Below are 90,654 nucleotides of genomic sequence, written 5' to 3' on the forward strand. Positions count from 1 at the left end.
GATCTTTGCCATCAAAGTGTAATGCATTTGCATTGACCTTACCGGGAAAATCAATTAATCCCATTATGGCGAGTGAACTCACTGATTTTCCTGAACCTGATTCACCAACAATACCAACAACTTGCCCTTGTTCAACGTCATAACTAATGTGATCTACTGCTTTAAATCCACCAAATTGAACAGATAATTCTTTTACTTCTAATAGTGCCATGACTGTATCTCCATTACTGTTTCAATTTAGGATCAAGTGCGTCACGCAAACCGTCTCCCATTAAGTTGAAAGCTAACACTGTCATTAAAATTACTAAGCCAGGAAAGGTAACAACCCACCATGCAGATTGTGCAAATTGCAATACGTCAGCAAGCATTGTTCCCCATTCTGGTGTTGGTGGTTGTGCGCCCATGCCTAAAAAACCTAATGCAGCCATGTCTAAAATTGCGTTCGAAAATCCTAATGAAGCTTGTACAATTAATGGTGCTAAGCAGTTTGGTAGGATGTTGATAAACATTTGTCGTAAGGCTCCCGCCCCAGCAACTCGTGAGGCAATGACATAATCTTTATTAATTTCAGCAATCGTTGCTCCGCGTGTTAAGCGAACATAGTGTGGTAATGCAACAAAAGCTAATGCTATTGAAGCGTTAATAATTGATGGACCAAATATTGCAACTAATACAAGTGCAAGTAGTAAACTTGGTAATGCAAGCATGATATCCACTGCACGCATAATTATATTGTCTAAAAAACCACCTGCATAACCAGCAATTAATCCTAATGTAATCCCTAAAATCAATGAGATAATGACTACTAAGCAACCGACTAATAAGGATAAACGGGCACCATAAATGAGTCTGGATAGGATATCTCGTCCTACATCGTCAGTCCCTAAAATAAATTGCCAACTGCCATCTTTCATCCAAACGGGTGGTGCTAGTAATGCATCTCTAAATTGTTCAGAAGGGGAATGTGGTGCAACAAAATTAGCAAAGATAGCGAGTAATGCAACAATAATAATAAAGACCAGTCCAACGACTGCTCCTTTATTTTTTGAAAAATAGAACCAGAACTCACGCATAGGCGTTAATGGTTTAGGTACGACTAAACTGGTGTCTTGCGTATTGGTTGGTTCAGTAATAACCTGTTTATTCATCTGTAAAAACACTCTTATTTATGTCTAATACGTGGGTTAATAACCCCGTACAACATATCAACTAATAAATTCACTAAAATAATTATGACCGCAACAATTAAAACGCCACTTTGTACAACGGGGTAATCTCGACGCTGTAGCGCTTCAATTAACCAACGACCAATTCCTGGCCATGAAAAGACTGTTTCGGTCAATATGGCGCCGGCAAGCATTGTACCAACTTGTAAACCGATAACGGTAACAACAGGGATCATTGCATTACGCAATGCATGAACAAGGACGATTCGCATTCTACTAACGCCTTTAGCTCGTGCGGTTCGAATATAATCTTCACTCAATACTTCTAACATAGAAGAACGAGTCATGCGGACAATTACTGCTAATGGAATGGTTCCTAACACAATTGCAGGTAAAATTAAGTGAGTAACTGCATCGATAAAATCTTCCGTTTCACCCCATAATAAAGTATCTATTAACATAAATCCGGTTAAAGGATTACTTTCATCTAAGAAAAGCATATCACTAACACGACCAGATACAGGGGTTAAATTTAAGTGCACTGAGACTAACATGATTAGCATCATCCCCCACCAAAAAATTGGCATGGAGTAACCTGTTAAAGATAGTCCTATTGCTGTGTGATCAAATATTGAACCACGTTTCACTGCGGCAAGAACACCGATTGGGATTCCAAAACTAACAGCAAACAACATTGCACAAAATCCAAGTTCAAATGTTGCTTTAAATCGGGGTACAAATTCATCCCATACCGGAATTTGGCTTTTAAAAGAGGTTCCTAAATCGCCATGAAGCATGTTTATAATATATTGAAAATATTGTTGATACAGTGGTTTATCTAAACCCAGTTGAGTCATTAATTCAGCATGGCGTTCAGGGGTTAAACCTCGCTCTCCTGCAAGCACCATAATGGGATCACCCGGAATAAGGTGAACAAAAATAAAAGTAAGCAGTGTGATACAAATAAACGTTGGAATAAGTACACCTAACCGCTTTAGAATAAATTGAAACATGTAGTAGCTCTTAAATATTGCTTTTAAACTATCGTTTATAAAATAGATAAAATTTTTATTATTATTAAAAAATAGATTTATAGCTCTAAATTTAGCAAAACCCAACGTAGTGATTAACCACACATTGGTGGTTAATCGTTAGGAATACTATTTTTCAAGCGTAACTTGGTTAAAGTCATGTAATGACAGAGGCGCCATAATATAGCCTTTAACTTCTTTGCGTAATGGCATATAAACCATTGAATGCGCAATCATCAATGCAGGTGCTTGATTATGCATTTCAACTTGTGCTTGTTTATATAGCTCAACTCTTTTTTCGTGATTTGACTCAATACGCGCTTGTTGCAATAAATCATCAAATGGTTTGTAACACCAGCGTGAATAGTTTGAACCTGCTTTAACCGCATCACAGCTCATCAAGACAGAATAAAAGTTATCAGGGTCGCCATTATCTCCAGTCCAGCCCATTAATACAGCATCATGTTCACCATCACGAATACGAGATAGATATTCTCCCCATTCATAACTCACAATTTTAGCTGTTACGCCAATTTTAGCCCAATCCGCTTGAATCATTTCGGCCATACGGCGTGCATTTGGGTTATATGGGCGTTGTACTGGCATTGCCCATAAATTGATAGTAAACCCGTTCTCTAATCCCGCTGATTTTAATAATTCTTTTGCTTGCGCTGGATCATAAGGATAATCTTTCACTTCATCGTTATAACTCCACATTGATGGAGGAATAAAGTTTTTAGCTGGTTCAGCTGCACCTTGAAAAACAGCTTTTATAATCGCATCTTTGTTCACGGCCATATTTAATGCTTGACGAACTTGCAATTTATCAAGTGGCGGCTTATCCATATTGTAGGCTAAATAGCCAATGTTAACGCCAGCCATTTCTTTAACAACAATATTTTTGTCTGATTTCATTCGTTCAACATCGGCTACATTTGGGTATGGCATAGCATGACACTCGCCTTTTTGTAACTTAGCATAACGAATTGCGGCATCTGGTGTAATAGAAAACACTAAGCGATCAAGTTTGGCTTTTGGACCAAAATAATCGGGATTTGCTTTATAAAGAATTCTGGAGTCTTTTTGGTATTGTACAAAAGTAAATGGGCCCGTACCAACAGGAACTAAGTCTAATTTTTCTGGTGTGTTTTTCTTAAGCATAGCATCAGCATATTCAGCTGATAAAATTGATGCAAATGACATTGCTAAATCTGCTAAAAAAGGGGCTTCTGGATGGTTTAATTCAAATACAACAGTATGGTCATCAATCTTTTTAATTTCTTTGATTAAATCTGGGAATCCCATACTTTCAAAGTATTCATATTGTCCACCAGAAACTTTGTGATAAGGATGATTTTTATCTTTTTGTCGCATAAATGTAAAAATAACATCATCAGCATTTAGGTTTCGTGTTGGTTTGAATTCTTTATTGCTATGCCACTTAACATCATCGCGTAAATGAAAAGTATAGGTTAAACCATCTTGGCTGATATCCCAAGATTTGGCTAAAGAAGGTTCAATTTCGGTAGTACCTAATTTAAATTCTACCAAACGATTATAAACAGGAACTGCACTTGCATCCATTGATACACCACTTGTTGCTAATTGTGGATTAAATGTTTCAGGCGAAGCCTCTGAACAATAAACCAATGTTTCAGCAGCATGAAGTTGTGCACTCGCAAGCATTGTTATTAGTCCTGCACTCAATAAGAATTTACGTTTATATTTCCTTAGATTACTCATAAAACCACTCCAATTATTTAATTGTAAACCGATTTTGTAACATTTAAACACAGGTAAGAATGTCGTATTTTTAATATTTTTTAAATATAGATTTAGTAAAACGTTCTAATTTTTATATTAATTAACTTTTATTTGGTTTAAATTCATATTTTTTATTTTTTGCACATATACAGTGCAAAGCGTACTATAATTAAAATTGCGATATAGCATAAAAGTTACAATAAAATTCCATTTTAGATTAAAAATAACTTTTAACAACAATATAACGACAGTTAAGTACTATGTAACAGATAAAATAAGCAAAAATAGTGCCATTTTTAATTTACAAATTCATATTAAAAAAGAACAGGTATATTTTATTTTCGTAGTTCTTAATTTATATCTAGTTCTAGATTTATTATATAACTTATCACTTACTAATTGATTTTTATAGAATGTATTATAGTTAGTGTAAGTAAAATAATCATTAAATTAATGATGTAAAATTAACTTATTACTGGATTTAGCTTAATTTTAGTTGAACACTGTTGAGTAGTGAAACAAGGTGAAAGGCTTATTTGAAAAGGCTTTAGGCATAAAAAAACCTGTTAGAAGCAGGTCTTAGAATTTGGTGATTGGTGCCCGGACGCGGAATCGAAGATACTGCTTAAAGCATTGGGAGAACTAGGTTGAGCGATTTTAGGTGAGGGAATGTATCCAGGATTGTATCCTTAACCCTTAATTTATAATATACTTAATTTATATTATCTATAGAGTTATATTGAATATGGGGAATTTTAAATGACTGGATTTCAAATCGCGGCAAGAACTTTACTGCATTTAGGAGCAGAATTAATTACATCTGATGCAATTGCAATAAATGAATTAATCAAAAATGCCATAGACGCAAAATCTCCCAATGTTAATGTATATTTCATTATCCCCATAAATCAAAAAGCAATTGATAAAATTCATATTATACTACAAGAGATGCCTGAGTCAGATAAAGTAAATAAGGAAGATATCACCTCGATAATTGAAATTTTAAAAAATAATATCAATACTGAATGTTCAAAAGAAATATTACAAGCACTAGATAAAATTATTCAAAAAATTGGAAAATTAGAATCTCGTTCTGAAATTAAACAACTAATTGATTCTATAAACTATATCCTTATTGAGGATAGTGGAGATGGAATGTCAGAGAAACTTTTAAAAGATGTTTTTCTGACAATTGGCACTCCTAATAAATTAAATAGTGATAACTCCATATTAGGAAATAAAGGTATCGGACGATTAGCGATGATGAGGCTTGGGAAAAAAGCAACAGTAATAAGCTGGCAGTCTACCAACGCGATACATAAGATAATCTTTGATTGGGAAAAATTTGAAGATGTAAGAAAAACACTTTCTGAAATACCAATCGATTTAGCAAAAATTGAGAAACCAAGTAAAAATATATCTCAAACAGGAACAAGGATTAAAATTACTAAACTTACCAGAGAATGGACAAAAGATAATATAAAAAATGAAATCATTGATGGTTTTTTAAGAAGACTCCAAAACCCATTTGATACAACAGATAGATTTCCTATTAATATTTTATTTAATACAAAAAATATTTCTAATAGATTACCAGTCAAAAAGATGTCCCCAAAGCTTTGGCAGTTAGCACAAAAAACAGTTATTTGTGAATTTCAACCAGACATAAACTCATTATCTTTAGAAATAAAAAACAATAACAATCAAGATAGTATTACTCCTTATAAAACGAATTTAAATACATTAGCTCATCAATTTGATACTACACCTGAAGAGTTAGCAAAGATAGGCTCCTTTAATTTTAAATTAAAATGGTTTAACCGAAAAATACTGAAAAGTGAAGTTAAGGAACAAGGGTTAAGTAGTGAATCACGAGAAATAATTGATGAATTAAATTTATGGAGTGGTGGAGTTGCTATTTATAGAGATGGTTTTAGGATTGGTTATTCAGGTTCCCAATCAGATAAGGATTGGTTTGAGATAGATCGTAGTGCATTAAGAGGACAAGGCTTTACTGTAAATAGAATACAAATAGTTGCTTCATTAGAAATTTCTAAAAGTAAAAACTTATATCTTCAGGATCGTTCAAACAGAGAAGGTTTAGTCGAAAATACACAAGTTAATCTCATAAAAAGAATAATCTCAGAGATAGTTTTATTAGAATTTAAAAATATCATTAATAGTGATAAAGATCGTGAGGCACAAGAATATATACAGAATGTGATTGAATCAGGCAGCTCTAATACAATTGAAAAACTCGAAAAAATTCGTACTACAATTAATACATTAAAACAAGAAACTACAGATAAAAATAAAAAAGCAGTTTTTTCATCTATGCATGACGAGTTACATCAAGTTGCTAATAAAATTAAGGAGTTTGATCAAATTGCCAATTCAATTCTAGAACAACGAGAAAATATTATTGAACTAGCCGGTGCTGGAACAATGATGCATAGTGTTTTACATGAGCTAGTTAGAAGTACTACACAAACAAGAGAATTATTGAAAAAACTAGCTAAGAAAGAAGAAAAAGGAACCGCTGATCTTTTGGTAAAATTAGAAGACGAAATAAAAATTATCAATAATAGATTAAGACAATTTGATCCTTTATCTCAACTTGGAAGAAACAAAAAAGCTAATTTCAATACTATTGAAAAAATAAAAACCATCATTCAAGGAAATGAAAATAAACTAATCACAAATGATATTAAAACTTATATTACCGTGGATGGAGGAAAATGTGATGAATTTTATATAGAGATGGTGCCTGGTTTTTTTGCTATTGTAATGGAAAACCTTATATCTAACTCTATTTATTGGCTATCACAAACACAAATATTTCCAAGATTAGCTTCAGCCACAGAAAATGCGATCTATATAGATATTGATCGTAGTTCCTACTCAGTATCAATAACGGACACTGGGCCAGGGATTTCGCCCGGAGACAAAGAACGAATTTTTACCCCTGGTTTTACAACTAAAAAAAGTTGGAAAGAAGGGAAAGGATTTGGATTATTTATAGCTAGAGAACTTACTAAATATTATAAAGGTCATTTATATTTAGATTCGACTCCAGATGAAGACGGCCGTTTGAGAAATTTTATATTTGAACTACCTAAGAATAAATAGTCTCTTTATAAGAATAAAAGGAATATGAAATGATTGATACTAAAATTGATACTAAAGACGTAATGACTAAAAATGGAATCCGTTTTGTTTTAATTATTGATGATGATGCAAAAGAAAATTTTACAATAAAAAAATTAGAATTAGGGGGGTTTAAGGAAATCCTTGAACAATTAGAAGACGACACGAACCAAGATACTAAAAAAATTATTAATATTCTGAAATCTAAGGGGAAGGAAACAGAGTTACAAGATCTGGTTAATTTTATATTTACTTCTCATAATTCAGTTATTCCTGAGTTTTACCAAAAAAAGTTACTAAATCCTGCAAAAGAAAGGTTTACAGAAATGTTCCAAAAAATCAAAATTATTAAGGATTGTCTTATATCACTTGGTATTCAGGAATCAGAAATTCGTTTAGCGATCAATAAAGAAGAAGCAAAAAAAAATATAGATTCTGATACCCCACCAGATCTTATTTTAATTGATTATAGGTTAGAAGATGAAGGATCTAATTCTATAACGTTTGTTGAAGAATTAATTAACATAATAAAGGAAAAGAAAAAATTAACCCAATTTATTCTTATGTCATATGATTCTGACGGGTTAAAAAATCAATTTAGACGCTTACATAAGGAAAATAAAATCAGTAGCTCTCGTTTTAAAGTAATTAAAAAGCCTTCTTTAGATGGAGATTTAGCTGAGAAAATCAATTGGCAATTAGCGTTAATTCAAATTGCGTATGAAAAACGTTTTATGGAGGAACAAGAGCACATGCAAATTGAATTAGCTCGCTACATTAAGGAAGCTAGTGAGAAATTAACCGAAAAAATATGGGAGATAGACGCCTGTTGTCTCAATCAGTTAAGACTAACAGCACAAGAAGATCATATATCTCTACAAAAATATTTATTAGAATTAATGTCAAAAAATCTTCTAGCTGAATATGAGGAGCAAATTGCTGAAAATGATAGTATAGAAAAGCTTGAACAAGCTTTAAAAGCAGTTAAACACAATAACTTGATATTTAGTTCTTCGCCAGAAATTATTGATCCTTATGAAAAACTTAAAGTATTATTGGCCGATCTTATTGCAATTAGATATAAAAGTATCAAACAGCCACCAAAAAATTCAAATAAAATGGAAGTAGATAAATTAAATTATGTAAAATATCTAGAGTATATAAATTTTGGAACAATATTAAAAGATACAACAAATAATCAACATTATGTAAATCTAACAATGCCTTGTGATTATATTCATTCAAAATTTAGTGATATAGCTTCTGAAAAATTTATACTTATTCCAGGGAAAGAATATAATCCATTAACCTCTTTTAGTATTAATAATAAAGAGTTCAAATCACAACATTTAAACATACAAGATAGAATTGGAAGTTTAAAATGGGAGTTAAGAAAACCAGAAATGATGGTTATCAAATCGGTTTTAGATAAATTAATAAAAAATGAACTCACTATAGTTGGTCAATTACGTCAAGAACAAGCCCAAGCTATTATAACTAAATTTGCTACAAATATATCTAGAGTAGGATTACCTAGAACACCTATTTTTGAGGATTCTAAAATTACCTGCTATATAAGAGATAGTGAAAAAGGCTTGAATTGGGAAAAAGAACTAACAAAAGCAACCCAAAATCCAGAGTTTACAGGACGAAGGTATTATAATAAAAATAATATGAATATTGTTTTTTCTCGGGAAGAGAGTATTTCTATTATTCAAAAATTTGGTATATTCCCTACAGGTCAAGAACTTGAAATATTTCTTAAATTGATGAATGGAATTACTTTAAAGAAGGATGAACTATCTTCAACTATAGATGATGAAATTTTAGTATTTACTTTTAATGATTTAAAAAAACTTAAAGAAAATACACCGGACACATTAAATAAATATTCTTATTATTTAGTAATAGGCAAGTAATGGTTAGTTTAGTTGATTTGTGTGTACTAGCTTGCACTTAATCTGACATCTTTACTATTCTTGGTACATCAAATTTGACTGTCTGTTCTGCGTCAAAAACAGAAGTTTTTTATTGAATTTTATAAATTTTAAATATTTACCTCTATTTATAGGAATTATATAAAAGCATGATTTATGATTACTTAGAATTATAAGTAACAATGTGATAGATGACTTTAATCATGAGGCGTTAGGCATTGATATTGCAGTAAGCTTACCGGCAGGGAGAATTACCCGTTACTTAGATAAACTGGCTGAATATCATGGCTATCCATTAAAAATACGAGTCGATAATGGGCCAGAATTTACAGGAAAAACCTTTATAAACTGGGCTAAACCACATGATATAGCCATTGATTATATCCAGCCCGGTAGCCCTTATCAAAATGGCTATATTGAACGATTTAATCGTACCTATCGTACTGAAGTACTCGATTTATATCTTTTTAACAACTTAGCACAAGCAAGGAGAATAACCGAAGAATGGTTAACGATTTATAACACCGAAAGACCGCATGAGGCATTAAATAATATGACACCGATTGAGTATAAAACACTAAAACAAGCAGCATGATTTTCTACGTGAGTTGTGTACTAAGTTTGGGGTATTTACAGCAGCTTTTGTCCACTTTTTTGGCGAGGATCACTGAATTTTACGTTTAATATATTCATCCATTATACAACGAAACAATTTTTAGAGCACAAACAACTAATTTTAAGATTACTTATGACAAATATTACAAGATCCAGCACCTTCATCATCATAATAAAGATCATCAATTTCAATAATTTCAATTTCAGGTAAGAGAGGATTTACAGGTTTTTTCTTTTTTTCTTTTTGTAAACGTTTTTGAAATTCATCTTTAATTTGGGTTATCCTTTCAGGCTTTTCAAGCTCAGATAAAGGTTCTCCTTGAATCCAAGTAAACGGTGAACCATGATCAATAGCTAGTTTTTCATACTTTTTTGCTTTTTGAAATTCATCGGGATGTTTCTCTAATAAACCTATCCATTCTATCTTTTTCTGGAAAAAACAGAACGTACATCCACTTCTTGATCTCCATTTATAATATTCTGGCCAGCCTACTCCAGAATTTGCCAGAATATTTCGAACACCTTCTTTATTTATGCCTTTTTCCCGGAATGGAAGTTTAATTATTAAGTTATTATTAGTTGAGGAATAACCGGTCCTATATTCTTCATCTGCTCGAATGGCGACATAAGAATAAACAGTGTCACCATCAGCTAGCATTGGACGAACCCATTGTTCAAAAGGAAGGAGTTTTAATTGTCTTGTGCACCATCGTGTCTGTGGTGATGGTAGAAAATGATTATATTCTTTTAACCAAAAGTCAAACCCTCTGTGTGGATTGAGTTTAAGTATAGGTTTACCTAAAAATCCTTCTAGTTTATTAAGAAATGCATATACTTCGGGAAGTTCTTTACCTGTATCTGTAAAAAAATATTCAATATCTAGTTCTGGATATGTTTCTCTCATAAAAATAGCTAATGCTGCGCTATCTTTTCCCCCAGATAAACCTAACACATGACGTTCAGCCATTACTTTTTTCCACCATATCGATTCCAATCTCAGTAAAGGCTGCCAATAAAACCTCTTGAGATAGTCCAGTATCTAACAAAGAAGATACTGTTTGTTTTACTGCCTTTTTTGCTGATTCTATCTCTTTTACAGAAATATGTAGTTCTACCATGCGAGGATTAGCTTCTTTACCTGCACCTGATACTACAGCTATCGCTAATCTATTGGACTTTCTATTCTTGATGCTTGCAAAAGTTTCATATTGCTTAAATTTTGTAACAAATTGAATAATTTGCAATTCTAATTCATCTAAATCCGCATCATTCCACTCTTTTGAGGGTTTATTTAAAACTAGACTAATCATCGCTTCAATACTTTCTAATGAATCGTCCAACCGACTTAACCTATCTGTAAATGCATTAAATCGATAATCTGATGAAATTCCTCTGAGAATCTTTGCTCTATCATGCAATTCTTTACGATCCTTAATTCCGAGTTGTTTTAATACCATCTCATTAATAGAATTTAGTGTATTAGGATAAATAGATATTATTTCTTGGATCGCATTTTCAAGTTCTAATAAATAATTTTCACTTGAACTAATTTCAAATCGTAGATCATTAAATAAAATTTTATAAGGGTCACAAGCTTTTAGAAGTGAATTTCTAATATTCTTAGATCTCAAAGATATTTTATTGGTACGCTTAGCCCATTCAGGTAGTTTATATATTAAACCAACTAAACCACGCGCAGCATCAAGTGGAGTACTTTTTGTATTCAATACATTAAATTTTTGTAGAAGTTCAGATATACCTTTCAATAAATCTCTTTTATCTTTATCTAAAATAACTTTTCTTATAGAGAAAATACTCTCATCTTGTAATAACTCATCAACTTCTAGATCTGTTATATTTGGTAAGAAAATATTATTTTTATATAAAGATAAATGATCTTTATTAGATAAAAAATAACACCATAATAATATCGGCTTAATTCCATTTGCTAACCCAAAAGGAGGAAGACTCCAAAAATGATATATATCTTTCACAGATATTTTATCTTTTTGTGAAGAAAAAAGTTTATCTGTTGCATCCCAAAGCGCATATAAAGAATTATCTTTACTAGGTGATATTATCTCCCAATTATGAGTCTTATCTTTGCTATGCAATTTTGTTGACTTTAAAACAATGTCATAAAGCCCTCTTTCTGGTGGATATTTTTCAAACCCTAAATTTTCTTCATTCAAATTATTAAAAATTCTGTAAAGTAGCTCTTTTCTTGCTTTAGATATAGAAGGTGATAGTTTATTTCGGTTTATTAATTCAGATCTGATTATAGGTGTTTTATTAAAAAACTTATCAGCTAAATTTGAAGCAAATACATTTAAATTAAGGTTTGAATATTCTTCACCTAAAATACACCAAGTTGCATTATATAAAGCAGTACTCAACTCTTCCTGTAATTTTAGCTCAATTGCTTGTTCTCTTGAAAATAATTCTCTTCTAGCAATTGCATCACTTTCTAAAATACCATTATTATCAATTTTTACCCGAGATAATAAAGCTAACTCTTCACCAAAAGAAATTATCTTTTTATAGTTTGACGGATAACCAATAATAGTTTTTTGATCTAAATTCTTACTCAATTCAAGTAATTTGGATTGAAGCTCATCAAAATTATCTCGATTTGGTAAAACAAGATAAAAAGTAGCAAAATAATCTTCATATTTGATTTCAGCTAACTTTTTATATAAATGAGAAAAATGATCAAAGTAAATAAGCTTTACATTCATTCTTCTCATAGAACCTGTACGATAATAATGCTTTTTTGCAATTATTGTAGGTAATTCAATGTTCTTATTTAAATCATTAAGATTAAATTCTTCAACATTCGTACTTACCTTTCTTATAGCATGATCAATATCAAAATCACTACCTTCAAAAATTACCCAAGAATTTATGTGCTTACGATAAATAATAACTTTTAAATCAGCTAATTCAGATAAAGCCTTAATAATTGAACTTGACGAATATTCCGGATATAGAGCTTCTAAAATTTCCGTTTCTGAAGTTACACCCGAACTATTTTTAAATAAATTTATTAAAGCGATTGTTTTTACTAAAGCTAATTTTAAACCTTCATTACCTTTAGCATAACCCTCTACTTTTTCAACAATATCAACAGATTGAGCCCATCGATGGCTATCATTCGAATATGTTATAACCGATTCTAAATTTGCTCTAAGATAATCCCAATAATTATCAGTTCTATACCAACAATTACTATTAAATGTAGTACGTTGTAAATAATACTGAAATCCAAAAGGTTCAAAAGATGATAAAAAGGTAAAAATACTACGTTCATTTTGACCAATTTGCTTTCGAGAAATAGGTCCTAACAACATAGCCATTACTGGGTGTAACGGCCAGCATTCATTCAATTGATTCGCTAATTCTTTTTTATTAATAAATGGTTTATACTTTTTTATTACATTTGCAACTCTATTGCAAACATCAATCGTTTCATTTGGACGTTTTTTAGTGTTAATAGCTTTACCAATAAGAGATACTACTTCATCGGTATTAACAATTAAAGGGATATCAGCGTAACGACCTTGAATCTTAGACCATTCATTTTTTTGTTTTTCATTTAGCTGATAAGCATAATTTCTGAAAGATTGGTGCAATAAACCAATTACAATAAATTTACCTTTTGAACGAGAGGCTGCCTCAGCTAATTCCTGGAGAAAATAAATATCATCACCATTAGTTATAGCAAATTCTAAAAATTTACCTAATTCATCAATAATTAATAAAATTCCATCTCGTTTTTTATTATTAGATATCTTAAGCAATAATTCTATTAATGCTAATTGATTGATATTTTGTGGAATATTTTCATTGGGATATTTTCTGTTAATAATTTTGATTAAACTTTGAACTATACTCTCTCTATTGCCAACTAACGGTAATGTATCCCAACCACCATTTTTGGTAGAAAACACGTTATCAAAAGATTTCAAAAATTCTTTAGAGAATTTAGCTCTCGCTTTTTTACGAAGATCATCATCTTTACCAAGGATTGCTGCAAACATTAACGCAAGTGAAGACTTACCGCTTCCAAAAGGTCCCGTCCAAGTATAGGCTCCCTGATTTGTATATTGCAATTGATTTAATATATTTTCAATTATAGTTGTTGTGGTCTTGTGACATATAAACCCTTCTATTGAATTTATATTTTCAAGATCATGATCTATTCTTATAGAGCGTTGATATTGTGGAGATATTTCTATATATTCTGATAAAACATCCATCATATTATTCATAAAAATGCAGCCCTTAATCTTTCTATTTTTAGATCAAATAAACTATTTATATTTTTGGTCAAAACAATTTGCTGCACTCCAGAAGAACTACTCCATGTAAATATTCCATTTGTACGTTCAGCTATGTCATACAATCGTTCTGCTACAGAGTCCTCATTAAGTTTAAATACTCTTCCCGGAGAACCTATGCCAAAAGTGATATCATTGAGGGATAATGTTTTTTCACTCTTTGTTGTCATAGACCAATAATCTAATAAAGCGTAGTCAAAAATACCATTTAATAGGTTAGGTTTTTGACCTCGAACAAAAAAATATTTACCTGTTTGATTGAATTTAATTAGGTCTAATTCAGCTAGCAATGGTTCACTTATATCTTCTGTTGTATGTGATAAACTACGAGGAGAGTATCCTTTGATGCAGGTCTCTACATCGTTTTTGATTGACTTTTCTGCAATAGTTTTACCAAATGATTGAACATGTTGTTTTATATGTTCAACTATATCTTTAATACTAAATTCAGGTAAAATATAAGAATTAAAAAGTAAAAACCATGTTGAACTCCTATGTTTATTGTTCTTACTAATTGGTCTTAAACCTGATAACTGCCAATGCATTAACCATGCAGTAGAAATATTTTCAACATAAGGATCTAATCCATTTTCCAAAAAAATTAATTTTCCTAATTCAGATAATTTAAAATGCGATTTATTTTCATCTTCATCTATAACTCCACAAGCAAGAGCCCAATGTTTTATAGATGAAACCATGTTTTTTCCAACACCAAAACGTGATATAGAGAAATCATCAGAAAAAATATGTTTATCTAATATAAAATTTTTATTAGCTGCATCACATACTTTCTTTAGCCAAAGATGTCTTAAAGTGAATGTTTCATGTCCAGAGAAATGAAAATCTGATTGATTAGTTATTAATGGCATATTAAAAATTTATTTAAAATTCAAATTCAAATTTATTTTACCTTTTACTGGATAACTTATCCAGTAAACAATAAATTTAATCTAATTAAAATATAAATCGTAATAAGAATCATAAAAAAGAGGTTAATTACTTGAAAATAAATTATATTTATGAGTAAAATTAATTTTATTGTAGTAGATCAAACTTAATTTGACAAACACCTATTACTCATCGACCTTCATTTTAACAAAATATTTGTTAAAATGTGTCATAATCATCATATCAATCAAAAATTTATCAAACCTGCTAGCGCCCACAAACGAACGGTAAAGCAGAAAGAGTGATAAGCACTTTAATGGAGATGTGGCATAATCAGCAAATATTTAGCGACTCAAAAGAGAAAACAAAAGCTTAAACGCTTTATTAATTTTTATAATACCGTTAAACCGCATAAAGCGATTTCGGGGAAAACGCCTTATGATTTTTTAGAGGATTATTTTAATCATGAAGTGTAAACAATTCGGTGTTTTCCTACAATTAAACCATATAAATGGTACTCTACTATGAATATAAGAACAATAGATAGAACGCCAAAAACTAGAATATATCATAAAAATCAAACATATAATATTTAATGTGTTAGCTATTATCTATCAGTTCCATTTTATTCTAGATTGTTTATTCACATAAACTTTGTCGTATTTCCATTTGTAAGCTATTTTATATATTTACACATAAAATATACTTTACAGAAAATGGAATAATACTTAAATTAAAATACAAATTGAATAACTTAATCACATCGCATGGCTAAATCATTGTCACCATTAGTAACGATATGTACTAAAAAAAATGCCAAAAACTCATCTATTATTCTGCGCAAGTTAAATATAAAAAAGGGCTATGTAATGAACATCTTGCTGAATTTGAAAATCAATTATCCATAAAAAAACAGGTAATACCTAAAAAATGCGCTGTATGCAAAAACATCATCAAAATAAGAAGAAATCAACGATATTGCAGTGCAAACTGTCGTCGGATCGCAATGCGTTTTGTTGAACATCCTATTGTGTGTGAAGTAACCAAAACAGCAATATGGCAACGTGTAGAGCGCTTATTGCGAAGCAGTCCTTGGGGGTTGGCATCTGTTAATAATTTGGAGGACATTTACCACCTATACGCCTTGCTTTCGATGAAAAAATATTATGAAGTGCTTTTAAAAAAAGATACCCCTTTGCTTAAATTAAAGTTAGTCCATCTGCACCATCTTGATGATGATGGAACAAATACGATGCAAAATATTTTGGTAATACCCCAAATGAGAATCAATAATAAAAAAGGCATAAACAAAAAACGCACTGAGTTAATCTATAATGGTGAACAAATATATCATGATAAAGCATTACCGATCACTACTTCATTATATAATAGTCTAATTTTTCCTGATGGAACCCCAAAAAAATGCCAACAAAAAAATAAAAACGATTTAATTGAATTATGTTTGAAAATAAAACAAGAAATTATCCAGCCTATAACAAAAATTAATGACGATACTCTTTCTTACCTACCAACTGATGTGCTCTATGCCAACCATTTTGTGGTGTTCAATTCTTTATCACAGAGAAAAGAGATTAAAAGCGTTATTTATTTTCATTTGATGAATCAATTTGCTCGCATATCATTATCTAATGGGTTTATTTCTCATTCAAAAACTACAGGCAATAACTTTGATAAGTTTTTAAAAGATTCATTAAAACTTATTAATTTTTCTGATGAAAAGCTAACCTTTCAATTTTTTGAGTTACTGGCTTTAGCGATTTACCACAATTTAGTCAATGGCGATCAATCATTTACTAAAGATATCATTAAAATAACGTATGATGTACTAAGCATGATAGAAAAAAATCCAAATGATGTAAGCTCAAAGAAAGAATATTTATTTCAAAAAATCGTCGACTATATTAATCATTATTTTGAGTTATCTCTTTCAACAAAAATTGCGGGGTACAAGAAATTTATAACATTTTATAATCGATTTTTTCAACAAGTAGGCGAATAGAAACAGGAAATCATAATGAACAAATCACTAAAATCTAAATGTAAAAGATTAAAATGTGATGAACTCATTGCAAAAACACCACTTGCAAGACAATATCGTCTATGTAAAATGCATTTTAATGAAAAAGTCAACAAAATACAAAAGCACAAAAATTCTGTTAGAAACCAGTGTAAATTTTGTGGTAAAACAATAGCAAACAAAAGAAATAACGCATTCTGTAATTATAATTGTTGGCAACTAAGTTTTTGGTGTACGAAAAAAATCACTAAAGAAATCCTAGATAATTTCTTTGCGGAAATTAATCATCTTTTTCCAGAAAAAAACAAATTAAATATCAAAAGGCCGAACTATTATTAAATCTAGAAAGAATGTTATTAAATCAAGAATTCATTAATGTTACACCCAAATACAAACTACACTATGATATCAAAATTGATAAATTTTTAAGTCGACCTTATCTGTATCTAAAAGTAGAATCATGCTTACTTAATAATATTTTATTTAAATATTATAAAATACTATATTCATTTAGAGATAATTATCCTTATTGTTTTGTTGAGTCCATGAACCCTCAAAATCCAGATAAAGAAAATAGAGATAATAATGGTATATACGAGATAAAAATGTTTTGCACTTTCGAAATTATAGCAATATCAATGTGTTATTCATTACTTTCCAAACATATTAAAGCTTTTAAAAAAATTTTTGCATTAATCGCCAAACACCAAAAGCGTATTAATAAAGAAAATTCAACATATTTAGATAAAGTTGAGGAATATCTTGAATTACTAAAATATTGCATCAATTATTTAAATGATAATTTCAACACACAGCTACCAAATTACTTTAATTCTAAAGAAAATATACTAATATTTATTAATTTTTACAAAAAAATAAATAATATTAACTAATGTATAATGTAAAATAACTCTTTAAATTTCAATGAAATTTAAAGAGTTACTAACTGCTCATTCTAAAGATCTTGTATAGTTCAAAACGTTGTACTCTTCAGGAATATTTTTTCCATCATAATCAAAACTAAAACTTTCACCTGTATAATAGATGTAATTACTAGAATAAAATGTGCCACTTTGTTCAAGTGCAATATCATGGCCATATCGTTCGTAATCAAAGTAATTAGTTAATTTACCAAGTTCTTTTAAACTATAACAACCACTTTCAGCAATCCAGTAGAAACCTAAATCATATTCATTGCTGATGTTATATAGACATTGAAAGCAATCTAAGTTATCCGTTAGATTAATTAAGTCTGTAATTGAATTAATATTTACGCCAATGTCAATGGCTGCTTCATAGATTTCCATTTCATCATGACTTAATTCGTCAAGTTTACAGGCTAAATAATTTAGTTCATCAAGATTGCTCTTTTCAGAGATATAATTTGTTATGCCGTATACAGACGATTTGTAACCACTTAAAAAGAACTCTTTGTAATTAACACTATCAATGCCAATTTGTTTAAAGCATTGTTTTACTTTTTCTGGTGTTGTTGGTAGCTCTAGCCATTCGCCGATCGATTTTCCTTCGTTATATTTTTCTAAATTGGTGATAAATACTGAGATCATACCAGAACCCACCGTAGTGGATTTTAGGCATGATGATACACTAGGTAATTTTTGCATAAACAATTCCTTAAATTTTTGATATTAATTGATATTGAGAAATGAATTAAATAGTAAGGTATTTTTTAATTTGTTTTGAACTCATAAGGCATAATAAACTCAGTGCGGATTGAATCTAAGTAATCAGCCCACCATTGAACCATTTTAGTTCGTTCGATAATGTGTTGTGCTTTATGGATATAAGCGGCTCTAACGCCATTACGTTCTTGATGACTCATCTGGCGTTCAACTGCATCTCGTGACCAGAGATTCGATTCAACTAATGCACTACAAGCCATAGTTCTAAAACCATGTCCACAAAGTTCTGTCTTGGTATCATAACCCATTGTTCGAAGTGCTTTGTTGATTGTGTTTTCGCTCATTGGTTTTCTTGCAGAATGATCACCAATAAATACCAGTTCATACATTCCACTAATTTCATGTATTTGTTTTAAAACATCAATTGCTTGATCGCTGAGCGGAACTAAATGAGGCGTTTTCATTTTTGAACCTCGGTGAGAATGAGGTACACCATCAATTTCCTCCCTTTCAACAGGAATAGTCCAAATCTTTTTATCGAAATCAATTTCTGACCAACGAGCAAATCGTAGTTCACTAGAACGAATAAATATAAGTAGAGAAAGTTTAATTGCTAATTTGGTTAACTCTCGTCCTTTAAAATTATCAATGCGTTCTAAAAGTTCAGGTATTTGTTCGAGTTCAAGTGCAGGGCGATGATTCACTTTTACTTTACTCACTACCCCTTTTAAATCTTGAGCAGGGTTATAAGAAATATAACCATTTTGTACTGCATAGCGCATTATTGCTGAAGTACGTTGTTGTAATCGGCTAGCGACTTCAAAACGCCCCTGCTCTTCAACAGCTTTAATTGGAACAATTAACTGACGAGTAGTTAATGCTGAAATAGAATAAGCGCCAATTTTTGGGAATAAATACAATTCTAATGTTCGTAGTACTTTTGCTCTATGTGGCTCAGACCAAGTTTTATTATTGGTACACAACTTGTTCAAAAGTAACTTGTATTTCATTTTCAAACTGTTTTGCTTTCTTTTCTACCTGCGGATCAATATTTCTAGCTAGTAATGATTTGGCTTCATCTCGTAGCCTTCTAGCTTCGCTTAATAAAACATTAGGATATTGGCCTATAGACATTAATTTTTCTTTAGCATTAAAATAATAGCGAAAACGCCAATATTTAGAACCGTTGGAGTGAACAAGCAAAAATAAACCATCACCATCAGAAAGTTTATATTGTTTATCGTGTGGTTTGGCGGATTTGATTTTTAAATCTGTTAAGGACATAACTAATTCCTCAATTATAGTAATTTAGACATAAAAAAAGCCGCATATTTGACTATGCGGCTTTGGTTAATAGGACATTTAACTGTTAATTAGCTTTGGTCTTTATCCATGCTTCAACCTCTTTCAGACGCCAACGCGAGGATCTTCCTAGTTTAATAGGAGGTGGAAATTTATTTTGTTTTATCAAGGCATAAAACCATTTATCTGTCATGCCTGTGAGTGTGGTGATATATTTCATATCAATTAGGTAATCTGGATGTGTTTGTGCATCCAAAGGGGATAAGAATGTTGACATTGTTGTACCTCTATTGAGTGATGTGGGTTAATTACATTCAATAGATAGGTAACAACAATATTTTTTTACTATTTAACAATAAGAATATCTATTAATGGTTTTAATTGATCTCCAAAATAGGAACACATTATCTATCAATAAATAATAGAATTGTAGTTATAATAAGTTTTTTCATGGTCACTTAGTCCTTATTTAAAAATTAGTTAAGATTATTGATTAATAGTCACTTATGAGTTTTTCATCTGGATATAAGTTAGGATCGGTAATAGTGAATTTTTCGTAAGATACTAAAATAGGTTGAAAACTAATTACATAGGCGGGTATGTTATTACTCTTAAAGTATTTTTTAGCGTCTTTAGTATAGTTGTAAACCATTTCACGTGTTTTACTGTAGTCAACTGATATATCAGTATCGCCTTCCACGTCAAATCTTCCTGTAATATTATTTGTTAAACCATCGATGACTTCAGACTCCCAAGCTTTAAGTGAGCCATCTTTTGATTTTTCTTCCCAAAACTTATCTTTTTGTTCTTTATTTAAAAAGCCATAACGTAATTCAAATATAACTGTAACAATATCAGCATTATTATAATAGTCACGTATCCCATTAAACTTAACAGGAACAAGTATAGTATCAACTCCATTTTTGATAACCGCTAAATGTCGATTTAATCTTTCTTGTTTAATATCATCGTTGTTTTGTGCATTTGCTATACTAATTGAAAATACAATAGATAAAAATAATACAATTAAATGCTTCATAGTTTTGTTTCCTACTGCTTTTTATTAAATTAATAGATATACTTTATTTAAAGTATTAAGGTTAAAAAGGACTTTTATTGTATTGGTTTGCATCATCTACTCTAGATAACCCTGGTTCAGTATATTTATAAGTGATATATTCAACTTTTGTTGGTTGTAGACCAACAACGTAAAATGGAGCATCTTTAAACCATTTCCTAGCTTCTAAAGTTAAGGCAAATACATGATCACGACTTGAACGAATTGGAAGCCCATGAGTGTTTAACCAGCTATCAAGATCGTCTTCAATAATATCAATAAATGCATCTCGTCTATCAGTATTATCCATATCCCATAGTCGAACATCTTTTTCAGTTTTACCATCAATAAGAACATAGCTAAGATCGAACTCCAATCTAACAACTACTTTTTGAGGTTCACATAATCCTCCTTCCTTAACATCAATACATTGAACTTGGTCTAAAGTAATTTTTTTATGTTGTATTTCCTTTTTAAGTAATTCATTAAAAGTTTTTAAACGTTCAGGATAGACTGGAACATAATTATATTGTGGTATTGGTTCCATTTGACTTAATTGAGATTCATTTGTATGTATTTGGCTATCTTGGTAAGGATTGTTATTTGCAAATGAGCCTCCCGCAAATAATAGAGATATAGCTATGAGTAAATTAGAGGTTATTTTAAACATTTTGTTATTCCTTTCATCTTATGTAGATTTTAATCAGCTAAGTAATACTTTTGAAAATTAGTATTGGCATTTTGATTCTAAATTTTTTTCTGTTATTTTTGAAAAAATTTCTTGAACGTGTATAAGATCTTGTTGTGTAAATTTATTTGTTGCTTTATTAAATATTTCAATTTCTTTTTCGTTTAATTGAGAAACTGAATGCTCAGCAATACATTCACAATATTTAATTGAACGATTTGAATAATCGGTTGCAAGAATACAACCATCTTTCATATTTTTGATAGCATCTGATTTTGGATCAGAGCATCCTTGCAATAGCAAACAGGATAAAATGATTATTAGAATTATTTTTTTCATGTTATACCTTTAGAACAATCTGAATAACCACGAAATTCCTTTTGCTGATGCAACTCCAAGCATATAAGGAGTATTACCATTTGAAGGAAGGGTAAAGTAGTTATAAGTGGCAACTAAGAAAGCAATAACAAGATAAGCGAAAATAATTTTTTTAAACATTTTTCATTCCTTATTTTAAAAATTAATGATAATTAAATGTGTTAAATATTTGACTAACAAAATTTGAAATTTGATTAGTCAATTGATTAAATAGACTGCTAAATTCTGGATCAAGATTTGAAGACAAAGTAATAATGCTCTTTTCGATTTCAGTATCTGTATAATGTTCTCTAATGCTTGATAAATCAGAAAGTGATTTTTCTAGCAAATTAGTAAGAGTTAAACGGATAATAAATTTTAAAATAATTTCTTCTTCTCCATTGATATCGTCATATGTTTGGATAATAGATAAAAGGTGTTGTGAGTATCGATTATTATTTATACTTGGCAATGATCTTATGCTTTCATTGGCTATTTGTTGACATAGCCTTTCATCAACGCCTCGATATCGAATATTAAATATAATTAAAAAACAAGCAAAAGCTTGCATTTCAACGGTAGCAATATCATTTTTTAATTCTCTAACTTGTTTTTTTTCTATAATTTTATTTCTGAATTGTTTTACAAATGAAACAACAATATTTATAAATTCATTACAAATGTAAGTATGAGGGCTTTCTCTTTTGTCTAAAAAAAAGATTGTAGAAATTGAGCTGACTAATTTTATCTTACATAATAAATTATAAATTTCATCGGATGGAATATACTTGAATGCTACACCTTTATCTATTTGATTTAATGAATCGTTAGTGGCTTGCTCAATCTCATTAGATTCAACGGTAGAGTTTGTATGGCTTTTGTTATTTATAAATTGGCAGTTTTTATCGGAAAAAATTGTTGTTTGTGAGGTGTCTAGTGATTCTTCTTGTTTTTCATTTTGTTGTTCAATAAATAATTGTAATAGTAAACATAAACGGTAAATATCGGGTGCATTAGGCATTGATAAAGCGATTAACTTAGAACCATTAATAAATATATTAGATTTTTCTGAGTGAATTTTTTTTATATCAGAAAAATTTATTCTAATAGGAGATTCAAAAGGTTCTTTAAAAATCATTTCATTATTTGTAATTAATACACCATCTTTAGCCCCACCAAATACAGTATTATCAATTAATATATAAATTTCTTCAGGCCTTAATCCTTGACCATAACAAGATAGTGCATTTGATAACTTTGTATTCGGTATTGTTGGTGCTAAATAAATTTTTTCACTACCATAAAAATTATTTTTAGTTAAAAACTCCAGCAAGGTATTTTTCATAATAAAAATACTCTCCATTATTAATTTTTATTCAAGGATATTTCAATTTTGTTTTTTAATTCTCACTGATCGTTACAGTAAAGTCATATCGTTTAAACAGATCAATAAGATCTTATTGATCGTTAAAAACGATCAATATATTTACTTTTAATACATTTGAAAATTAGAGCCAACTTCGCTCTGCAAAAGAAAAATACGATTGTTGACCAATCACAATATGATCTAATACGCGGATATTAACGATATCTAGTATTTCTGTTAATTTTTGATTGATATTGCGATCTGCACTACTAGGTTGTGCCTCACCTGATGGATGATTATGGGCAAAAATAATGGCTGCTGCGTTATGTTTAAGCGCTTGCTTAATTATTTCTCTGGGATGGATTTCCACAGAGTTAATTGTACCCATAAAAAGTGTTTCTACTTTAATTAACTGATGTTGATTATTTAGGTACATAGCAACAAAATGCTCTCTTTCTTTTTGTTCTAATTTTAGTCTAAGGTAGTCAATGACTTGATTAGGTTTTGTGAATTGGTTATTTTCTATTTTCATCTGCTTTTCGAGCAATTTTAACGCTATTGTCACAATGCGCTTTGTTGAATAGGAATTTTTCATTTTTTCTCCTGTTAAGACTGAGCAAAGCATAATGTCTTTCATGTAAAAACTGAAATTAATGAGATAAATTTATAAATAGGTGAATTTTTAGATAATTGAATTATTAGTATTATTCAGCTAATAGATTTGATTAAATTGTTTTTTAGCAAATTGGCCAATGCGATAAGTAATAATGCGATCAACAACAGCTCCCATCACACCTCCAAAAATCGGGATCACTTTAATTAACTTTAAGCTATGCTTTGCACTTATAATACTAATAAGCTGTTTAATGACCGATAGACTTATTTTACGAATTACTTCATTTGGCTGTTTCATCAATGTAGCTAAACAAAACTGCTGTAATTTTAACTTGCTTGTCATCACACATAATGATAAGAAAATTAAGATTTTAATTCTTTCATCATACACATCATGACCTTGCAAGATAGCAATGGTTGTAACGAGCCTCAATTGAATAAACAAGACACTTAAGGCGTTTGTTGGCAAAGTTATAGGTAAACTTGCAATCCCGCCTAACCCTGTGATAAAACCTGTAGCTGTTGCTTTGTCTGTTTCATGTTTGATTAGTTTATCAAGATTATCTGAATGTAAAGGGAAATTGGCTTTATGTTGCTCGGCTAATGTATAAGCAGAGGAAAAACCATAACCACCTGTCAAACAAAGCTGATAGAGTTTATCAAGTAGTAAAGGTAATTTATCTGACATATCATGCTTCCTTATTTGTCGACTTAAATAAAGAATGAAAATGATTGTAAGAAGGCTCTAATAAATAAATTAAGGTGTTTCGTAATATTTGATGATTTAACATGGTACACTCCTTATAAAAATGTTAATTGAACGGACATATTGGTATGTTCAACTAATGATATCTATTTAAAATTATTTATAATAAGAGTGTAGTTAATATATTGGAGAAATATGAAGCAAACAGGATAAATGAGTTTGCCTCACGAATAAGCTTAATGATTATTGCTAATACTATTTAATTCTACTGAAAATCGTTTTTTTACTGGATCATTCCAATAAATAGTGTAAGTTATGACATGATTTTTAGAGTCCCCTACCATCGTGTACAAAAAACGAGTACGGCATTGGTATTCTTCTGCTTCTTTGTTTGCGCTAATTGTTTGAGTACCTGTAAATCGGCGGTTCTTTCCTATCCAAAATGGATCAATATATTTACGTGCCAACGACAGTAAGACTTTTTCCGTTTCTTTACTATCACAGGCTGGAGGCATACTTGCTTCACAAATACCACTAAATGCGCTCGATATACTAATTAATATAAATAATATATATTTAATAAAAATTTTATTACATTCGCCACAATCAGATCTAACCATTTTATCTCCTTAAATTATTATTGAATTAAAATACATCATTATTATTAGAAATATATTGTGCACTGTCATATCGTTTATAACGATCAGTTAAGATCTAATTGATCGTTATAAACGATCAATTAATTTGGTTGAGAGTATGTATGCTGTTAATATACAAAGCATGAAGAGGATCATGTTTCTTCCACGAAAGTTGTGCTAACTCAGATAAAGCATTCTTAGTTAGTTTTTTTTCAACATTAATACCATATCCATCAGTTTCATTCTTCCAAAGATTGGTAACGGAATTCATAATAACGTTATAATTTGCATATTGTTCTGAGCTAAAGTACAACATGGTTGGAAAATAAAAGCCGTATTGTTTATTAAAAGCCATTACCCAAACAATGCTAAGAATATGATTGGAAAGTAATGTTAAATCAGACAAGTTCAATATATCCATATACGCATCTATTCCATATTGCCTTTGATAGGCATCGTCATGATAGGCAAAATCCATTCTGACTGGATATAACTTCCCATAATTTGTAAGTAACGATCTATGATGAGCTCTTAGCTTATTTAGTATTAGGTCATAGTAGTTGTCCATTTTTTATTCCTTTATATGAATTGGATCTATAGCAATTAGTCTGTTTTGTTGACTTCTTTGTATAAACATACTTTTAAAGATTCATAGTGATTTTCCAAAATGAAGGAAATAGTTTTTTGGGATTATTAAATACGGGAAGAAATTAAAAATTTATTCAGACCAAGTGTTCTAGGTTTTCCTCGATGACTTGGAGGCGGGACTTTACTTAAAAATAGACAATCACTATAACACTCTTTAAAAAATGATTTCTGTTCTGTTTTAGCTAAATAACTAAGCATATAACAAACAGAACGAAATGCTTCATCATCGTGATGATTTATCACCCTTAGCCCATTAATATGATAATTATTCCGCTGACAATCATATAAATAACCTTTAGTCAGTTCATACCATGCACGTTCCAGAGCAACGTAAATAGGATAGTATTTTTGCCTTTTTTGACCATTTACATAAAAAACAGAATGAAAATGGATATGTTCATTCTGATTAAATTCCATAACAACAGCATACCCTACAATATCAAGTTCAAGTTGCATAGCTTGATAGAGAAAGTACATTATTTCTTTTTTGGTTGTTTCAATATCAGTATTGAACTCATCATCCTTAGCATAATGAATGTCGATTCGAATCGGTAAAATTTTTGAGTATCTATCTTGTAGCTTATTTAGGTGTGTAATTAGTTTCTGATTGAGCTGTTTATTAATAGTAAAGTTTTTATTTTGCATGTAGTTGCCCTTATCAAATTAGAGTTATTTGATAAGGAGCAAGATTATTTTTTTACTGTTTTAGTAACTGATGTTTTACTCAGATAGAGGGTTATTGGTGTTATTTATCTAATAATTTTCTTTTATAGAATAATATTAATTAACCTTAATTCACTATCTCAAACAACAGTAAGGTAACAAATTTCACTTTAAAAGCTCAATTAAGATTAAACATATAATAAAAATTACTCTAAAAGCACGAGATGAGCGTTAATGATCACCATTATAACTATATTTTCCCCTACATTTATTGATAATAATATTATTATATTTCCATAAAAATTTTATGTTAATAACACAGATTCTCTTTTTGTTTTAGATTATTTATTTACATAAATATTACTTAGTGATAGTTTAATTATTAATCAAAATAAAATTTAAGAGTAATTTATGAACTATTCTGTCCCACCCCAAAATATAAAATACATATCAGAATCAAATTTAAATATATGTAAAAAATATAACCACTATATTGATAATTACATGCGAAAGTTAGGGAGACCAATCATACGTCCTGAATATAAAATTAGAACACCATCAGAATACTGCGATTTTTTAAATCAATATATTTTATCTTTGCGTTATGATGAAAAAGGATTAAACAATTTTATTAATGAAATGATTGCTTCATGTAAGCAAGATATTGATGACTTTAGTTGGTTAGAAAATGATAGATTATGCTATTATTCATGGCTATCTATTATGCTAAATCAAGTAAAAATAGATGATGATATTATAAGAATAAACCCTTGCCCTCCGGCAATGCCTCCACTCGCCACAGATTTAATCAATACACCATTAAAACTTATCCCATCTAGTTCTGACATGCGAGCGAAAATCGTTAAAGAATATATTGCATCATTAAACAATGATGACATACGTTTTATAGCGATTAATAATATAAAATCAGCATGGTCAATTATTGAAAAAATCAAAGTTCCTTTTAAGTTTTCAATTGATGATGAACAACAAATTAATTGGACATGGAACTATATTTTAACAAAACTGAAAAATAAATCGCCTTGGCAATATGATCTATATATAAATTACATAGTGCCAACAAGTATTGCGGAAAAATATCATGCTATTTTTATTATCCATGATTATTTCTATGCATGTAACGAAGATACACACAAAGTATTTTGTATTGATTATAAAAAAGCCTTAAGTCAAAAAAAATTTAGAGAGAAGGAAGGTGTTAAATCAATCAACGTTCAACTTGATATAAAAATAAAAGAACAATTAGACCAATTATTAGACCATTACCAATATAGTCAACAACGTTTATTGGAAGTATTAATTAGTGAGCATTATAAATCAGTTCAGCATAAATTAGATAAAAGCAATTTCTCTTAAGCATTACAAACAAAGGCTTTAAAGCCATTTTATGGATACACGCCATTATCGAACCAAATGTATCCGGGTTTGTATCCGATTTTCCGCTTGATTTGAGGTAATTTCAGTTGAATTCGGTTGAGTAGTGAAACAAGGTGAAAGGCTTATTTGAAAAGGCTTTAGGCATAAAAAAACCTGCTAGAAGCAGGTCTTAGAATTTGGTGATTGGTGCCCGGACGCGGAATCGAACCACGGACACGGGGATTTTCAATCCCCTGCTCTACCGACTGAGCTATCCGGGCAACAATGGATGCACATTAAACACGATTCGTGATTATCAGTCAATCCCTTTTGTAATATTTTTTTTAAAATATATATTGTTTGGTTGAAAAATAGCTAATCATCTTCATATTAAAAGATAATTTTTAATAATATGTTTTTATCCTTATAGGAATTATATATGCGATTTGTTGGCTTTATTATCTTTTTTATTTATGTTTATTTTGAACTTACCTTTTTCATAGCTGTTGCCAATTCAATTGGTATTTTTCTTGCTTTAATTTGTATTATTGCAACATCTATTCTTGGTTTCTCGTTAGTTAAAACTCAGGGTTTGAAAAACCTTAGTATTATGCAACAAAAAATAGCTAACAATCAAAGCTATAAAAATGAATTAATTAGAAGTGTAGCTTTGCTTTTTGCCGGTTTTTTCTTGCTTATTCCAGGTTTTTTAACTGATATTTTAGGTGCAATCTTATTAATACCCCATGCACAAGATCATATCGTGGAATTTATTGTTCGAAAAATGCCAATAAGATCAAAATTTTCTTCATCACAAATGCATTATCAAGAGAGTGATATTATTGAGGGTGAATTCAAACAGAAAGATGATGAATAAATAATCAGTTAGACTTTTTTTAAATTTGTTCTCTTGAAGAATTTAAAATAATCCCCATATATTATGCACTATATTAAAAAATCATAATTCTATGATTTCTGTTAATAATTATCTTAATTAAAAATTAGTGCTAGGAGATAACTAATGAAAATTCGTCCATTGCATGATCGTGTGATCATTAAACGTAAAGAAGTAGAATCAAAATCAGCTGGTGGTATTGTTTTAACTGGTTCGGCAGCAGGTAAATCAACTCGCGGAGAAGTTTTAGCTGTTGGTAATGGTCGCATTTTAGAAAATGGTCAAGTACAACCGCTAGATGTTAAAGTGGGAGATATCGTAATTTTCAATGAAGGATACGGCGTTAAAACAGAAAAAATCGATAATGAAGAAGTGCTTATCTTATCTGAAAGCGATATCTTAGCGATTGTACAAGCATAACTGACAACTAATTTAATTTATATACAGAATTTAGGAGAAATACGAAGATGGCAGCTAAAGATGTGAAATTTGGTAATGACGCTCGCGCCAAAATGCTTAAAGGCGTTAATGTATTAGCCGATGCAGTTAAAGTAACATTAGGTCCAAAAGGACGTAATGTAGTATTAGATAAATCTTTTGGCGCACCAACCATTACTAAAGATGGTGTTTCTGTTGCTCGTGAAATCGAATTAGAAGATAAATTCGAAAATATGGGTGCGCAAATGGTTAAAGAGGTCGCATCTAAAGCAAATGATGCAGCAGGTGATGGTACAACTACTGCAACTGTTCTTGCTCAAGCGATTGTTAATGAAGGTTTAAAAGCTGTTGCTGCTGGTATGAATCCAATGGATTTAAAACGTGGTATTGATAAAGCAGTTGTTGCAGCTGTTGAAGAGCTTAAAAAATTATCTGCACCATGCGCTGATTCTAAAGCCATTGCTCAAGTAGGTACAATTTCAGCTAACTCTGATGAAACTGTTGGTACTTTAATTGCTCAAGCAATGGAAAAAGTAGGTAAAGAAGGTGTTATTACAGTTGAAGATGGCACTGGTTTACAAGATGAGCTTGATGTTGTTGAGGGTATGCAGTTTGATCGTGGTTACCTATCACCATACTTTATCAATAAACCTGAAACTGCAACTGTTGAATTAGATAGCCCATATATTTTATTAGCCGATAAAAAAATCTCTAACATCCGCGAATTATTACCAGTGCTTGAAGCTGTAGCTAAAGCAGGTAAATCTTTATTGATTATCGCAGAAGATGTTGAAGGCGAAGCACTTGCAACATTAGTTGTGAATACTATGCGTGGCATTGTTAAAGTTGCAGCTGTTAAAGCTCCTGGCTTTGGTGATCGTCGTAAAGCAATGTTACAAGATATTGCAATCTTAACTGCGGGTACTGTAATTTCAGAAGAAATTGGTTTAGAACTTGAAAAAACAACTCTTGAAGATTTAGGTCAAGCAAAACGTGTTGTAATCAATAAAGACAACACAACTATCATTGATGGTGTTGGTGAGGAGTCATTAATTAATGCTCGCGTTGAACAAATTCGTAAACAAATCGAAGAATCAACTTCTGACTATGATAAAGAAAAACTTCAAGAACGCGTTGCGAAACTTGCTGGCGGTGTTGCTGTAATTAAAGTTGGTGCGGCAACTGAAGTTGAAATGAAAGAGAAAAAAGCTCGTGTTGAAGACGCATTACATGCAACTCGTGCAGCTGTTGAAGAAGGTGTTGTAGCCGGTGGTGGTGTTGCTCTTGTCCGTGCCGCAACTACTATTTCAGAACTTAAGGGGGCAAACGAAGATCAAAACGTTGGTATCAAAGTTGCACTTCGTGCGATGGAAGCTCCATTACGTCAAATCGTGACTAACTGTGGTGAAGAAGCATCTGTTGTTGTTAATGCCGTTAAAGGTGGTAAAGGTAACTATGGTTACAATGCCGCAACTGAAGAATATGGTGATATGATTGCAATGGGTATTTTAGATCCAACTAAAGTGACACGTAGTGCATTACAATATGCTGCTTCAGTTGCCGGCCTTATGATTACAACTGAATGTATGGTAACTGATTTACCTAAAGATGATAAGGCTGACTTAGGTGCCGCTGGTGGTATGGGTGGCATGGGTGGTATGGGCGGAATGATGTAATTCTTTTCGTCAGTACGAAATAAGCTTATCAATACAAACCACTCGTTTATGCGAGTGGTTTTTTTATGAATTTTTTCTTTAGTTATATATTCTCTTTATAAAATAACTGCAAAATAAAAATACCAATAATAATTTAAATTTTTAATTGATTAAATAAAGTATAGATAATAATCTGTTATACCAGCAAAAAGCTTGCTCTATACTTGATGATTATCATTTATTTTTTAATTTTCTGATTTTGTATGACTGTTTTACTTGTCAAAATCAGATGTTAAATAGATAATAACATTATGAAAAGATGAAATTTATCTTTTCTATAAGATCAAATTATTGTTCCAAACTTTATTTTTTTATTTAAAATAGAATTTAAAGTAATTAAATAATAAGTGAATATAGAAATAAGCAATTAAGGAAAGAAATAATGGGTGTAGCTCCAAGAAAAAAATTAGCCAATACAGAAGAAAAAGACTATTCGGTTAGACAACGTGAAAAAAAAGCAAAAGTAGAAACTCCACTTGCTAATATTCAAGAAAATACTTTTTTTAAAGTTATTTTTTCAGATAGTCTTTCACTGGAACAAAAAGTAGAAGAAGTTACTAATATTTTAGAATTTTCTGACAATAAGGAAATTGATCGGGCAAAAATTCAAGAATTTGATACATTTAAAGAATATCTTCAATCAATTTCTGAAGAGATGTCTAAACAACGTATTGAGATGACTGATACCGAAGTATTTGCTGAATTACAACGAGTGTATGCTGATTTTAATAATGATCTTAATGATTTTATCGAAAAAATAAAACCACTTACCGAACTCACCGATGCTTTATATAACTTACGCCAAAATGGTGAAACCCGAAATGCATTAGCTCAAATTAAAGCCGATCAAGAATGGGACGAAGAAAAAGTAACGCAAAAAGCAAATGTGCAAAGTGAAATTATTAATATTGAAAAACAAATATCTGAATTAAAAAAAGAAATAGAGTTATTACAACAGGATAAAAAGTTTTTTGGCCTAGGGAAAATTAAAGCCGCATCAAAAGCTAAAATTGTGACTAATGAAGAAAAAATAGCTAAATTAAATCAACAAATAAAAAACAAAAATAAAGAATTAGATGATATTCAGATAGAAATAACAAAGCGTCACGAGCAACGCTCTGAATCAATCGATGTTGAAAAATTAAAAGAGTTGCTAAATTTAACTTCAGAACAGCATACATTACGTCAAGCTGATATGGTTGAATCGGCATTAAAATTTGTGAATCAAGGTAAAGAGCGTTTTGGTGCAATTCGTAATCATCTTGAAAAAATGGTTAAACAGATTGAAGGACTTAGTGACAATAATGGCAATATGATACAAATTTATGCCATTATGAACGAAGCGACCAAAAAAGTAGAGAAAGTCCATCGTGAACGTAGACAAGAGCTTGAGAGTAAAGATGTTGGTGATAATTTGTTAGAGTCAATGAAGCTTGATGAAACACGCCGTAATTTGGATGAACACATTGATACTGTATCCACAGCAACTGTTGATACTATGCAAACCTATGGTGAATTAACAACTGAAGCTATTAAAATTCGTAATATGCAAGCAGCAACCAAAAAACAAGTTGAAAGTGCAAGAGCAATGCATTCAAGAGGCATCGCATCGGTTGCTTCACAACTCAGTGTTGTTGTAACAGCAGTTAACTCAGCTGCAATTAATGAAGCACAATCAATGGCCGGTAATACTTTAGCCGAAATGACTCGAGTAACAAATGACATTGCTAAAAATGAAGCTATTCGAATTGCAACTGGTCGTGATGAAATTAATAATGATTTAGAAGCCATGCTACAAAATTTAGCGGAATTTGGTGATACCCAAAAAGAAGCGACTGAAATCACCCGTGCGGCACTAGAAACAATGCGAGCAAATTTGGAAGAAATTGAAAAAATGTCCAAAGATGTTCAAAGTGATACACGAGAATTTATTGCGGTGACAGGTGATGTTTTATCAGAAAAATCTGAAACCAAAAAAGATAGCTCACATACTACTTCACCCTTTAAACTATAACAAAGGAATGCACAATGTATTTAGTTAGAGGGCGTGAATATTTAGCGCAATACCCTAATTTTACTTTAGTAGGAAGGGAACATGATTTAGAGAGAATATCGTCTATTCTCATACGAAAATCATCAAATTCTCTTTTGTTGACAGGGCCTGCAGGTGTAGGTGTTTCAATGCTTAGTCTTGGTTTACAGGCGGCTAAAAATAACCCAGATACACCATTTGATTTGATTGTAAAAAAATTATTTTGGTTAAATTGTGATGCTCTTTTTTCTAGCGGTGATAGTACTAAGATAAATAATGAGTTTCAAAGTATTTTAAAAAAGCTAATGCAAACTCCTGAGTCAGTGCTGATTATTACTGATACGGCTAATTTTTTAGAAGCAGCACATAATACAGGTAATGCTCATTTTATTAATGCTCTAAATAACGCCGATAAATCAAATAATTTTCAAGTTATCCTCGAAGTTCGTGATGATAAACTTAGTAGTGTGCTAAAGGCTAGCACGAATATGCCTGAACTTTACACACTTTACGATGTCAAAGAACCTACTGGGGATAATTTAAATTCCATTGTTACTACTGTTGCAAAGGAGTTATCTGGATACCACAAAATTGAAGTGGATCAAGATGCTATTGATGAAGCGATACATTTAACCTGTAAATATCGTGATAGTTTAGGTTTAGGTGGGGCACAGCCTCAACGTGCTATTTCATTACTTGATCGTGCGCTTGCTAGTTATCGTCAACTTACACATAAACAGCATCCAAAAATTGCTGAGTTACTGGGTAAGATCGAAAAAAGTACCAGTGAAACAGAACAATATGATTTGCGGCAGCAGCTTGAACAATGGCAGCAAGATTGGCAGAATTTAAAGTCTGAAATTAGTAAAACATATCAATATCAACGTGATGCTGAAACGTTACGCTTCAAACTGCAAGATGAAATCACTCAGTTACAAGAAGAAGAGGACAATAATAAAAATTCAGAATCAGTTGCTATAAAGACATTCGCGCAATTAACGGCTGGAGGATTTGACTCTCCAGCAGTCGCTAAATTAAAGGAAAAAATTCGACAAATTGATGCTGAAATTGCACAAAATAATGAACAACATCAAAAATTGGTGATGCTAGCCAATAAAGATTTGCGATTAAATCGCCAAGAAGTGATTGCTGAATTTAGCAAAGTTTCAGGTATATCAGCAAACAAATTAGATGAGAATGAAGTTGAAAACTTGATTAATTTGGAGGCAAATTTATTATCGCGAATTTTTGGTCAAGATAACATTGTTAAACATGTCGCCAATTCGGTAAAGGTGGCTAAAGTTGACACGCTTGAAGAATCAGGCCCTGCAATGTCTTACCTATTTTTAGGTCCATCTGGTGTAGGTAAAACTGAAATGGCCAAAGCTTTAGCGGAATATGTTTATGGTGACGAAAAATCGTTGGTTCGTTTTGATATGTCAGAATACATGGAAAAACATGCTGTTGCTAAATTAATTGGTGCACCTCCGGGATATGAAGGATTTGAAGCAGGTGGAATTTTAACAAACTCAGTTAGAACAAAACCGGTTGGAATCTATTTATTTGATGAGATTGAAAAAGCACATCCTGATGTCTTTAATATCTTTTTACAGATCTTATCGGACGGACGATTAACCGATAATGTAGGTCGAACTGTCGATTTTTCTGATATCATGATTATTATGACCTCAAATATTGGACAATCTTACTATTTGGATCCTAATCTTTCTGATGAGGCTGCATGTGAATTAGCGACAAATGAACTGAATAATACTTATCGTTCAGAACTGCTTAATCGTTTTAATGGACGAGAAAATATTCTTCATTTTAAACGTCTACCAATGGAAGTTATTGAACGGATTATTCGTCGAGAAATTGACAAATTAAATCAATCATATAGTCATCGTGGCTACACTATCGAAATAAAAGATTCTTGTATCAGTACATTCTGTCACGATCATTATGATATCATTCGTGGTGCCCGAGGATTGCCGGGTTATATAAAAACCAATGTTAGGCCATTTATTGTTAATCATATTTTGCAGAATCCTCATGATCAAGGAGTGTTTAAAGCAATTTATAACCAGCAGACACATAGTTTTGATATGGAATTTTACAAAAATTAAAGGAAGATAAGATAGAGTTAGTTTTCTGTAACCTTTATTAAGGAAAGTGATTGGTTTCGGACGTTATTTAAATTTGGATAAAATATATCAATCAATAAAACGTTCGAAACCTAACAGTATAAAAAGTATTTTTATTTGAAATATTAAACTGAAAGATGTTGATAAAGAGTTATTACTCCAATAGAAATAAGTACTAACCCGCCCAAAAGCTCAGCCCGTTTACCAATTAAACAACCAATTTTATTACCTAATAATAACCCAATAGTAACCATTGTACAGGTAGCGAGTCCAATCATTGATGCAGCAAAAAAGATATTAACACTTGCTAATGCTAAGCCAACACCAACGGCAAATGCATCTATACTGGTTGAAATTGCTGTGAAAATTAGCATTAGAAAAGATTTTTTTGATGATGTTAATTCATCTTCTTGGCAATTTCCATCTGATTGTTTCTGGCTGTTATATATCATATTAATGCCTAAAAATAGCATGACAGCAAATACAACCCAATGATCCCATTGTTCAATATATTGCAATGCAATATAACCAACTAACCAGCCAAGCAATGGGGTAATAGCCTCAACAACACCAAATAGAATACCAATTTTGAATGCGCCTAAAATTGGTGTTGATTTAAGTGAAATCCCACGACAAACGGCGACAGCAAAGGCGTCGGTTGACATTGCTAGTGCTAATAATAAAATAGCCCAAAAATTCATGACATATACTCTTGCTTATAATTATTAAAAATTTATTACTATTATAATAATGGGTGATGATTTATTTATTTGTTACTGAAAATAGATAATTTGCTATTTTTTTATCACCTTTATTTTTATAAAGTTCAGCTGTTTTTATAACGTTGTCTCGACGATTAGCATCATATTGAAAAAGTTGCTTAAACATTAAGTCAGCTATTTTTTTATCATTATTTTGGATTGCACAATAACCATATTGTTCATAAGCATCAGCTTTCCAACGATGACGATCGAACTCAATACTCTGTTCAAATTGTTTTTTTGCTTCTTGATAACGATCTCGACCACATAAAAAAGAACCATAATGGACATGATATAATCCATTACCTGGTTGCATTAGAGTAATACGTTTGTAAATCATCTCGGCTTCGTTGTATTCACCAACATGTTGATCAAACATTGCCATGGCTAACATAACTTGGGGATTATTTGGAGAGTATTGTGCAGCTAATTTTAGATTATAATGCGCTATTTTGATATTTTCTTCTGACTCATTTGCTTTAGCAAGATATCCTAATCCAAGTCGCATTCTAGCCAAAGCTGCTTTTTCTGGATCAAATTCATTGTTGTCTTTCATTTGGCAACCCGCTAGTACTATCATCAAAAAATAGCTAGTTATAACTAACAATTTCTTCATCTACCTCTCCTTTTTATAAAGATTTATCCTTATGCTGTTTGCTTAACAAGGTTCTGCTTTTTATAAAGAGTCCTTTTAGTGCGGTCAACAACTTCTCCAGCTAACTGGCCACATGCAGCATCGATATCATCCCCCCGTGTTTTACGAACTATTACGGTAAATCCATATCCCATTAATGTTTTCATGAAGCGATCAATTCGTGTATTTGAACATCTTGAATAAGGCGCACCAGGGAACGGATTCCAAGGAATTAAATTAATTTTGCTAGGTACATTTTTTAGGAATTGAGCAAGCTCATGAGCATGTTCAACGCCATCGTTAATTTGATTAAGTAATACATATTCAATAGTTACTTTTCCGTGATTTGCGTTTGAAGATGAAAGATAACGCAGAATTGAATCACGCAGCATAGACATATTGTATTTTAGGTTAATTGGCATAATTTCACTACGAATAGTATCATTAGGTGCATGAAGTGATATCGCTAGCGCCACATCAATCATACCGGCTAGCTTATCTAAAGCGGGAACAACTCCTGATGTCGATAGTGTTACACGCCTTTTGGATAAACCATAGCCAAAATCATCTAACATAATTTCCATAGCTGGTGCAACATTAGATAAATTAAGTAGCGGTTCACCCATACCCATCATAACTACATTAGTAATGGGCCTATCTGCTAATTTTCCGGTGACACCAATTGCATTTGATGCACGCCATACTTGGCCAATAATTTCAGAAACGGTTAAATTACGATTAAATCCTTGTTGGGCTGTAGAACAAAATTTACACTCTAATGCGCAACCAACTTGAGATGAAACACATAATGTTGCACGATCACGTTCAGGAATATAAACAGACTCAATCAGTTGGTTATTACCAACATCAAGTGCCCATTTTATTGTGCCATCAGAAGAACGCTGTTCTATGGCAATCTTCGGAGCTTTAATTTCTGCTAAAGTCTTTAGTTGTTCACGTAGTTTTTTATTGATATCGGTCATTTGATCAAAATTATCTACACCAAAATGATAGATCCATTTCATTACTTGATCAGCTCGAAACGGTTTTTCACCAAGTGATATAAAAAACTCTCTTAATTGTTGGCGTGTGAAGTTTAGTAAATTTATTCTTTCGTTTATGGAATTAGTTGTATTAAGATTCATTGTATTGGCAGCGTCTAAACAATTTTGAGACGTATTAGATGTAGATGTTGTTAACATAAGGCCTCGTTTTTACACATTATGGCTATTTCTTTTTTTAGGAAAAGGATTATACTGTTTTTAACTTAATCTGGCTATATAGAATATTGGCAATGCTTGAAAGATGAAGAAATCAACAATGTTAGAAAAAATAGGTGGTTTGACTTTAAAATTATCTTTACTTCTATTTCCTACTTTTACCATGGCACAACAGATCACATTAAATAAACTGATTGGACAGTTTGACGAAAAAAAAGATAATGATTTTATTGCGTTAGACTCAACTATACTACCTGTTAATAAAAAAGGAATGTATCTACAAAAAGAACCAACCGAACAACTTATAAAAGCCTACAATGACTTTAAAAAAGTTCATCCAGATATTCCTTTTATCATAGTAAGTGCAACGCGAAATTATACTTACCAAAACGGTATTTGGCAACGGAAATGGGATGCTTTATCAGCTAAAATAAATGACCCAGAAAAAATTGCTGAAGAAATTCTAAAATTTTCGTCTATGCCTGGCACATCAAGGCATCATTGGGGGACAGATATTGATATTACCAGCGTTTCATCAACATATTTTAAGGATGATAAAAAAGGTATTATTCTATATAAATGGCTTCAAAAAAATCTGCCTAAATATGGATTTTGCCAAGCTTTTAATGAAGGACGCAAAGGAGGATATCAACCTGAAGAATGGCACTGGTCATATAGACCTATTGCTAGTCAATATATTGACCAATACAAAACTGTATTGGAAAGAGATCCAGAAGTTATCATGAAAGCTTTAAGTTTCATAGGACACGATAAAATCAAGCTAGAAAGTCTAGTTAAAGAGTATGTATTAACTGTGAATGCTGATTGTTATTAATATATTTTTATTATTAATGTTTTCTCCAATAAGGCAAACATATTGTTACAATAAGGCCCCCACCATCACGGTTAGATGCTTGGATAGTACCGTTATGCATAATGACGGTCTTTCTAGCAATAGCCAGTCCTAGGCCATAACCTTTACCTAATTGTGGAGATTGAATACGGACAAAGGGTTCAAAAATACTTGATAACTTGTTTTCTTCAACTCCAGGACCTCGATCTTTAACTTCAATTTGTAAATACTTACCAGTTTCTTTTAATGAAACTTCTACGGCTTGCTTAGCTTTTGAAAAACGAATAGCATTGCGAATAATGTTTTCAATAGCACGACGTATTTGTTCTGAATTACCTTTAACAATTGGATGAGTAATAGATGATAAAGTAAAATGTACTTCAATTAACTGGTGATTAGCTTCATAATTAGCATCATTGATTACTACACTTATTAAGTCTTTTAAATCAAAATATTCATCAGTGCGATTATTCATTTCAGCACGAGAATAATTTAGAATTTCGCCAATTAACTGATCTAAACGTTCTGACTCTAACTCTATTCTAGCTAAAGATGTATCAATATTTTGTTTATTTTGTTGAGCAAGTCCAATTGCTAGTTGCAATCGAGCAAGTGGAGTTCTAAGCTCATGGGAAACATCATGAAGGAGAGACTGACGATCAGAAAGTAATATATTAAGTTGCTCAACCATCATATCAAAATCTTTACCTAATTCACTAAGTTCGTCACGCCTAGGTTTTAGTTTATTGAATAATCTAACAGAAAGATCTCCCTGAGATACCTTGAAAAAACCTTGCCTTAATAACCTCATCGGTCTAGTTAAATTCCATGCTAGAAAAAGGCTAAAAACAAGTCCAACACATATGCCCATTAATACAATGGGCAAGGGCATGTTGAACAATGCCTTTTTAACATGATCCTCTTTATCCTCTTTAAATGAAACAGAATAAAGAGTTCCGTCAGGAGCGACGGTCATGCGTTGATAAGCATATGTAGGTGTTTCTAATTCATCGGTTAAAATATTAACTTGATCATTCAGTGGAGAAACTAATTTTATTGACAGTAACGTTCTTTCTCGCTCAGGTAAATGTGCTATAAAATTAAGTGTTTCATCTTCACCAGCTACATGTAATAACTGGGCAATCATATCGACTTTCGTCGGCATATGATTGAGAAATCTTTGATTTTTATTTTCTACATAAATAGAAAATGCAATCCAAGTCAATTGGAAGGTAAGATAAAAGATTACCCCAAACGTGATAAGTATTTTCCAGAATAATCGATGATTCATGTCAAGCCTATTTGTTTGTTAACGAATACGGTAACCGACGGCTCTAATCGTCTCTATTGTCACATCATTTTGTGCAACTTGATGTAATTTTTGGCGAATATTGCTGATATGGACATCAACACTACGATCATAAAGTTCTCTTGCTCGACCAAGTCCAATTTCAGATAATTCTTCTTTAGTTACCACTCGTTCGCTATGCTTCACTAATAGAACTAATAAATTAAACTCGGTTGATGTCAAATCAATCACTTGTCCATTCCACGTACAAAGCCGTTGAGGTAGATCTAACATTAAACCATTAAAATGGTATTTTTTATCATCAACCATTTCGACCGAACGCTCATCAAAACGTCGTAAAACTGCACGTAATCTTGCTAATAATTCACGCGGATAACATGGTTTTGGAATGTAATCATCAGCACCTAATTCCAAACCCAAAACGCGATCAATATTATCACCCTTAGCAGTTAACATAATAACAGGCATATTACATTGTTGACGGATGCTTTTCAGGACATCAATACCATTAATATCTGGTAACATCACGTCTAAGATTGCTGCACGATATTTACCTGATAGCGCTTCATCAATACCATCTTTACCTAAATAAACACTTTTGATATTAAAACCTTCATTAGTCAAATATTCGCTAAGCATTTGTGATAATTCAATATCATCATCTATTAATAAAATATTTATCATAATCGCAATCGCCATTGTTATCTAATTATAGGTTTTTACATTATTGCAATAATAAAAAAAAAGTCAGGTTCTTTTACTAAAATATTACATATTTTAAACTATTCCTGATTATTTAATTCACTATTAAATAATGTAAAAAGGTTTAAGACATAACTATATGTATTAATATATTTTTTCACAATAACCACCATAACCATTATGCTACTTTCTAATGGTTATAAGTAGGTATTATTCAAATCTTAATTAAGATAGACTAAAATAGTCAGTTTACTTAACACTAAATGTTCCATCATTTAACATTACTAAAGTTAATATGGAGATAAAAAATAGAACAACAAGTAATCTGGCAACAATTAATTCAATTGGTAAAACATGATGTTTTACCTGCAGTTGGTTGTACAGAGCCCATATCTTTAGCTTTGGTTGCAGCTATTGCGATGCAACATAGTAGCAACAAACATTGAAAAAATTGATGCTTATGTTTCGCCTAATTTAATAAAAAATGGTAAGGTGGTAACTGTGCCAGGTACTGGTATGGTTGGATTACCTGTTGCTGCTGCCATTGGCGCAATCGGTGGTTGGGTATTATGAGCCTATTGATATGGCTATTTGTAGTATGATTCGTGATTTATCTGGTATTATTTGTGATGGTGCTTCAAGCAGTTGCGTAATGAAAGTATCAACTTCAGTGTCTTCTGGATTTAAAGCAGTATTAATGGCATTAAGCCAAATTAGAGTGATAGATAAAGAAGGAAGGAATTGTTTTTTGATAGCGTGGAAACATCAATCAATAATCTTGGTACCATTGTAGTCAAAGCATGAATATTTGCTTTATGATAAAATATTAGGCTTTTAGCGATTTTAATATAAGCAATCAGCATATTTTTAAAAAAATTACTGGACAATGTTATTTTTTATGCGTAATATTTCGTCCTGATTCTATGGTGGCTATAGCTCAGTTGGTAGAGCCCTGGATTGTGATTCCAGTTGTCGTGGGTTCGAATCCCATTAGCCACCCCATTTTATTAAATAGAAAAGCTAACGGCGAGTAGCGCAGCTTGGTAGCGCAACTGGTTTGGGACCAGTGGGTCGGAGGTTCGAATCCTCTCTCGCCGACCATTTTTAAATAAAAAGCTCGTTCATTTAGTTGAGATTTTTTGTTTCAAAATAGAATATTTTTTCATCTGTTTGTTCCAATATGCACAACGAAGTGATCCAACTAAGAAGAAAGTGTTGAGAACATATAACTTATTATAAATAAGTTGACTAATAATCCAATTATTTCAAAAAATAAAATACTGATTATTAATCATTGTGTTATGATAATTTGTTTTTCCGTTCGTTATTGTGGTTGTTTTGTCTTTTTAATATATAACGGCATGTTATTATATTCCTACCTACAAAAATTATTCTTATCTTACTTGTTTTATGGTGATATTTTGTTTTAATAGATAAAAATATCTCTTTATATAACCTCTATTTATTGGGAATAAATTATGAAAAATGTTGGTTTTGTAGGATGGCGTGGAATGGTGGGTTCTGTTCTTATGCAACGTATGGTTGAAGAGCATGATTTTGATTATATCAATCCTGTATTCTTTTCTACTTCTCAAGCAGGTCAAGCAGCTCCTATCTTCGGTGGTAAAACAGGTACATTACAAAGTGCAGATAATATTGATGCATTAAGGGCATTAGATATTGTTGTGACTTGCCAAGGTGGTGATTATACCTCAAAGATTTACGCAAAATTACGTGCAACAGGTTGGCAGGGTTATTGGATTGATGCAGCTTCAACGTTACGCATGGAAGATGATGCAATTATTGTTCTTGATCCTGTAAACAAAGCTAATATTCATGCTGCTTTAAATAGAGGTATTAAAACTTTTGTAGGCGGTAATTGTACGGTTAGTTTGATGTTAATGTCATTAGGTGGGTTATTTGCTGAAAATCTTATAGATTGGGTTTCTGTTTCGACTTATCAAGCGGCATCTGGTGGTGGTGCTCGCCATATGCGTGAGCTATTAACTCAAATGGGTATGCTAAATGCCGAAGTAGCAAAAGAGTTACAAGATCCGCATTCCTCTATTTTGGATATTGAGCGTAAAGTGACACAAAAAATGCGTGATGGTAGTTTACCTACTGATAATTTCGGTGTGCCATTAGCAGGAAGTTTAATTCCTTGGATCGATAAAGCGCTAGATAATGGACAAAGTAAAGAAGAGTGGAAAGGGCAAGCCGAAACCAATAAAATTTTGGGAACAAGTCAGATTATTCCTGTTGATGGACTTTGTGTTCGTATTGGAGCTTTGCGTTGTCATAGTCAATCGTTTACGATTAAATTGAAAAAAGATATTAGTGTGCCAGAAATTGAAAAGCTTCTTGCTGCACACAATGATTGGGTAAAAGTCGTGCCGAATGATCGTGATGTTTCGATGCGTGAACTTACCCCAGCAGCAGTAACAGGCACTTTAACAACACCTGTTGGGCGCTTACGTAAATTGAATATGGGCAAAGATTACCTTTCTGCTTTTACGGTTGGTGACCAATTATTATGGGGTGCGGCTGAACCATTACGTAGAATGTTACGCATTTTAGCCTAATTAGAAATAAAATAGAAAAACCCGATTTATCGGGTTTTTTCAGATTGATGACAAACCTCGATATAATTCGGGGTTTATTTTTTTATTTAAACCATAAACAGGATTTTTAATTTGGATTTTATTAAATAAATTAAAAAATGGCCTAAAAAAATGTAACAAAAATAGCTTTATCGCTATTTTCTTGATATTTTGAGCCGTTGCGGCCAATAAACACTGCATTTGAACCTGTGCTCTTCCCCTAAATCTTGCATAGCGATGTCCGTGGTGTTGTTTAGCATCAGCAAAACTGCGCTCTACGGTCTCTTTTCGCCGAGCATAGACTTTTTTACCCCACTGACTTAAACGAATCTCATTGGCTTTCTCTTTATATGCTTCCCAGATATGGCGTGTGATGACTTTCTGTGTATTTTTACTCTGTGTACACTGTGACAATAACGGATAGACTTTGCAGGTTGCTGCATCAGAATGATAATGACGATAACCTTCTCTGCTGGTAGTTTTATATATTAATGATTTCCCGTTTGGGCAAGTATAAGTATCGGTTTGACTATTATAGATAAACTGCTTTTTTCTGATAGGATTCGCACCATGACTGGCACGGCGATAACCCAACACCGGATATATCTGCTCTGCCAGTAGTAAATGGCAAATGGGCGCTGTAAAATAGCCTGCATCAAGACCCACACCAACCGGATTAAAGCCAAATCGCTCTAACTGGCGTTTTAATCGAGCCATATAAGGCTGAGAATCATGGACATTTCCCGCTGTAACATAGGTATCGGTAATTAAATTATGTTTGCCATCAACCGTTCGATGATCTAAGTAGAAGAACCCTTTAGGCTTACCTTCCCGATGCATAAAGCCACTATCCGGATCGGTAGTACTGACTTTGACATCCTTATATTTCTCTACCGTCGATGGCTTTAAGGCTTTTTTCCGTTTAATTCTCTTTCTTCGTTGATGGCTTGATTAAGCGCATCAACATATTGACTGGGCTCAACAATACGCTGCTCATTACGTGCCTTGCCTTTATTGGCATTTGCTTTTAGGTGAGTACTGTCCGTATATAAAACCCGACCACTTATCAACCCTTTGGCAATGGCTTGCTCAACAATATTATCAAAAATCTGTTGATAGATTTCACTGTCATTAAACCGACGGCGACAATTTTGGCTGAGTGTTGAGGCGTCAATCACTTTTTCGGTTAATCCCATTCCCAGAAACCAACGGTAAGCTAAATTGACCTGAATTTCCTGAACCAGACGACGCTCACTGGGAATACCAAAAAGATACCCCAATAGCATAATTTTAAACAGTCTGACCGGATCTTCTGCCGGACGACCGTTATTAGGGCAATAAAGTGGTGCTACCGCTTCTCGAATAAATTCAAAATCAATGACTTTAGCTATTTTACGAACAAGGTGATTTTGAGGGACAAGCGCATCTAACGAGATTTGCTCTATTTTTTCGGGTGTCGCTGGCGTTAGTTTTTTTAGCATAGAAGAATTCCTCTTATCATGGACTCTTCTCTATTAGATCAAAAAACTCGCCAAAAAGCGAGTTCTTTGTCATCAATCTGGAAAAACCCGATTTATCGGGTTTTTTATAACAATAGATTATGGTTCTTTTTCATTCAATAACGTCACTAATAGTGATCCATTAAATAAAGCTTGCTGCACTAATGCAAATGCGCCAATTGCTGAGCTGTCGTTAAGGGAAGAACAAGTGATAGTTAGGTTTTTCCGTAATCCCTCTAAGCTTTGAGCATTTAATGCACTATTAACAGCAGTTAATAGTATTTCGGGCGACTTGGTAAGTTCTCCTGCTAACACAATTCGCTGTGGGTTAAAGATGTTAACCATAATTGCAACTGCTCTACCAAGATTTTCACCTGCATCCTTAACTAACTTAGTAGCTAGTTCATCGCCTTGATTAGCATACTGACAGATATGATATATATCACAGTGTTCTAATGTTAACTTCGATATATAACCTTGCTCAATCATCTGTTTAGCTCGGTATTCAATTGCTTTATTTACAACTCGGTTTTCCAAGCAACCGAAGTTACCACAATGGCAACGTTCACCTAATGTATCTACTTGAATGTGCCCAACTTCACAAGCGCTTTGATTGTGGTTAGTAAGCAACTGTTGATTAACGATAACACCAGAGCCTACCCCGCGATGTACTCGGATTAAAATAGAATCATCAACATGTTGTGTTGAACCAAAATAACTTTCGGCTAATGCTAGACTTTGAATATCATTTCCTAGAAAAATAGATACATTGAATTCCTTTTGTAGTATCTCACCTAAAGCCCACTCTTTTACTTGAATATGTGGAGTGTATCGGACAATGCCATTAACTGAGTCAATCAAGCCTGGGAGTACAATAGATATTGCAACTAAATATTTTATTTTTTTGCTGTTTACCTGAATAAATTCTTTAATCAATGCAATTAGATATTCTTGAACTTGTTGTTGAGTAAAATTGATAAGTGAGCATCTTTTTGATGTAAGGCATTTAGCCCCTAAATCAAAAAGCTCTATTGTGACGTGGGATCGACTTAATTGTACGGCAATTGCTTGGTAATGTCCAAACTTAGCTTCGATTGAAACTGCAGGTCGTCCCCCCGTTGATTGTTGTGCATCAACTTCTTTAATTAATTTTTTTTTAAGAAGTTGACGGGTTATTTTGGTAATGCTTGCAGGAGCTAATTGGCTGATTTCGGCCAATTGAATACGAGAAACAGGTGCTTGCTGAACAATCAAACGGTAAATCATTGCATAATTTAGCTGTTTGATTAATTCAGCGTTGCCAACTAAGTTCAGATAATTAAATTTCATATATTACTCAATATTTTTCATTAACTATCTGATATTCTAGCGACTCACTTCTCCATTAACAACAGTTTTAATTATTGTAAAGTCACGATTAAATACAACAAGGTTTGCAATTTTACCCTCACTAATACTACCAAGATCTTTATCCACACCGATTGCTTTGGCAGGATATAGCGTTGCCATTCTTAACGCTTCATCTAGTGCAATACCGACATATTCAACTGTGTTTTTTACGGCTTCAATCATGGTTAATGATGAACCACCCAATGTGCCATTTTCATCAACACAGCGACCATCTTTATAATAAATGGTTTTACCTGCAAATACTCCCGACTCTAAATTAGAAGCGGCAAGTAGCATAGCGTCAGTAACTAAAATTAAATGATCTTGTTTTATTTTGTGACTATTGCGAATATTTGCCCAACTAACATGTTGACCATCAGCAATGATACCAACATAAACTTCTGGTTCATCATAAATTGCGCCAACTACACCAGGCTCTCGCCCTGAAATATAAGGCATAGCATTAAATAGATGCGTTCCTAAACGAATGCCATCATTAAAGCCACGACGGCAGTCATCATAATGACCATTTGAATGACCAACCGAAACATGAATGCCTGCATTAACCAATTGCTTGATGAAATGGCTTTCAACTCTTTCTGGCGCTAAAGTAATGATTTTAATTACATCAGCATTTTCGCAAAGGAAATTAATCATTTCTTTTGACGGCTGTCGAATAATATTTTCGTCATGAATTCCTTTTTTTTCAGGGCTGATATAAGGTCCTTCAAGATGCAATCCAAGTGCTTGATTAGGATGCGTAGCTAAGTATTCACGCATCACTTCAACTGCCTTTATCATAAATTCATCAGTTGATGTAATTAATGTAGGCAAATAGCTAGTACAGCCAGAAATAAGATTTGTGGCCTGCATGGCTTCTAATGTTTCAACGCTCAGTGCATCAAACGTTTCATTAAATTGCACACCACCACAACCATTAACTTGGATATCAATAAATCCAGGTGCAACAAGTGCACCTTGTAAATTTTCAATTTTGATATCTGTAGGTAATTCGTTTTGTTTACAGACTTTTGTAATTTTATCTCCATCAATAATAACAGCGTGGTTATCAAGGATCTCATAGCCTGTATAAAAACGGCAATTTGTTAATGCATACATTGAATTATCCTTTATAAAACGGTCACTTTAAGATTATCAGCTTCCATTTGTTTAAAATATTTTAGTGTTTTCACTTTAAGATCATCAGTACTTGGTTCATCACAAACAATAATTGATGCAGGATGCATTTGTAGTGCAGTGACAGTCCAAAGGTGATTAACAGATCCTTCAACACCAGCTTGTAATGCTAAACTTTTGTTATGACCACAAACTAATAAAATAACTTCCTGTGCATCCATTAAAGTTGCAACACCAATGGTTAACGCATGTTTTGGTACTTGATTCACATCATTATCAAAAAAGCGAGAATTAGCAATGCGTGTATCTTCAGTTAATGTTTTGATGCGTGTACGTGAACAAAGTGAAGATCCTGGTTCATTAAAAGCGATATGTCCATCTTGACCTACCCCCCCAACAAAGATATTAATTTTGCCGTAAGCTTTGATCTTGGCTTCATATTGACGGCACTCTTGATCAATATCTGGCGCATTACCATTTAATATATGGATATTGTTTTTATCAATATCAATATGATTGAAAAAATTTTCGTACATAAATGTGTGGTAGCTTTGTGGATGCTCTTCTGGAATACCAACATATTCATCCATATTAAAGGTTACAACATGTTTAAAGCTGACGTTACCTGCTTTATATTGTTTAATCAATTGTTGATACATAACTAATGGTGAACTACCTGTTGGCAGCCCCAATAAAAATGGACGATCTGCGGTAGGTTTAAACTCATTAATTTTATTAACAATGCGCTGTGCAACCCAGGCACCGACTTCTTGTGCATTTTCTAAGGGAATAAGTCTCATGTGCTGTTACCTCTTGTGATATAATTAAAAACTTTTTTCTTGAAATAAAATATGTTGTCTTTATTTTACTATATTAAACTAATTAATCAAAAAAAATGGTGATTTAAATCACAAAAAGAGAATAATTAATTTGCGAAGTAAAATAAATAATATAGAGTGGAATAATAATACTTAATTATCATCACTTAAAGATGTAAAATTTTATTACTTTTTATTATATACCCCTAATAACTATATGAGGTTAAACTTATGGGAATTTTAGCTTATATGCAACGTATCGGGCGTTCATTGATGGTACCTGTGGCAGTTCTACCAGCTGCTGCAATACTACTAGGAATTGGATATTGGATCGATCCTAATGGTTGGGGGCAAAATAGTATTGTAGCCGCTTTTTTAATTAAATCTGGCGGAGCAATTATTGATAATATGCCAATACTTTTTGCTATTGGTGTGGCTTATGGTATGTCTAAAGATAAAGATGGTGCAGCCGCACTTGCTGGGTTAGTTGGCTTTTTAGTGGTTACAACTTTACTGTCTCCTAGTTCGATTGCACTATTTAGTGGTATTGATACAAAAGCAGAAAATTGGTTAGAAAAAGTTCCTGCTGCATACCAAAAAATAAATAACCAATTTATTGGTATTCTCGTTGGTATTATTTCAGCTGAACTTTACAATCGTTTTAGTCAAGTGGAATTACATAAAGCATTAGCATTTTTTAGTGGTAAAAGGCTAGTGCCTATTATCGTATCGATAGTTATGTTATTGGTTTCTGCTGTTTTATATTTTATCTGGCCATCTATTTATGATGCATTAGTTGCTTTTGGTAAATATATTAAAGATTTAGGTTCAGTGGGTGCTGGTATTTATGGGTTCTTCAATCGTCTATTAATTCCTGTTGGTTTACATCATGCACTTAATTCTGTTTTTTGGTTTGACGTTGCAGGTATTAATGATATTCCAACTTTTTTAGGTGGACAAAAGTCAATTGATGATGGATTAGCTACAATTGGTATTACGGGTCGTTACCAAGCTGGATTCTTCCCAATTATGATGTTTGGCTTACCAGGAGCTGCGTTAGCTATGTATCATACAGCAAAAAAAGGTAATAAGGATAAAACAGCTTCAATTATGTTAGCCGCTTCATTTGCTGCATTCTTTACTGGCGTTACTGAACCATTAGAATTTGCGTTTATGTTTGTTGCGCCATTACTTTATGTTTTACATGCTATTTTAGCTGGTATTTCACTTTATATTGCCGCAGCGATGCAATGGATTGCAGGATTTGGTTTTAGTGCTGGCTTAGTTGATATGTTACTTTCTAGTCGTAATCCACTTGCTGTACATTGGTATATGCTTATACTTCAGGGTTTAGTGTTCTTTGTTGTTTATTATGTTGCATTCCGCTTTGTTATTGTGAAATTTAATCTTAAAACACCAGGTCGTGAAGATGAAGTGGAAACAACCCAAAGTGAAACGAAAAAATCAACGCAAGGTAATACAGATACAACAAAAATTGCAGAGCAATATTTAGCAGTTGTTGGCGGTAAAGAAAACCTAACCAATATTGATTCTTGTATTACACGTTTGCGTTTAGGCGTTAATGATTCGGAGCTTATTGATGAACAAGCTGCTAAAGCCCTTGGTGCAATGGCAGTAATAAAATTAGGTAAAACAGGGGTACAAATTGTGGTTGGTCAGCAAGCAGAAAAGATTGCAGATCAAATGAAAAAGTTAGTTTAGTTAATTAAAATAAGAGTTAAATCAAATTAAACCATAATCTACTCCTATTTAAGTATAATGAAAAAATAGAGTGGATTATTTATTTGATTTAATCATATACAAAATACTATTAGCTTATTTATAAATACTAGAATGTATTTATAAATAATCAGAAAAATCAGATAAAATAAATAAAACAAATAGTCTTATTGAACGATTTTTATTTAGGTATAATGCCTATTATTGCAGTGTAATATGTTGTATTTTAGTCTAGAATTAGAATCGAAAAATTACATCTTGAAGAGTTAATAATTGAGTTAATAACTGATTATTAATGACTTTACTAGGAATATTATGAGGTATTTGAATTAGATTTCTCGATTTGAGTGAAGATTCACATACGTACACATCATCAATATCATAAAGCTCAAGCATATTAAAAGTTGCAATATAATCACGCATTAAAATTTTATGGGGTTGTTGTTCTGGTAATAAATGGAATACACCATCATCAATAAAAAAAACAGAAATGTGGTTAATGACTGATATGGCCAATGCTATATCAAGAGCTTCTCGGCCTTTGGCATTTCCGTGAGGTGGTGAGCTAATAATAATTGCTAATTTTTTCATTTCAGTATCTTAAGTTAAAACTGAATAGTTCGATCTGTTGTTGCAATTGATTCACTTAGTTCTCCAAGGCCCGTTAAATGAAAATAATCTGCGAGATTATTTTTAATAACGCCACGCCTCTGAGCGGCAGCAACACAAACAGTTAAAGTTAAAGGGTATGTTTTTGCTAATTCCTGCCATGCAGAGATTAAATCAAATTCATCATTAGCGGGATCAGTATAACTGTTGCCATTATAAACACCATCAGCATAAAAAAAGATATTTTTAATGGTATGGGGAGTCTGTGACAGTAAAACTTGTGCAAATTGATATGCACAATAAGCAGATTGGGTCCCATAAGCAGGACCCATAACAACAAGAGTATAACTCAATGAATCAATCAAGTTAGTTAACTTGTTGTTCTTGATTTTGAGCTGGCTCTTGATTTTTATCATTTTTATCCCCATCAATGCCAAGCAATTCAACTTCAAAAATTAAAGTTGATGCAGGTTGGATTCCAGCTTTACCTTCTTGACCTGGAAGACTTTGGTCACCATAAGCTAAATCAGGTGGTACAACAAGTTTGATTTTTCCACCAATTCCGATCAACTGAATTCCTTCTGTCCAACCTTTGATAACAGCATTTAGTGGAAATGTTGCTGGTTCACCTCGATCATAAGAACTATCGAATTTACGTCCGTCAGTTAGTGTTCCTGTATAATGAACAATAACTGTATCTTGAGTTGTTGGATGACGATCTGAACCTTCTTGAGTGATTTGATAAAGTAACCCTGATTTTGTTTGTTTTACTCCATCTTGTTTAGCAAATTCTGCACGGAATTTCTCACCAGATGCTGTATTTTCAGTTTTTTCTTTTTCAAAGCGCTCTTTGTTTTCTTTTTGGATTCTTTTACCAAATTCATCTAAGATGGTTTTCACTTCATCTTTTGAAAGTTGAGAGGCATCGCGGAAAGTTTCATTAAAGCCACTGATTAAATATTCTTGGTCTGGTTTAATTTCATTTTGTTCTAAATTTGACTTCATGTATGTTGCAAATGATGAACCTAATGCATATGCTTCCTTTTGTGCATCAGTTGAAATTGTTACTTTATTTGATGAATTTTTTTCATCACAACCAGCTAATGTTAATACAATTGCGCTGCTTACTAACGTCATTTTAATCAATGATTTCATTCTACTTCTCCAGATTATAAACTTTTTGGGTAATTATCTTAGTTATTATATCTGATTTGATATAAGATAATAAGGGTTTACAAATCATTTATTTTATAAATCTATAGTAATCCATAGATAATATATTAAGGAAAGCATCTTTTGCAATTTAAATCATCCTTGAGTGAAAGTGGTATCCTCAGTTATAATGTTAAAAATTTATAGTAATAATGTATAAGGATAGCTATTTTGACTACCGAACTTAATACCCTTGATGTTGAAGAAATCATCAGCCTGTTACCTCATCGTTATCCGTTTTTAATGGTTGATAGAGTTCTTAGTTACGAGAAAGGTAAAACACTAAAAGCGATAAAAAATGTTACTGTGAATGAGCCATTTTTTCAGGGGCACTTTCCAAATAAACCCATTTTTCCTGGTGTTTTGATTTTAGAAGCAATGGCCCAAGCGACAGGAATATTGGCTTTCAAAAGCATTGAAGAGCTATCACCAGGTCAACTTTATTATTTTGCTTCCATTGATAAAGCTCGTTTTAAACGTCCTGTTGTACCAGGAGATCAACTTATTCTAGATGTTGAATATATTAAAGAACGTCGTGGTATTGCATTATTCCATGGTGTTGCAACTGTCGATGGTAAGTTAGTTTGTGAAGCTGAAATGATGTGTGCCCGTAAATAATCGTTTTTTAGCATTTCCCCCCAAAACAGTATTAAGGAATAACTATGGCAATGGAGATACATCCAAGCACAGTGATTGAAAAGGGAGCAAAAATTGGCGATAACGTCAGAATTGGTCCGTTTTGCTTTATTGGTGAGAATGTTGAAATTGGTGACGGTACTTTTTTAAAATCACACGTTGTTATCAATGGTCACACAAAAATTGGTAAAGATAACCAAATCTATCAATTTGTTTCGATTGGTGAGGTAAACCAAGATTTAAAATATCGTGGAGAGCCAACACGCACTGAAATTGGTGATCGTAATATGATTCGTGAAAGCGTAACTATTCACCGTGGCACTATTCAAGGTGGTGAATTAACGCGAATTGGTAGTGATAATTTATTGATGATTAATGCACATGTTGCTCACGATTGTCATATTGGTGATCATTGTATTTTAGCAAATAATGCCACTTTAGGTGGGCATGTTCAATTAGATGATTATGTAATTATTGGCGGAATGACAGCCGTTCATCAATTTTGTGTGATCGGATCACATGTTATGGTTGGTGGTTGTTCAGGTGTTGCTCAGGATGTTCCACCTTATGTTATTGCCCAAGGTAATCATGCAACACCTCATGGCGTAAATTATGAAGGCTTAAAACGTAGAGGGTTTAGCAAAGATGCTTTGCAGGCGATTCGCAATAGTTATAAAATCCTTTATCGAAATGGCTTATCGTTTGAAGAGGCAAAAGTTGAAATTGAAACCATTGCCAAGCAACACTCTGAAATCCAATTGTTTATTGACTTTTTTGCCCGTTCAACGCGTGGCATCATCCGTTAATGGCTAATGAAACAGTAGTCATTGCATTAGTCGCAGGAGAAGCCTCGGGCGATATTCTTGGAGCAGGATTGATTCGTGCGCTAAAAAATTACCATTCTAATATTGAATTTGTAGGTATAGCGGGTCCGAAAATGCAAGCCGAAGGCTGTAAAGCTTGGTACGAAATGGATGAATTATCGGTCATGGGAATTGTTGAAGTATTGGGTCGATTACGCCGTATTTTATCTATTCGCCGAGATATCACTAAACGCCTAGTTAAACTCAAACCCGATATATTTATTGGTGTTGATGCTCCCGATTTTAATCTTTCCCTAGAAGGAAAATTAAAGCAAGCTGGCATTAAAACGATTCATTATGTTAGTCCATCTGTTTGGGCTTGGAAGCAAAAACGCGTTTTCAAAATTAAGCGTAATACTAATCTTATTTTAGCCTTTTTACCTTTTGAAAAAGTCTTTTATGATAAGTTTGATGTTCCTTGTCGCTTTATTGGGCATAAGATGGCGGATGATATTCCTTTAAATCCAGATCAAACAACTATGCGTCAACAATTAGGTGTTCCCTTAAATAGCCTTTGTTTATCATTATTACCAGGTAGCCGTCATGCTGAAGTGACATTATTATCAGCACCTTTTTTAAAAGCAGCAAAGCTATTGCGAGAGCGTTATCCTAATATACATATTCTAGTGCCTTTAGTTAATGCTAAAAGACAAAAAGAATTTGAACAAATCAAAGCTCAAGTTGCACCAGAACTTAAAATACAGTTACTACATGGTCAAGCCCGTGAAGCGATGATTGCAAGTAATGCAGCAATCTTAGCATCGGGGACTGTGGCATTAGAATGTATGTTAACTAAGTGTCCAATGGTAGTTGGGTACAAAATGAAAGCATTCACTTTTTGGTTAGCTAAAAAATTAATTAAAACGCCTTATGTGTCTTTACCTAATATTTTAGCCGGTAAAGAGATTGTACCTGAATTGTTGCAACAAGATTGCACACCAGAAAATATCGCCAACTGTATTATCCCTTTTTTAGAAGGGGATAATTCAGTATTGAAAGACACCTTTCTATCTTTGCATAAACAAATCCGTTGTAATGCTGATGAACAAGCTGCACAAGCTGTATTGGATGTTTTAAATAAATGATATCCTAATGATAATGTTAGAGGATTTACCTTGTTGTTAGAATTTACTTACCCCGATGCTACATTAATTGCTGGTGTCGACGAAGTTGGACGAGGTCCACTTTGTGGCGATGTTGTTACGGCTGCAGTTATTTTAGATCCTAACAAGCCCATTAAAGGCTTAACTGATTCTAAAAAACTAACCAAAAAAAAACGAGAACATCTATTTGATATTATCAAACAAGATGCTTTAGCTTGGAGTGTTGCAAGAGCATCTGTGGACGAAATTGATAAATTAAATATATTACATGCTTCCATGCTTGCTATGCAGCGAGCTGTATCTAAATTACCTATTAACCCCGATTTTGTATTAGTTGACGGCAATCGTTGCCCCGATTTTGGTATACAAACACAAGCTGTAGTTAAAGGCGATTTATTAGTGCCAGAAATCAGTGCTGCGTCTATTTTAGCTAAAGTTACACGCGATCGTGAAATGGTTGAGCTTGATAAATTATATCCACAGTATGGACTTGCTAAACACAAAGGTTATCCAACTAAAGCGCATTTAGCTGCAATAAAGGAACATGGTATTAATCATTTATACCGTAAAAGTTTTGGACCAGTTAAGAGTTTAATATTATTTTAATTCACCATTGTTTATCAAGCGTTGTCAGCAATTGTGAGTTAAAAATAGAAACTGGTAAAATGACCATTTCTTGATAAGGAATTTTGTTTCCATTTCACGGCAGACGATGAAAGATTAAAATCTTTGATGGTTTGTAATTGGCCAATTTTCAATTTAAGTGCCTTATCATAAATTATTTTCCAAACTAATTGCTTTAATTTAGCAATTTCGCTATTAGGGTCTGTTGATCTTTTGTGTTCATATATTAATCAATAATACATTGGTAGCCACATAAGTATAAATGCCAGCAATAACATGCAGGCATAATTGCTTTCTAATTTATCATATCTTTTTGATATTGAACGATACTGCTTAATTATGTCAAACGTATTTTTAATTAAATGGCGATATTTATACATATATCAATCCATGCTATTAACAGAAAGGTGGATTTTAGTTGAGTTTCCTCCATAGTTTTTTCCTATCTGTTCTTAATGCTGAGTTGGTGAATTTTGAGCTATGTTGATGCGCTCACATAATAGAATCATCGAGGAAAGCCCATTCGAGATTAGCTATACTTAATAATTTTTTGATAATATATTAATATGCCTTTTCTAGACCATAAATTAAAACGTCTATAGACTGTATTCCATTAACCAAATATAGTTGATTAATTTCGCCAAGGAATACCCGTTCTCATTCGGAATCGTATTCCTTCAAATGTCATTATGCCATTTAAAAAATTACCATCAAAGATAACCTCCCCATTCATTATTACTCGTTAATGGCTATCTTACTTATAAAATTGATACTAGAATAGCAACTAGATTTATTAATAACGATCAGCGATAATCTTAACCCAATCTTACTAATAATTAGTGTTGTTATGTTTACCATTTATCATTCAAATCAAGTCGATTTACTCAAAACATTATTGAGTGAATTGATGCGCAGGCAACCATTAGAGGAGGTGTTTACACCTGATATAGTCATGGTGCAAAGCCAAGGTATGGCACAATGGTTGCAAATTGCGTTAGCGGATGAACTTGGTATCGTGGCTAATGTTGATTTTCTTTTTCCAACTCAGTTTATTTGGCAACTTTATCAAGTCTTGTTACCAGAGGCGCCAATTGAAAATAGCTTTAATGTTGAATCAATGAGTTGGCGTTTGTATTATTTGTTACCTCAAGTTATTAAACAACCTGAGTTTAGCGCGCTTAAACATTATCTTGATATTGATAAGCAAGATAAAAAACGGTATCAGCTTGCAACGCGTATTGCACGATTATTTGACCAATATTTAGTTTACCGTCCAGATTGGCTAGCAAAATGGGAGGCAAACCAGACTGTTGCCGAATTGAATCATCATTCTGATGAAACGTGGCAAGCGGAGTTGTGGCGAAAACTAATATCAATTAGCCAACCTTATCATCGCGCTAATATTTATCAACAAATGCTTGAAATGTTATTAAATAATAACTTTGAACGTTCACGTTTAGATGCATTACCTAACCGTATTTTTATTTTTGGTATTACTTCTCTTCCTCCTATTTATCTTTCGCTACTTTCAGCACTTGGCCAACATATTGATGTCCATTTAATGTTTAATAATCCGTGTAAATGGTATTGGGGCGATATTGCTGAAAAACAGTTGTCAGATATATTAAATACACCCGATAAAATACCCAATCCTCTGTTAACCTCATGGGGAAAACTTGGGCGTGATAATCTATTTTTGTTACAAGAATTTAATAATAAGCAAGATATTGAAGCGTTTGCCGATCAGGATCGTTCTTGTCTATTACATGCTATTCAGCAAGATATTTTAGAACTGTATCAAACCGATTTTGATAATAAAACTTTTGCCGTAACAGATAAGTCGATTTCGTTTCATGCCTGCCATAGTGAACAACGTGAAGTTGAGGTATTGTATGACTACCTGCTATCGGTTTTTGATGCAGATCCTACGCTGGAGTTGCGCGATTGCATAGTTATGGTATCAGATATTGATAAGTATGTTCCTTATATTCGAGCCGTCTTTGGTAATGCTGTTGAAAAGCGCTATTTACCTTTTACTATTTCAGATCAAAAAGCACGAAATATCGATCCTATCGTTCAAGGCTTTTTTGCCATTTTAAATTTTCCAAATAGTCGATTTAAAGCAGAAGAACTATTTAATTTACTTGAAATCCCTGCTATTGCCGAAAAATTCGCTATTAACGAATCTCAATTAACCTTGTTGCGAACTTGGATTGTTGAGTCAGGCATTCGTTTTGGACTTGATAGTGCACATAGTTGGTTATTTGGGCTTGAGCGGTTATTACTCGGTTACACGATGAACAGTGAACAAGGCGGTTGGCAACAAATATTACCTTATGAGGGTGCAACAGGTTTAGATGCCGAATTAATAGGCCAATTAGCCGAATTTATTAAAGTTGTAAGTAAGTGGTTTGCTATCTTAAATGAAGAAAAACCGCTAATTAATTGGCAACCTTGTTGCCTTGAATTAATCAATGACTTTTTTGTAAGTAATGTTCAACGTGAATCCATTTTATTGATGATCGAAGAAGAATGGCAAGAACTGATTAATAGTGGATTATCGGCTTGTTATACAGATAATATTTCTATCACTATTCTACATGATGCTATGCAATCACGCTTAGAGCAAAATCATTTAGCGCATCGTTTTTTAGTTGGTAAGATAAATTTTTGTACCATGATGCCAATGCGTTCTATTCCATTTAAAGTTGTTTGTTTACTTGGTATGAATGACGGCGATTATCCAAGAACGTCTCTTCCACTTGATTTTGATTTAATCGCACAACATCCAAGACGAGGGGATCGTAGCCGTCGCACAGATGATCGTTACCTTTTTTTAGAAGCAATTTTATCTGCGCAAAAACAGTTGTATATCAGTTATATTGGTCGCGATATGAAAGATAATAGTGAACGTTATCCTTCTATACTTGTTGATGAGTTTTGGGAATATATTGGCCAATATTATGGCAAGGCTAAAAATAATACAGATGGCACTACAAATAGCTTAGATTTTTTACGTGTAAACCATACACGCACACCGTTTAATCCCCAAAATTTTTTACAAGAACCCAAAAGCTATGCCGATGAGTGGTTACCTGCAGCATTGCAACAAGGTGAAAGTCAGTTATTTATTAGTGAAATACCAATTATTAGTATAGATAATATTAATCTTGATGAATTAAAACGATTTTACCAGCACTCTATTAGGCTATTTTTACAAAAACGGTTTAATTTTTATATAAATTATCTGGATGATACCTTACCAGATGCCGAAAACTTTAATCTTGATAGCTTAAAGCGCTATCAATTAAACTTACAGATTTTAAATGAATTAATTGCCAATAGATCGCAACAATCAGATGATTTCTATCAACGATTAGCGTTAACAGGTGACTTACCAGATGGTGCGTTTGGTGAAATTATTTATGATAATCAACTTGAATCACTGCAACCTTTGGCCAATAAAGTTGAGCAAGAACGTTTAGTTATGACAACGCAAGAAGTTAATTTAACCATTTCATCTAATGATCAACATTACCAATTACAAGGTTGGTTAACTCACATTCAAGACGATGGTATATTGACATGGCGACCGTCAAAGCTTTCGATTCGCGATGGTATTTCGTTGTGGATTGATCATTTGATTTATTGCATTTTAAATCCTGATAAAATTGATAGTCAAAGTCGTATGTATGGTCGGGACGATAATGAATGGCGATTTTCACATTTAAATGCAGATCAGGCTTTAGCCATATTAACTAATTTAGTTGAAGGCTATCTGCAAGGTATCAATGAACCATTATTAATGCCATTAAAAAGTTCGTGGAGTTGGTTAATTACAGCTTATGATAAAAAAACAGGTCAGATTATCGCTAGTGAAAGAGCTATCAATCAACTTTTAAATTCATGGCAAGGCGGATTTAACCAATCCGCCGAGTGTGACAGTTATTATACTCGTCTTTATCCTGAGTTAACCGATACACTGATTGAACAAATTATATTTACTGCTGAGCGATTTTTATTGCCAATTTTATTACATCAAACAACGGCAGAATAAGAGGCATTAGCATTATGTTTATTGATACACATTGTCATTTTGATTTTCCACCTTTTAGTGATTTTCTTGCTGATTCAATAAATAAGATTCGCCAAGCGAATATCGTTGGGTTAATTATACCCGCAGTTAGTGCTAACTATTTTGATGCTGTTTTACAACTTACGAATAAATACCATGAACTTTATGCCGCTTTGGGGTTGCATCCTATCTATCAACATACTATGGCTGATTTAGAACTATTAACCAATATTGTTAAAACAAAACCTAAAAAATTAGTTGCCATTGGTGAAATCGGGCTCGATCGCTACGATTTAAGTATCGATTGGCAACAACAATTATTATTTTTTAGGTCGCAATTAACAATTGCCAAACAGTTTGATTTGCCCGTTTTAATACATTCACGCAAAGCGCACGATATTATGTACCGTGAATTACACAAGGCCAATTTACCTTGTCGTGGCGTCATACATGGATTTTCAGGTAGCTATCAACAAGCCATGCAATTTGTTAAGCTGGGTTATTATATTGGTGTAGGTGGCGTAATTAGTTATGAACGTGCGAATAAAACTCGCAATACAATTGCTCAATTACCACTTAGCAGCCTAGTACTTGAAACAGATGCGCCCGACATGCCATTAAGTGGGCGTCAAGGTCAAGCAAATCGCCCTGAATATATCACTGAGGTTTTTAAAATATTGACACAATTACGCACTGAATCACCAGAACACATACTTAACACAATTTTAACAAATACCTTGACGCTATTTAGTGGAATCAATAGAATAAAAATTTAACAAGCAACTAAAATAAATTTACTATTATTATGAAGTTATTTTAGTAAACCAACGACAGTAGGTTTATATGGCTAGACAATTGAATCAACTATTTGCTCAATCTATTTCCTCCCTCACCCGATTATTTCCTTTGTGGGCAGTTTTGTGTGCGGTTATGGCCTATTTTTCTCCTGATACTTTTACACCTATACGTCCCTATACATCACAATTACTCATGTTTGTGATGTTCACCATGGGAGTTACATTAAGTATTGATGATTTTAGACGTGTAGTCACCAAACCTAAAGCGGTGGTTATTTGTACTTTGTTACATTACATTGTTATGCCGTTAACTGCTCTAATTTTATCAAAACTGTTTACAATGAGACCAGAACTATTGGTTGGCATGGTGTTAGTTGGAAGCGTAGCTAGCGGAACAGCATCAAATGTGATGATTTATCTTGCCAAAGGTGATGTTGCATTGTCTGTTACAATTTCATCTGTTTCGACACTTGTGGGGGTAGTTATAACACCACTGATAACACTACTATTAGTTGGAACAACAGTTGAAGTCCCTGTTTGGGGAATGCTTGTACATATTGTACAGATTGTACTAATACCGATTATATTAGGATTAATTGTTCACCATTTCTTAAATGCTATTGTTAAAAAATGTGAGCAATTTTTACCACTTTTATCAATGATTTGTATTTTATTAATTATTTGTATTGTAGTAGCAGGTAGCCATACTCAAATTGGCCAAGTGGGGGGCACTGTTATTTTTGCAGTTGTGATTCATAATGCGTTAGGATTGCTTGGTGGTTACTGGGGAGGACGTTTATTTGGTTTTGATGAATCAACCTGCAGAACCATGTCACTTGAAGTAGGAATGCAAAACTCTGCCCTTGCAGCTACTTTAGGCACCACCTACTTTTCAGCTTTATCAGCTCTACCTGCTGCAGTATTTTCTGTTTGGCACAATATTTCAGGTTCATTACTGGCTGGTTATTGGCAAGGTAAACCAGTAAAGAATAAGAAAAAATCCAATCATTAACAAATAATATTGTAAAATAGCATTCATCAGCTCTCTTTCTTAATCAACTCTAAGTAAGAGAGCTTAATTTTCTGAGCTTATATCCAACCGCTCCACTAGCATTTAAATTAATTTTAGGCCAAATTAAAATGAATAGCGAATTACAGTTACCACCGTTTGTCTATCGTATATTACCGTGGATTGCGGCGTTTGCATTCTTTATGCAATCACTTGATACCTCGATATTAAATACAGCTCTCCCCACTATGGCTAACGACCTCAATGAGTCCCCATTAAATATGCAATCAGCCGTGATAAGTTATGCTTTGACCCTTGCATTATTTATTCCTGTTAGTGGTTTTTTATCAGATAAATTTGGCACTAGAAATATTTTTGTCATGGCCGTTTCACTATTCACACTGGGCTCATTACTTTGCGCTTTATCTAATTCATTAATTTTTTTAGATATATCACGAGTGATCCAAGGTGTTGGTGGCTCGATGATGGTGCCTATATCACGTTTAGTATTGATAAAATCTTTTAAGCGTAGTGATTTTTTAGCTGCGTTAAATACAGCCACGATTCCTGGATTAATTGGTCCCGTTTTAGGGCCAGTATTGGGAGGATATCTAGTTGATATGGTAAGTTGGCACTGGGTGTTTTTTATTAATTTACCCATTGGTATTTTAGGTATAATAATTAGTTGGAAATACATGCCTAACTTAAAAGGCCAACACATGCCTTTTGATCTATTAGGCTTTATATTTATTGTTATTAGCTTTATTAGCGCCACTTTGAGTGTAGAGATTTTAAACCAAAATCAGACATATTATTGTCCATTACTACTTGCGACAATTAGTCTACTTTTTTTATTTATTTATCGTGAATATGCAAAAAAGAAACAAACTCCATTATTCCCACTATCGCTATTTAAAATCCGTACGTTCAAAATAGGAATTATCGGAAATTTAATTTGCCGATTAGGTATATCAGGAGTGCCTTTTCTTATTCCACTATTATTACAAGTGGGATTTGGTTATTCAGCTATTTTTGCCGGCATTATGTTGATGCCAATGGCCATTGCTTCAATTTGTACTCGAATCTTTATTCCACGTATTTTAGCACGTTTAGGTTACCGTTTCGTACTAGTTACTAATACAATTTTAGCTGGCATAATGATTATTTTAATGTCCGTATTAAATTTATCGACACCACTTATTCTTATCAGTTTATTGCTATTTTGTATCGGTGGAATCAACTCCATGCAATACACGTCCATGAATAGCATAACCTTAGCTAATCTAGAAAACGACAATACAAGTAGTGGCAATAGCTTAATGGCAGTAAATCAACAATTAGCAATTAGTTTTGGTACCGGATTGGGTGCTGTTTTATTACGCTTAATTAGCACCACAACAAGTACTATTCACTCATTTCAGTTAACATTTGTTATACTTGGTATGATTACCGTTTTATCAAGCATTATTTTTGCACAATTAAAAAAAGAAGACGGACAAAATCTAACCAATCATCAGCAAGAAATAAGGAGATAAATCTATGTTCCAGTACCAAATCATCCCAGTTACAGCTTTCCAAGAAAATTGTAGCATCATTTGGTGCGATCAAACCATGGAAGGTGCATTTATTGATCCCGGAGGTGAACCCGAACTGCTTATAAAAGCGGTTGAAAAGCTAGGCGTTAATATTAAGCAGATTTTATTAACCCATGGACATTTGGATCATGTCGGTGCTGCAACTATATTGGCTAAACATTATGATGTGAAGATTATTGGACCAAGCCAAGAAGATGAATTTCTATTAACAAGTTTACCACAACAAAGTACACAATTCGGTTTTCCTTATACTGATAGCTTTTTGCCTGATCGTTGGTTAAAAGAAGGTGAGCAGATTCAAGTTGGTAATATTAGCCTTGATGTACTTTTTTGCCCGGGTCACACTCCGGGACATATTGTTTTTATTAACCATTTGGATAAGCTGGCTTTTGTCGGCGATGTATTATTTAAAAGTAGTATAGGAAGAACTGATTTTCCACGAGGCAACCATGCCGATTTAATTTCATCAATCACTAATAAATTATTACCACTTGGGGATGACTTTATTTTTGTACCAGGCCACGGACCTATGTCTAGTTTTGGTCATGAACGAGTTAGTAATCCTTACTTAGTTTAAGTAACAAATTATTTTAATTATCACACTCTTTATTTTAGAGTGTGATAAAAATATCCTATATTCCACTCCAATGTAAACAAATTAAAAACAAAAAAGTTTACAACAATAATAATTGCGCTATTATAGTTCTACTATTTATATAAAAGGTAGAAAATAATGAAACTTCAACCGACTTCGTATTATCCAACATTTATCACTACACTTGTAAATTTATCTTCTTGGCAACGTAAATTATTAACCACAACAAGTGCAGCATTACTTTTAGGATTAGCCGCTAACATTAGTATTCCAACTTACCCTGTTCCATTTACATTACAATCATTGGCTGTATTGTTAACTGGTGCTTTTTTAGGTCGTAAACTAGGTGCATTAGCAATACTCCAATACCTTATTTTAGGTGCAATTGGGTTACCGCTATTTGCCAATGGTAGTGGTGGAATTATGGCGTTAGCATCACCATCTTCAGGTTACTTATATGGCTATGTATTTAGTGCCTATTTAGCAGGGTTTGCAGCAGAAAGAGGTTATGATCGTCACTTTATTTTAGGTTTAATTGCATTCGCTTGTGCGCATCAATTGTTATTTGTATTTGGCGTTGTCTATTTAATGGGCTATTTACACATCACGCTAATTGATGCTTTAAAAGTGGGTTATCTGCCATTTGTTGGTGTGGATGCGCTTAAATTTATTATTGCAACTTGTGTAATGTTTTCGCTATGGCGCTATCGTGCTAAAAAACAATAATATCCAATGTGGAGATATTATCTTCCAAAGCCTAAAAAAAAATAATGCTTTTAATGGCGCTGTAAGCCTTTCAGGTGCATTGTCAAAGATAGATGAAATAACCAAAAGTATTAATCATGTTGGTTTATATATTGGAAATAATACCGTTATTGAAGCAACGCAAAACTATGGCGTGATTGAACAATCGTTTACTAATTTTATTTGTGCAGCTAAGCACAATATCATTGGTAGAATCCATGATTTAGTTGTTATTCAAAATGCATTAAGACGGGTAAAGAAATGCTTGGGTTCACCTTACAATCACAGCTTTCATCCCAATGCAGATGGGTTTTATTGCAGTGAACTAATTACTTATGCCTTTAAAACTGAGCAAGGTAATAATTATTTCGCATTATATCCAATGAATTTTAAAGATTTAGCGACAAATGAGATTTTATCTTATTGGGTTGATTATTATCGCGATCTAAATCAGATTATTCCACAACATGAACTAGGATCGCACCCACAGCAATTACTTAGACAACGCCATTTATTCAAGACAATCCTAACACTTGAATGATAATAAAAGGAGGAAATTTTACACAAAAAAACATTTAAAATAATTTAACTATTGACATAGCGCCATTAAATCTATAATATGCGCGCTACATTTCGGTTCCTCCATAGTTCAGTCGGTAGAACGGCGGACTGTTAATCCGTATGTCACAGGTTCAAGTCCTGTTGGAGGAGCCAACTTTCAGATTTTCATATTTATCTTTCCCTGTTGTTTCATATTTTAAGTGATTTCTTTTTACCTATTTTTTATCGTGTTAGTTCAAAATTCTGTATTGCAATTGCAAATAAATTATTCATAATAACTCAAAAATAAATTTATATCCTTTGATATAAATTTTATCAAATCATAATGTTAATAATGATATTTATAGACAAGGAGGAGTTATTAATGCATATACATTTTATTATTCATGAGGATTTTGAAGCGCCCGGAGCTTATGAACAATGGGCGATAAATAATCATCACACTATAACTTATTCTCGCGTTTACCTTAATGAACCACTTCCTAATAGCATTGATGATATCGACTTTCTTATTGTTATGGGCGGTCCACAGTCACCATCAACGACCAAACAAGAATGTGCTCATTTTGATTCTAAAGCAGAACAAGCCATTATTTTATCAGCAATAAAAGCAGAGAGAGTAGTCATTGGTGTATGTCTTGGTTCACAATTAATCGGCGAAGCTATAGGGGCAAATTATAGCAACAGCCCAGAAAAAGAAATTGGCAAATTCCCTATTATGTTAACTCAAATCGGTAAAACAAATCCTTTGTTTACTGATTTTGGTAGTACATTAGAAGTCGGTCATTGGCACAATGATATGCCAGGTTTAACCAAAGATGCTCAAATTATTGCGTATAGTGAAGGGTGTCCTCGTCAAATCATTGCATACAGTAAATTTGTTTATGGTTTCCAATGCCATATGGAGTTAACACCTGAAGTAGTCGAATTATTAATTACCCATTCACAAAAGGAACTTAGCCAAGCAGAAAAATACCGCTTTGTCGATACACCTGATAAGCTTCGCTCTCATGATTACACTGAAATGAATCAAAAACTTTTCACTTTTCTCGACAAGTTAAGCCAACGCTATCTGTCACCTTTAGAAAAATAACTGATTATATCTTGTCGATAAGGGAATGGAAAATATGCAGGATATTATTATCGATAAACCGATAAAACGCAGTAAATTAAGGCTAAAATTAGGCAAAGAATATTTTATCTTAAAACGAAAATTTGATTGGTGGCGACATCGTAACGCATATTGCACTGTCGACATAAATAATAATACATGTTGTTATTCACACAAAAAACATCAGTCTGTTTTATTAAGACAACTAAAAGATGTTGATATGTATTTACAATATAACAAAATCACTAATCTTAGATTAGCAATTGAAAAACTTAATGGTTCAATCATTAAGCCTAATCAACGTTTTTCGATCTGGCAAAAAGTAGGACGCCCATCCAAAAAAAGGGGATTTTTAGAAGGACTATCATTACATAATGGACAGATAGGCAAAGATATTGGTGGAGGATTATGCCAATTAGGTAATTTGATTTATTGGATTGTATTACACTCCGATCTTACAATCATAGAACGTTGGCGTCATAGTTTTGATGTTTTTCCCGATATTAATCGAACGATTCCTTTTGCTTGTGGCGCCACCTTATCTTATAACTATGTAGATTTACAGTTAATCAATAAAACCAATAGCACTTACCGGCTTAATCTTTGGCTTGATGATCAATATTTACATGGCGAATTACTTGCTGATACCCCCTTAAGTAATCATTATGAAATCCTAGAAACCGATCATCGTATTGAACAACAATGGTGGGGAGGTTATACCAGACATAATAAAATATGGCAACGTAAAACACATTTAATTGATAACCATGTTGAAGAAAAGCTCATCAGCGAAAACCACGCAATTATGATGTATACCCCATTTATAGCAAATAATGAAGACGAATTGAAAAAGCAATAGTCATTCTGATAACAGATAGTCACTAGCTATCTAAGTGATAGTTTGAGAGCTATACTAATAGCCCGTATACTCATGAAATAAAGTAGTTAATAATACCTAATATATGAAAGGAGCAAATTTCATGGCTTATACTTTACCTCCATTACCTTATGCTTATGATGCATTAGAACCTTATATTGATTCTGAAACTATGCATCTGCATCACGATAAACATCATCAAACCTATGTGAACAATGCAAATGCCATTCTTGAAACTTTGCCAGCTGAATTAAAAGAACTTTGCCCTAGCACTTTGTTAAAAAATTTAGATAAAGTACCTGCTGACAAAATTACGGGTATTAAAAATAACGTAGGTGGTCATGTTAATCACACTCTTTTCTGGGAACTATTAAAAGTTGGTACTGAACTAAAAGGCGACCTAAAAGCGGCCATCGAAAAAGATTTTGGTTCAGTTGATGCATTTAAAGAAAAATTTGCAGCAGCGGCAGCAACTCGATTTGGTTCAGGTTGGGCTTGGTTAGTATTACAAAATGGTAAACTTGAAGTCGTTTCTACAGCCAATCAAGATTCACCGATAATGGGCGAAAAATTTGCTAGTGTTTCTGGTACGCCGATTTTAACACTAGATGTTTGGGAACATGCTTATTATTTGAAATATCAAAATCGCCGTGTTGATTACATTGGTGCATTTTGGAATGTAGTTAATTGGGATAAAGTTGCTGAGCTATACGCTGAAGCAAAAAAATAACTCGATTGTACTCATATCCTTTTCATCTTAAAAAGTGGCGCCTAGTGCGCCATCTTTTCTTTTTGAGCAATGCTTTATTTACTGAGTCAAAGTCAAAAATAGTAATTGGCAATTGCTAAATTATGCCCAAATCCGCTACAATGGACGCTTGTTTAATAAATCATAAAACAGAGCAACTCCATTTAAATCATGTTTGAAATTAATCCAGTTAAATTAAAGATAGCAGAACTTACCGAACGCACAGCCGTGATTCGGGGGTATCTTTGACTATGATCTAAAAAAAGAACGGCTCGAAGAAGTCAATGCCGAGCTAGAGCAATCCGAAGTATGGGCCGATCCAGAAAAAGCACAAGCGTTAGGTAAAGAACGCGTTGCACTTGATGAAATAATCAATACCATTCATTCATTAACTCAAGGTCTTGACGATGTTGAAGGCTTGCTTGAACTTGCTATTGAAGCTGAAGATCAAGATACTTTCGATGAAACTAATTTTGAACTTGAACAGTTAGAGAAAAAACTGGCTGGACTTGAATTCCGACGAATGTTTTCTGGTAAATATGATAGTGCAGATTGTTATTTAGATATCCAATCAGGCTCAGGGGGAACTGAAGCACAAGATTGGGCAGAAATGTTACTTAGGATGTATTTACGCTGGGCTGAATCAAAAGGTTTTGCAACTGAAGTGATGGAAGTATCGGATGGTGATGTTGCTGGTATCAAATCGGCAACGATTAAAGTATCGGGTGATTATGCTTACGGTTGGTTACGCACAGAAACTGGAGTACACCGCCTAGTTCGCAAAAGTCCATTTGACTCAGGCAATCGACGCCATACCTCGTTTGCTTCTGTATTTGTTTATCCTGAAATTGATGATGATATTGATATCGACATTAACCCTGCCGATCTCCGTATCGATGTATACCGTGCGTCAGGCGCTGGTGGTCAACATGTAAATAAAACTGAGTCTGCTGTACGAATCACTCATATTCCTACGGGTATTGTTACTCAATGTCAAAATAACCGTTCACAACACAGCAATAAAGATCAAGCAATGAAACAGTTAAAAGCAAAACTGTATGAGCTTGAGATGCAAAAAAAGAATGCTGAAAAACAACAAATGGAAGAGACTAAATCTGATATTGGTTGGGGAAGCCAAATTCGCTCTTACGTACTTGATGATTCGCGTATCAAGGATTTGCGTACTGGCGTTGAAACTCGTAATACACAGGCCGTATTAGATGGCGATTTAGATCAATTTATTGAAGAAAGCTTAAAAGCAGGTTTATAAACCGCTTGGTTATAAATAAAAGGTAAAACTATGTCAACAGAGCAGCAAGATCAACAAAACCAAATTGAAGAGTTAAATAATGAACTAAAAGTACGTCGCGAAAAGCTCGCTCATCTTCGCGAACAAGGTATTGCTTTCCCTAATGATTTTCGCCGTGATGCGATTTCTAGTGATCTCCATAAACAATATGGCGATAAAACTAACGAAGAACTGATTGAAAAGAAAATTATTGTAACTGTGGCTGGCCGTATGATGATGCGTCGTATAATGGGTAAAGCTTCGTTTGTTTCTCTACAAGATGTTGCTGGACAAATCCAACTTTATGTTACTCGTGATGATCTCCCTGAAGGTTTTTATAACGAGCAATTTAAAAAATGGGATTTGGGAGATATTGTCGGCGCTAAAGGTTACCTATTTAAGACTAAAACTGGTGAGCTTTCTATCCACTGTGAAGAAATTCGTTTATTAACTAAAGCTCTTCGCCCATTACCTGATAAGTTTCATGGACTTGCCGATCAAGAAATGCGTTACCGTCAACGTTACTTGGATCTTATCACAAATCAAGAATCAAGAGAGACTTTTAAAGCGCGTTCCAAAGTTGTCAGTGAAATCCGCAACTTTATGATTGAAAACCACTTTATGGAAGTCGAAACACCAATGATGCAGGTAATTCCGGGTGGTGCATCAGCTAAACCATTTATTACGCATCACAATGCGCTTGATTTAGATATGTATATGCGTATTGCGCCAGAACTTTATCTAAAACGATTAGTTGTAGGCGGCTTTGAGCGGGTATTTGAAATTAATCGCAACTTCCGAAATGAAGGCGTATCACCAAGACATAATCCAGAATTTACCATGATGGAAATGTACATGGCTTATGCTGATTACAAAGATCTGATCGTATTAACAGAAACATTATTCCGTCGTTTAGCTATTGCGGTAACAGGTGATGCTGTTGTGCAATATGGTGAACATACGTTTGATTTTGGTAAACCATTTATCAAAATGACCATGCGTGAAGCCATTTGCCATTACCGCCCTGAAACCAATAATGCAGACTTAGATGATTTTGATAAAGCTTGTGCTATTGCACAGTCAATTGGCATTAAAATTGAAAAAGGTTGGGGACTTGGTCGTGTTGTGACTGAAATTTTTGAAGAAGTGGCTGAATCGAACTTAATTCAACCAACTTTTATTACCGAATACCCAGCAGAAGTATCACCGCTTGCTCGCCGTAACGACGAAAATCCATTTGTAACAGACAGATTCGAGTTTTTTATTGGTGGTCGTGAAATTGGCAATGGATTCTCAGAGCTTAATGATGCTGAAGATCAAGCTCAACGCTTTGCTGATCAAGTATCACAAAAAGATGCGGGTGATGATGAAGCGATGTTTTATGATGAAGATTATATTACAGCGCTGGAGCACGGTTTACCGCCTACAGCAGGACTTGGGATTGGTATTGACCGTACGGTGATGCTATTTACCAACAGCCATACAATTCGTGACGTAATTTTATTCCCAACCATGCGTCCAATCAAATAAAACGGTTTATCATTAAAAACACATTTATTTTTGGATAAGTGTGTTTTTATACTCAAACACATGCTTACCTGAAACTTTTTGACAAAAAACAGCGATAAGCATATAAAAACAAAAAATCCATTGAATATAAATACTGCATAATTCTATACATGGATTTTGAGCTAACTGTGAAGTTTGATAACCACCGTATTGATTAAAAATGCAAAAATAGGTTTACCACCAAAAAAATAGAAAGGCTAAAAAGAGTGATAGATTAATACAGTTATATTATAAATATCGTTGGCTATAAAAATAACCAACGATATAGCAGTTAATTTAGTGGCTATTAGTTGATTTGACTTGATGTGGCAAGATAAGATTTAACACAATAGCTAAAATACCGCACAAACTAATACCTTGCAGTGTATAAGAGCCAAAATCAAAGATCATCCCTCCAATACCAAAAACTAAAACTAATGAAACAATACACATATTACGCGGTACAGATAGATCGACTTTATGTTTCACTAAGATATTAATGCCCACTGATGCAATAGAACCAAACAGTAATACCATAATCCCCCCCATTACTACAGTTGGAATTGAACTTAAAAATGCACCAATTTTTCCGATAAAAGACATTAAAATTGCCCAAAAAGCTGCCCATGTCATTACTCGAGTTTTGAAATTGCGAGTTAGCGTTACTGCACCAATCACTTCTGCATAAGTAATACACGGTGGTCCACCAAAAAATCCTGCCATCGAAGTTGCTAGCCCATCACCAAGTAATGTACGCTGTAAACCGGGATCGCGTGTATAGTCTTTACCTGTTACCGAACCAATCGCCATAATATCACCAACATGTTCAATGGTTGGCGCAATTACAATCGGGATCATATACAAAATGGCTTGCCAGTGAAATTCAGGAAAAGTGAAATCGGGAACTTTAAACCATGGTGCGTCAATAATAGGCTGGAAATTGACAATACCAAACATGCAAGAGAGCGTATAACCAACTACAATACCCGAAATAATAGGTAATAATTTTAAAAAACCTTTTGCCCAAATGGCAACCACTAAAGTTGTTAATAATGATACCATTGAAATAATAATCAATTGATAATTTTCAGCTTGCAGTCCACTGTTTTTACCCATTGCCATACCTATAGTAACAGGCGCCAATGATAAACCAATAACCATAATAATTGGTCCAGTTACAACTGGCGGTAAGATACTATCAATAACATGTTTACCATTTATTTTTACTAAAAAAGAAAAAAACATAAATACAAATCCCGCAGCTATTAAACCGCCTAAAGTAGCAGGAATCCCCCATTGAGCAACACCAAATGAGATAGGAGCAATAAAAGCAAATGACGAAGCTAAAAATACAGGAACTTTACCTTTAGTTGTCAATTGAAATAATAAAGTACCTACTCCAGCAGTAAAAAGAGCTACATTTGGGTTTAACCCTGTTAATAGTGGAACTAACACCAATGCACCAAATGCGACAAATAACATTTGCGCTCCAGTAAAAATATCTTGCCAAGAATGTTTATGCAGTGATGTTATATTTTTTGTTTTATCTGTTGTGATATTGCTCACATCTCGCCTCTCTTACTTAACGAAATTTATTGTATAACTTGCCTGATTAACAGGCATAAAAAAACCGGATTAACCGGTCTAAATTTTGAGATTTTATTTTGTGCCGAAGATTTTGTCTCCAGCATCACCCAGTCCAGGTAGTATGTAGCCTTTTTCGTTCAACCTCTCATCAATCGATGCAGTATAAAGTTCAACATCAGGGTGAGCTTGTTCAAGCACTTTAATACCTTCTGGTGCAGCAACTAAAACTAATACTTTAATATTTTTACAACCTGCTTTTTTAAGCAAATCGATTGTCGCCACCATTGAGCCACCTGTAGCTAACATTGGATCAACAACTAAAGCCATTCGATCTTCAATATCCGAGGTTAGTTTTTGAAAATAAGGAACAGGTTCTAACGTTTCTTCGTTACGGTAAAAACCAACAACGCTAATACGGGCACTTGGCACATGCTCAAGCACACCATCCATCATACCTAAGCCAGCACGCAAAATAGGTACAACCGTAATTTTTTTACCCTTAATACGTTCTACTTGAACAGGTCCACACCAACCATCTATTGTTACTGTTTCGGTAGGTAGATCAGCAGTTGCTTCATAAGTTAATAAACTGCCAACTTCGCTGGCAAGAGCACGAAATTCTTTGGTACTAATATCGTGTTCACGCATTAATCCAATTTTATGGCGTACAAGAGGGTGTTTTACTTCAACTATTTTCATGGATGGCCTCAGTGTTATTTTCTATAATCTGTTAGCTGGTATAAATAACCACTGAGCGATAATTCTAACATAGTTATCACTTTATGAAAACCTGAAATCAACAGCCTTATAGGCAATGTAAATATTGATAAAAAATAAAAATAAAAAAATTTAACGATAAAAATCAGTTTTATTTTCGTTTTTTTTTCATTAAAATAGCGGCCCCAAATAATTTATTTCAGTAATTAATTAAAAAAAGGAATATAGGAATGAATTGGTTTATTGATTGTATTACAAAAAATTATGCAAATTTTAATGGTCGAGCTCGTCGTAAAGAATATTGGATGTTCGTTTTATTCTATATTATTTTAACTTTCATCACGATAATCATTGATAAAATGATTGGAAGTCCCTTAGCTATAACCGCTATCTTAGTGTTGGCATTATTCCTTCCTAGTTTAGCTGTTACTGTACGCCGCTTACATGATATAAGTAAATCAGGTTGGTGGATTTTGTTACAATTTATTCCATACATTGGTGGTATTATTATATTAGTATTCTGCGTAATGGACTCAACACCAGGCAGCAACCAATACGGTGAAAACCCTAAAGGGTTGTAATTATTACTAATAACCTTATCACTAAACGTGGTAAGGTTAAATCATTATCAATGTCATCTTCTACTTTATTAAATACTTTCTCCGTTTAAATACTCAACAGGTAAATCAATCACTTTTTTATCAATTTGTTCACCATTAATCCGTTTTAATAACAGCTCCGCTGCAATTTTTCCCATTTCAATTCTCGGTGTTTGTATAGATGCCAATTTGGGATTCATAAATTGACCAATTTGGTGTCCATGAAATCCAACAATCGCTATCTGTTTTGGCACTTCAATCCCCACCCGTTGGCATTCAAGTAATACCCCTAAAGCCAAATCATCATTGGTACTAAAAATACCATCAACACAAGGAAACTCTTTTAAAATTTGATGTAAAAATCTTGCCCCTAATTCATAAGATGATGCTTCTTTAGTCGCTAGCGTCCGAGGTGTCAATCTAGCTTCTTCCATAGCCTTTTCATACCCTTTTTGACGAATAATACTTCGTTGATCTTGTCTTGCACTAAAATAGACAATATTACGACGACCTCTATCTATCATACGATGAATCATATTTCTGGTTGCAGTAAAATTATCAAATCCTACAGCCATATCAAGACAAGGCGAAACACTGTCCATAATTTCAACCACAGGAACACCCGAAATTTCAATCATCTTTAATGTTGCTGGAGTATGCGTTCTTTCCGTTAAAATTAATCCGTCAATATTATAAGAAAGTAATGAGCGTAAGCGTAACTCTTCTTTGTCAGCACTGTATCCGGTATGAGTGATCATGGTTTGATATCCTCTTATATCAGTCACCATCTCAATACCTTTTAAAATATCGGCGAAAACCTGATTGGTTAAAGAAGGGAACACAATACCAATGGCATTACTTTTAGCGTTAGACAGCATATCGGGAGCTTTATTAGGAATATATCCTAACTTATCTATTGCGGCTGAAATTTGTAATTGAAGTGGTTTAGATACAAGATTGGGATCGCGTAAAAAACGACTCACTGTCATTTTACTAATCCCGATTAAATTTGCAATTTCCTGCAAACTTGTTCGGCGTCTTTTATTATTACTCATGTTTGTTTTTCCGCTAGTCTTGGTTGCCAATCTATTGCTTTTTTACCTTGTTGCATAATAAGATCATTCGCTTTGGAAAAGTGCTTACAGCCAAAAAATCCACGATGAGCTGATAATGGTGATGGATGCACCGATGTTAATACATGATGTTTTTGGCGATTAATAAACTGTCCCTTTTTTTGTGCAGGAGATCCCCACAATAAAAAAACCACACCTTCAAGATACTCATCGATTGCTGCTATCACATTATCAGTAAAAGTTTCCCAACCTATTTTTGCATGAGAATGCGCTTGCCCCGCTTCAACAGTCAACACATTATTTAATAGTAATACACCTTGAGCAGCCCAAGAAGCTAAATAGCCATGAGAAGGAATTGTAAAACCATCAATATCGGTTGCCAGTTCTTTATAAATATTAACTAACGATGGTGGTGTCTTAACTCCGGGTAAAACAGAAAAAGAAAGACCGTGAGCTTGATTAGGACCATGATAAGGATCTTGCCCTAAAATCACCACTTTGATTTGATCAAATGGTGTAAAACGAAACGCATTAAACACATCATGCTGAGGCGGGTAAATTATCTTGCCATTAGCACGCTCAGTCTTTACAAATTGCATTATTTGTTGAAAATAAAGTTTTTGTTTTTCTGCACCAATAACTTCATGCCAAGTCAATTTTGTTGTCATATTTTGATATCACTCATCAATAATGCCAGTGTTTCTGGGCAATAACTAATATATTTCTACATAATAACCTATCACAAAAGAAAATAGAAATTAAAGGTATTACTTATCGAAGCAATAGTTTTTTTTGACTTTTATCAAATTTTTAAAGTGCTATATTAACCATAATTATTTTAGGGCAATAAGGCCCCGTTAGGAGGATTTAAAATGATTACAGGTATCCAAATTACTAAAGCAGACAACTCAGCACTTCTAAACTCTTTCTGGTTATTAGACGACTCTACAAAAGAAGCTCGTTGTGTAGCTGCTAAATCAGTTTATAAAGAAGATCAAATCATTCCTACTGCAGAACTTGGTCAATTCGAATATCGCGAAGTTCCATTAGATGTTGCTCCAACTGTAAAAGTTGAAGGTGGTCAACATTTAAATGTGAACGTTCTTCGTCGTGAAACTTTAGAAGACGCTGTAAAACACCCAGAAAAATACCCACAATTAACAATTCGTGTTTCTGGTTATGCAGTACGTTTTAACTCATTAACAGCAGAACAACAACGTGATGTTATTGCTCGTACGTTTACAACTAAAATTTAATAAAATAACAAAAGTTTTTAACCCAGCATTTGCTGGGTTTTTTATAATAAATAAGATATTTATTCCGAATTTAATTTTTCATCTTATCAGATTAACTATTTTATCCTAGTGATGTTAAACATTTCAGCAATACTTCAGTTAATTTCGATGCGTTAGTCCTTTTTATGTAGTTGACATGAATATAAGAAAAAGAATTTTCTTGCTCAAGAATATAAATAGTTGCTATTGTAGCTATTATCGCCATTAAAGTCATAGCAGGTTACTTAAGTTAGGTATTGGTGGATGTGTTTACGCTACCAACCGTACTTTTTATTCCTTAAACTGTTTTATATTGAACAATATTTCTTTATTTTGTTAATAAAATTTTTTTCTAAAGATAAAATTTAGTAGATGTTTTTGCTTGCTAAGTAAAAACACAATACCTTCATAGCGATAATTAACCATTGATTGCTTAAACAAGTACTAATTAAATTCCACCTAACTCTACCACAATTGAAATAACTTTACACATTCTACAATATAGTTAAGAATAAAATTATTTTAATATCAAAAATCATAAACTTTCTATAAGGAATTTTTAGAATGAAAACAATTGGTTTAATCGGGGGTATGAGTTGGGAAAGTACAACAACTTATTATCAAGTTATTAATCAAACTATTGCTAAATCATTAGGAGGCCTGCATTCAGCAAAAACGATTTTATATAGCGTTGATTTTCAAGAAATTGAAAGTTGCCAAGCTAATAATGAGTGGAACAAAAGCGCAGAAATTTTAATTGATGCGGCTAAAAGAGTTGAATTAGCTGGTGCAGATTTTATTGTTATTTGTACCAATACTATGCATAAAGTTGCAGATCAAATTCAAAAAGCAATTAATATTCCGATTATTCATATTGCCGATGTGACAGCTAAACATTTACTCGCACAAAATATTAAATCGGTCGCTTTGTTAGGTACTAAATATACAATGGAGCAGGACTTTTATAAATCTAAACTGATCGATAAAAATTTAAATGTGCTTGTTCCTGAATCTCAAGACAGAAATATTATTAATGAGATCATTTATGATGAACTTTGCAAAGGTATTATTCAGCCTGATTCTAAGCAAGCCTATCTTAATATTGTTGATAAACTCATTAAAAATGGCGCAGAAGGTGTTATTTTAGGCTGTACGGAAATTGGGTTATTAATCTCTCAATCCGATCGTAATATCCCTTTTTTTGATACAGCCTTAATTCACGCGCAAGAGGCAGCATTACTTGCAATAAGTTAATAAGTTATTCTTCGTTGGTATATTCTAGTATATCACCTGGTTGGCAATCTAGATGTTTGCAGATTGCTTCGAGTGTTGCTAGTCTAAATCCTTTTACTTTACCTTGCTTAAGTAATGATAAATTTTGTTCTGTAATACCAACTGCTACCGCTAGATCTTTTGATTTAACTTTACGTTTAGCAAGCATTACGTCTAAATTTATTATAATTGGCACATATGACTCCTTTTAAATAAATTGTTTATTTTCTTCAGCTAGTTGGCAGGCCTTTTTTAGTATTTGACCAATGAGCATAATACTAATCGCAAGAAATAACGTTATAATTTCATCACTAGAAAAAGAAATAGAAAAGTAACGTGCTGATTCCTCTTGATTATAAGTTAAGATCGTTGTTAATAACGGTTCAGATAAAAAACTTATAACCACCCAACAAACAAGCAATTTGCCAAAGATGTAACAATGGTTGGCTGATTTTACTGAGAAATATTCGGATTGACTGTAATTGATAAACAGTAGTCTAAGTTGATAAAACGCATAAACTAAAAGAAGTATTAATGAAGTATCCATTAATGTTGCAATAGCCGCTTGCCATCCAGATAAAGATACAGGATCAACATTCTCCCACCCACCAGAGGAGAAAGTAAACCCTACAAGTCCAATATCTTGTCTATCAAAAAAATAATATAAGAATGGAGATATTGCGCCAATTAACAAAATTAGAATTGGAATTAATGTTAGTAATGCCATAATTCGACAATATTGATTCAATCGAGAATGTGTTTTAGTCGTATCTGTGTTCATTTTTAAATCCTTTCGTTTTATAAAAAGTGAACACAGTATAGCATTGGGAAATTAATTAAACAATAAAAAATTAAAGTAAAACGATAATTTTTTATTTTATTATTTTTAATTATAAAAACTAAATATTAAATAAAATTACTTTATAATCATTTGATTTCACTAAAAAATAATTAGATATAAATTAATTAAAATCAATGTTATATATGAAAAAGCTTGTTCGAAAAAATACAACGATTTTACAATCTCAAAAGGAATCTTGTTCTGCAAGGGTTGCTTGTACAATCCTTAGTGCATTGAAAGTTTCCTTTACATCGTGTACGCGAATAATTTTTGCTCCTTTCATTGCCGCAATTACTGCACATGTAATACTACCGAGTGTACGTTCTTGCGGTGGTACATTTAATACTTGTCCTATCATGGATTTTCGGGACATGCCTACTAATAAAGGAAGGTTTAAGTGGTGAAACCGTTCAAGTGTTGCTAATAGCCGGTAATTGTGCATTAGTGTTTTACCAAACCCAAAACCAGGGTCGAGTATGATTTTTTGACGGTCAATGCCTTCGTTTATGCAACGTTGGATCTGTTTTGTAAAAAAATTATCGACTTCTTGATAGATATCTAGCTCATAGTATGGCGCATTTTGCATAGTTTTAGGAGCGCCTTGCATATGCATAATGCAAACAGGTAATCCTGTTTGTGCAGCTGCTTCAACCGCACCTGGTTCTGTTAAAGCTCTAATATCATTAATTAGATGGGCTCCTGCTTTGGCAGATTCGGTCATGACTTGTGGTTTTGATGTATCAACCGAAATCCAAACATCAAAATAATGGGCAATTTTTTCAACTAATGGAATAACACGGTTAAGCTCTTCATCGACAGACACTTCAGTTGCACCAGGGCGTGTTGATTCGCCGCCGACATCAATAAATGTTGCACCAGCTTGGATCATACTGTCAACTCGACGCATAGCATCATCAAGGTTGTTATAATTACCACCGTCAGAAAATGAATCTGGCGTCATATTAACGATGCCCATCACTTGTGGGAATGAAAGATCCATCACATGATTTTGAAAATGTATTTCCATGATTAAAAGCCTTATTTGATTAAAATTAATGATGCAGTTGTTTAAATGATCTTCAAAATTATTAAGCATAATTAAAGTAAAATTTTCAATATAATCGTTGCTTTATTCCTGCAAATTTATTGATAAGCTATTTTTAGTTTACCGATAAAAAACGCGCTGTAAGCGCGTTATATTTTATTAAAGCAAATTAACTTTTTGATTGTAGTGGTGTATCACTACCTCCATTTGCTGCTTTTTCATCGCTTTCCGTCCAATCATCAGGTGGTGTGACCGGTTGACGATTCATAAGTTCATCAATTTGTTGTTTATTGATTGTTTCATATTTTAATAGTGCATCTTTCATAGCGTGAAGAATATCAATATTTTCAGTTAGGATCGTTTTTGCACGTTGATAGTTACGTTGAATAATAGCGTCAACTTCTTCATCAATAATTTGAGCTGTACTATCTGAGATTTTTTTCAATGGCCCATAAGATGATTCTTCGTACTCAAATAATACAGGTGGTAAACGTTCTGAGAATCCCCATTGGGTTACCATTGCTCGAGCAACATTAGATGCATATTGAATATCACTTGATGCCCCCGACGTAATTTTATCTTCACCAAAGACTAATCCTTCAGCAATTCGGCCTGCATAAGCGGTAGAAATTTTTGATTCTAATTGAGTTCGGCTTTGGCTAATTTGGTCACCTTCAGGTAAAAAGAATGCTACACCTAATGCGCGCCCACGAGGGATAATAGTTACTTTATGAAGTGGATCATGATCTGGCACAAGATAGCCAACAATCGCATGTCCAGCTTCGTGATAAGCAGTATTAGTTAATTGTTCTTTCGTCATAGATAATGAACGGCGTTGAGTTCCCATATTGATTTTGTCTTTGGCTTCCTCAAATTCTTCCATGGTAACTACTCGTTTGTTTCGACGTGCAGCAAATAAAGCTGCTTCGTTAACTAAATTAGCAAGTTCTGCACCAGAGTAATTTGGTGTGCCACGAGCTAATACCGATAAGTTGACATCAGAACCTAACGGAACTTTGCGTACATGAACGGCAAGAATTTGTTCACGGCCTTTCATGTCTGGTAAACCAATTTGCACTTGGCGGTCAAAACGACCAGGACGGAGTAACGCCGAATCTAAAATATCAACTCGGTTAGTTGCTGCGATGATAATAATGCCGCTATTAGCCTCAAACCCATCCATTTCAACCAACATTTGGTTTAATGTTTGTTCTCGTTCATCATGACCTCCCATTGAGCCAGCACCACGCTTGCGTCCGACGGCATCAATTTCGTCAATAAAGATAATACAAGGTGCGTGCTTACGTGCTTGTTCAAAGAGATCTCGCACTCGCGAAGCCCCCACTCCCACAAACATCTCAACAAAGTCAGAACCTGAAATGCTAAAAAAAGGCACATTGGCTTCACCTGCAATAGCTCTTGCTAGTAAAGTTTTACCTGTTCCTGGAGGTCCTACCATTAAAATCCCTTTTGGTATGCGTCCTCCCAGTTTTTGATATTTGCCTGGATCGCGTAAAAAGTCGACAACTTCGGTGACTTCTTGTTTTGCTTCTTCACTTCCGGCAACATCGGTAAATTTTGTTTTGACTTGGTCTGGCGTTAGCATTTTTGCTTTACTTTTACCAACTGACATTGGTCCACCTTTACCACCACCTTGCATTTGACGCATCATAAAGAGCCAAAAACCAATAAGCAAAATCATAGGAAACCAAGAGATAAGAATGCTGGTGATTAAGTTTGGTCTTTCATCGGGTTTACCATAAACAGGTACTTTATTGGCCAATAAATCATCCATTAATTTTCCATCAAGGTAAGGGATATATGTAGTGTAATTGCCTTTATTTTTAGTTGTGGCAACAATTTCTCGTCCGTTAATATGCACTTCTTGGAGATTACCAGCTGCGATATCGGAATTAAATTGGGTATAATTGACTTGAGGTCCACTATTAGATATTGAGCTGAATTGGCTAAATCCAACAATCAATGCTACAGCGATAATTCCCCAGATCAGTAAATTCTTTATCATGTCGTTCAAAAGAAAAACCTCTCATAAAAATTAACAGTTACGACTAAATTTAACAAAGTATGGTACTACAAAATTATACAACTGGCTACTTCATACCCATTGCAACAATATAAACTTCTCGAGATCGTGTTCGTGAGGCTTCAGGCTTACGAATTTTGACCGTTTTAAATATTGAACGGACTTGCTTTAGGTACTCTTCAAATCCTTCGCCCTGAAACACTTTAACAATAAAATTACCATTAAGAGCAAGTACGTCTTTACACATATCTAACGCTAGTTCAACTAAATACATTGCTCTAGGTATATCAACTGCAGGTTGACCGCTCATGTTGGGCGCCATGTCTGACATGACAACTTGGACTTTTTCTTCGCCAACTCGTTCAAGTAATGCTTTTAAAACTGCGTCATCCCGAAAATCGCCTTGAAGAAAGTCAACGCCAACAATGGGATCCATGGGAAGTAAGTCACAGGCAATAATACGCCCTTTATTGCCGATAAGCGATGCGACATATTGTGACCAACCTCCTGGGGCTGCACCTAAATCAACAACCGTTATTCCGGGCTTAAATAATTTGTCACTTTTTTGAATTTCTTCAAGTTTGAACCAAGCTCTAGATCGGAGCCCTTTTTTGTGTGCTTGTTGTACAAAGCGATCATTAAAATGCTCATTGAGCCAGCGCGTTGAACTTGCTGAGCGTTTTTTATTACTCACAACTAATAAATCCTTAATGTAAAAGGTCACTTCATTGATTACAAACATATATAAGGGTAGAATAGCAAAATTACAACTTAATGTGATAAAAATTTAATGAATTTATCGAATAAACAACAACAGTATTTAAAAAGTGAAGCTCATCATTTAAAACCTATAGTGATGATTGGGGCTAATGGATTTACCGAGGGTGTACTTGCCGAGATTGACAACGCTTTAAATTTCCATGAGTTGATTAAAATTAAGGTTTCTGCTGAAGATCGTGAAACAAAAAAGCTTATTTGTGATGCAATTGTACGCGAAACAAAAGCGTTAGCAGTGCAATTGGTTGGTTCTAATTTCACTATTTTTAGACCAAGCGAAGATAAGAAAATTTCCCTACCTAAATAAATGTAACAGGGCTTAGCCCTGTTGCATTTATCATCTGCTTTTGTAAGTGGTTTATTTAATAATTAGATATATTCAACTTTAACAATATCAAATTCTACATCACCCCCTGGGGTTTTAATTTGTACTGTATCACCATCTTCTTTGCCAATTAACCCTCTGGCAATAGGTGAGTTGACTGAAATAAGATTTTGTCTGTAGTCAGCTTCATCATCACCCACTATGCGATATGTTGTCTCTTCGTCCGTTTCAATATTTATTACTGTTACTGTAGCACCAAAAATAATACGACCAGTATTTTTTACTTTGGTAATATCAATAATTTGAGCTTGTGATAATTTACCTTCGATTTCTTGAATACGACCCTCACAAAAACCTTGCTGTTCTCTTGCTGCATGGTATTCAGCGTTTTCCTTTAAATCGCCATGAGCTCTTGCCTCTGCTATTGCTGCCGTTATTTGTGGTCTTTTGACATTCTTTAACTCTTCTAATTCGGCTCGTAATAGTTCAGCTCCCTTTACTGTCATTGGGATTTGTTTCATCTAGGTATCTCCCGTTTTTACTTATTTTAGTAAATAAAAATAATTATCCCTTATCTTAATCAAAAGAAAGAGAAAGTTAATTGTTTTTTGTTTATTTAAAAACGTTAAAGTGAATATTTATATATTAACTGTAAAGTTAGTTTAATAACAAATTATTTATACTGAAAATGAGATGATATTTTTATAAAAATCGGTTATCGTAATATAACTATTTAGTAGTTCATTATAATAATTACATTTATTTATGCGGCAATTCCGATTTTATATAATCATTTCTCTGTCCATCGTTTGGTTTTTTTTATTGTTGTCTTATTTTGTTTTACAAACTTCGTTCGGAGCAAAATTAGTTAGTTATCAGTTATCTAAATTAAGTTCATATACAATCTCAATCGGCAGTGTTCATCACTCTTTTTCAAATTTTTATGAATTGGTTTTTGATGATGTTGTTGTCAATGATAATAATCAAGAGATTGTTAATGTCCCTAAATTAGTTGTAGGGCTTGATAAAAGTGATTTATGGCAATTGAATCATTTTAAATATATTACTGTTATTAATGGCACTATTAATAATACTCAATCTAGTCAATATGCTTTTTCAACAAACACACTAAAATTTGTTAATTCAACCATTAATATTCTGGCTAATAATGGAAAAGACAAACTTTCTTTCTTCAAAATCAATGGAGGGATTCAACCTTTTTTTTCATCAGGGGGAGATAAATATCAATTTGATTTTACTTCTCAAGAAGCTTTGGTAAATCAAATACCAATGAAATCCTTGCTTATTCAAGGTTTCCATCGAGATGGTATTACTACGATTACTAATTTAGGTGGAAATATTAAAGACGGATTTTTTGTCAGTAAATTAAAAATACAGGCCGACAATATTTTAGATATCGAACAATTAAAGTTGCATAATATACATTTTCAATCAACCGATGATGATTTTTTTGATAAAGATTCTCATGTCCTGCCAAAGCTAACAATCAAACAACTATCAATACAGGAAAGCAGTATTCAGTTGCCTAGTTTTTTAATGGAAAAAGGCAATATTGAAGCGACGAATCTTCGTTATGATGGGCAATGGCATTTCGAACAGGGCTCCTTTATTTTTACTGCCGAGGAACTAGTTTGGCATAATCAGTTATTTTCGTCGGTATTAGCACAATTATCATTTCAAAACCAAGAAGCGACAATTCAAAAAGTATTAGCAAAATGGAATAAAGGTAGTATAAATTTTTCTGGTAAGTGGAAAGATAATACCTTACATCTAGATCAATTAATGTTAGCGGATATTGTCTATGAGATTCCTGAAAATTTGGGACAGACTCTGTTACCTAATATTTTTAGAAATATTAAGCTTGATAAGCTGAATGTTTTTCAGAGTTTGATAATTAGAAAGCAGAGCGATTTTCCTTTTAGTTTATATAATTTTCAAGCTTCAGGTAAAGATATCACTTTAGCAAAAGCGCAAAAATTAGGACTATTTTCAGGAACTGTTTTTTTGAAATCTGAAAAAGCTTCGTTAAATCGAATAGATATTCGTTATCCAGATCTTGTTCTCAAATTTGATTCTGATAACCATCCTTCATTAACTTTTAGTTCTTTAACTAATGGAGGAATAATTGAGTCGAGAGCAAAAGTTGATTTATCGCAAAATGAACCGCTATCTTTGCAATTTGATGCTTATGGTGTAACAAGTTCACTACTAGAAAATTGGAAATTGATAAAACAACCGCCAAATGCTACGAATTACTCAGCTAATTTACATGGTAAATTACAACCATTTAATTTCTCAGGTAAATTTTCGGCAAATGGGAATGAGTATATCATTAATCTTGCGCATTGATTTTTACAAAAGCATCCTTATATAACATCGTTAAGATGTTTAAGTTATTATGTTCATTTGAGCTTAAAAAACTCAATAATAAGTAATATGAGGTAGTAATAGTGCTTATAAGATTAGATAAATGGCTTTGGGCGGCAAGATTTTATAAGTCTCGATCGTTAGCACGAGAAATGGTTGATGGTGGCAAAGTGCATTATAATGGCCAACGTACCAAACCAAGTAAGCTTGTTGAAGTCGGTGCAATCTTAACGCTTCGCCAAGGCTCTGATCAAAAAACAGTTCGGGTTTTAGCCATTAGTGAACAACGAAAAACTGCCATTGAAGCCCAGCAACTTTATCAAGAAACTCCTGACAGTATTACAAAACGAGAAAAAATAGCGCAAGCGCGTAAACTTAATGCATTGACAATGCCGCATCCAGATAGACGGCCTGATAAAAAGGAACGGCGTAATTTGATTAAATTTAAATATGATAGGCAAAAAGATGGCAATGATTAATATGGATACTTTGAACCGTTTTTTATTTGATAATCACCCTATTCGTGGTGAAATTACCCGACTGGAACAGACATATCAAGCGATTTTAGATAATCATACTTATCCAATAGCAGTGCAAAAATTGCTTGGTGAATTATTGGTTGTAACTAGTTTATTAACTGCAACACTAAAATTTGAAGGCGATATTGCTGTTCAGTTACAAGGTGATGGAGCGTTATCTTTAGCGGTTGTTAATGGTAATGATCAACAGCAGCTACGCGGTGTTGCTCGGGTTAGCGGTGAAATCGCTGATAATGCAACACTTAAAGAGATGGTGGGTAATGGCTATGTCGTTATTACTATTACCCCTAAAAATGGTGAGCGTTATCAAGGTATCGTTGGTCTGGAAAAAGATACACTTATTGGTTGTATCGAAAATTACTTTATACAATCAGAACAGCTCCCTACTCGTCTATTTGTAAAAATAGGTGTACATGATAATAAACCAATAGCAGCAGGTATTTTATTGCAAGTTTTACCTGCTAATGAAAATACAGTTGAATCATTTGAGCATGTTAGCACTTTAACTGAGACAATCACTAGTGATGAGTTATTTCAACTTTCTACTGATGAGATTTTATATCGTTTATATAATCAAGAAGAAGTACGTCTTTTTGAAACGCATGATATTACTTTTAAGTGTGGATGTTCACGTCAACGTTGTGAAGATAGTTTAATGACTTTACCAGCTAATGAGATTGATGAAATCCTAAAGGAAAACGAGGGAAAGATTGATATCCATTGTGATTATTGTGGAAAGCATTATCTGTTTGATGCAATTGATATTGCTGAAATTAGAAGTACAAGTAACCTACATTATCATTGATCTTAATAGAAAAATACCACTAAGGTTATTAACACCTTAGTGGTAAAGTGAAATATAGGGAATTAAACCCGTATTCAATTTAACAGAATAGAAAAAAGATACCAATTTATTTTATCGGTTTTATATAAAAATTTTGTAAAGTAAATTTACAAAACTATTTTACATTGAAATTAATAAAAAATTTTTTAGCCTTAACTTTTTGAAATTCATAAAAATTATTTTCATTTACTTTCTACATAAATATCTTCAACAATGGCATGTTGATTTACGATTCTCCATTTAATATTAAAATGGTAAAGTGCAAGTCCGTATGCTTGTTCATTAATGTTTTTTTGTTTATAGGCTGGTCTTGGATCTTGGGATATTACTTGTGTAATTAATTCGGCGAGTTGAGGATAACTTTGTTTTTGTAAATCCAAAGATAATCGTGCTTTTTGTGAGAACTCTACTGTTATTTTTTTTTCAGGAGTAGATTGTGCGTATCCTGCAAGTGCTTCTGAGTAGCTATCGGAATAAGGGAGATAAGGCTTGATATCAATAATTGGTGTGCCATCGACTAAGTCGAGACTTCCTAATTTTAAGACTACTTGCTTATTTTCTATGATGATATCTTTTAACTCTACTGCTGAAAGCCCAATATGATTAGGTCTAAATGGCGATCGTGTAGCAAACACCCCCATTGTTTTATTACCGCCTAAACGAGGAGGGCGAACGGTTAATCTCCATTTTTCAGGGGCAACATGGTGAAATAGGAATAATAGCCATAAATGTGAAAATTGTTCTAATCCTTTTACACTGATAGGGTCATTATAAGGTGCTAATAAATAAAGTTCCCCTTGTCCTGCACTAACTAGATTGGGTTGTCTTGGAACGGCAAATTTTTCACTATACGGTGAGCGGATAATACCGATTGGTTCAATTTGATATGTCATTATTGGTCGATAATTTTGTTTATGAGTAGCAGTTTTGTTAAGTCATTTAATTACTATCTCTATTTCCGCCGATCGATACAAAGATCGGCGGATTTAATATTAGGCTAATATCTATTTATAAATTATTACCAACCGCGAATAGCTCCACCATTAAAAATTTGGTCAGCTTTTTGTGCAACAGCTTCGGTTTGGTATGCTTTTACAAAATTTTTCACATTTTCATTATCTTTATCCGTTTCACGCGAAACAATAATGTTGACATATGGTGATTCTTTATCCTCAACAAAAATACCATCTTTACTTGGTGTTAGGTTTGCTTGTCCTGCAAATGCGTTATTGATGATTGCAAGATCAACTTGGGCATCATCCAATGAACGAGGTAACATTGGAGCTTCAAGTTCTAAAATATTGTAGTTATAAGGGTTACTTGTAATATCAAGTACAGTTGGTAGTAAACCTTTAGATTTATCAACCGTAATCATCCCTTCATGTTGTAATAATAGTAATGCACGTCCTAAGTTTGTAGGGTCATTAGGAATAGCAATCGTTGAGTTAGCTGGAATGAAAAACGCTTCACCGCGTGGTGAAGTGACTTTTACGCCTTCGCCTGTTTCTATTGATTCATCAATTGGTTTTAGTTTATGAGAATAGCTTGCAATAGGATAAACAAATGAATTACCTACTACAGCTAATTTATAGCCACGTTCTTTCATTTGTTCATCTAAATAAGGTTTATGTTGGAAAGCATTTACATCAATTAAGCCATCATTTAATGCTTGATTTGGGGTTACGTAATCGTTAAAAATAACTAGTTCAACATCTAGATTATAAAGATCTTTTGCTTGTTGTTTAACTACTTCAGCAACTTCTTGTTCAGGGCCTGAAATTACTCCGACTTTTAGAACGTTTACTTTAGTTGGTTCTGTTGGTTTGTTATCTGTTGTGGCTGTTTGTTTATTATTATCACAGCCAGTTAGAAAAAATGCACTTACCAATGTGGTAATAAGTGCTAGCTTTTTAATAGACATATATTTCTCCAAAATTAATGATGCGAGACGCGTTTAACAATCATATTGCCAATAAATTGAATAATAAAGACAATAATAATTAATATAACTAAAACAGTATTCATTATAGCTGGCTTGTAGCCGTTGTAACCATATTGAATAGCAAGTTGCCCAAGGCCTCCTGCGCCAACAGCTCCAGCCATTGCAATATATCCTGTCAAAGTAATTAAAGTAATTGTCATACTATTGACAATTATAGGCAATGACTCAGGTAATAAAACTTTATATATAATTTGTAGTGGTGTTGCACCCATTGAGCGTGCAGCCTCTATTAATCCTTTGGGAACATCTAATAATGCATTTTCTATCATACGTGCAATTAATGGCGATACACCAATACTTAATGGTACCACTGCAGCTTGTTTACCTATAAAGGTGCCCATTAAAATTGTGGTGAAAGGAATAATCCATACAATTAATATGATAAAAGGGATTGAACGAAATACATTAGTAATAAAAGAAATAATGCTATTAGCGACATAACAATCCAATATTTGTCCTTTACGCGTCGTATAAAGTAATATACCAACGGGTAATCCAATTATCGTTCCCCAAAAACCTGATAAGATGACCATAAATAGAGTTTCATCTGTTGCTTGTGCCATTTTGAACAGCATTGCTTCATTAAAACCATTAAATGATGAACAAAAAGCAACAAAGTCAGCCCAAAAATTATATTGAGTTAAATATCGAAATAATGATTCAAAAGGTTTAAATGAAGGAATAAAATCAAACATAGCCGAGCACCTCTACTTTAGTATTATTTTTTTCTAAGAATTGAATTGCTGATGCCATACTTTTTTGTTTTCCTTTCATTTCTGCTAACATTAAGCCAAATTTGACTCCTCCAGCATAATCCATTTGTGCACTGATAATGTTACTATCAATTTCGAATTCTTTAGCGATTTGAGATAATAATGGTAAATCAACGGAGACTCCTGTAAATTCTAAACGTAATAGCGGATTGAGTCCTTCTTTGTGTTCAGATGATAGCCTTATTAAATAATCATTTGGAATACTAAGGTGTAAGGTTGATTGAATAAATTGTCGTGCAATATCTGTTTTAGCATGAGAAAACATTTCGCCTACTGATGACTGTTCAACTAGTTCGCCATCACTTATAACAGCTACTTGATCACAAATTTGTTTTACTACATCCATTTCATGAGTAATTAATAAAATTGTTAATCCTAATTTTTGGTTAATATCTTTTAGTAATGACAAAATTGAACGTGTTGTTTCAGGATCAAGCGCACTGGTTGCTTCATCACATAATAATACTTTGGGGTCACTTGCCAAAGCTCTCGCAATAGCAACACGTTGTTTTTGTCCTCCAGATAAATTAGTTGGATAAACATTCGCTTTCTCTGTCAATCCGACTAATTCCATAAGCTCATTTACTTTCTGCTTAATTGCTATTTTAGGCGTTTTATTGAGTTCTAGAGGGAAAGCGATATTATCAAATACAGTACGTGAGGAAAGTAAATTGAAATGTTGAAAAATCATACTAATTTTTCGGCGTATTTCAATTAATTTTCTATTAGATAGATTAGTGATCTCTTGATTATCAAAGAAGATCTTCCCACTAGTCGGCTTTTCTAGTAGGTTAATGCAGCGAATAAGTGTGCTTTTCCCAGCCCCTGATTTGCCAATAACACCGTAAATTCCCCCTTGGGGAACATGGATATTAATGTCTTTTAAAGCATAAATTGGGGTTTTATTATGCTCAAATGTTTTCGAAATATGTTGTAGTTGTATCATAATATATAAAAACAAAAGATGAATAAATGAATATTAAGACGTCTAGACATCTAAGTCAATCAATAATATGCTATATGAATTAGAGTAATATCTAAAATTAAAAGGAAAAAAAGTAAATATGAAGCCAGCAATTTTTTTAGATCGAGATGGTACTATTAATATAGATTATAATTATGTACATACAATTGATAAGTTCCACTTTATTGACGGTGTTATTGAGGCAATGCAAGAGCTCAAGAAAATGGGTTTTTTATTAGTCATTACAACCAATCAATCAGGTATTGCTAGAAATATATTTACAGAAGAACAATTTCATACTTTGACTGAATGGATGGATTGGTCTTTGCAAGATCGTGGTGTTGATTTAGATGGTGTCTATTATTGCCCTCACGATCCGTTAATGGATACTTGTGAATGTCGCAAACCAAGTCCAGGTATGATTCAAACAGCAGCTAAAGAACTAAAAATTGATATTGCTAATTCCTATATGGTTGGAGATAGAGTGTCTGACCTATTATCGGGTAAAAAAGCTGGCGTTAAAAAAACTGTGTTAGTAAAAACGGGTGATACCATAACAGAAGAGGCATTAGAACAAGCTGATTTGATTATTGATAGTTTGGCTGATCTACCAAAAAGAATAAAAAACCAATCTTGATTGTTGTTTTAACTAATACAGTGTTTAGATTAAACGCTGTATTAAAGTTATACTTTTAAGTATCAGTGGAGTAATGGTTAATCCAATAAAACAGGCACTAATAAAAGTAACAACAGTTATATCTAGCTGATTTGTAGAAAAAGAATAGTTGCCAAAAATAAGCAAAGTAATAAGTGTTACTAAGCTCCAGTATGGAAAACCAATTTTATTTTGTTTAGATGTTACAATCGGTAAATAATAAATAGTCCCACAAAACTCATACCAATTAATGAACCACCATGTTGTAATAAACTAAAAAGTTGAACAAAACAACCTGACGGATGAGTAAAAGAGTCCCACCTAATATGAGAAATTATGCCAATAATTGCCGATGTTAAAAAACTTAACCAATGCTAACAGCAATATTTATTCCAGTTGAAAGTTAAATAATTAGCAAATCACTTATAAAAGAAATTAGGTAAATTTTTAATTAAAACATTTCGAATGATAAAATGAAAAATATAAGCAATAACTAAAGTCATTGGTAAATCAAATAGAAAAATACCAGCTAGACTATGACTTAAAGCACTTTTTACTTCCATTATTAAGAAGTACTCAAAATCAAGAGCCATACTATCAATAATCAAAGCCGTCATAGAAAGATGAGGTTTCTTATATAAAGGTAATATGATAGCTGGATGAGCGAATGTAAAAAGTACTTTTTATTCTAACTTAATAAAGAGTGTTTAATTTAAAGCTATTTTGTTTGTTATAAGAAATATAATCGACCTACCAAAGATATTAAATATTAGAATTTGGTTTTACAACAATTCAACTTAGTTTGTTTTTAGCTCGTCTTGAGCAAAAAAAATGCAAACAAGAAAAAATGCGTAATGATCTCTTGTATAATTTTTTTAAACCCCTATAATACGCATCCACTGACACGCAGTCAGCGACAAGCAGACGAAGAGTTGGTGATTAAGTGAGATCAAAAATTTTAAAAAAAGATCTTGACGAATAAAAAAGGTTGGCGTAGTATACGCAACCCTTGAGACAGCGAACTAAATCAACGAAAGGTTGACGAGAGATGTAAGCTGTTAGCTCTTT

At 33.1% G+C, this 90,654-nt stretch carries 85 protein-coding genes, 4 tRNA genes and 4 pseudogenes (1 of these 93 cut by a window edge); 44 read left to right on the forward strand and 49 right to left on the reverse strand.

Annotated elements, in window-relative coordinates; genetic code table 11:
* From dppD to ACGH80_RS04090, 4 genes are all read right to left on the reverse strand, one after another.
* Positions 1-211, reverse strand: the 5' portion of a protein-coding gene (gene dppD / locus ACGH80_RS04075; protein ID WP_411630579.1) for a dipeptide ABC transporter ATP-binding protein. The gene continues 767 nt to the left of window position 1, outside the view; only the first 211 of its 978 coding nucleotides appear in the window; the start codon lies at positions 209-211; its stop codon lies beyond the left edge, outside the window.
* 13 nt (positions 212-224) lie between these two features.
* Positions 225-1,148 carry a dipeptide ABC transporter permease DppC gene (dppC, locus tag ACGH80_RS04080; RefSeq protein WP_411630580.1) on the reverse strand — a complete coding sequence of 308 codons (924 nt, stop codon included), beginning with the start codon at positions 1,146-1,148 and terminating at the stop codon, positions 225-227.
* Positions 1,149-1,162: 14 nt separating this feature from the next.
* Positions 1,163-2,179: a dipeptide ABC transporter permease DppB gene (gene dppB, locus ACGH80_RS04085; protein WP_034914661.1), complete on the reverse strand. Its 1,017-nt coding sequence runs from the start codon at positions 2,177-2,179 to the stop codon at positions 1,163-1,165.
* Positions 2,180-2,326: 147 nt separating this feature from the next.
* The gene (locus ACGH80_RS04090; RefSeq protein WP_297226043.1) at positions 2,327-3,940 is read right to left on the reverse strand and encodes an ABC transporter substrate-binding protein; all 1,614 of its coding nucleotides are present in this window, start codon (positions 3,938-3,940) and stop codon (positions 2,327-2,329) included.
* Between the two features lie 780 nt (positions 3,941-4,720).
* Here ACGH80_RS04090 and ACGH80_RS04095 point away from each other — a divergent pair.
* The 3 genes from ACGH80_RS04095 to ACGH80_RS04105 all read left to right on the forward strand — a co-directional run bounded on the left by ACGH80_RS04095 (position 4,721) and on the right by ACGH80_RS04105 (position 9,640).
* Positions 4,721-7,090, forward strand: coding sequence for an ATP-binding protein (locus ACGH80_RS04095; RefSeq protein ID WP_411630581.1), 2,370 nt, complete (start codon positions 4,721-4,723; stop codon positions 7,088-7,090).
* A 29-nt stretch (positions 7,091-7,119) separates the two neighbouring features.
* The gene (locus ACGH80_RS04100; RefSeq protein ID WP_411630582.1) at positions 7,120-9,027 is read left to right on the forward strand and encodes a hypothetical protein; all 1,908 of its coding nucleotides are present in this window, start codon (positions 7,120-7,122) and stop codon (positions 9,025-9,027) included.
* Positions 9,028-9,229: 202 nt separating this feature from the next.
* Complete coding sequence (locus tag ACGH80_RS04105; RefSeq protein WP_411630583.1) at positions 9,230-9,640, forward strand: integrase core domain-containing protein; 411 nt, start codon at positions 9,230-9,232, stop codon at positions 9,638-9,640.
* Between the two features lie 147 nt (positions 9,641-9,787).
* Here ACGH80_RS04105 and ACGH80_RS04110 read toward each other — a convergent pair whose 3' ends face one another.
* From ACGH80_RS04110 to ACGH80_RS04120, 3 genes are read right to left on the reverse strand one after another with little or no spacing between them, the layout of a single operon-like run.
* Positions 9,788-10,627, reverse strand: a complete 840-nt coding sequence (locus tag ACGH80_RS04110) for a phosphoadenosine phosphosulfate reductase family protein (protein ID WP_411630584.1) — start codon at positions 10,625-10,627, stop codon at positions 9,788-9,790.
* On the reverse strand, positions 10,620-13,931 hold the full coding sequence (locus tag ACGH80_RS04115) for an ATP-binding protein (RefSeq protein ID WP_411630585.1): 3,312 nt from the start codon (positions 13,929-13,931) through the stop codon (positions 10,620-10,622). The genes ACGH80_RS04110 and ACGH80_RS04115 overlap by 8 nt, the downstream gene beginning before the upstream one ends.
* The gene (locus tag ACGH80_RS04120) at positions 13,928-14,869 is read right to left on the reverse strand and encodes a DUF4007 family protein (protein WP_411630586.1); all 942 of its coding nucleotides are present in this window, start codon (positions 14,867-14,869) and stop codon (positions 13,928-13,930) included. The genes ACGH80_RS04115 and ACGH80_RS04120 overlap by 4 nt, the downstream gene beginning before the upstream one ends.
* Positions 14,870-15,894: 1,025 nt before the next feature.
* On the opposite strand from ACGH80_RS04120, the gene ACGH80_RS04125 reads away from it, so the two are divergent.
* From ACGH80_RS04125 to ACGH80_RS04135, 3 genes are all read left to right on the forward strand, one after another.
* Positions 15,895-16,908 carry a hypothetical protein gene (locus tag ACGH80_RS04125; RefSeq protein WP_411630587.1) on the forward strand — a complete coding sequence of 338 codons (1,014 nt, stop codon included), beginning with the start codon at positions 15,895-15,897 and terminating at the stop codon, positions 16,906-16,908.
* Positions 16,909-16,923: 15 nt separating this feature from the next.
* Positions 16,924-17,265 (forward strand): hypothetical protein, encoded by a 342-nt coding sequence (locus tag ACGH80_RS04130; RefSeq protein ID WP_411630588.1) that lies wholly within the window; start codon positions 16,924-16,926, stop codon positions 17,263-17,265.
* A 206-nt stretch (positions 17,266-17,471) separates the two neighbouring features.
* Entirely contained in the window at positions 17,472-17,819 is a 348-nt protein-coding gene (locus ACGH80_RS04135; RefSeq protein WP_411630589.1) for a hypothetical protein, read from the forward strand.
* 57 nt (positions 17,820-17,876) lie between these two features.
* On the opposite strand, the gene ACGH80_RS04140 is transcribed toward ACGH80_RS04135, so the two are convergent.
* The 13 genes and pseudogenes from ACGH80_RS04140 to ACGH80_RS04200 all read right to left on the reverse strand — a co-directional run bounded on the left by ACGH80_RS04140 (position 17,877) and on the right by ACGH80_RS04200 (position 26,591).
* Positions 17,877-18,551 (reverse strand): antirestriction protein ArdA, encoded by a 675-nt coding sequence (locus ACGH80_RS04140; RefSeq protein WP_411630590.1) that lies wholly within the window; start codon positions 18,549-18,551, stop codon positions 17,877-17,879.
* 65 nt (positions 18,552-18,616) lie between these two features.
* Positions 18,617-19,853: pseudogene (locus ACGH80_RS04145) on the reverse strand (tyrosine-type recombinase/integrase).
* Positions 19,854-19,938: 85 nt separating this feature from the next.
* Complete coding sequence (locus ACGH80_RS04150; RefSeq protein ID WP_160408637.1) at positions 19,939-20,148, reverse strand: helix-turn-helix transcriptional regulator; 210 nt, start codon at positions 20,146-20,148, stop codon at positions 19,939-19,941.
* Positions 20,149-20,364: 216 nt separating this feature from the next.
* Positions 20,365-20,910, reverse strand: coding sequence for a hypothetical protein (locus ACGH80_RS04155; protein ID WP_075524130.1), 546 nt, complete (start codon positions 20,908-20,910; stop codon positions 20,365-20,367).
* Between the two features lie 61 nt (positions 20,911-20,971).
* Positions 20,972-21,598: a hypothetical protein gene (locus ACGH80_RS04160; protein ID WP_085165840.1), complete on the reverse strand. Its 627-nt coding sequence runs from the start codon at positions 21,596-21,598 to the stop codon at positions 20,972-20,974.
* 57 nt (positions 21,599-21,655) lie between these two features.
* The gene (locus ACGH80_RS04165) at positions 21,656-21,955 is read right to left on the reverse strand and encodes a hypothetical protein (protein WP_065610211.1); all 300 of its coding nucleotides are present in this window, start codon (positions 21,953-21,955) and stop codon (positions 21,656-21,658) included.
* A 9-nt stretch (positions 21,956-21,964) separates the two neighbouring features.
* On the reverse strand, positions 21,965-22,114 hold the full coding sequence (locus ACGH80_RS04170) for a hypothetical protein (RefSeq protein ID WP_160401672.1): 150 nt from the start codon (positions 22,112-22,114) through the stop codon (positions 21,965-21,967).
* A 22-nt stretch (positions 22,115-22,136) separates the two neighbouring features.
* Complete coding sequence (locus ACGH80_RS04175; RefSeq protein WP_085165839.1) at positions 22,137-23,318, reverse strand: hypothetical protein; 1,182 nt, start codon at positions 23,316-23,318, stop codon at positions 22,137-22,139.
* A gap of 163 nt (positions 23,319-23,481) precedes the next feature.
* The gene (gene radC, locus ACGH80_RS04180; RefSeq protein WP_143422111.1) at positions 23,482-23,934 is read right to left on the reverse strand and encodes a RadC family protein; all 453 of its coding nucleotides are present in this window, start codon (positions 23,932-23,934) and stop codon (positions 23,482-23,484) included.
* Positions 23,935-24,051: 117 nt separating this feature from the next.
* Positions 24,052-24,642, reverse strand: a complete 591-nt coding sequence (locus ACGH80_RS04185; protein ID WP_075524134.1) for an EcsC family protein — start codon at positions 24,640-24,642, stop codon at positions 24,052-24,054.
* Between the two features lie 254 nt (positions 24,643-24,896).
* Positions 24,897-25,280 (reverse strand): hypothetical protein, encoded by a 384-nt coding sequence (locus ACGH80_RS04190; protein ID WP_065610218.1) that lies wholly within the window; start codon positions 25,278-25,280, stop codon positions 24,897-24,899.
* Positions 25,281-25,395: 115 nt separating this feature from the next.
* Positions 25,396-25,719, reverse strand: a complete 324-nt coding sequence (locus ACGH80_RS04195; protein WP_411630591.1) for a hypothetical protein — start codon at positions 25,717-25,719, stop codon at positions 25,396-25,398.
* Between the two features lie 272 nt (positions 25,720-25,991).
* A complete protein-coding gene (locus ACGH80_RS04200; protein WP_065642474.1) occupies positions 25,992-26,591 on the reverse strand; it encodes an inovirus-type Gp2 protein in 600 nt (199 codons plus the stop codon).
* A 429-nt stretch (positions 26,592-27,020) separates the two neighbouring features.
* On the opposite strand from ACGH80_RS04200, the gene ACGH80_RS04205 reads away from it, so the two are divergent.
* Positions 27,021-27,986, forward strand: a complete 966-nt coding sequence (locus tag ACGH80_RS04205; RefSeq protein ID WP_411630592.1) for a hypothetical protein — start codon at positions 27,021-27,023, stop codon at positions 27,984-27,986.
* 205 nt (positions 27,987-28,191) lie between these two features.
* Here the strand turns inward: ACGH80_RS04205 and ACGH80_RS04210 are convergent.
* Positions 28,192-28,267, reverse strand: a tRNA-Phe gene (locus ACGH80_RS04210).
* Between the two features lie 158 nt (positions 28,268-28,425).
* Here ACGH80_RS04210 and ACGH80_RS04215 point away from each other — a divergent pair.
* The 5 genes from ACGH80_RS04215 (at position 28,426) to ACGH80_RS04235 (ending at position 35,192) form a co-directional block, all read left to right on the forward strand.
* Positions 28,426-28,863: an FxsA family protein gene (locus ACGH80_RS04215; protein ID WP_174799283.1), complete on the forward strand. Its 438-nt coding sequence runs from the start codon at positions 28,426-28,428 to the stop codon at positions 28,861-28,863.
* 144 nt (positions 28,864-29,007) lie between these two features.
* Positions 29,008-29,301 (forward strand): co-chaperone GroES, encoded by a 294-nt coding sequence (locus ACGH80_RS04220; protein WP_034915350.1) that lies wholly within the window; start codon positions 29,008-29,010, stop codon positions 29,299-29,301.
* Between the two features lie 47 nt (positions 29,302-29,348).
* Positions 29,349-30,995, forward strand: coding sequence for a chaperonin GroEL (groL, locus tag ACGH80_RS04225; protein ID WP_174799282.1), 1,647 nt, complete (start codon positions 29,349-29,351; stop codon positions 30,993-30,995).
* 421 nt (positions 30,996-31,416) lie between these two features.
* On the forward strand, positions 31,417-33,048 hold the full coding sequence (locus ACGH80_RS04230) for a hypothetical protein (RefSeq protein WP_065560207.1): 1,632 nt from the start codon (positions 31,417-31,419) through the stop codon (positions 33,046-33,048).
* 14 nt (positions 33,049-33,062) lie between these two features.
* Entirely contained in the window at positions 33,063-35,192 is a 2,130-nt protein-coding gene (locus tag ACGH80_RS04235) for an AAA family ATPase (protein ID WP_065560206.1), read from the forward strand.
* A 143-nt stretch (positions 35,193-35,335) separates the two neighbouring features.
* Here ACGH80_RS04235 and ACGH80_RS04240 read toward each other — a convergent pair whose 3' ends face one another.
* The 3 genes from ACGH80_RS04240 to ACGH80_RS04250 form a co-directional block, all read right to left on the reverse strand.
* Positions 35,336-35,911 carry a manganese efflux pump MntP family protein gene (locus ACGH80_RS04240; protein WP_065560205.1) on the reverse strand — a complete coding sequence of 192 codons (576 nt, stop codon included), beginning with the start codon at positions 35,909-35,911 and terminating at the stop codon, positions 35,336-35,338.
* A 61-nt stretch (positions 35,912-35,972) separates the two neighbouring features.
* Positions 35,973-36,587, reverse strand: a complete 615-nt coding sequence (locus ACGH80_RS04245; RefSeq protein WP_065560204.1) for a hypothetical protein — start codon at positions 36,585-36,587, stop codon at positions 35,973-35,975.
* 29 nt (positions 36,588-36,616) lie between these two features.
* Positions 36,617-37,750 carry a bifunctional tRNA (adenosine(37)-C2)-methyltransferase TrmG/ribosomal RNA large subunit methyltransferase RlmN gene (locus ACGH80_RS04250; RefSeq protein WP_034910857.1) on the reverse strand — a complete coding sequence of 378 codons (1,134 nt, stop codon included), beginning with the start codon at positions 37,748-37,750 and terminating at the stop codon, positions 36,617-36,619.
* Between the two features lie 175 nt (positions 37,751-37,925).
* Between ACGH80_RS04250 and ACGH80_RS04255 the strand changes: the two genes are divergently transcribed.
* A complete protein-coding gene (locus ACGH80_RS04255) occupies positions 37,926-38,660 on the forward strand; it encodes a M15 family metallopeptidase (protein ID WP_238786469.1) in 735 nt (244 codons plus the stop codon).
* A gap of 13 nt (positions 38,661-38,673) precedes the next feature.
* On the opposite strand, the gene ACGH80_RS04260 is transcribed toward ACGH80_RS04255, so the two are convergent.
* Entirely contained in the window at positions 38,674-39,969 is a 1,296-nt protein-coding gene (locus ACGH80_RS04260) for an ATP-binding protein (RefSeq protein WP_174799280.1), read from the reverse strand.
* Between the two features lie 18 nt (positions 39,970-39,987).
* On the reverse strand, positions 39,988-40,668 hold the full coding sequence (locus ACGH80_RS04265) for a response regulator transcription factor (RefSeq protein WP_034910896.1): 681 nt from the start codon (positions 40,666-40,668) through the stop codon (positions 39,988-39,990).
* A gap of 329 nt (positions 40,669-40,997) precedes the next feature.
* On the opposite strand from ACGH80_RS04265, the pseudogene ACGH80_RS04270 reads away from it, so the two are divergent.
* The 5 genes and pseudogenes from ACGH80_RS04270 to asd all read left to right on the forward strand — a co-directional run.
* Positions 40,998-41,250 (forward strand): annotated as a pseudogene (locus tag ACGH80_RS04270) (serine dehydratase subunit alpha family protein); the annotation flags it as partial.
* 37 nt (positions 41,251-41,287) lie between these two features.
* The gene (locus tag ACGH80_RS04275) at positions 41,288-41,482 is read left to right on the forward strand and encodes an L-serine ammonia-lyase, iron-sulfur-dependent, subunit alpha (protein ID WP_255306826.1); all 195 of its coding nucleotides are present in this window, start codon (positions 41,288-41,290) and stop codon (positions 41,480-41,482) included.
* Between the two features lie 133 nt (positions 41,483-41,615).
* Positions 41,616-41,691, forward strand: a tRNA-His gene (locus ACGH80_RS04280).
* 22 nt (positions 41,692-41,713) lie between these two features.
* Positions 41,714-41,790 (forward strand) — tRNA-Pro (locus ACGH80_RS04285).
* 377 nt (positions 41,791-42,167) lie between these two features.
* Positions 42,168-43,271, forward strand: a complete 1,104-nt coding sequence (gene asd / locus ACGH80_RS04290) for an aspartate-semialdehyde dehydrogenase (protein ID WP_085165501.1) — start codon at positions 42,168-42,170, stop codon at positions 43,269-43,271.
* 39 nt (positions 43,272-43,310) lie between these two features.
* On the opposite strand, the gene ACGH80_RS04295 is transcribed toward asd, so the two are convergent.
* The 4 genes from ACGH80_RS04295 to nagB all read right to left on the reverse strand — a co-directional run bounded on the left by ACGH80_RS04295 (position 43,311) and on the right by nagB (position 48,114).
* Positions 43,311-44,770, reverse strand: a protein-coding gene (locus ACGH80_RS04295) for an IS1182 family transposase (protein ID WP_411630593.1) whose coding sequence is annotated in 2 segments (ribosomal slippage) — positions 43,311-44,197 and positions 44,197-44,770 — 1,461 coding nt in all. Because the reading frame shifts where the segments join, the coding sequence is not laid out codon by codon here.
* A gap of 117 nt (positions 44,771-44,887) precedes the next feature.
* Positions 44,888-46,117: an ROK family protein gene (locus ACGH80_RS04300; RefSeq protein WP_065561627.1), complete on the reverse strand. Its 1,230-nt coding sequence runs from the start codon at positions 46,115-46,117 to the stop codon at positions 44,888-44,890.
* A gap of 36 nt (positions 46,118-46,153) precedes the next feature.
* Positions 46,154-47,296, reverse strand: a complete 1,143-nt coding sequence (gene nagA, locus ACGH80_RS04305) for an N-acetylglucosamine-6-phosphate deacetylase (protein WP_065590749.1) — start codon at positions 47,294-47,296, stop codon at positions 46,154-46,156.
* Positions 47,297-47,307: 11 nt separating this feature from the next.
* Positions 47,308-48,114, reverse strand: a complete 807-nt coding sequence (nagB, locus tag ACGH80_RS04310; RefSeq protein WP_034910836.1) for a glucosamine-6-phosphate deaminase — start codon at positions 48,112-48,114, stop codon at positions 47,308-47,310.
* A 249-nt stretch (positions 48,115-48,363) separates the two neighbouring features.
* Here nagB and nagE point away from each other — a divergent pair, with 249 nt between their 5' ends.
* Positions 48,364-49,854 (forward strand): N-acetylglucosamine-specific PTS transporter subunit IIBC, encoded by a 1,491-nt coding sequence (gene nagE / locus ACGH80_RS04315; RefSeq protein WP_174799279.1) that lies wholly within the window; start codon positions 48,364-48,366, stop codon positions 49,852-49,854.
* 255 nt (positions 49,855-50,109) lie between these two features.
* Here the strand turns inward: nagE and tusC are convergent, their stop codons facing one another.
* Genes tusC through fkpA form a run of 3 tightly spaced genes read right to left on the reverse strand, consistent with a single transcriptional unit; the run spans position 50,110 to position 51,636 of the window.
* Entirely contained in the window at positions 50,110-50,463 is a 354-nt protein-coding gene (gene tusC, locus ACGH80_RS04320; protein WP_296301218.1) for a sulfurtransferase complex subunit TusC, read from the reverse strand.
* A gap of 14 nt (positions 50,464-50,477) precedes the next feature.
* Positions 50,478-50,843 (reverse strand): sulfurtransferase complex subunit TusD, encoded by a 366-nt coding sequence (gene tusD, locus ACGH80_RS04325; protein WP_366941233.1) that lies wholly within the window; start codon positions 50,841-50,843, stop codon positions 50,478-50,480.
* 4 nt (positions 50,844-50,847) lie between these two features.
* Complete coding sequence (gene fkpA / locus ACGH80_RS04330) at positions 50,848-51,636, reverse strand: FKBP-type peptidyl-prolyl cis-trans isomerase (protein WP_174799277.1); 789 nt, start codon at positions 51,634-51,636, stop codon at positions 50,848-50,850.
* A 228-nt stretch (positions 51,637-51,864) separates the two neighbouring features.
* On the opposite strand from fkpA, the gene fabZ reads away from it, so the two are divergent.
* From fabZ to rnhB, 4 genes are read left to right on the forward strand one after another with little or no spacing between them, the layout of a single operon-like run.
* On the forward strand, positions 51,865-52,311 hold the full coding sequence (gene fabZ, locus ACGH80_RS04335) for a 3-hydroxyacyl-ACP dehydratase FabZ (protein ID WP_174799276.1): 447 nt from the start codon (positions 51,865-51,867) through the stop codon (positions 52,309-52,311).
* Positions 52,312-52,355: 44 nt separating this feature from the next.
* Positions 52,356-53,135, forward strand: coding sequence for an acyl-ACP--UDP-N-acetylglucosamine O-acyltransferase (gene lpxA / locus ACGH80_RS04340; RefSeq protein WP_174799275.1), 780 nt, complete (start codon positions 52,356-52,358; stop codon positions 53,133-53,135).
* The gene (lpxB, locus tag ACGH80_RS04345; RefSeq protein WP_174799274.1) at positions 53,135-54,277 is read left to right on the forward strand and encodes a lipid-A-disaccharide synthase; all 1,143 of its coding nucleotides are present in this window, start codon (positions 53,135-53,137) and stop codon (positions 54,275-54,277) included. Before lpxA ends, lpxB begins: the two co-directional genes overlap by 1 nt.
* A gap of 33 nt (positions 54,278-54,310) precedes the next feature.
* Positions 54,311-54,901, forward strand: coding sequence for a ribonuclease HII (gene rnhB / locus ACGH80_RS04350; RefSeq protein WP_174799273.1), 591 nt, complete (start codon positions 54,311-54,313; stop codon positions 54,899-54,901).
* Positions 54,902-55,149: 248 nt separating this feature from the next.
* Here rnhB and ACGH80_RS04355 read toward each other — a convergent pair.
* Positions 55,150-55,607: pseudogene (locus ACGH80_RS04355) on the reverse strand (transposase); the annotation flags it as partial.
* Positions 55,608-55,766: 159 nt separating this feature from the next.
* On the opposite strand from ACGH80_RS04355, the gene recC reads away from it, so the two are divergent.
* The 13 genes from recC to lysS all read left to right on the forward strand — a co-directional run bounded on the left by recC (position 55,767) and on the right by lysS (position 69,849).
* Positions 55,767-58,976: an exodeoxyribonuclease V subunit gamma gene (recC, locus tag ACGH80_RS04360; RefSeq protein WP_174799272.1), complete on the forward strand. Its 3,210-nt coding sequence runs from the start codon at positions 55,767-55,769 to the stop codon at positions 58,974-58,976.
* A gap of 14 nt (positions 58,977-58,990) precedes the next feature.
* On the forward strand, positions 58,991-59,770 hold the full coding sequence (locus tag ACGH80_RS04365) for a TatD family hydrolase (RefSeq protein WP_411578417.1): 780 nt from the start codon (positions 58,991-58,993) through the stop codon (positions 59,768-59,770).
* 67 nt (positions 59,771-59,837) lie between these two features.
* On the forward strand, positions 59,838-60,803 hold the full coding sequence (gene panS, locus ACGH80_RS04370; protein WP_174799270.1) for a ketopantoate/pantoate/pantothenate transporter PanS: 966 nt from the start codon (positions 59,838-59,840) through the stop codon (positions 60,801-60,803).
* 128 nt (positions 60,804-60,931) lie between these two features.
* Entirely contained in the window at positions 60,932-62,335 is a 1,404-nt protein-coding gene (locus tag ACGH80_RS04375) for a DHA2 family efflux MFS transporter permease subunit (RefSeq protein WP_174799269.1), read from the forward strand.
* A gap of 4 nt (positions 62,336-62,339) precedes the next feature.
* Entirely contained in the window at positions 62,340-62,972 is a 633-nt protein-coding gene (locus tag ACGH80_RS04380; RefSeq protein ID WP_065561679.1) for an MBL fold metallo-hydrolase, read from the forward strand.
* A 156-nt stretch (positions 62,973-63,128) separates the two neighbouring features.
* On the forward strand, positions 63,129-63,716 hold the full coding sequence (locus ACGH80_RS04385) for a biotin transporter BioY (protein WP_174799268.1): 588 nt from the start codon (positions 63,129-63,131) through the stop codon (positions 63,714-63,716).
* On the forward strand, positions 63,700-64,275 hold the full coding sequence (locus tag ACGH80_RS04390) for a YiiX/YebB-like N1pC/P60 family cysteine hydrolase (RefSeq protein WP_174799267.1): 576 nt from the start codon (positions 63,700-63,702) through the stop codon (positions 64,273-64,275). Before ACGH80_RS04385 ends, ACGH80_RS04390 begins: the two co-directional genes overlap by 17 nt.
* Before the next feature lie 97 nt (positions 64,276-64,372).
* Positions 64,373-64,448 (forward strand) — tRNA-Asn (locus ACGH80_RS04395).
* Positions 64,449-64,659: 211 nt separating this feature from the next.
* The gene (locus tag ACGH80_RS04400; protein WP_411630594.1) at positions 64,660-65,388 is read left to right on the forward strand and encodes a type 1 glutamine amidotransferase; all 729 of its coding nucleotides are present in this window, start codon (positions 64,660-64,662) and stop codon (positions 65,386-65,388) included.
* A gap of 34 nt (positions 65,389-65,422) precedes the next feature.
* Positions 65,423-66,265, forward strand: coding sequence for a VanW family protein (locus ACGH80_RS04405; protein WP_065590684.1), 843 nt, complete (start codon positions 65,423-65,425; stop codon positions 66,263-66,265).
* A gap of 121 nt (positions 66,266-66,386) precedes the next feature.
* Positions 66,387-67,013 (forward strand): Fe-Mn family superoxide dismutase, encoded by a 627-nt coding sequence (locus tag ACGH80_RS04410; protein WP_411630595.1) that lies wholly within the window; start codon positions 66,387-66,389, stop codon positions 67,011-67,013.
* Between the two features lie 189 nt (positions 67,014-67,202).
* A protein-coding gene (prfB, locus tag ACGH80_RS04415) for a peptide chain release factor 2 (RefSeq protein WP_174799264.1) occupies positions 67,203-68,301 on the forward strand; the annotation gives its coding sequence in 2 pieces (ribosomal slippage) (positions 67,203-67,277 and positions 67,279-68,301; 1,098 coding nt in all).
* A gap of 30 nt (positions 68,302-68,331) precedes the next feature.
* On the forward strand, positions 68,332-69,849 hold the full coding sequence (lysS, locus tag ACGH80_RS04420) for a lysine--tRNA ligase (RefSeq protein ID WP_065561673.1): 1,518 nt from the start codon (positions 68,332-68,334) through the stop codon (positions 69,847-69,849).
* A 315-nt stretch (positions 69,850-70,164) separates the two neighbouring features.
* Here lysS and ACGH80_RS04425 read toward each other — a convergent pair whose 3' ends face one another.
* Both ACGH80_RS04425 and upp read right to left on the reverse strand, forming a co-directional pair.
* Positions 70,165-71,424: a uracil-xanthine permease family protein gene (locus ACGH80_RS04425; RefSeq protein WP_411578422.1), complete on the reverse strand. Its 1,260-nt coding sequence runs from the start codon at positions 71,422-71,424 to the stop codon at positions 70,165-70,167.
* A gap of 102 nt (positions 71,425-71,526) precedes the next feature.
* Positions 71,527-72,153: a uracil phosphoribosyltransferase gene (gene upp, locus ACGH80_RS04430; protein ID WP_174799263.1), complete on the reverse strand. Its 627-nt coding sequence runs from the start codon at positions 72,151-72,153 to the stop codon at positions 71,527-71,529.
* 248 nt (positions 72,154-72,401) lie between these two features.
* On the opposite strand from upp, the gene ACGH80_RS04435 reads away from it, so the two are divergent.
* The gene (locus ACGH80_RS04435; RefSeq protein WP_174799262.1) at positions 72,402-72,752 is read left to right on the forward strand and encodes a DUF805 domain-containing protein; all 351 of its coding nucleotides are present in this window, start codon (positions 72,402-72,404) and stop codon (positions 72,750-72,752) included.
* 68 nt (positions 72,753-72,820) lie between these two features.
* Here the strand turns inward: ACGH80_RS04435 and gntR are convergent, their stop codons facing one another.
* Both gntR and ung read right to left on the reverse strand, forming a co-directional pair.
* Positions 72,821-73,825: a gluconate operon transcriptional repressor GntR gene (gene gntR, locus ACGH80_RS04440; protein WP_174799261.1), complete on the reverse strand. Its 1,005-nt coding sequence runs from the start codon at positions 73,823-73,825 to the stop codon at positions 72,821-72,823.
* Complete coding sequence (gene ung / locus ACGH80_RS04445) at positions 73,822-74,511, reverse strand: uracil-DNA glycosylase (protein ID WP_065590418.1); 690 nt, start codon at positions 74,509-74,511, stop codon at positions 73,822-73,824. The genes gntR and ung overlap by 4 nt, the downstream gene beginning before the upstream one ends.
* Before the next feature lie 204 nt (positions 74,512-74,715).
* On the opposite strand from ung, the gene grcA reads away from it, so the two are divergent.
* Positions 74,716-75,099 carry an autonomous glycyl radical cofactor GrcA gene (grcA, locus tag ACGH80_RS04450; RefSeq protein WP_034910787.1) on the forward strand — a complete coding sequence of 128 codons (384 nt, stop codon included), beginning with the start codon at positions 74,716-74,718 and terminating at the stop codon, positions 75,097-75,099.
* Between the two features lie 582 nt (positions 75,100-75,681).
* Complete coding sequence (locus ACGH80_RS04455; RefSeq protein WP_411630596.1) at positions 75,682-76,371, forward strand: aspartate/glutamate racemase family protein; 690 nt, start codon at positions 75,682-75,684, stop codon at positions 76,369-76,371.
* 4 nt (positions 76,372-76,375) lie between these two features.
* On the opposite strand, the gene ACGH80_RS04460 is transcribed toward ACGH80_RS04455, so the two are convergent.
* The 5 genes from ACGH80_RS04460 to rlmE all read right to left on the reverse strand — a co-directional run bounded on the left by ACGH80_RS04460 (position 76,376) and on the right by rlmE (position 81,013).
* Positions 76,376-76,585, reverse strand: coding sequence for a helix-turn-helix domain-containing protein (locus tag ACGH80_RS04460; protein ID WP_034910784.1), 210 nt, complete (start codon positions 76,583-76,585; stop codon positions 76,376-76,378).
* A gap of 12 nt (positions 76,586-76,597) precedes the next feature.
* Entirely contained in the window at positions 76,598-77,170 is a 573-nt protein-coding gene (locus tag ACGH80_RS04465) for a DUF2975 domain-containing protein (RefSeq protein WP_065590420.1), read from the reverse strand.
* Between the two features lie 244 nt (positions 77,171-77,414).
* Entirely contained in the window at positions 77,415-78,257 is an 843-nt protein-coding gene (folP, locus tag ACGH80_RS04470) for a dihydropteroate synthase (protein WP_174799259.1), read from the reverse strand.
* Positions 78,258-78,444: 187 nt separating this feature from the next.
* Positions 78,445-80,310, reverse strand: a complete 1,866-nt coding sequence (gene ftsH, locus ACGH80_RS04475; RefSeq protein ID WP_065590421.1) for an ATP-dependent zinc metalloprotease FtsH — start codon at positions 80,308-80,310, stop codon at positions 78,445-78,447.
* A gap of 76 nt (positions 80,311-80,386) precedes the next feature.
* Positions 80,387-81,013, reverse strand: coding sequence for a 23S rRNA (uridine(2552)-2'-O)-methyltransferase RlmE (gene rlmE, locus ACGH80_RS04480; protein WP_174799258.1), 627 nt, complete (start codon positions 81,011-81,013; stop codon positions 80,387-80,389).
* Positions 81,014-81,109: 96 nt separating this feature from the next.
* On the opposite strand from rlmE, the gene yhbY reads away from it, so the two are divergent.
* Entirely contained in the window at positions 81,110-81,403 is a 294-nt protein-coding gene (yhbY, locus tag ACGH80_RS04485; RefSeq protein ID WP_411630597.1) for a ribosome assembly RNA-binding protein YhbY, read from the forward strand.
* Between the two features lie 62 nt (positions 81,404-81,465).
* Here yhbY and greA read toward each other — a convergent pair whose 3' ends face one another.
* A complete protein-coding gene (greA, locus tag ACGH80_RS04490; protein WP_034910774.1) occupies positions 81,466-81,942 on the reverse strand; it encodes a transcription elongation factor GreA in 477 nt (158 codons plus the stop codon).
* Between the two features lie 304 nt (positions 81,943-82,246).
* Between greA and ACGH80_RS04495 the strand changes: the two genes are divergently transcribed.
* The 3 genes from ACGH80_RS04495 (at position 82,247) to hslO (ending at position 85,153) form a co-directional block, all read left to right on the forward strand.
* Complete coding sequence (locus ACGH80_RS04495) at positions 82,247-83,791, forward strand: hypothetical protein (protein ID WP_174799256.1); 1,545 nt, start codon at positions 82,247-82,249, stop codon at positions 83,789-83,791.
* A gap of 101 nt (positions 83,792-83,892) precedes the next feature.
* Positions 83,893-84,288, forward strand: coding sequence for a ribosome-associated heat shock protein Hsp15 (gene hslR / locus ACGH80_RS04500; protein ID WP_296301292.1), 396 nt, complete (start codon positions 83,893-83,895; stop codon positions 84,286-84,288).
* Positions 84,275-85,153: an Hsp33 family molecular chaperone HslO gene (gene hslO, locus ACGH80_RS04505; protein WP_411578419.1), complete on the forward strand. Its 879-nt coding sequence runs from the start codon at positions 84,275-84,277 to the stop codon at positions 85,151-85,153. Before hslR ends, hslO begins: the two co-directional genes overlap by 14 nt.
* 221 nt (positions 85,154-85,374) lie before the next feature.
* Here the strand turns inward: hslO and tsaA are convergent, their stop codons facing one another.
* The 4 genes from tsaA to metN all read right to left on the reverse strand — a co-directional run bounded on the left by tsaA (position 85,375) and on the right by metN (position 88,913).
* Positions 85,375-86,088 (reverse strand): tRNA (N6-threonylcarbamoyladenosine(37)-N6)-methyltransferase TrmO, encoded by a 714-nt coding sequence (tsaA, locus tag ACGH80_RS04510; RefSeq protein ID WP_411578423.1) that lies wholly within the window; start codon positions 86,086-86,088, stop codon positions 85,375-85,377.
* A gap of 122 nt (positions 86,089-86,210) precedes the next feature.
* Positions 86,211-87,113 (reverse strand): MetQ/NlpA family lipoprotein, encoded by a 903-nt coding sequence (locus ACGH80_RS04515; RefSeq protein WP_065590425.1) that lies wholly within the window; start codon positions 87,111-87,113, stop codon positions 86,211-86,213.
* A 14-nt stretch (positions 87,114-87,127) separates the two neighbouring features.
* The gene (locus ACGH80_RS04520; protein WP_411630600.1) at positions 87,128-87,769 is read right to left on the reverse strand and encodes a methionine ABC transporter permease; all 642 of its coding nucleotides are present in this window, start codon (positions 87,767-87,769) and stop codon (positions 87,128-87,130) included.
* Between the two features lie 112 nt (positions 87,770-87,881).
* On the reverse strand, positions 87,882-88,913 hold the full coding sequence (gene metN / locus ACGH80_RS04525) for a methionine ABC transporter ATP-binding protein MetN (protein WP_065590426.1): 1,032 nt from the start codon (positions 88,911-88,913) through the stop codon (positions 87,882-87,884).
* 118 nt (positions 88,914-89,031) lie between these two features.
* On the opposite strand from metN, the gene gmhB reads away from it, so the two are divergent.
* The gene (gmhB, locus tag ACGH80_RS04530) at positions 89,032-89,568 is read left to right on the forward strand and encodes a D-glycero-beta-D-manno-heptose 1,7-bisphosphate 7-phosphatase (RefSeq protein ID WP_174799254.1); all 537 of its coding nucleotides are present in this window, start codon (positions 89,032-89,034) and stop codon (positions 89,566-89,568) included.
* 221 nt (positions 89,569-89,789) lie between these two features.
* Here gmhB and ACGH80_RS04535 read toward each other — a convergent pair.
* Positions 89,790-90,248: pseudogene (locus tag ACGH80_RS04535) on the reverse strand (DUF4184 family protein); the annotation flags it as partial.
* Positions 90,249-90,654: the final 406 nt, after the last annotated feature.

The sequence above is a fragment of the Gilliamella sp. BG1 genome (genome assembly GCF_046635625.1).
Lineage (GTDB): Bacteria > Pseudomonadota > Gammaproteobacteria > Enterobacterales > Orbaceae > Gilliamella > Gilliamella bombi.

Coding starts and splice junctions, on each gene's coding strand:
- dppC (WP_411630580.1), bottom strand. CDS start 1,148: ATGAATAAACAGGTTATTACTGAACCAACCAATACGCAAGACACCAGT.
- dppB (WP_034914661.1), bottom strand. CDS start 2,179: ATGTTTCAATTTATTCTAAAGCGGTTAGGTGTACTTATTCCAACGTTT.
- ACGH80_RS04090 (WP_297226043.1), bottom strand. CDS start 3,940: ATGAGTAATCTAAGGAAATATAAACGTAAATTCTTATTGAGTGCAGGA.
- ACGH80_RS04095 (WP_411630581.1), top strand. CDS start 4,721: ATGACTGGATTTCAAATCGCGGCAAGAACTTTACTGCATTTAGGAGCA.
- ACGH80_RS04100 (WP_411630582.1), top strand. CDS start 7,120: ATGATTGATACTAAAATTGATACTAAAGACGTAATGACTAAAAATGGA.
- ACGH80_RS04110 (WP_411630584.1), bottom strand. CDS start 10,627: ATGGCTGAACGTCATGTGTTAGGTTTATCTGGGGGAAAAGATAGCGCA.
- ACGH80_RS04115 (WP_411630585.1), bottom strand. CDS start 13,931: ATGAATAATATGATGGATGTTTTATCAGAATATATAGAAATATCTCCA.
- ACGH80_RS04120 (WP_411630586.1), bottom strand. CDS start 14,869: ATGCCATTAATAACTAATCAATCAGATTTTCATTTCTCTGGACATGAA.
- ACGH80_RS04125 (WP_411630587.1), top strand. CDS start 15,895: ATGCGTTTTGTTGAACATCCTATTGTGTGTGAAGTAACCAAAACAGCA.
- ACGH80_RS04130 (WP_411630588.1), top strand. CDS start 16,924: ATGAACAAATCACTAAAATCTAAATGTAAAAGATTAAAATGTGATGAA.
- ACGH80_RS04135 (WP_411630589.1), top strand. CDS start 17,472: ATGAACCCTCAAAATCCAGATAAAGAAAATAGAGATAATAATGGTATA.
- ACGH80_RS04140 (WP_411630590.1), bottom strand. CDS start 18,551: ATGCAAAAATTACCTAGTGTATCATCATGCCTAAAATCCACTACGGTG.
- ACGH80_RS04150 (WP_160408637.1), bottom strand. CDS start 20,148: ATGTCAACATTCTTATCCCCTTTGGATGCACAAACACATCCAGATTAC.
- ACGH80_RS04155 (WP_075524130.1), bottom strand. CDS start 20,910: ATGAAGCATTTAATTGTATTATTTTTATCTATTGTATTTTCAATTAGT.
- ACGH80_RS04160 (WP_085165840.1), bottom strand. CDS start 21,598: ATGTTTAAAATAACCTCTAATTTACTCATAGCTATATCTCTATTATTT.
- ACGH80_RS04165 (WP_065610211.1), bottom strand. CDS start 21,955: ATGAAAAAAATAATTCTAATAATCATTTTATCCTGTTTGCTATTGCAA.
- ACGH80_RS04170 (WP_160401672.1), bottom strand. CDS start 22,114: ATGTTTAAAAAAATTATTTTCGCTTATCTTGTTATTGCTTTCTTAGTT.
- ACGH80_RS04175 (WP_085165839.1), bottom strand. CDS start 23,318: ATGAAAAATACCTTGCTGGAGTTTTTAACTAAAAATAATTTTTATGGT.
- radC (WP_143422111.1), bottom strand. CDS start 23,934: ATGAAAAATTCCTATTCAACAAAGCGCATTGTGACAATAGCGTTAAAA.
- ACGH80_RS04185 (WP_075524134.1), bottom strand. CDS start 24,642: ATGTCAGATAAATTACCTTTACTACTTGATAAACTCTATCAGCTTTGT.
- ACGH80_RS04190 (WP_065610218.1), bottom strand. CDS start 25,280: ATGGTTAGATCTGATTGTGGCGAATGTAATAAAATTTTTATTAAATAT.
- ACGH80_RS04195 (WP_411630591.1), bottom strand. CDS start 25,719: ATGGATATATTGAACTTGTCTGATTTAACATTACTTTCCAATCATATT.
- ACGH80_RS04200 (WP_065642474.1), bottom strand. CDS start 26,591: ATGCAAAATAAAAACTTTACTATTAATAAACAGCTCAATCAGAAACTA.
- ACGH80_RS04205 (WP_411630592.1), top strand. CDS start 27,021: ATGAACTATTCTGTCCCACCCCAAAATATAAAATACATATCAGAATCA.
- ACGH80_RS04215 (WP_174799283.1), top strand. CDS start 28,426: ATGCGATTTGTTGGCTTTATTATCTTTTTTATTTATGTTTATTTTGAA.
- ACGH80_RS04220 (WP_034915350.1), top strand. CDS start 29,008: ATGAAAATTCGTCCATTGCATGATCGTGTGATCATTAAACGTAAAGAA.
- groL (WP_174799282.1), top strand. CDS start 29,349: ATGGCAGCTAAAGATGTGAAATTTGGTAATGACGCTCGCGCCAAAATG.
- ACGH80_RS04230 (WP_065560207.1), top strand. CDS start 31,417: ATGGGTGTAGCTCCAAGAAAAAAATTAGCCAATACAGAAGAAAAAGAC.
- ACGH80_RS04235 (WP_065560206.1), top strand. CDS start 33,063: ATGTATTTAGTTAGAGGGCGTGAATATTTAGCGCAATACCCTAATTTT.
- ACGH80_RS04240 (WP_065560205.1), bottom strand. CDS start 35,911: ATGAATTTTTGGGCTATTTTATTATTAGCACTAGCAATGTCAACCGAC.
- ACGH80_RS04245 (WP_065560204.1), bottom strand. CDS start 36,587: ATGAAGAAATTGTTAGTTATAACTAGCTATTTTTTGATGATAGTACTA.
- ACGH80_RS04250 (WP_034910857.1), bottom strand. CDS start 37,750: ATGAATCTTAATACAACTAATTCCATAAACGAAAGAATAAATTTACTA.
- ACGH80_RS04255 (WP_238786469.1), top strand. CDS start 37,926: ATGTTAGAAAAAATAGGTGGTTTGACTTTAAAATTATCTTTACTTCTA.
- ACGH80_RS04260 (WP_174799280.1), bottom strand. CDS start 39,969: ATGAATCATCGATTATTCTGGAAAATACTTATCACGTTTGGGGTAATC.
- ACGH80_RS04275 (WP_255306826.1), top strand. CDS start 41,288: ATGATTCGTGATTTATCTGGTATTATTTGTGATGGTGCTTCAAGCAGT.
- asd (WP_085165501.1), top strand. CDS start 42,168: ATGAAAAATGTTGGTTTTGTAGGATGGCGTGGAATGGTGGGTTCTGTT.
- ACGH80_RS04300 (WP_065561627.1), bottom strand. CDS start 46,117: ATGAAATTTAATTATCTGAACTTAGTTGGCAACGCTGAATTAATCAAA.
- nagA (WP_065590749.1), bottom strand. CDS start 47,296: ATGTATGCATTAACAAATTGCCGTTTTTATACAGGCTATGAGATCCTT.
- nagB (WP_034910836.1), bottom strand. CDS start 48,114: ATGAGACTTATTCCCTTAGAAAATGCACAAGAAGTCGGTGCCTGGGTT.
- nagE (WP_174799279.1), top strand. CDS start 48,364: ATGGGAATTTTAGCTTATATGCAACGTATCGGGCGTTCATTGATGGTA.
- tusC (WP_296301218.1), bottom strand. CDS start 50,463: ATGAAAAAATTAGCAATTATTATTAGCTCACCACCTCACGGAAATGCC.
- fkpA (WP_174799277.1), bottom strand. CDS start 51,636: ATGAAATCATTGATTAAAATGACGTTAGTAAGCAGCGCAATTGTATTA.
- lpxA (WP_174799275.1), top strand. CDS start 52,356: ATGGCAATGGAGATACATCCAAGCACAGTGATTGAAAAGGGAGCAAAA.
- lpxB (WP_174799274.1), top strand. CDS start 53,135: ATGGCTAATGAAACAGTAGTCATTGCATTAGTCGCAGGAGAAGCCTCG.
- recC (WP_174799272.1), top strand. CDS start 55,767: ATGTTTACCATTTATCATTCAAATCAAGTCGATTTACTCAAAACATTA.
- ACGH80_RS04365 (WP_411578417.1), top strand. CDS start 58,991: ATGTTTATTGATACACATTGTCATTTTGATTTTCCACCTTTTAGTGAT.
- panS (WP_174799270.1), top strand. CDS start 59,838: ATGGCTAGACAATTGAATCAACTATTTGCTCAATCTATTTCCTCCCTC.
- ACGH80_RS04375 (WP_174799269.1), top strand. CDS start 60,932: ATGAATAGCGAATTACAGTTACCACCGTTTGTCTATCGTATATTACCG.
- ACGH80_RS04380 (WP_065561679.1), top strand. CDS start 62,340: ATGTTCCAGTACCAAATCATCCCAGTTACAGCTTTCCAAGAAAATTGT.
- ACGH80_RS04385 (WP_174799268.1), top strand. CDS start 63,129: ATGAAACTTCAACCGACTTCGTATTATCCAACATTTATCACTACACTT.
- ACGH80_RS04400 (WP_411630594.1), top strand. CDS start 64,660: ATGCATATACATTTTATTATTCATGAGGATTTTGAAGCGCCCGGAGCT.
- ACGH80_RS04405 (WP_065590684.1), top strand. CDS start 65,423: ATGCAGGATATTATTATCGATAAACCGATAAAACGCAGTAAATTAAGG.
- ACGH80_RS04410 (WP_411630595.1), top strand. CDS start 66,387: ATGGCTTATACTTTACCTCCATTACCTTATGCTTATGATGCATTAGAA.
- lysS (WP_065561673.1), top strand. CDS start 68,332: ATGTCAACAGAGCAGCAAGATCAACAAAACCAAATTGAAGAGTTAAAT.
- upp (WP_174799263.1), bottom strand. CDS start 72,153: ATGAAAATAGTTGAAGTAAAACACCCTCTTGTACGCCATAAAATTGGA.
- ACGH80_RS04435 (WP_174799262.1), top strand. CDS start 72,402: ATGAATTGGTTTATTGATTGTATTACAAAAAATTATGCAAATTTTAAT.
- gntR (WP_174799261.1), bottom strand. CDS start 73,825: ATGAGTAATAATAAAAGACGCCGAACAAGTTTGCAGGAAATTGCAAAT.
- ung (WP_065590418.1), bottom strand. CDS start 74,511: ATGACAACAAAATTGACTTGGCATGAAGTTATTGGTGCAGAAAAACAA.
- grcA (WP_034910787.1), top strand. CDS start 74,716: ATGATTACAGGTATCCAAATTACTAAAGCAGACAACTCAGCACTTCTA.
- ACGH80_RS04455 (WP_411630596.1), top strand. CDS start 75,682: ATGAAAACAATTGGTTTAATCGGGGGTATGAGTTGGGAAAGTACAACA.
- ACGH80_RS04465 (WP_065590420.1), bottom strand. CDS start 77,170: ATGAACACAGATACGACTAAAACACATTCTCGATTGAATCAATATTGT.
- folP (WP_174799259.1), bottom strand. CDS start 78,257: ATGGAAATACATTTTCAAAATCATGTGATGGATCTTTCATTCCCACAA.
- yhbY (WP_411630597.1), top strand. CDS start 81,110: ATGAATTTATCGAATAAACAACAACAGTATTTAAAAAGTGAAGCTCAT.
- greA (WP_034910774.1), bottom strand. CDS start 81,942: ATGAAACAAATCCCAATGACAGTAAAGGGAGCTGAACTATTACGAGCC.
- hslO (WP_411578419.1), top strand. CDS start 84,275: ATGGCAATGATTAATATGGATACTTTGAACCGTTTTTTATTTGATAAT.
- ACGH80_RS04515 (WP_065590425.1), bottom strand. CDS start 87,113: ATGTCTATTAAAAAGCTAGCACTTATTACCACATTGGTAAGTGCATTT.
- ACGH80_RS04520 (WP_411630600.1), bottom strand. CDS start 87,769: ATGCTGTTCAAAATGGCACAAGCAACAGATGAAACTCTATTTATGGTC.
- metN (WP_065590426.1), bottom strand. CDS start 88,913: ATGATACAACTACAACATATTTCGAAAACATTTGAGCATAATAAAACC.
- gmhB (WP_174799254.1), top strand. CDS start 89,032: ATGAAGCCAGCAATTTTTTTAGATCGAGATGGTACTATTAATATAGAT.